Below are 115,343 nucleotides of genomic sequence, written 5' to 3'. Positions count from 1 at the left end.
AGCCTGCTCCACAAGTCGGTGTAACGACTTGAGTACCTCGGCAAGCGTCAGGTCTGCTTGTCTCTTCCAGTGTTCAGGTCCAGACGTTTTCAGGATAGGTTGAAGTGATCGCAGTGGCTTGGGGGAGGGCGTTCGAGTGAGATCCTTTGTGTCCTTTATGCCCGATCCTCTTGCCAACAGTCGGGCAGTGGTATGGTCGATCTCATGGCGTTGAACGGGCTGATCGAAGTCGTCAGGCTCCAGTGCCTCACTGTACTCGAGGTACACACGCCGTTTGTGCTGGATCACCCGGTAATTCAGTCCCTGAACCAGGTCTGACAGTAGCTGCGGGTAGGATATTCTTTTTTCGATGGCGAGGAAGGCGACAGCCAGCGCCAGCCCATCGGATTTTGACAGTCGCCTCTGGCGGAGGGCTTGTCTGGTTTGGCTCGCCCAGCGCTGGAGTTCAGGCATTACTTGCAGTGCCCGGGGACAGGAGCTGCGGAACAGTGAACGCTCCGTCCCCAGACGGGCCAGCCGGTGGCGGACAAATTGCCGTGCCTGTGGCCCCGAACTCTCCAACCATTGAATCAGCACTTCCATACGGATGGCAGCGCGGGGATGGGGTAGCCCGTTCTCGCGTAAGATCATGCCTTTCACCACACCATCAACATACGTTTGGGTGAGCTGCTCATCCCCGTTGGGTGGATTAGCTTTAAGAATCAAATCGAGATCCTTGCGGGCCAATGCGCGAGCCTGATCCCGGGCCTGCAACCGCTCCATGTGACGTTTCGCTTGACCGAAATGCGTCGGCTCACGGTAGTCGTCTGTTTGGCTCCGGGGTTGAACCTGGATCTCGTCGTATGTTGTCTCGGGTAGTTGAATCAAGAAACCTAATCGGTCAAAGCAGTCATTCAATGTCTGGTGATATCGCTCAGCATCCTCCTTCCAGCACCGTGCTGAATGATCGCTGTAGGTGGTTGCCCCTCGTTCACCGTGTCCCATCCAGCCGTCAATGACTTCAGGATTGACACCACATCGTGCTAACTGCTGGGCAAATCGGTGCCGGAACAGGTTTTGGGGAAGAGACCATTGGAATAGCCCGGCGCCCTGCACGGTTCCGTCATTCAGTGGATGCCATGAGCCAGAAGAGTCCAGTAAGAAAAACAATGGTAGCGAACTGGATGTGCCTTGCAGTACGTGGTCGATACGACCAGAAAGCTCCGCGTCTTGATTTGCCAGACCCTTCTGGAGACGACGAAGATGTTCGCAATACGCGCTAACAAGTGCTCTGGCACCATCGGCCAGAGGCACCATTCGGCCGTTGTGAAGACCGTCTTCGGTTTTGTCATTAATGAAGACCGCAGGAGGCTCATCACAAAAATGGTCGAGAGATTCAAAGGGCTCGGAAAGGTGACGGCATCCCGTAGCGGCATAGAGCGCGGTGACCGTGTATTGCACCAGAGTGTTGTGGAATGAGACTGGATCTCCCTTGGCGCTGTCTAATAGTCTTCTGGTGCCTTTTCGAACTCCCTCAACCAGTAACGATTCGAGCGGCGCTAGGAGGCTGCCGAGCAGGTTAACCCGTTCATCGCTAACAGATGAGTGCTTAAGCGGCAGCGCAAACCCATTCTGCACTTGCCGAATATTCCAATTGGCGTAGCCGCAGGCTGCTGGAAGGGCACTGCGGGGGTGGGCTGAGATCAGTCTTGCGAGAGAGTGGTCGCCTTGTTCGTTAAAAACCCGTTGAGGTTGGGCATTGGCGAGTTTGGCGCTGGAGAGCCTGGGAAAGTGCTGGCGCGCATGTTGTCTGAACCAGGTTTGCAGGGTATCCGGGCAAGCCTGCCCCCATAGTTGTCGCAGTGACGAGCTCTCTTGATATGACTGACTCGCTTTCCGAAGTACTTCCTGGATCCGTTCGGGCAGAGCAGTGCATAAAGATTTCTCAAATGACTCAATGAGTGACTCATCTGCCTTGCCGGGAGTCCAGGAACTATGGCGCCTGGGTGTTTGGCGATGTGCTGACTCAAAGTCACTGGAGAGGCTCCACTCCGCCTGAGCGCCATCGGTAATCTGGAATTCCAATACAAACTCCAAAGATCGCCCAAAGTGAAGCGCCAGCCATACCAGGGCTGCGCCGAGTTGTTCCGGAAGTTCATCGTTAGCAAGGGTGCTTGTTAGCCACTGCTCAAGAAGGTGCGTTTCCGGGGGAAGCGGCTTGTCCCATGACCATGGCAGGTAATGCGATAGCTCTGACGTTTGCAGCAGAATGCTTCGGCCGGACAGTTGTTGCTGTTCTGGAGTCTCTTGCGGGTTGACGTCGAACAGGATCAGCTGTTCAAGCCCTTCTTCATCGCCAGAGCTGCTCTCTCTGTCTGAAAGAGCCAGAACTTGGGGTGCTCCAGTTTGCTTATCGAGGATGAGGGATGGGGCTTTACTCTTGAATGGTCCGCTGAAAGACGATGCGGACAAGCGTTCTGTTCGGTGAGTTACGATTGGATTTCGTTGACCTTCGGCTACCCTTTGAAGGGAATTTAGTAACAGACGTTGTTTGCGTTGGGTTGGCTCTGAATGAAGAGGTAGCAATTGTATGGCAGAGTGTCGGATCGCAAGGGTGAACTGCCCGTAGAAATAACGATCCGACGGGCAAGTCTGCAAAGACATCGCAAGGACTGAGTCAATAGCTCCCCATTTATCGTCCTGGCCGGATAAACAGAGTGCGCTGGCGACCTGTCGTATTTCGTTGTCGTGGTAACAGGAATGCTCGACCGACCGTTCAAGGGCCTGCACGACGAGCCAGATTCTCAGGGTTTTGCGGAGGCGGCCCAATGATTCAGAACCGGATAGTGCCAACGGTTGCACGATCATTTCGAGCAGGAAGTGCTGGTGCTTGATATCGGCCCCGGCAGCGCGGAGAGTACTTTTGGTATTGGCTCGAGATACGCCTTGAGGAATGCCTGCGAAGTCTGAAGAGACTTTTATGTCTTGGTTGTAGGCCGTGATCAGCTTGTTCAGCTGATAGATGTATGGGTTATCAGCCCACTGTGTAAGTATGGCCTGGGAATCTGAATCGGACAGTGCGCGCGAAAGGTTACCGATAATCGTGAAGTTCTCGGTAAAGCCAAAGGTGAGAGCAATGGCCTCAAAAATCTCGGATACGTCGTGTTGCTCCGCCCAGGTTTTGAGCGTTTTAAAATGACGTCCAGCGAGCCTTACGGTCGAATTGCTGTCGTTTGATTCCTCAATCCTGTGCCAATTCTGATGGTCGTCTTTCCCCATTAATGTACCTAGTCTCCAAAGCCTCTTGCTCCTGAAACTTTAATTCATACATCAATTTAAGACATTTTAATACAATTTGGCACAAAAAAAGTGGGTGATAATTTTCAGTCTCATAACCGTCGTAGGTTCGAATCCTGCCCCCGCTACCATATCAATAAGGGCCGGTCTTTGACCGGCCCTTATTCGTTTCAGGACACGCTTTTCCCGTATCGGCCACGAAAGCTTGCATTGCCACCATCCCCTGAGGTTATCATTAGCCGTCGCCTTTGCATTAGTTAGGCAACTACTAACACGGTGAAATGATGCCCCGTCGCTCCGAACACACATTCAGTCTGTCTGGCAACCTCGTTGCGTTGCTGGCACTGATATTTGTTGTCTGGACATCGGTTACCGTTGCGCTCCCCACCCTGGATGATCCTGTTGCCACCACTGTCGCGCTGAGCGATTGGCAAGGCAGTTCCGAATCCTCAGAAGGGGCCTCGTCACCCGGCGATGTGTCGTCGCTGTCGCCCACATTCGTTTATCCACCGTCGGCGTTAACGTCCCGCGCCCTTCACCAGTTGGCCTTTGACGGCCCCCCCAGAAGAATTCTCAGTTACCCAGGCCAGTCACAGGCACCTCCCTCCCGGCTATAGACATTCGAACTGATTCAGGCGCTGCTGCCCCTGCGTGGGTGCCCCGCGCCTGGAGAAATGGTCTTTAGCCAGGAGAATTGCCATGGGCAATCAATCAAGCGTTCAAGCGTCCCTGTCTGCCGGAGCCAGATACCGGCTTGTTTCACCGGAAGACGAGGACACCCTCACCAATGACGCCGCCGCGTCGGAGCTGTTGAAGGACTTCACCAGGCAAGCCCCGGTGATCGTCCGGTCATCGCGAGAGATCCAGGAGGTCAAGAAGACACTGGATGTTTCCGGAGAAACCTTTTGTGTGGTTATCAATCGAAATGATGAGGTGGTCGGAATATTGACCCTGAAGGATCTGATCGGTTCCTGGCCCATGAGTCTCGCCAACCAGCGTGGAAGTACCATCGCCGACATTGTTGCGCGGGACATCATGCGGCCGGTATGGCGCTTACCAACGATAGAGCTCGGTAAGCTTCAGGACCTGAAAATTGATGAATTAATCACCATTTTCAAGGGGCTTCATTCGGACTATCTTTTGGTAATGGACACTGTCGCCGTTGGGGCAGAGGAGCAGGTCATTTGCGGGCTGCTGTCCGCTGACGAGCTTAGCCGGCGCCTTGGTATTCGAGTGACCCCTGATCCCGGCCCGGGATCTTTTTCCGATATCGTTCATGCGGTGCGGAAAAACCCCGGGTAGAAGAACGCAACGCTGCAGCCTGCCGTTGCGGGTTGCAGCTTTCTTCCGTTAATGACTATTACTTGAAGGAAGCTTCCATGGCCATTAAAAAAGTGCTCATCGCCAATCGCGGCGAAATTGCCGTTCGCATTGCGCGGGCCTGCAAGGAGTTGGGCATTCGGTCTGTCGCTGTTTATTCAGAGGCGGACCAGTACTCCTTGCATGTCAAGAAAGCGGATGAGTCCTATCAGATCAGTAAGGACCCGCTCAGCGGTTACCTGAATCCCCATCATCTCGTGAACCTGGCGGTCGAAACTGGCTGTGATGCTCTGCATCCGGGTTACGGCTTTCTTTCCGAGAATGCCGAGTTAGCAGCCATCTGCCAGCAGCGGGGGGTAACGTTTGTCGGCCCGTCATCCGAGGCGATCAGTGCCATGGGCGACAAGACCCAGGCCCGCAAGACCGCCATTGCCGCAGGTGTCCCCGTTACACCGGGTTCGGAAGGCAACCTGGATGACGTCGAAGATGCCGTACGCCAGGCGGAGGACGTTGGCTACCCGGTTATGCTCAAAGCCACGTCCGGTGGTGGTGGCCGGGGCATTCGTCGTTGCGATAATGAGAAAGAGTTGCGGCAGAACTACGAGCGAGTGATTTCCGAGGCCACCAAGGCCTTTGGCAGTGCCGAGGTTTTCCTGGAGAAGTGCATCATTGAGCCTCGTCATATTGAAGTGCAGGTATTAGCGGATCATCACGGCAATGTGGTGCACCTGTATGAGCGAGACTGCTCCATCCAGCGCCGTAACCAGAAGCTGATCGAAGTGGCACCATCGCCACAGTTAAGTGAGGAGCAGCGAGAAACTATTGGTAACCTGGCCATCCAGGTTACCCGCCAATGCGGTTACGTGAATGCTGGCACGGTAGAGTTCCTGCTCGACCACGACGACAGCTTCTATTTTATGGAGATGAACACGCGGGTGCAGGTGGAGCACACGATCACCGAGGAAATCACCGGCATCGACATCATCAAATCGCAGATCCGAATCGCGGCGGGCGAGCCGCTGGAGTTTTCCCAGGCCGACATCAGTTATCGCGGTTTCGCTGCTCAATTTCGCATTAACGCGGAAGACCCGAAAAACGGGTTTCTGCCCAGCTTTGGTCGCATCAGTCGCTATTATTCCGCCGGCGGCCCGGGTGTGCGCACAGATGCCGCCATGTACACCGGCTACGAGATTCCCCCTTACTACGATTCCATGTGCGCCAAGCTGATTGTCTGGGCGCGGGAATGGCCGGAACTGGTGGCCCGTTCCCGCAGAGCGCTCAGCGACATGGCTATCTACGGGGTACACACCACGATTCCTTACTACCAGCAGATCCTGAACCACCCGGATTTCCAGGCCGGCACGTTTAATACCGGTTTCGTGGAGCGCAATCCGCAGTTGTTGGAGTACAGCGACAAATCCCGACCGGAATCCATTGCCACGGCCGTTGCTGCCGCCATCGCAGCCCAGGCTGGCCTGTAACACGAATATTGGAGAGCACCATGAGTAAGAGAAAAATTCACATCACCGACGTCATCCTGCGGGATGCCCATCAGTCCCTGATCGCCACGCGTATGCGCACCGAGGACATGCTGCCGGCCTGTGAATGGCTGGATCAGGCCGGCTACTGGTCACTGGAATGCTGGGGCGGCGCCACGTTTGATGCCTGTGTGCGATTCCTTAAGGAAGACCCATGGGAGCGCCTGCGTACCCTGCGTAAGGCTCTACCCAACACCCGTCTGCAAATGCTGTTGCGCGGTCAGAATCTGCTCGGGTACCGCCACTACGGCGACGATGTGGTGGAGGCGTTTGTTGAAAAGGCCGCGGAAAACGGCATCGATGTGTTCCGTATTTTTGATGCGCTGAATGACGTGCGCAATCTGGAGACCAGCATTAAAGCCGTGAAGAAGGCCGGCAAGCATGCCCAGGGTACGCTGTGCTACACGGTCAGCCCGGTGCACGACGTGAAAACCTTCCTGGCTCAGGCCGAGACCATGGCAGACATGGGTGCTGACAGTATCGCTATCAAGGATATGGCGGGCCTGCTGACGCCAGCGGTGACCGCCGAGCTGGTCAGCGGCCTGAAGAAGAACCTCAAACTGCCGGTATTCCTGCACTCCCATGCCACGTCGGGCATGGCGCCCATGTGCCAGTGGGCGGCATTGGAGGCCGGTGTGGATCATATCGATACCGCGCTGTCGGCGTTTGCGGGTGGGACCAGCCATCCGCCGACCGAATCGTTGGTGGCTGCGTTGCATGATGCTGGCTGTGAAACCGGCCTCAACCTCGAGTTGCTGGACAAGGCCACCCGCCATTTCCGCGAAGTTCGCAAGAAATACCATCAGTTCGAGAGTGACTACAATGGGGTGGATACTTCCGTACTCCTGTCCCAGGTGCCCGGTGGCATGATGTCCAACCTGGCGAATCAGCTAAAAGAGCAGGGCGCCCTCGACCGGATTCAGGATGTGTTCGAGGAAATCCCCCGGGTGCGTAAAGACCTGGGATACCCTCCGCTGGTGACGCCCACTTCACAGATCGTCGGCACCCAGGCAGTAATCAATGTGTTGGGCGGCAAGCGTTACGACACCATCACCAATGAGGTGAAGAAATACATGCAGGGCTGGTATGGCAAGGCGCCTGCAGAGGTGGACGCACAGCTGCAACGCCGCGCTGTGGGCAAGGAAGAGTTGATTGAAGAGCGCCCGGCCAACCTGATTCCAAAGGAGTTTTCCGAACTGCGCAAGGAGCTGGGTGATCTCGCCGAGAGCGAGGAAGACGTACTGACCTACGCCATGTTCCCGGACCAGGCCCGCACGTACCTGGAGCAACGCCGCGACGGCACCTTGCAGCCGGAAGCCCTGGAGCCCATCGCCAACGGTAAGACCGGCGGCAGTGTGTCCACTGAATTCCGGATCACGGTGCACGGTGAAAGTTACGATATTCATGTGACCGGTGCCAATCCGGTGAGCGAGACCGAGCGCCGGTTCTACATGACAGTGGACGGCGTGCCCGAGGAAATTCAGTTGGAATCCCAGGGCGAAGCTTCTGAAAATACCCGCAAGGGTGGTCGTGCCAGAGCCACCGGAGAAGGCCAGGTGACCACCACCATGCCGGGCAACATCGTTGATGTGCTGGTGAGCGAGGGTGACGAGGTATCCGCCGGTGACGCGGTGCTGATCATCGAAGCCATGAAAATGGAAACCGAGGTTAAAGCCACCAAGTCTGGTATCGTCAAGGCGGTGAATATCTCGAAAGGCGACCGGGTAGCGCCTGGTGAGAGCCTGATCGAAATCGAATAACCAAACCCCCCGGGACGATCGTCCCGGGCACTCCATCGCAGTTGGGAGCACCCCCTCGAATGAAGTCGATCTTGCTGTCGTTAGCGGCCGTGTTGTCGCTGGCGCCCGGACCGGTGTGGGCAAATGCCGACCGGGCCGTGGATCTTATTTCCCACCCTGTGGGCTACATTGCCATCGCGATTTTCGTAGTCGCGTATCTATTGGTCATTCTGGAAGAACGGATTCACCTGGCCAAATCCAAGCCGATGCTGATCGCGGCAGGGTTGATCTGGATACTCGTGGCCCTGGCATACCGCGCCGCGGGCGCCAATGGCGAAGTCGAAGAGGCCATACGGCACAACTTCCTGGAGTACGCGGAGCTGTTCTTCTTCCTCCTGGTGGCAATGACCTACATCAACGCCATGCTGGAACGAGGCGTCTTCGACCAGTTGCGGATATGGTTGCTTGGCAAGGGCTTTGGTTACCGGCGTCTGTTCTGGATCACCGGTATCCTGGCGTTCTGTCTGTCACCGGTCGCGGACAACCTGACCACGGCACTGATCATGTGTGCCGTGGTGATGGCCGTGGGCCGGGACAGCGCCAAATTTGTGTCCCTGTCCTGTATCAATATTGTGGTGGGCGCCAACGCGGGCGGGGCGTTCAGCCCGTTCGGCGACATCACCACTCTGATGGTCTGGCAGAAAGGCATTCTCCCGTTCCAGGACTTCTTCCAGCTGTTGCTGCCTTCGATCGTCAACTTCCTGGTGCCGGCGGCGTTGATGCATCTGGCTTTGCCGAAGGGCCAGCCGTCATCACCCGAGTCATTCGGTAACGTTATTCGCCCGGGCGGGCTCGTCATCTGCGCTCTGTTCCTGCTGACCATCGCCACCGCCATCAGTTTTCACCAGTTCCTGCACATTCCACCGGTGTTCGGCATGATGACGGGGCTCGGTTACCTGAAGATTTTTGGGTTCTATCTCAAACGCCATGAGGAATATCACTGGAACGAGGGCTTTGAGTCCCCACCGGGAGATAGCTCGGGTGACCGGGCCCAGGGGCGTCGTGCTTTTGATGTTTTTTCCCATATTGCCCGGTCGGAGTGGGACACGCTGTTCTTTTTCTACGGGGTGATTATGGCCGTCGGCGGCCTGGGCTTCATTGGTTATCTCGGCATGATATCGGCCACGCTGTACGGCGATCTGGGGCCCACCGTTGCTAATGTCATGATCGGAGTGATCTCTGCGCTGGTCGACAACATTCCGGTGATGTTTGCGGTGCTGACCATGAACCCGGCCATGCCGGATTATCAGTGGTTGCTGGTTACGCTAACGGCCGGGGTTGGTGGCAGCCTCTTGTCCATAGGCTCTGCTGCGGGCGTCGCACTGATGGGACAGGCCAGGGGACAGTATACGTTTCTCAGTCACCTGAAATGGACACCGGCGATTGCGCTGGGTTACGGGGCCAGTATCTGGGTGCACTTTCTGGTCAATGGCTGAGGTCCGGCGGCTGCTGGAAGCCGGCAAGTCCGCTGGCTTCCAGCAGCTCTGCGAACCGGATCGTCGTCAGGTCCATCCCCGGCGCACCGATGACCTGCACATTGAACGGCAACCCATCCGCTGTTTTTCCAATAGGAACGGAGGTAGCGGGCAGCCCGAGCAAGGTAGCCAGGGCAATCCAGCAGAACTGGTCCATGTACGCCCTGGGCTGACCTGCAACGGTGATCTGCCGCTTGAACACCGGATTGCTGTGATCGTGGCGAATGGCCGTGGTTGGGGTGATCGGCGTCAACAGCACATCGAATTCGTCGAACAGGGTAGTGATTTCCGCCCGCATCTTCTCCCGCATTTCGCTCCAGGCCATCCATTGGTGTACCGGCTGATTCACGCCGCGACCGTATTCCCCGATGAAGGCCGTGACAGGGCCAAACAGGTGTAGCCAGCGTTCAAGCCGGGAGATCCACATCATTTGCCGGCGTTGGGCCGGTTTCATGGACGTGCTGAGAAGGCTGCCCAGTAAGTTGAAATAGGCAGGCAGGATGTGTTCCAGGTTGAGTAGTTGATGCCGGGCTTCGGCAACCAGTGCTCCATTGCTTTCCAGTGTCCGCCCGAGCTGTTGGTAGCCGTTCAGTAATTCGTCGTCGATGGGGCACAGCGGGTCTTTCAGCCAAAGGCCCACGCGTGTCTGTTCCAGAGAATGAATGGTGGCCGGTGCCATGGCCAGTTGCCAGCTGTTGCGTTCCCGTTCTGCGGGGCCGGCAATCACGTTCAGCAGCAGTTCCAGATCCTTTGCCGAGCGCGCCAATGGCCCGCCTTCGGCCAGGTCCGGCCGCGACTCTGTGCCCGGAGGCCCTGGAATGTGACCACGGAAGGAGACCAGGGCACGGGAAGGCTTGTGCCCGAAAACGCCGCAGAAATGCGCCGGTGTGCGGATGGAACCCGCGAGATCACTGCCCACTTCCAACGGTGTCATGCCTGCCGCAAGCGCTGCGGCAGCGCCCCCGGATGAGCCGCCGGGGGTATGTGCCAGGTTGTGGGGGTTGTTGGTGACACCGAAGAGCTTGTTGTAACTTTGGAGGTCGGTGGCGTAAATGGGGACGTTGGTCTTCCCCAGGATGATCGCACCGGCGTCTTCCAGGCGCTGGACCACGTCGGCGTGTTTTGTCGGGATGTAGTCTTTCAGCGCGGGTGCACCGGCGGTACAGGCCATGCCGGCAACCTCCCAAGTGTCTTTCAGGGTGAGTGGCAGCCCATGCAAAGCGCCCAGTGTCTCACCTTGTGCCCGTACCTCATCGGCTTGCCGGGCTTTTTCCAGGGCTTTCTCTTCATCGAGCGTCACCACGGCATTGATGGTGTCATTGCACTGGCGAATTCTGTTCAGGAAGGCCTGAGTGACGTCCACACTGGTTAGCTCCCCGTTTTTAAGGTCGCTAATCAATTCGGCGGCAGAATGGTAGTGCAGTGGTTCCATGAAAACCTCGATGTTGTTGGCAGGTTCAGCTCAGGTCAGTTCGCTACGCCAGTGTTTGACCCTGACCTGGCTTTTGACGGCATCCAGCACTTCGACAATCAGGTTGATCAGGGCTTCGTTGTGTTCGTCGTTCTCGTCTTCGTTATCGGGCGATGGCAGGAATACGTTGACGATGTCTTCGATGAACGCGTGGTTGGATGCGGAAGCAAGGTCTTCCAGAATCTGGTGAATTACGTTGGCGACGATGTCCCCCACGGCTTCTTCCAGGGTTTCCTGGATGGTTGGGCCGACGACAGGCAGGTACTTCAGCCTCGACAACTCCAGGTTCTGTTTGAGGGCGTTGTCGACGCGGGTTTCCAGGTAGCTTCGCAGGGCGCCGCGATTGGGGATGTACCCTTCCCGGGCTGCTTCGGCAACCCGTTGTGATACCCAGTCGGATAGCATTTCCCGCCTTGGGTAGAGGATGTCGTTCTGAATGCGCTCGAACAAGGGTGAGCCCTTGCGAATCTCGTCTTGAGCACCGGTGAGCACTTTGATGACGATGCGGTCGGAGAGCTCTTCCATGAAGGCTTCGTAGTAGAAGTTGAAGAACTGGAAGGCTCGCGTCTGGGTGACGTCGATCACTTTGTACTGGTGCAGCCGGTAGATGATGGAGATAACCCGCAGTATCCGCAGGAAGCGGAAGCTGCCAACGGGGATGCAGCCGATGATGTCGTACCAGTGGATGAACGGGTAGAAGTACCAGCGGTCGTAGACTTTGGCCTTGATGGCGTAGCCCCAGCGCACGACGAACTCGGTCAGGAAGATGCTGACGAAGATGAGGTCGTAGAACAGGAAGTTTTCGTGGATGGGCTGGTAGAGTTCTTTGACAAGCGGTGCGTGTTCAGCGAGCAGGTTCTGGACGCCGGTGAGGTTGTAGATGGAGTCGAAGATGATGAAGGCCAGGTTGATGATAAGCAGGCCTAGCATCAGGAAGTCTATGATGAACCAGATGAGTTGGTGGCTGGTTTTCAGGTTTTCTCGGTTTATCTTCAGCATTCATCAATCCAGGACTTCGAGTTTGGAGTCTGCAGCGGATGTATCGCTTCTCCCCAGACACGCCGTTAACCCATCCATGGGGGCTCGGCATTGCCATCCTTGGCAATGCACGGTCTGGGGAGAAGCGATACATCCGCTGCGATCAGGCTCTGAGATGCCCGCCCTCCTGTTGAGAAAAACGGGTTGCACCTGCCTGATTTTTCGACGCTTTCGTACAGGTTAGCTTATTTCAGCTCTGCCGACGACTTACCGAGCAGTCTCCTGGCGATGATCAGTAGCTGGATCTGTTGGGTGCCTTCAAAGATGTCGAGAATCTTTGAGTCCCTGGCCCATTTTTCCAGTAGTTCAGTTTCGCCATAGCCAAGGCTGCCGCAGAGTTCGACGCAGCGCAGGGTGACCATGTTGCCCACGCGGCCGGCTTTGGCTTTGGCGATGGAGGCTTCCTTGGAGTTGGGCAGGCCGTTGTCGGCCATCCAGGCGGCGCGGAGGGTTAGGAGCCGGGCTGCTTCGAGTTCGGCTTCCATTAGTTGCAGTTCGCGGGTGACGGCGGGTTGGGTCCAGGTCTGATGGTGGTATTCCAGGTCGGTGCCGGTTAATGCGATGAGTTCGCGGGTTTTCTGCAGGGCGGCGCTGGCGACGCCTATGGCCATGCCGGCGACGACGGGGCGGGTGTTGTCGAAGGTTTGCATGGCACCGGCGAAGCCTTTTTCGACGCTGACGTCGGGGTCGCCCAGGAGGTTTTCTTTGGGAATGCGGCAGTTGTCGAAGCGGATGGCGGCGGTGTCGGAAGCGCGGATGCCGAGTTTTTTCTCCAGGCGTTCGACGGTCATGCCGGCGGTACCTTTTTCCACCACGAAGGATTTGATGGCGGCGCGGCCTTTATTGCGATCAAGGGTGGCCCAGACCACGACGGCGTCGGCGCGTTCTCCGGCGGTGACGTAGATTTTTTCGCCGTTTAGGATGTATCCGTCGCCGTCTTCGGTAGCGGTGGTGCGGATGGCGGCGGAGTCGGAGCCGGCGCCGGGTTCGGTGATGGCCATGGCGGCCCAGGTGTTGCCCAGTCGGGCGAGTTGTTCTTCGTTGGCAACGGCGGCAATGGCTGAGTTGCCGAGGCCCTGTCGGGGGATGGACAGGGCCAGGCCGACGTCGCCCCAGCACAGTTCGGTCAGCCCCAGAACGGTTTTCATGTTGGTGCCGTTACGATTACCGCCCCCGCCGTTGCTTTCGGAGCGGGCCAGTTTTCCGGCGCCGGTGCCACCGTCGGCCGCGCCGTCGTTCATGCCGTCCATGATGGAGGCAAACAGGTCGAGTTCTTTGGGGTATTCGTGTTCCGCCCGATCGTATTTGCGGGATATTGGGCGAAACACCTCCCGGGCCACTTGTTGTGCCTGATTGATCAGAGGCGAAAATTTCTTCGGTATCTCGAGATTCATCAGAGGTGTCCTTACGTTTTGATCAGGCGTGAAGGCCGCCGCTCAGGGTGGAGATGGAGCGAAGGTCGCGATACCAGCGCTCGACCGGATGTTCCTTGACGAAGCCGTGCCCGCCCAGCAGTTGAACGCCGTTGGTGCCGATCTCCATGGCTTTTTCGTTGCACAGTAACCGGGCCAGGGATGTTTCACGGTGCGTTGATAAGCCTTGCTCCAGTCGGCTGGCGGCGCGCCAGGTGAGCATGCGCATGCTGTCGGTTTCTATGGCGAGGTTGCTGATCATGAACGCCACGGACTGGCGGTGGCTGATGGGTTCTCCGAACGCCTCCCGTTCGTTGCAGTAGGGGATAACATAGTCGAGAACGGCCTGTGATGTGCCGATGGCAAGCCCGCAGCGGAGCAACGAGCCGCAGTCCAGAAACGCCTCGTAGTTGAAATCGTCGTCGCCCAGCAGGGCGTCAGGAGACAGTTCAACGTTGTCGAGCCGCAACTGGACAGGCGCGGAGGCTCTCAGCCCCATGCCCGGGTCGGGTTTGGTCTGGAGGCCTGTCACGCCGGCTTCCACGATGAACAGCCGTGGTCGGCCATGCAGTTCGGCGGCAATCAATAGCAGGTCTGCACTGGCGCCGAGGACCACGCTGCTTTTCAGGCCGTTGAGGGTGTAGCCGGTTGCGGTTTCGATGGCGGTGGTCTGCAGCCTGTTCGGGTCAAACAGGGGCATGGGCTCGTCAATGGCAATGGTGGCTGTGGGCGGCGCGTCGTCGCAGAACGCTGGCAGGTATCGGCTCTGCTGTTCCCCGGTGCCCCAGCGGGTGATGGCCTGGGCGACACTGAACGGCGACAGGAGTGCGGTTGCGATGCCCATGTCGCCCCAGGCCAGTTGTTCGGCAATCAGCACGCTGGTCACGGGAGACTGATGTTCCGCCACGCCGCCAAAGGCTTCCGGTACTGCGTACAGGCCAAGGCCAAGCTCGGATGTGGCCGCTGTGACGGTTTCCGGTATTTCCCCGGCTTCATCCGCGTCTGAGGCCGCCGGTCTGATCCGATCCTCTGCCAGCCTGCGGAGCATGTCGGTGATCATCTGTTGGTCATCGGTCAGGGAGAGGTCGAACAGATCCCCGGGTATGCGATTCGGCAATTGCTTGCGGGGCAGCCAGTTGTTCACGCGCTTGAACTCCCGGCCAGCGTAGGCAAGGGTGCGAAATCCGGCACGGGTGCCGTGATAGGCAGTTCTTTCCAAAGACTGACGCAGTCCCAGCCGGTCCAGCATGGGGGTGGCTGCAAGCCGATTCATCATCGACAGGGCGAGGCCGACGGGGGTGCGTGTCATACGTTCTCTCCTGGCTGGCGCCGCCCGTTTCCGGTTGTCCGGCGATCCGATGCAGTGGGTGTTACGCGATCATGGGGGCATCGGGCATCCTCGCCATTGGCATAGAGCGCATTACAGACAGGCAAGATGGTCAATTGCCATGGATTAAACGGACCGCTACCCGGTACACTCATACTGTCAACGCGCCTTTTCACCCACTTTCACTGAAGTAATGCTGCTTGATGTGTTCCCACATTAGACCTCTGTTTCTACGCCCTGTCGGGATCGTCTGGCTGATGATGCTGGCAACGCCAGGATTGACCTGGGCGCAGCAGGTGGAGGTCAACGTGGAGGGGGACTATCCGCAGCTTCAGGACAATGCGGAAGCCTTTCTGGGTGAGGTTGAGGGCCGCAGTGCCGGAAGCCTTAGACGATACGCCAGCACCGCCGAAGCACAAGTGGAAGAGGCGCTCCGTGCGCTGGGCTACTACAGCCCGATGATTCAGTGGGAAGTGGTCGAACAGCCCGGCGATGACGAAATACCCGCTCGCCTGGTATTGACCGTGCAGCCCGGCGAACCCATTCGCGTCCGTTCCCGGCAGGTGTCCATCGAAGGCCCGGCCAGTCGGGATTCCGATTTCGTGGGAACCCTGCCGGAAAAGCCATCAGAGGGGGATGTGCTGAATCACGGTCAGTACAGCACGTTGCGGCAGACCATCCAGAACCGAGCCACCCGGCTGGGGTATTTTGATGGTGAGTTCACCACCCGCCGGCTGGAAGTCAACCCGGAACAGCACACTGCGGATATTTCCCTGGTCTTTCGCAGTGGCGTGCGATATCGCCTGGGCGAAGTGAGCTTCAAGGAAGGGCATGGTTTCGAGGAGCAGTTGCTTGAGCAATTCGTACGTTTTGAGCCCGGTGAGATCTATCACGCCGACAAGGTTGCGAGGCTAAGCGGCGACCTCTCCAACAGCGGTTATTTTTCCGGTGTGGACATTGACGCATCGCCTGGTAAAGCCGAGGACGGAGTGATACCTGTGTCGGTGGACCTGACCACTCGTCCTCCGCGCTCGGTTGCAGCCGGTGTCGGTTTCTCCACGGATGTGGGACCGCGTTTCAGCGGTAACTGGCGGGAGCACTGGATCAACCCCATGGGCCATCGCCGTGGCGCGCAGACGGAACTTTCGGCGCCGCGTCAAAACGTGGGCGCCTGGTACGAGTTGCCCCTTGATCCTCCCATGACCGATTCCATTCGCCTTTCCGCCGGCTATCAGCGGGAGGATATTGAGGACGTCGAGTCTGAGCTGCTTACCCTTGGCCAGCAGTGGAAACACCAGCTCGATAACGGCTGGTTGCAGGTTGCCTCGATCCGCTGGGAAGGTGAGCGTTTTCGCATCGGCGATGATGACCCCGAGCAGAGCAGTCTGTTGCTGCCGGGGCTTGGGTATTCGAAACTGCAGGCGGACTCGCCGTTGGATCCATCCCGGGGATATCGTATCCAGTTCGATGTGACCGGCTCTCACCGTGCCGTCATCTCCGATGTGGATATTCTCCATGCCAATGTTCTGGTAAAGGGCCTCTACACCCTGGCGGACAACCACCGTTTTCTGTCCCGGTTCCAGTTTGGTGGCGTGGCCACCAATCGCTTCTCGGATGTGCCGCCGTCATTGCGGTTCTTTGCCGGTGGCGACCAGACGGTGCGGGGGTATGGCTATGAGACACTGTCACCCCGGAACAGCGAGGATGTGGCCATTGGTGGCCGTTACCTGATGGTAGGCAGTGTCGAGTATCAGTACGAGTTTACCGAAAACTGGCGGGTCGCGGCGTTTGTTGACGAAGGCAACGCCATGGATGACCTGTCGGACCCTCTGGCGACGGGTGCCGGCGTGGGCATTCGCTGGATCAGCCCGGTCGGGCCGCTGCGCCTGGACGTCGCCAAGGGCCTGGATCCCGAGTTTGGCGGTGAGTGGCGCGTTCACTTTTCCATGGGGCCGGAGTTATGAGCGACGAAGCGAAAACTCCAACACCAAAACGGTCAAAACGCCTGAGAAACGGGTTGTTGATAGCGCTGGCCGTTATTGTCCTGCTACCGCTGTTACTGCTTGGGGTGTTGGTGCTGGCGCTGCGTTCGGAAACCGGTACAGCCTGGGTGATTGATCAGGTTCCCGGCCTCGAGGTTGAGCAGGGGCAGGGTTCGTTGCTGGGGCAGTGGCAGGCAGCCTCCCTGACATGGCAAGGCTACGGTGTTGGGCTAAAGGTAGAGTCGCCAGTTGTTGACTGGTCGCCCACCTGCCTGTTCAACAAACAGCTCTGTCTGGAGCGACTCCTGGCGGACAGCATTGATCTGACTCTGCAGCCATCCGGCGAGCCCAAAGAAGACAGCGGTGATATCAGTCTACCCAGTGTCGACCTTCCGTTGGGGCTGGTGGTCCGGGACGTGAACCTTGGCCCCTTTACGCTCAACGATGCCAAGGTCTGGGACCGGCTCCAGCTCAAGGCTCAGGGTTCCGGTTCGGACTGGCATCTGCAGAACCTCGCCTTTGTTCGGGACGATATCAGCATTGATGCCTCCGGCAGGCTCCAGACCCGGGGCGACTGGCCGCTGGATCTGGAGGTTGGGCTGATGCTCCCGCCCCCATATGGCGCTGATTGGCAATTGGCACTCAATCTGACAGGGAGTGCTGCTGACCTGAGAGTTCAGGGCCAGAGCAGCGGTTATCTTGCCGCCACGCTGGCTGGCCGGGTGGCGCCGCTGGACAGCGCCCTGCCGGCGGAACTGACCGTTCGTTCCAGCCGGTTCGTCCCGGCGGAGGGATTACCGAAAACCCTGGTGCTGACAGACACCGTGGTTGCCTTGAAAGGCAGCCTTGAGAACGGTTTCCGCTCGGACTCCCGCACCGTGCTGCCCGGATCGACAGGCGATATACCCTTGTCATTGAAGGGGTTGGTGACTACAGAAGGCCTCGATGGATTGGAGCTCGTGTTGACCGGCCCCGGGACTACTGAGGCTGAGACGGGCCGCCTCCTCGTCACCGGCAACGTGAGCTGGGAGCAGGCGCTTCAGGCAGACGCCAAGGTCAGTCTCGACGCTTTTCCCTGGTACAGCCTGATTCCGGATTTTGAACAGCCGCCGGTCACATTGCGCCAATTCAACGGCGACGTTCAATACCAGGGGGGAGCCTATCAGGCGAGCATTGACGCCAGTGTCAGCGGCCCCATGGGCGACGCCGATATGGCGGGGGATCTTGAGGGTGACCTGGAGTCCGTTGCGTTGACGAACCTGCGCGTCAATACCGGCGCGGGTTTCCTCGGCGGCCGTGCGGACGTGGCGTTTGCTGATCAGTTGTCGTGGGATGCAAGCCTGACGCTGGACAGCTTTAACCCCGGTTTCTGGCTCCCCGCCCTGGAAGCGAGCTTGAGCGGCGACGTGGATACCAGCGGACGTCTGCAGGAGGAAGGAACGCCTACGCTGCAGGCAAAATGGGACCTTTCCGGGAGTTGGCAGGCCAATGAGGCGCTGATACGAGGTGCGCTGGACAGTGATGCCGGTAACTGGACATTGTCGAACCTGGAGCTTGAGGTAGGGGACAACCGGGTGACCGGCCAGGGCCGATGGGGGCAACAGATTAACGGCAACCTGGAACTGAACCTGCCTGCGCCGGAAACCTTCCTGCCGGGGCTGGCAGGTTCGGTCAACGGTACGGCATCGGTTTCCGGCACCGTGGACCAACCCCGTGGCAAGGTAACACTCACTGGCAGCGACCTGGCATGGCAGGATCAATTGAGTCTGTCCAGCCTGGACCTGACGGCCACGCTACGCGAAGGGTTCAACATCCAGGCGGATCTTCGGGGAAAGGAAGTTCGGTATGGCGAACAGCTACTGGAAGACTTGTCGCTGGCACTGACGGGAACTCGGGATGATCACCAACTCAGGCTAAACGCCCGCCACAAAGAGGCTGAGTTGTCGCTGTTGCTGGCCGGAGACGCCTCGGAAAGCTGGAATGCCTGGGTGGGTGCGCTTGAGCAGGGGCAAATCAGTGTGCCTGCCCAAGGCCAGCAATGGACCCTGTCAGAGTCCGCGGCCCTCGAGTATACCGAAGCGGGCAAGCTCACGTTGGGACAGCACTGCTGGCAGTGGCAACAGGCGTCTGTCTGTGCCGAGGACCAGACTCTGCTCCCGACTCAAGATATCGCCTATCGCATTGAAAATTTCCCGACCACGGCACTCTCCCCGCTGTTGCCGGACACCCTGCGTTGGGACGCAACGCTGAATGCTGACCTGCAAGTGGTCATGACGGAAGATGGGCCGGATGGTGAAGTATCCATCGATGCCGGTTCCGGTAAGTTTGAAGTGCAGGTGAGGGACGAATGGGAGAGCCTGAGCTACAACACCTTCACCACCCGCCTGAGTTTGAAGCCGAATGTGGCGGAGCTGGACCTGCAGTTGCAGGGGCCCGATATTGGTAATCTCTCTGTCGGCATGTCGGTCGACCCGGATAGTGATGCCCGTGAAGTCGATGGGCAATTCAGCATCGAAGGCCTGGATATCGCCATGGTTGGCATATTTGCCGGGCTGGAGGTTGTTGAGGGAGAGCTCAATGGCGAGGGGACACTGTCTGGGCCGCTAATGAAGCCAGCTGTAAACGGCGAGCTTGCGCTCTCTGGCGGTCACATTGCCGATCCACGGTTACCGATTCCGCTTGAGGATCTGGTGGTCAGCCTGGAGTTGAAAGGATATAGCGCGGATTTGTCCGGACGTTGGCGCAGCAATGAACGCGGAAGCGGCAACATAGAAGGGTCGTTGGCCTGGGAGGCGGAACCGTCGGTGGAAGTGCGGCTGACCGGTGACCGTTTGCCCTTCAATTACGAGCCGTACGCCCAAGTGGAGCTGGTGCCGGATATCACTATCGCCTACGAAGGCGGCGATCTGTCGGTTTCCGGTAACCTGAACGTACCCCGGGGCACGATCGAAATTCGCGAGCTGCCCGCCCAGGCCGTGTCCGTATCCGAGGACGAGGTTATCGTCGGTGCTGAGGAGAAGGAAGGCGGGCTCCGCACTCTCAATATGGACGTCACTGTCGTGGTCGGTGAGGACGAGGTCAGCTTTAGTGGTTTCGGTGTCACCGGTAACCTTGAGGGGACACTGCGTATCGGCAACAACCTGGATACCCGAGGTGCCCTGCAGCTTGTTGAAGGCCGGTATGAGGCCTACGGTCAGGAGCTCGACCTGCGCCGGGCCAGGCTGGTGTTTGTGGGGCCACTGTCAGAACCGTACCTGGACATCGAGGCAGTGCGGCGTGTGGACAACGTGGTGGCCGGCATCCGCCTCAGCGGCCCGGTGAGCTCGCCCCGGACCGAAGTGTTTTCTGAACCGGAAATGCCTCAGACCGATGCGCTCTCGTATGTGATCCTCGGCCGGGCACCGCAAAGTCGTGGTGATGAGGGGCAAATGAGCAGGGCAGCCATATCGCTGGGGCTGACTCAGGCTAACAAGGTAACCCAGGGTATTGGCGAGGAATTCGGAATACGCAATCTGACGCTGGAGGCGGAAGGCTCAGGGGATGAATCGGCAGTAGTGGCCAGTGGTTACCTGACGGATGAACTCAGCATCCGCTACGGTGTCGGCATCTTCCAGCCCATCACCACGGTGGCGCTACGTTACGATATCGGACGTTACTTCTATCTGGAGGCTGCCAGTGGCCTGGCAGCCTCCCTGGATATATTCTATACGCGGGACTTCTGAGCGGGTGATTTACTCCAGTTCAAAAGTCGCGCTAACCCGGGCCTCCAGTTCACGGGAACCGACCGCTGAGACAGCGTCCGAGGCGCCTCGCATTTCCGCCATCATTGGCATCGGGGGTTGATGGCCACCATCGACGTTAATGGTCATCACCTCTCCGCACTGTTTGTCCAGTTCCCGGGCAACAAATTCGCAGCGTGATTTCGCATCTGCAATGGCGCCCGCCAGGGCCTGTTTGCGCAAACCGACTTCATCGGAATGAAAAAACTGATGGGGACCGACGTTGTAGTCCATACCCAGTGATTGCGCCTGTGCAAGAATCGGGTTGAGCAGAGAGAGGTCATCGATGGTGAAGCTGACCGTTTGTGAAGCCACGGCCACTCGTCGGGGCTCCTCGTGACGCTCTGGTGATGGAATCGAACGGCTGTAAAGGTTCAACGAGGCGTCGCTGTAGGATTTGAGCCGGTCGCGGAAGTCCTCGATGCTCTCCCGCCACTTCTCCATCTGCTCGTTGACTTCCTCAGTGGCCGTCTCGGGAAGCTTGTGCTCGGCGCGGGCGGTGAACTGCAGCCGTGCGCTGTCTGGCGTATACTTGACTGAGGCCTGACCGCTCAGGCTGACTTCTGCTGCTGATGCGCCCAGGGGAAACAGAATCAGGGCCGTGGAGGCCAGCAGGTATCGATGGACGTTGTGGAACATAGTTGGATCTCCATGTTATTGCACGAGAATCAGGTCAGGTTGACGCCCCGGGAGCGTGATATCCTGTTCAGGCTGACCGGGAGCGACCCCCATTATGTGACCACCCGCGAGCAACTGAAAGAGTGGGCGGCCCGTTATTTGACGGCTCTGCCCGACGACGCTCGGGAAATTCGTGAAATTAAGGCCGTGTTGCAGCGTTATCTGCCAATTTGAGCGGTATTCTCATCATCTTCTCCGGCGGCTTCGACGGGTTCATCCAGCCGAATCAGCTTCCTGTCTTCCGCAGCCTGCACGAAATGGCTGAAAATCCGCCGGTGGCCGCCATGATAAAGCAGGTACTCCGGGTGCCACTGGATGCCCATTAGCCATTGCCCACGTGTATTTTCTATCGCTTGCACAAACGAGTCGTTGTCCACGGCAACAACGCGGAGATGTGTGCCCAGTTTTTTGATGCTCTGGCTGTGGATGCGGTTCGCGCCAATCACCGGGCTGCGCATCACCTCTCCCAGGCGGCTGTCACTGACGACCCGAACAGTCTGTAGCGGTAACAGTAACGGCCGGTGGCGGGTGTTCACCCGCAGAGGTGTCACGTTCTGGCACAAAGATCCGCCGCGGAAAATATTGATAAACTGGGCGCCGCGGCAGATACCCAGTACCGGGATGTTCAATTCTTCAGCACGGGACAGCAGACGAACATCGGTTTCGTCGCGGCGCACGTCATACCGGGCGGTTACCTGGGGAGTCTGACCGTACCGCGAAGGGTGCACGTGGGTACCACCGGAGAGCACAAGGCCGTCGAGCAAGGAGACGTCCACCTTCGAACCCGGGCGGATAAAATGGGTTCGCGCACCGTGGAGGCGCAGCGCGAAGGTGATCAGCCGGTGGGCGAGGCTGCGGCGTGCCGGGCCGCTGATGCCAATCGTAAGGCCCGGATGTTCAGGCTTATCTACCGGGCTTTCAGACATAGTTCCCGGACCGAAGCCACTGGTCAGACGTGTCTAACCAGCTGTGGGTCAGGTTATGGAGGCTCAGTTTGCGACTGTTGCGAAACTCCGTAACCAGTTTCGATAAGTCATCAGCGTTGGCCACCAGCTGTTCCAGCACAATCCAGTCATTCCAAACCGTGGAAAAATGCCAGTCAGGGTTATCAATGTCGCAGTCGGGTAGCCGGTAATGCAGCGTTGGCCGGCTTTTGATGCGCTCATCCTCCACATATTCTGCGAGCAAATCGCTGTTCAGGTGTGCGAACAGCGGGAGCAGGTCCAGGGCCTTGTTGCGGGTTGGATTGTAATGCAGATAGTCCCGCATTAATTGTTCCATGTCCGGCGCATAGTCCTCTGAAATCAGAAGGTCAATGTAGGTGCTGCTCCAGGGCTCAATGTAGCTGGTCAGCTTACGGCTGAAATCGATCTGGTGGCGTGCCTTCAGCCACTCGTAGAGCGCAGCGAAGGCCCGCAGGTAGCGCACCAGCGTTGTGGCTCTGAGGTCCGGTAGCTCCGGGTTCAATTGCAAACCAAAGGCATAATAGAGCGCCTCCCGGCTGCCGAGTGCGCCTGCTCTTCGAAGCTCATCGCAAAGTGTCTCTATGCGTTCCAGCTTACTGAAAGCCAGCGGAGGGCTGACGATCTCCAGGGGCACGATTTTCTCGGCGGCTGCGTCGATCACGCTCATGGCCTGGCCGCCAAGCTCCCTGACGGACTCGGGAAGACGCTCGTCGGCCAGATCAAGGTCCTTTATCGGGTCCGAATCCAGTTCGATGGTAAAGTCACCGAGTTCCGTTTCAACCTCGGACACATAGCGTGCAACAGACTTTCCGGTACCTCCCAGCAGTTTTGCGGACAGCGAGACGAGATCTTCGTAACCGAGGCCGGACAACTCAATTTCAACGCCAACTCTGCGTTCCTTGCCATCATCCGTCTTGAGGATGTCCGGTAACCTACATCTGTTGCTCATTCAGGCGACTCCCTATTTTGGTTGTGATTACCTTAACACAGTCATACGTCAGGGCGCGGTGGACGGCCACCCAGTGCGGCTCAAGGAAAAATTGCGTTTACAGGGTTTACACTGGATAAAACACTGTATATAGTCAAATCACTGTATATAAAAACAGGGCTAACCGGGGCAACCTAAATGAAGCTGACAGCTAGGCAGACACAGGTACTGGATATTATTCGTCGCTACCTTGACGAGACCGGGTATCCGCCGACCCGTGCAGAAATCGCGGCGGAACTTGGGTTTCGTTCTGCCAATGCCGCAGAAGAACATCTGCGGGCACTGGCCCGAAAAGGCGCCATCGAGATGGTGCCGGGAGCCAGCCGGGGAATACGTCTTCCCGATGTAGAGGCTGACCTTGGTTTGCCAGTGATCGGTCAGGTGGCGGCCGGTAGCCCCATACTGGCCCAGGAGCATATCGAAGACCATTGCACCCTGCAGCCTGAATTTTTCTCGCCCTCGGCGGATTATTTGCTCAGGGTACGCGGCATGAGCATGAAGGACATTGGCATCCTTGACGGCGACCTGTTGGCGGTGCACCGCACCCACGATGTGCACAACGGACAAGTGGTTGTGGCGAGGGTAGGTGAGGAAGTCACGGTCAAACGGTTCCGTAAGGAAGGCTCGAAAGTGTACTTGATCGCCGAGAACGAGGAATTCGAACCCATAGAAGTGGATCTGACAGAACAGGAACTCTTCATTGAGGGGCTCGGCGTCGGGGTCATACGGCGCTCGGACCTTCACTGACACCCCCAGGGTGTCCGGACATATCCGGCTGTGTTTCGTTGAGTGTTGAACACCGCGGGCGCGGCTTAACGGCAGGTGAGGCTTATCATGGAACAACTCAGCTTTAATCAGAATCTGGCTTATGCTCACGGAGGCGGCAGGTTTGTCGGTTCAGAGGTTGCCGGTATGAGCGAGCATGATACCGTCAGGGCGCCTGCTGTCAGGAGTCGCCCAGCCAAACCGGCAGGCAATGTGACCGAAATCATTTTGCCCGAAGGGCAGGTTGAGAACTTCCAGCTATTGCTACCGATGCTTACGCAGTTGAATCAGGAGAAGCGTTGGTTAGCCTGGATTGATCCGCCCCAAAGCCTTGTCAGTAAGTGGCAGACCATGCGTGGCATCGTTGCAGGCGAACTGTTGGTGTTGAGGTCTACTCCTGACTACCCAGCCGGGGAGCTTGCCGAGCGAGCACTGAGCGCAGGCACCTGTCACGCTGTGGTCATGTGGACCCACAAGCTCGGGCGCGAAGCGCTCGCGTCACTGGAGCAGGCTTCGGCTCGGGGTAACAGTCATGGTGTGGTGCTGCGCCAGCGCTGATCGTCAATGAAGTGTGTAGGAGGGCCGGATGTCCTGAGTGTCCGGCTCTTCGTCTTCCCAGTCGATATCATGGGCAACGTTACCGACGGCCTCAATACCGGCTGCAATCATGGCCTTGGCCACGTTCATGTCCCGGTCTTCCATCATCTCCCTGGCTTCCGTCGAAAATGATATCTGGACCAGTGGTGCACTGTCGTCGTCGATGCGGCGAAGCGCATAGTCTCCGTTGCTCAGTTGTACAATCTCGAAAAACGATGGTGACATTAAGTTAGCCTTTCAGTTCATTCCTGTTGGGTCCGGCAACGCCGTGGTTCATTACCATTCGCTGTGCCGATCCTCGAGGATATCGATAAAGTGTTTCATCGCGCCCAGAGTGGTTTCCAGAGCCTGCTTTGAGCGATCCGGGCCGGTGTCAGCTGCAACCGCAATCACGTTTTCATTGCTGACCGTTTTTCGGGTCACCGGGGGATTGCCCTGATGACGCTCAAGCTGCTCGAGATGACTCCACCAACTCCGCCCGTCACTGGCCAGTTGCTCCAGTTCTGTCATTTCCGGGCTGTGGGTTCCGATCAGCTCATCCAGTGCCTCAAGGTCATCAGGCTGGCTATGTTTGTGCTGATACACCCTGGCGATCATTACCAGCGTCAGTTTTCGAGCCCTCAGCCCCAGCTCTATGCTGCCTTGCAGCAGCGCTTCTTGCGTTGGAACGCTGTCGCTGTGCTCCAGCTGCCCCAACAGGTTGCGAGCCAGGAATATTTTCTGGGAAACCAATGAATGCCACTGTGAAGCCATGGTAGTACCTGAGAGTGGTTTCACTGCTGTGCGATGAATTAATCGCCAACTATAACATTTTTCATTGTGAATTTCTCCTCCCACCGTTGGTTTGGTGGTTTTGACAAGAAACTACAAAGATTCACTTGAAACGGTCGTTTGAATTTGGCAAAAAGGCGCCCCGATTGAATAACATTTGATCGCCTGTTGTTGTTTCCGGCGTAGGCATGCCAAACCGCGAATGATACATGGGTTGATCGGTTACCTTGGAGGTAGAAGGGAATGCGGAACCAATGGGTCACGGGTTTTACAGTGGCATTGTTTGGGTTGTCAGGCGTTGCGTTGGCAAAGGTCAGTGAATCCGAAGCTCAGCGGCTGGCTAGCGAACTGACTCCAGTTGGAGCTGAGCGGCAGGGCAATGCCTCTGGCAGCATTCCGGCGTGGACAGGTGGGCTAACCAAGCCGCCCGCTAGTTGGAAACCGGGGCAGGTGGAAACCAACCCGTTTCCCGAGGATGAGCCTCTGTTTGTTATTACCGGCGCGAATGTGGATCTATATCGCGACAAGCTGACCGACGGACACATCCGTATGCTTGAGCAATATGGCCCGGAATTTGTGATGCCGGTGTACCAGACCCGTCGTACCGCGGCCTTCCCGGAAGATGTGTACGAAAAGTCCCGGGAGAATGCCCGCAGCGCGGAACTTCTGGCGAACGGAAACGGTGTGCGTGACACCATCATGACCAGCCCCTTCCCGATTCCAAAGAATGGCCTGGAGGTGATCTGGAACCACATCCTGCGTTATCGCGGAGAGGAACTGTCGTTCCGTAGCGCTTCAGCGACGCCCCAGGTGAACGGTTCCTACAACCAGGTTGTTAACCAGTACGACTATTACTTTGCCTACAGCCGCCGCGGCGCGAACCTCGCCGATATCGATAACAAGATTTTTTATCTGAAAACCGACACCATCGCGCCATCCAGTCTCGCGGGCACCATCACTCTGGTTCATGAAACCCTGGATCAGATTCGCTCACCCCGGCTCGCGTGGCGATACGATGCCGGCTCAAGGCGGCTGCGCCGGTCACCGAACCTGGCCTATGAAACCGATCTGCCGAACTCTTCATCCCTCCGCTCGGTTGATCAGAAAGACATGTACAATGGCGCCCCTAACCAGTACGACTGGGAGCTGAAAGGCAAGCGTGAGATCTTCGTGCCCTACAATGCCTACAAGCTTCACGACGCGGATGTCCAGCCGGACGATGTCATTCGGCCACAGCACATCAACCAGGAGTTGGCCCGATACGAGCTACATCGGGTATGGGTTGTCGAAGCGAAACTGCGGACCGGTATCAGCCATATCTATTCCCGCAGGGTGTTCTACGTCGACGAAGATAGCTGGCAGATTCTTGCCACGGAGGAGTACGACAGCAATGATGAACTCTGGCGGGTGTCCGAAGCTCACAACATCAGCTACTACAGTGAGCCGGTATTCTGGACTACCATGGAGATGACTTACGATCTGAACGCCCAGCGCTATTACATCGATGGTCTGGATAACGGCTTCCCCGCCTATGATTTCGAGCCAGGCTTCCGTGGTAATCAGTTTTCTGCCTCGGCAGCCCGGAGAGCAGCCCGCCGCTGATGACTGGCAGCCCCGGGCCGGTCGAGGCACGGGGCGCTACCGGACCGTTTTCAAGGAGATGCAATTATGTCGGTACCGGAACAGCTAGAGGCAGTGGATACCCTGGTTGAACACCTGAAGACCGCGCTTGCGGAGAAGAACTGGGACGAACTGTCCCGTCTGAATGAGCTGGTCAAACCGACGATCGAGCCGGTTATGGCGGCCCTTGAGGCCGGCGATCTGAGCCCTGAGCCAGTCAGGGAAAGGCTGGCAGCCCTGCAGACATTCTGTGATCGTGCCAATATTTCGGCAAATGAAGCCAAGGCGGAAGCCCAGAAAGCGCTGAAAGGGGTGAACCAGAACCGCAGCGCGGCAAAAGCCTATCAAAACGTCTCGTTAAATCGGCCAAAATAGCGTCATAAAATTGACTCAGGCCCACTTACAGTCTTAAATACCGCACAAATCCCCGCAAGAGATTCGTTTGGATGTCGAAGAATAACAAGGTGCTGGTGCTCAGCGAGGACGATGCGAAAAGACGTGACATTTCTACCATTCTTGAGTTTATCGGCGAAGAGGGCATTGTCGTTGGGGCCGATGCCCATTCACTGCTGAGCAGCGGTGACGCTGAGGATCTGGAGTCAATTTCCGTTGCCGTTGTTAACGGCGAGGACGATGGCGTGACCGCAGTGATTTCAACCGTGTGCGAGGTCGCTCAGGGGGTGCCTTTGCTGTTGGTTGGCGACCCTGATCTGGCGGGCCTCTCCGACGACGAGACAAGCCGGGTAATTGCCCGCATGGAATGGCCGCTTAACTACACCAAATTCGTGGACTCGCTCTACCGTGCACAGATCTACCGGGATCAGTTTGCACGTTCCCGTGAACGGGGGCAGCAACGTGGTCTACAGCTTTTCCGTAGCCTTGTTGGTACGAGTCGAAAAGTGCAATCGGTACGCCAATTAATGGAGCAGGTGGCCGACAAGGATGTGAGTGTGCTGATTACTGGCGAGTCGGGAACGGGCAAGGAAGTGGTGGCGCGAAACCTCCATTACCATTCCTCTCGTCGCGACAAGCCCTTCGTGCCGGTCAACTGCGGTGCCATTCCAGCGGAATTACTGGAAAGCGAATTGTTCGGGCACGAGAAGGGCGCGTTCACCGGCGCGATCACGTCGCGGGTAGGTCGGTTTGAAATGGCCGAGGGGGGCACCCTGTTTCTGGACGAGATCGGCGACATGCCATTGAACATGCAGGTCAAGATTCTGCGGGTTCTGCAGGAACGCACTTATGAGCGTGTTGGCAGTAACCGGACTCAGTCAGCCGACGTCAGGGTCATTGCCGCGACTCATAAACATCTCGAAGACATGATTGAAACGGGCGATTTCCGTGAAGATCTCTATTACCGCCTGAACGTTTTCCCCATTGAAATGCCCGCTTTACGTGACCGGGTGGAAGACATCCCCCTATTGATCAATGAATTGATTTCGCGGATGGAGAAAGAAAAGCGGGGCTCCCTCAGGCTGAACTCGGCGGCGATCATGAGTCTTTGCCGCCACGACTGGCCCGGGAATGTTCGCGAACTGGCGAATCTGGTGGAGCGGTTGGCGATTATGCACCCCTACGGTGTCATTGGGGTTCAGGAGTTGCCCAAGAAGTTCCGTTACGTGGACGATTACGACGAGAACCGGCCAGTGGAAGACTCCGGTATGCCCTCTGGCATTCCCGGGCTGGTGGGGCTGGATGCGCCGGCTCTGCTGCCGGTGAACGGCATCGACCTGAAGGACTACCTGTCCAATCTTGAAAGGCAGTTGATTCAGCAGGCGCTGGATGAGGCCGGAGGAGTAGTGGCCCGGGCAGCCGAAAAGCTTCGGATTCGTCGAACGACGCTGGTTGAGAAGGTCCGGAAGTATGGACTTCGGGATGAGGAGTCCGAGGAGAGCTGATCAATCCCCCAAAGAATCGGTTTCTGATGGCGTCAAAGGTTCGTAACCTTCGGCGCCATCGCTGTTTTTAGGCGACGGAAACCCGTCGTATCCCTTTCCTCTGTTTTTCCTTCCTGTTGAAAAATAAACAAAATTTAAAGTTGGCACAGTGCTGGCTTGGTCTCGTCCAAACGATCCATCCGATTGGTACGGGCCGGGGGTTAGTCCGGTCAGAGGGCGAGTTTATGAGTCAGTTACAGTTTGTGGGTTTGTCGTCAGCAAAGGCGTCTGCCAATGCGGCTGCCGATGTCAATGACAAGGTGACGGCGTTGTTCCCGGAGCAGGACGATGAGGCTGTGGGGACAGCGTTGGAGCTGTTTAATCAGATGTCCCGACAGATCACTGATTCCTACCGCACTCTTGAGTCCCGTGTTAATCAGTTGTCCGGGGAGCTGTCCGCGGAATCCCAGCAGCGCCAGGCGGAGCTGGAGCAGAAAGAGGAGCTGGCAGACCGGCTCTCGACGCTTCTGCATGCGCTACCGGCCGGGGTTGTGGTGCTCGACAGCCAGGGGGTGGTGACGCAGACCAATCCGGCGGCGATCACGTTGTTGGGGGAGCCTCTTGGTGGAGAGCGGTGGGTGGATGTTATCCGTCGCTGTTTTGCGCCCCGCCGCGACGATGGCCACGAAGTGTCACTCAAGGATGGCCGTCGTGTCAGTATTGAAATTCGTACCATGGAAAACCAGCCGGGGCAGTTGATCCTGCTGACCGACCTGACTGAAACCCGTCATTTGCAGTCTCAGCTCGCCCATGCCCAGCGGCTTTCCGCCATGGGCAAGATGGTGGCCTCCCTGGCTCATCAAATTCGCACACCGCTGTCGGCTGCCATTCTGTATGGCGGGCACCTCAGCCAGGAAGACCTGGACGAGGAGATGCGTCAGCGTTGTGCCTCACGGTTGATGTCCCGCTTGACGCACCTGGAGCAGCAGGTGCGTGACATGCTTATTTTCGCCCGGGGCGAGACGCGGTTGGCAGAGGAATTGTCTGCCGACACCCTGGTTCAGGCGCTGGCTTCCGCGCTGGAAGGATTGAAGCTCCCTGCCGGTGTGTCGGTGGAGTTGAGTGACCAGGTCAATAGCGCCGCGCTGATGTGCAATCGTGATGCTCTGGTGGGTGCCTGTACCAACCTAGTGAACAACAGCGTGGAGGCCGGGGCGACGAACGTTGAAGTTGCCGTTGTGTCCGTTGACGAGGAACTGGTGGTGCGCGTGAGTGATAACGGTCCTGGGTTTACCACGGAGCAGGCAAGTCAATTGCTGGAAGCGTTCTATACCACCAAATCCCACGGCACCGGCTTGGGCCTTGCCGTGGTCCAGGCGGTGGTGAAAGCGCACCAGGGTCGTTTCTCGATTGATGCGCCTGCCGCCGGAGGTGCTGTTGCCATCATTTCCCTGCCATTGATGCGTTCGTTGTCGACGGGTGACCGTCGGCAGCAGCCATCAAAGAATGACTGATCGGAGGCTATTATGGCCAAAGCCCAAATTCTGATTGTTGAGGATGACCAGGATCTTCGAGAAGCGCTGGTTACCACCCTTGAGCTGGCAAAGTTTCGCGTGCGTGAAGCCGCCAATGCGGAGCAGGCCCTGGCGAAGCTGGCTGAGTCGCCGGTGGATATGGTTGTCAGTGATGTGAACATGCCTGGAATGTCCGGTCACGATTTGCTGCATGAAATACAAAGACGGTACCCCGGCCTGCCGACCATGCTGATCACCGCCTATGGTCAGATCAGCCATGCGGTGTCCGCGATGCAGTCCGGTGCCATCGACTACCTGGTCAAACCGTTCGAGCCCTCAGTGCTTGTGGATGCGGTGACCAGAGTGGTCGGCGGCGGCCGCCAGAAAAGTGTCGACCAGCCCGTTGCGGAAGATCCGATCAGCAAACGGATGTTCCAACTGGCGGCGAAGGTGGCAGCCAGTGACTCGACGGTGATGATTTCCGGGGAAAGTGGAACCGGTAAAGAGGTGTTGGCGCGCTATATTCACCAGCAGTCTCCCAGGTCTGACCAGGCGTTCGTGGCGATCAACTGCGCGGCAATTCCCGAGAATATGCTGGAGGCCATCCTGTTTGGCCACGAGAAGGGTGCCTTTACCGGTGCGGTTGCATCCTCCCCGGGCAAGTTCGAGCAGGCCAACGGTGGCACCATCCTGCTGGATGAGATTTCGGAAATGGATCCTGGCCTGCAATCCAAGCTGTTGCGGGTGCTGCAGGAGCGCGAGGTTGAGCGGGTCGGTGGTCGCAAGACCATCGCCCTGGATGTACGGGTTATTGCCACCACCAACCGGGATCTGTCCGATTACGTGCGGGAAAACAAATTCCGCGAAGACCTGTACTACCGGCTGACGGTCTTCCCCATGCACTGGCAGCCACTGCGCGAACGTACACTGGATCTCATGCCGCTGGCGAATGCATTGCTGAAAAATCATTGCCGCAAGATGAAATTGACCGGCGTGACCTTCGCGCCCGACGCCAGAGATGCGCTGATGGGTCATCAATGGCCGGGCAACGTTCGCGAGCTGGACAACGCGATACAGCGGGCGCTGGTCTTGCACCAGGGGAATGTCATCCATGCTGGTGACCTTTGCCTGGAACTCGGAATTACCGGGCGTATGGAAAGTGGCCCCGCCGGCACGACATCTCCGGCCTCGCCACACCCAGTCGTTTCCGAATCCGGGGCTGAGTCACCTGATCGGGACGCTCAGGATACCTATGCCGAGGAAAGCCTGTTGGGTCTCGGAGCGCTATCTTCCACGTCACTGGGTGATGAAGTCCGACAGCGTGAATTCCGGATTATCATCCAAACGTTGAAAAAAGAGCGTGGTCGACGCAACCGGGCGGCGGAGCAGTTGGGTATCAGCCCGCGCACGCTCCGATACAAACTGGCCCAGATGCGCGATGCCGGCATCGATCTGGATGCAGAGCTGGCCGCCGCCTGACCACAACCAACAGGCTCCTTCGTTCGGCACCCAAGGGTGCCGTTTTTTGTGCCCACGTCAAAAGACCGTCGCTGTCTTTCGCCTTTCTCTCCGATTGTTAATTAACATTATGAAAATTAACAAATAAATTATGTTGGCCTGCGGTTTGCTTTGACCTGTTCAGATATGTCCAGGTCAATGGCTTGCCCATTTATACGGCGGGCCGGGAGAGTGAAACATGGTTCAGCGTGCTGACATCAACAGTGTCCTTTCAGAAATTCGCAATATGCGCTCGCAGATGATGGAGAATCAGCGGGTTGAACAGGACAACAACATTCGCGGACGGATGGACGGGCCGTCCAAGGTCCAGGAAACCTCCGACACTCCCAAATTCAGCGACATGCTCAGCCAGGCTGTGGGTTCTGTGAACGAACTCCAGCAAACATCCAGTGATATGAAGACGGCGTATGAAATGGGCGATCCGAACATGGATATCTCCCGCGTCATGATCGCGTCTGAAAAAGCATCCATCTCCTTCGAGGCATTGACCCAGGTCCGTAACCGGGTGGTGAAGGCCTACGAAGACATCATGAATATGCCGGTTTGATAGCGGAGCGGACCCATGGCCAGCGTACCTGCTGAAACCTCATCCTCGAACATGCCCGCGGCGCGGGGAGACGATACCGGCGAGAGCCGTAGCGACCTGATTTTCGGCTTCAACCGGTTGAACCTGCTGCGACAGGTGGGCCTGATGGTGGGGCTTGCCGCCAGTGTTGCCCTTGGCGTTGCCGTGGTTCTCTGGGCCCAGGAGCCCAATTACCAGCCTGTGGTGGGGGATATGTCCGGCTACAACCCACAGGATGTCACGACCATTCTTGATGCCAACAACATCGACTACCGTATGGATCCACGCACAGGCGCATTGCTGGTGCCCTCCGATGAGGTCTATAACGCCCGCCTGAAACTTGCAGCAGAGGGCGTGACGGACGAGCAGACCATGGGCTACGAACTGCTGGACCAGGACCGTGGACTTGGAACCTCTCAGTTTATGGAAACCATCAGTTTCCGCCGTGGCCTGGAAGGCGAGCTGGCACGAACGATTGGCAGCATGCGCACGGTTCGTGCCGCTCGGGTTCATCTGGCGATTCCGGAGCGCTCGGTGTTTGTCCGCGACGCGCGCACGCCGACAGCGTCCGTGTTCCTTGAAGTAATTGCCGGTCGTCGCCTGGAGCAGGAGCAGATTGCCTCGATCGTGAACCTGGTTGCCGGCAGCATTCCGGAAATGAGCAAGGACAATGTGACCGTGGTCGACCAGAGTGGAAACCTGCTCACCGGTCGTGAAGACGGCGGTGACAGCCAGCAGATTGAAGACCAGTACGATTACACCTCCCGCGTTGAGGATCGCCTGGCTCGTCGGGTTGCCTCCATGGTCAGGCCGGTGGTGGGCGACGGTCGTTTCCGTGCGGAAGTGACGGCTGATCTCGATTTCTCCTCGGTGGAACAGGCTGAGGAGCTGTTCAATCCCGAACAGCAAGCTGTGCGCAGCGAGCGCCAGATGTCCGAGCGGCGTGCCGGTGGCGGCGCCAGTGGAATCCCCGGCGCCCTGTCCAACCAGCCGCCCGCTCAGCCGACAGTTCCGGAACAGGCAACCGCCGATGACGAGGGCAACGTCCAGGCGCCGCCGGTGAACGTGCGTGAAGAGTCGACCCGAAACTACGAAATGGACCGCACCGTCAGCTATATCCGCCAGGAACTTGGCCGCATAAAACGTTTGTCGGTAGCCTTGGCGGTTGATGATATGAAAGTGGTGGATCCCCAGACCGGCGAAGTCAGCTATGAACCCTGGCCGGAACAGGAACTGCAGCGCCTGACCATGCTGGTACGCGATGCCGTGGGGTATTCGGCCGCCCGGGGTGACAGTGTTACGGTGATGAACACTGCGTTCGCAGCCGAAGAGCAGATCGAGTTTGAAGCACCGGCGTTCTGGGAGCAGCCGTGGTTCTGGGACCTGATGAAGCAGGTGCTCGCAGGCCTGGTCATTCTGGTTCTGGTTCTGGGCCTGTTGCGACCCACCCTGAAAAGTCTGTCCGGCGGTGGCCGCAGCGAACGCAGGGGTGACTCCGACGACGGCTATGACGGCCTTGATGGCATCGAAGGCGGCGACGCTCTGCGCGAAGCCATGCATTCACAGGACGATCTGCTTTTGCCCGGCGCGACAGACAGCTATGATAGGCAATTGAATGCACTGAAAGGCCTGATTGCTGAAGACCCCGCAAGGGTCTCCCAGGTGATGCGCCAGTGGGTGAATGTCGATGACTGATGAGAACAACCGCCAGCCTGATGCGGCGCAAAAGCCCCAGCGCAAGATTCCGCGGGTGGAGCAGGCGGCAATCCTGCTGATGTCACTGGGCGAAAACGACGCTGCCGAAGTGCTCAAGCACATGGGGCCGAAAGAGGTCCAGCGGGTTGGCGTGGCCATGGCCCAGATGAAAGACGTCAGCAAGGACGATGTTACCTATGTCCTGAACCAGTTTGTCGAGGCTGTTGGCGGCCAGACCGGGCTGGGGGTTGGCAATGATGATTACATTCGCACCATGCTCACCCAGGCCCTGGGGGACGACAAGGCCTCCAGCCTGATCGACCGTATCCTTATTGGTGGCAACACCACCGGCCTGGATACCCTGAAGTGGATGGAACCCCGTGCGGTGGGCGATATTATCCGTTATGAGCACCCCCAGATTCAGGCCATCGTTATTTCCTACCTCGATCCGGACCAGGCCGCGGAGATCCTCGGCACTCTGGACGACAAGGTGCGCCTGGATGTAATGATGCGGGTGGCTTCGCTGGAAAGTATCCAGCCGCAGGCACTGCAGGAACTCAACGATATCCTCGAGAAGCAGTTCTCCGGTGGCTCAGCGGCCCAGACCAGCCGCATCGGCGGGGTCAAACGGGCGGCTGACATCATGAACTTCATGGACCGCAGCGTTGAAGGCGGCCTGATGGATTCCATCAAGGACATGGACCCGGACCTGGCGTCCACAATCGAGGACTTGATGTTTGTCTTCGATAACCTCAAGGACATTGACGACCGTGGTATTCAGGCGTTGCTGCGGGAAGTGTCTTCCGAGGTGCTGGTCGTCGCGCTCAAGGGCGCCGATGACGCCGTTCAGGAGAAAATTTTCAAGAACATGTCCAAGCGGGCCGCAGAACTTCTGCAGGATGACCTGGAGGCCAAGGGGCCGGTACGGGTCAGTGAAGTGGAGTCTGCCCAGAAGGACATTATTACCATTGCCCGTCGTATGGCTGAAGCTGGTGAGATCACCCTTGGTGGTGCTGGCGAAGAAATGATGTGATGAAAGATCCCCGTCGCAACCTCGATCGCATTCCTAAGGAAAACCTCACGGCCTACGAGCGTTGGGAGCTTCCGCTGTTGGATGCGCGCGGCAATGAAATCGCGCAGGAAGAAGACCGCGACGTAAAGCCGTTGACCGCCGCTGATATTGAGGAGATCCGCCAGGCGGCCCGTGAAGACGGTCATGCGGAAGGCCGTGACGCAGGGTATCAGGCGGGGCTGAGTGAAGGTCGTGAGCAGGGGCACCGGGAAGGCTTTGAAGCAGGGCTTGCCGAGGGCCGCGAGCAGGGCGCGGAGGAAGGCCTGGCGGACACCCGCAAGGAGGTGGATGCCAAGCTGGACCGACTGGAGCATTTGCTTGGCGAATTACTGGAACCAATCAAACGCCATGAAGACGAGGTGGAAACGGCGTTGGTCAATCTGACGACCGTTCTTGCGCGCTCCGTGGTGTTCCGGGAGCTTTCGTTGGATTCTTCCCACATTACCGACGTGGTCCGCAAGGCGATGACGGCGCTACCATCTACAACGGAAAACGTGCGCATCCATATTCATCCGGATGACTATCAATGGGTCAGTGAGGTTGCCGACAGGTTCGAGGCGGCGACCTCCATTGTCGAAGATGCTTCTGTTCTCCGGGGCGGTTGCAAGCTGGAAACCCGCCACAGCCTGGTGGACTTCACGGTGGAAAAACGCTTCCAGAAGGCCGTTCAGGGCATGCTGGACCGCCAACTGGACACCGAATCCGCCGGTGAGGGGGAAGAGCTTGATGCCATGATGGGCGATCTGACCGACTTCCGGCACGATGTGCTTGACTCCGACGAGGATGAAGGCCATGACAGCACACCTGGCTGAACGCCTGACACGACTGCAGGATTACTTTACCGAAGACCCCCAGCCGGAACTGTCCGGGCGGCTGACGCGCATGGTAGGCCTTACCCTGGAATGTGTGGGTTGCCCCATGGTGGTCGGCGACCGCTGCGTGATTACCGGGCAGGGCGCCGGCACCGTGGAAGCGGAAGTGGTGGGTTTTGAGGATGAGCGTGTCTATCTGATGCCGCTTACGGCCATAGAGGGGTTGCGCCCTGGAGCCAGGGTGGTGCCGTTGTCGGTGGCCAGCCGGGTGCCGGTCGGCCCGGAGTTGCTGGGGCGGGTGGTCAACGGCAACGGCGAGCCACTGGACGGCAAGGGCCCGCTGCAGGCGGAAGCCCGCGTGTCTCTCAGTGGCGATATCATCAACCCGCTGGACCGTGCGCCGGTGCGTCAGTCCATGGATGTGGGTATCCGGGCTATCAATTCACTGATGACTGTCGGCCAGGGGCAGCGCCTGGGCCTCTTTGCCGGCAGCGGCGTTGGCAAGAGTGTTCTCTTGGGTATGATGACCCGCTTCACCAACGCGGATATCACGGTGGTTGGCCTGATCGGCGAACGGGGCCGTGAGGTTAAAGAGTTCATTGAGGATATCCTTGGGGACGAAGGGCTTGCCCGCTCTGTTGTGGTTGCCTCCCCCGCCGATGACTCACCACTGATGCGCCTGCGTGCTGCCATGCTGACCACCCGGATTGCGGAATACTACCGGGATCAGGGCAAGCGGGTATTGCTGTTGATGGATTCATTGACCCGCTATGCACAGGCCCAGCGGGAAATTGCCCTGGCCGTCGGCGAGCCTCCAGCCACCAAGGGCTATCCGCCTTCGGTCTTCGCCAAATTGCCGCAACTGGTGGAGCGTACCGGCAATGGCAGGCCTGGTGGTGGCTCTATTACTGCATTCTATACCGTACTGACGGAAGGCGATGACCAGCAGGATCCTATCGCGGACGCCGCGCGGGCGATCCTGGATGGCCACATTGTGCTGTCCCGGCGATTGGCGGAAGAAGGCCATTACCCCGCCATCGATGTGGAGGCGTCCATCAGCCGGGTAATGCCGCAGGTTACCGAGACCGAACATTTTGCCCGCGCCCAGCGCTTCAAACAGGTCTACTCCCGCTATCAGCAGGCCAGGGACCTGATCAGTGTCGGGGCCTATGTAAAAGGATCAGATCCTGAAACCGATTTTGCCATCACCCATATCGGCAACATGGGACAGTTCCTCCAGCAGGGGTTGAACGAAAGCGCACCGTTGGAGGACAGCATCCAGCAGTTGCTTGCGGTGGTGCCGGAAAGACGCTCTCCCGATCGCCCCAAGACCCCGCCACAGGCCGATGGAGGTGGTAGGTGATGCTCAGGTCCCAGCGCCTTTCGGTCGTGCTCACTCTGGAAGAACGTAAAGAAAAGGCCGCCCTGGAAAAAATGGCGGAAGCACAGCAGCATCATGAAACCCAGCGCCAGCAGATAGAAAACCTTGAGCGGTATCAGCGGGAATACCGGGAACAGATCCGCAGTAGCCAGAAAGGTGTGGTGTCTGTTGCTCGCCTCCAGGGCTGGCAGGCGTTTATAGCCCAGTTGGATCAGGTGATTGTGCAACAGCAGAAACTGCTGACACAGGCGGCAGAACGGCTCCAGGCATGCCGGGAAGAATGGCAGAGGGCCTGGGAGCGGCGCCGGGGAATGGAAAAGTACATTGAAACCTGTCGCCGGCACGAGCAGCGGGAGCAGGATGTCAGGGAACAGAAGCAAATGGACGAAGCCGCGGGGCGGATACTGGCGAGGCGGCGCTGAGCGGGTTGCCAAATGGCAAACGGCGGATGCAAATTCGGTGTTGTAAGCTATCCTTTATGTCAGGGTGCCCTGGGCACACCTGTCATTTCCCGTTACCCGGCACGCATACCATGGAGGCTCCGGAATGCCGATTCATACGCATCGCAGTGACGATGGCCAGACCCTGACCATAAAAATTGAAGGGCGTTTCGATTTCAGCACCCATCAGGCGTTTCGTGATGCGTACGAACATGGCGACGAAAAGGTGAGCTGCTTTGTCGTCGATCTTTCGGACACCACCTACCTCGACAGTTCCGCCCTTGGCATGTTGCTGTTGCTGCGTGATTACGCGGGGGGTGACCGTGCCCGGATTCGCATCGAAAACTGCAACAGCGATGTGCGTCGTATTCTGTCAATCTCCAACTTTGAACAATTGTTCGCGATTCGCTGAATCACCCGGGGAAGACGTCACGGAGGCCCGATGTGGATGATCCACTCCCAGAAAACCGGCCACTCCGGATTCTCATTGCCGATGACAGCCACAGTGATCGTCTGATACTCAAAACCCTGTTGCGCCGCCTTGGTCACGAGGTTGAAGACGCCGAAAACGGACTGGAAGCCGTCAATATTTTCCGCAAGTCCGCGCCAGACATCGTCCTGCTGGATGCATTGATGCCGGTTATGGATGGAATGGAGGCCGCCCGCCAGATCAAGGTGCTGGCGGGAGAGCAGTTGGTTCCCCTGATTTTCCTGACATCACTGTCGGACGCCGGCGCCCTGGCTCGTTGCCTGGAGGCTGGCGGCGACGATTTTCTGACCAAACCCTACAATCGCATCATCATTGAAGCCAAGATTAACGCCTTCAATCGCATGCGGTTGATGCACCGCACCCTGAGCCATCACCGGGATCTGATTCGCGAACGCAACAGCACGCTATTGGAAGAGCAGAAGGTTGCGAAGCGGGTGTTTGACAACGTTGCCCATACCGGTTGTCTGGACGCGCCCAATATCCGCTTTCATGCGTCGCCAATGTCAATTTTCAACGGCGACGTGCTGTTCGCCTGTCCACGCCCGGCTGGCGGCATGCAAATACTGATTGGGGATTTCACTGGTCATGGCCTGCCGGCCGCCATCGGCGCCATGCCCGTGGCGGAAATTTTCTACGGCATGACCAGCAAGGGATTCAGTGGCAGCGATGTACTCCGGGAGATCAACCAGAAACTGGGCCGGATACTGCCCACCGGAATGTTCTGTTGTGCAGCCATGATCCAGGCGGATTTTCACCTGAACCAGCTGCAGATCTGGAATGGAGGGCTCCCTGACGGAGTGTTACTGAGAAAGGATGGAGCGCGTGAAACCATTGTTTCACGGCACCTGCCCTTGGGGGTACTCGGCAGTGCACGGTTTGATGCGGGTATGGATGTGTTCCATACCGAGCCGGGTGATACCTTGCTGATGATGACAGACGGTGTGATGGAGGCTGAGAACCATCAGGGTGAGATGTATGGAGAGCAGCGCCTTGCCCGCTCTCTCGACGAAATGAGCCGACAGGGGTCACCGTTTGAAACCATTATGGCCGGCATTCGTACCTTTACCGGAAATCAGCCTGAACAGGACGACCTGACGTTGATCAGCCTGCGAATGGCGGAAGACGCGGAACTGGTTGGTATTTCCGATCGACTGCCCCAGTCCGCACTGGAGGGGCCGTCGGAGTGGCGCTGTGTGTACGAGGTTCAGGATCGAACCCTGGGGCAGTTCAGCCCCCTGCCTTTGCTGCTGCATATCTGCATGGAGGTGCCGGGGCTGCGCAGGAAGAGTGGCGAGATATATACGCTGTTGTCGGAGTTGTACAGCAACGCACTGGAACACGGTGTGCTTGGCTTGTGCTCGGACTGGAAGGCGACACCCGACGGATTCGGGCACTACTACGCTGAACGTGAGCGGAGGCTGGCCGATGTGGCGGGCCACTTTATACGCTTTACGTTGACCCATACCATGACAGACAGGGGCGGGCAGCTGGTTATTGTCTGCGAAGACAGTGGCAGTGGCTTTGATTTCAGCAGTGTGCGTCCGGAGGCCGAAGATGAGCGCCGCTATTCAGGCAGAGGTTTGCTGTTGTTACAAAAAATTGGGCGTTCCCTGAATTACCGGGAACATGGCACCAAGGCTGAAATTGTATATGATTGGTATTTTTCTGAGGTTACTGGCCGTGAGGGCAGTATCACCCAACAACCAGGGGGTTGGTCATGACGGACAAACCACACCTTGATGAAGAAGCGTTGGCCGAGTTGCAGGAAGTCATGGAGAATGAATTCGACATTCTGATCAATACTTACCTCCATGATTCCTCTGACCGTATTGCGCATCTGCGGTCGGCACTGGAAAAATCGGATGCTGACGCGTTCGCAAAATCGGCTCACAGCTTCAAAGGCAGTTGCATCAATATTGGTGCCCCTCGACTGGGCGCACTTTGTTTCGAGGCGGAGAAGGCGGGCCGCGACAATCAATTGTCACAGGCCGGAGCAATGCTCGACGACATCGAGAATGAATTCCGACAGGTTGAGGGCACACTCAAGCGTTTTATTGCGTGACGTGAACGAATGGCATCGCTTTTGCTTTGATACCGTACAGGTGCGCTGAAAAGCAGGATTAGCGCACTGAAAGGGCGTCTGCAGCGTTCAGATTCCACCGTCATCCAGTAAAAGCGGCAAGAGGTTGCCATGTCCCAAATGGTTCTTCCCCAGGCTTCCCCACAGGGTCCACAGGCCGATAACGGTTCGAAAAGCGTCTCAGGCAATCGGGAAAAAAACGGCGATAGTCCGTTTGATTCCGTGTCTCGTGAGGAGCAGCAACGAATCGATCGAAAACAGGCTGAAAAGCGTGATCAGGCTCGGGCCGAGGATACTGGCCGTGCCGACCAGGCCGGCCGGGACAAAAGCGAAAGCAAACCCGCCGATGACCCTGAGGAACCGCGAACCAATGCCCAGGCTGACAACTCGGAGGTTCAGGGCAAGGAAGGGGCTCCGGAAAAACCGACTGCAGAAAAAGAGGAGGCCGCTCCAGCTGGGGATGCTGAGTCTCCATCGTTAGCGGATCAGGAAGCGCCGAAGGAGGTTGTTCCCCTGACATTCGCTGAGCTTCAGGCTCTGCTGATGCCGGCGGGGGGGAACACCACGGCAGTGTCAGGCGGCAACCCGGGTGCCGGTAATGGCGTACTGCCGGGTGTGCAAGCATTTGCCGGAATGATTGCAGGCCTGCCTGGCAATACCGCAGGCAAACAGGCTCTGTCGACAGCGCAGGGAGCTGGTTCAGGCGCTGCGCCGGGCCTGGCATTGACCGACGCTTTGTTGTCGGGTGTAGCAGCAGACGCATCGCGTTCTCAGGAAACCCCATCGCTGCAAGGCGCGGTGCGCTTCCAGGCCGCTGCAGAATTGGCTAACCAGCAGCTGGCCAATCCGAATACGGCAAAGCTGCCTGCAGAGGTCGCCAACTTGCGAGGGTATACCACCTCTATTGATGTACCGGTCAGTCACGCGGAGTGGGGGGACAAGCTCGTCGGAAAGCTGACCTGGCTGACAGCACGAAATATGTCTGTCGCCAAAATACATCTCACACCGCCTGATATGGGGCCCATGGAAGTCAGGGTTCAGGTTCAGCAGGAGCAGGCACACATTACCGTTCATTCCGCCAACCCGGCCGTGCGGGACCAGCTTGAACTGCACAGCCACCGTCTCAGGGACATGCTGAGTGAGCAGGGGCTGTCACTGGACCAGTTTGACGTCAGTGATTCATCGCAGCGGCAAGCCGGCGAGGACAATGCCGGGGAGGGCAGCAAGGATGAGAGGGCAGTACTTGCCGATGGCGGACTGGACGAACAGGATCTTCCATCTGAATCCCTTGATCTGACCTGGAAAGGCGAAGTTGATATCTTCGCCTGACCTCGGCACCCCTTCACCTGATGATTCTGCATCACTCTCCCTTTGCCCATCCTCCCCAGCAACGCTAAACTGCTGTTCTGATAGGGAGGATGGGGTTATCTGGCCCGTCCTTTGCTTAAACCTCTTTATAACCGTTCCGGTTGACGGATTTCTGGCAGACCTACGTTATGGCTGAAAACAATGCGCCCCCTGAGGCGCCGGCAAAGAAAGGCAAGCTCAAACTGATACTGATGCTGACCGTGGTGATTGTTCTGGCGGTCGGGTTGTCAGTCGTTGGTACCATGTGGTTTCTGGGCGGTGGCATCCCGGGCATGGCTGATGCAGAACAGGAAGACAGCTCGGAGCAGGTTGAAGTGTTTGTGCCCAGCACCTACACGGTGCTGGAGAAGGCTCTGGTCACGACAGTGCAGGCCGAAGGGCGGCAACGCTATGCCCAGGTATATCTGGCTTTCGAGGCTCAGGACCCGGCAGCACTGGCTGCGGCCAACCAGCATATGCCGTTGCTTCGCAGCAAACTGATCGGCGTACTCGGTGGCAGGGACTTTAATGAGTTACAGACGCCGGAAGGCCGGAAGGCGCTGGCCGATGATATGCTGGCGACCGTTAACAGCGCGCTAGAACAGGAAGGGGAGCCGCCCTTGCTGGCCGTGCTGTTCAGGAACTTTGTCGTTCAGTAGAGAATGCGTTAGAAATGCATTAGCGATGTACTAGAGACAATCTAGGGCAAGCTAAAGAATGCAACAGCGCCCGCTAGGGCGGACATCACAGGCAGAGAAACGTATGCAGGACTTACTGTCACAGGACGAAATTGACGCGCTCCTCCATGGTGTGGATGACGGCGACATTGATACCTATGATGAAACCGACGAAGCCGGTATCAAGTCCTACGACCTTGCCAGCCAGGACCGCATTGTCCGTGGCAGGATGCCTACGCTGGAAATGATCAACGAGCGTTTCGCCCGCTATACCCGGATCAGCCTGTTCAATCTGTTGCGCCGCAACGCCGATGTGTCCACCGGTGGTGTTCAGATCATGAAGTTCGGCGAGTACATCCACACCCTGTACGTGCCCACTAGCCTCAACCTCTGCAAGGTTCGCCCGCTTCGGGGGACTTCGCTGTTTGTGTTGGATGCCAAGCTGGTTTTCAAGCTGGTGGACAACTTCTTCGGCGGGGAAGGCCGACACGCCAAAATCGAGGGCCGCGAATTTACCCCGACGGAAACCCGTATCGTACAGATGGTGCTTGACCAGGTGTTTCATGACATGCGGGAAGCCTGGCATGCGGTGTTGAAGGTGGATTTCGAGTACCTCAGTTCCGAAGTCAACCCGGCCATGGCCAACATCGTCAGCCCCAGTGAGGTGGTGGTTGTGAGCACCTTCCACATTGAGCTTGATGGTGGTGGTGGCGAGCTGCACATGGCGCTGCCGTACTCCATGATTGAACCCATAAGGGATGTGCTGGACGCTGGCGTCCAGAGCGACATTGACGACGTGGATGAACGCTGGGTCAGTGCGCTTCAGGAAGATATCAAGGACGTGAATGTTCCCATTAACACCACGGTTTGCCGCCGACGCATTTCTCTTCGCGACATTGCCAAACTGAAGGAAGGTGACATCATCCCCGTGGAAATCCCCGAGTTACTGACCCTGACTGCCAATGGCATTCCGGTCTACAAAGCCACGATGGGAACCCGTGATGGCAAGCTGGCGCTAAGGATTCATGACCGGGCGACGGTGCCCAAAGTGAAAAAACAACTGAAGGTGGGACGCAATGGCTGACGACGATAAGAAAGACGAGCAGGAACTCAGCGAAGACGAGAAGCTTGCCGCCGAGTGGGAATCCGCCATGGAAGAGTCGGGGGATGCCGACGAAGATGGCCGCGAGGACGAGTGGGCTGCGGCCATGGCAGAGGCTGGAGAAACCGACGACGATGACGGCAGCGACGACGCCAAAGATAATGTCCGTGCGGCACCTATGGAAGAGTTTCCGGAGGGATCGAACTTCAGCCAGGGCACTGGTCCCGCACCGGACCTGGATGTCATCCTCGATATTCCCGTGACCATTTCCATGGAAGTGGGTAACACCCAGATTCCGATTCGCAACCTGTTGCAGTTGAATCAGGGCTCGGTCATTGAACTGGACCGGCTGGCGGGTGAGCCGCTGGACGTGCTGGTCAATGGCACCCTGATTGCCCACGGCGAAGTGGTCATGGTGAACGAGAAGTTCGGCATCCGCCTGACGGACGTCATCAGCCCCGGCGAACGCATTAAGCGGTTGCAGAAATAGGATGGTGCGGGTGCATCGTTCTGCTGTCCGTTATGGCGTTCCCGGCGTGTTACTGGCGGCCTTTATGCCTGCCTTGACGCGCGCTCAGGAGCAGGAAGGGCCGGCCCGGGAAGTTGCCAGCGCACCGGATACCGTGGCCACCATGCTGACGCTGGGCGTGGGCCTGCTGGCGGTGATTGCCATTATCTTTGGTTGTGCCTGGATTGTGCGTCGCATGAGCGGGATGACGGGCGGCAACACCCGGGCTATCAAGGTGGTCTCGGTGATGCCCATGGGCACGCGTGAGCGGATTGCCCTGGTCGAAGTCGGTGGCAAACAGATTCTGATTGGTGTTACGCCATCGGCCATTCGCACGTTGCATGTGTTTGATGAACCGGTCGTCAGTGCCGGTGATCATGTGTCCAGTGATTTCGCCCGTAAACTCCAGGGCATGATCGGGAAGTCCTGGGGCTCCGGTTCTTCATCGAAGGAAGGTTCCTGACATGGCGGTACCTGTGTCCGGGCGCATCCTGGCGTTACTGACCCTTTTCATTCTTACGGCCTGGGCGCCCACTGCGCTGGCGGATATACCCGGTATTCCGGCCTTTACGGTAACGCCGGGCGAGGAAGAGGGCGTTCAGGAATACTCCGTATCCCTGCAAATCCTGGCGCTGATGACGGCGCTGACGTTCCTGCCTGCCATGCTGATGATGATGACATCGTTCACCCGCATCATCGTGGTGTTCGCAATCCTGCGTCAGGCTCTTGGGCTGCAGTCCACGCCTTCCAACCAGATCCTTCTCGGCCTGACACTGTTCCTGACCATCTTCATCATGAAGCCGGTACTGGAAGAGGTGAACGAAGTGGCTCTGCAGCCGTACATGCAGGAAGAACTCAGCTCGTTGGAGGCGGTTGAGCAGGCCAGTCAGCCCTTCCGGAAGTTCATGCTGGCACAAACCCGGGAAAGTGACTTGGGCCTGTTCATGCGTATCGCCGACGAAGAATACGACACCGCTGAAGACGTTTCCTTTTGGGTGCTGCTGCCGGCCTTCGTGACCAGCGAACTGAAAACCGCGTTCCAGATCGGATTCATCCTGTTTATTCCGTTTCTGATTATCGACATGGTGGTCGCCAGCGTACTGATGGCGATGGGTATGATGATGTTGTCTCCGATCATCATTTCACTACCGTTCAAAATCATGCTGTTTGTGCTGGTGGACGGCTGGGCCCTGATCATGGGCACGCTGGCCGCCAGTTACGGGATATAGGGGAGAGCCGACCATGACACCCGAAACCGTTATCGACATTCTGCGTGAAGCTCTGTGGATGATCGTGCTGTTGGCAAGCCTGATTATTGGGCCAGGCCTGGTGATTGGTCTTGTGGTCAGTACCTTCCAGGCCGCCACCCAGATCAACGAACAGACCCTCAGCTTCCTGCCCCGGCTGCTGGTGACACTGATCACCATTATCGTTGCTGGTCCGTGGATGCTGACCCAGCTCCTTGATCATGCAAACCGGCTGATCACCAGCATTCCTTACCTGATCGGCTGACCCGGCATGCCCACGGAGATATCAGCCGACCTGATCAACCAGTGGGTAGGTCAACACCTGTGGCCGCTGTTCCGGCTGGCCAGCTTCATGATGGTCATTCCCTTTATCGGCACCCAGCTTGTCCCGGCACGGGTTCGTTTAGGGCTCGCTCTTATTATCACTATCCTGGTAGTGCCCATGATCCCGCCCGTGCCCCAGGTGGATGCATTCAGTGCTGACGGGGTTGTGATCACCTTGCAGCAGATCCTCATCGGTGTGGGTATGGGGTTTGCCCTGACGGCCCTGTTCCAGCTGTTTGTTGTGGCCGGCCAGATGATCGCCATGCAAATGGGGCTTGGTTTTGCCTCCATGGTTGATCCGGCCAACGGCGTGAGTGTGCCGGTGCTGGCGCAGATCTACACCATCACCATTACTTTGCTGTATCTGGCGATGAACGGGCACCTGGTGGCGTTCGAAGTTTTCATAGAGAGCTTCCGTACCATCCCCATTGGCCTGGAAGGTTTGGGGCAGACTGGTGTGTGGCAGCTTGCCCATCGCATCAGCTGGATATTTGTGTCCGCTATATTGCTGGCCCTTCCTGCTGTCACTGCCGTGTTTATCGTGAATATTTCCTTTGGGGTTATGACACGTGCTGCTCCCCAGATGAACATTTTTGCCCTGGGTTTTCCGATTGGCCTGATTTTTGGATTATTTGCCATATGGGTGCTGCACGCCAATTTTCTGCCACATTTCGAGCAGTACACCCGGGAGACGTTTGAGTTCATGCGCAACCTGCAAGGGCAGCCTTAGTAGCGACGGAAAACCATGGCCGAAGAAAACGACAACAGCCAGGAAAAAACCGAAGAGGCCACCCCCCGAAGGCTTGAGAAAGCCAGGGAGGACGGCCAGACTGCGCGTTCCAAGGAACTGGCGACCATGGCTGTTCTGTTGGCTGGTGCCGGCGGCCTGCTGATGTTTGGCGCGTCAATGGGCGCTTCCCTGGAAAGTATCATGCGCGACAGCTTCGTGTTGGAGCGCTCCGCCATCTTCGACACCCGGCATATGAGCGTCCAGCTGATTGCCTCCACCAAGGAGGCCGCCCTGTCCCTGGCGCCCTTGCTGATCCTCTTGCTCGTCGCTGCAGTCGCGGGCTCGATTGGTATTGGTGGTCTGCTGGTCAGCGGAAAAGCCATCGCCCCCAAGCTCAATAGAATGGACCCTCTCAAAGGTCTCAAGCGCATGTTCTCCATGCGTTCGCTGATTGAACTGGTCAAAGCCATCTTGAAAGTCGGCCTGGTGATGGCGGTAGCGATCCTGATATTGAACCTGCGTACGGATGACCTGCTTAGCATCGCTGAAGAGCCTGCGAGATCGGCCATGGAGCATGTTGTGTGGACCATGGCCTGGAGTTTTTTCATCCTTGCCTGTGCCACCATCGTCATTGCCGCGATCGACGTGCCGTTCCAGATCTTTGATCACCAGAAAAAGCTGCGCATGACCAAGCAGGAGGTGAAAGACGAATACAAGGATACGGAAGGCAAGCCGGAAGTGAAGGGCAAGATCCGTCAGTTGCAGCGTGAGATGGCTCAGCGTCGGATGATGCAGGATGTCCCGGGCGCGGATGTGGTGATCACTAACCCGACGCATTATGCGGTGGCGTTGAAGTACGATCAAAAGAAGATGGCGGCGCCGATTGTGGTGGCGAAAGGGTCGGACGAAACGGCTTTCAAGATCATGGAGATTGCCCGCGAGAACAAGGTGGAGATTCTCCGCACGCCGCCTTTGGCGCGGGCGGTTTACCACAACACTGACATCGGGGGTGAAATCCCGGATGGTCTGTACATGGCGATCGCCCAGGTGCTTGCCTATGTGTTCCAGCTTCGTCAATTCCGTAAGGGACGGGGCGAGAAGCCCCAGATGCCGAAGTTTCCGATTCCTTCGGATTTGCGGCGCGATGTGTAGCTTGGTGCTGGCCTGCTGTCCTTTGCCTGCTGCCTAGCCTGATGGTTTGGGGGAGGTGGCTCTGCGGGTGGGCTGCCCAAAACACGCTCCTTCGGCACATCCATGTGACGCTTGGACTCCGCCATCCATGGCTCCGTACAGTTCTGGGCAGCCCACCCGCAGAGCCACTTCTGTCATCACAGATATCGCAATAGGACCAATCTGATTACTTACTTTGCTTGCGATATCGATGTTGCCCGAGAGGGTGTGGGGAAGGGACTCCCAAAAACGTGGAGCGCCATGGATGGCGCGACCGAGCCCTACAGGGACGTATTCACGGGCGTTTTTTGGGAGTCCCTTTCGCACACCCGCTAACGCCAAACCGGAAGGCTGAAAGCAGGTTACACCGAGGCCTCAATAACCCGAACCATAGGATCACGGCGGCTCTCCGGAATTGGGAGTTGGCCGTAGAGGTCAGCAGGGTTGTGGACGGTAACGGAGGGAAAGCCGCAAGCACCGAAGTGCTCAGCCGCTTGTTGGTCGTCCAGGAAATGGAAGCTGACATCACTGCGGGTAACGGTGCTTAGTAGTCCGCCGAGGGATTTCAGGGCACCGCGTAACAGCGGCTGGTTAGGCATCAGGTAGCTATCGGACAGATAGACCGAACCCGGGCGCTGTTGCAGCAGTGCCGCCAGGCGTTTCCAGAATTCGGAAATAACCGGCAAGGAAAAATAACTGGTCAGTCCTTCGGTGACGACAACCACCGGTTCTTTGCTGTCGAACGCTCTCGCGAAAACCGCCTCCAGTGTCTGTTCACCGGATTCCGCCAGGATATCGATGGGCATTACCTGATGGTGATCGCCCAGGCGGCCGGATACCAGGAGTCGTGCGGCTTTTTTGGTGGCCATGTCAGGGAGGTCGGCTTCCACCATATGGAGGTGTGGGTGCTTTTCCCGCAAGCGGATGCCCCTTGGAGACATTCCGCAGGCAATTTCCAGAACCTGGGTGACGCCACGTTCGAGGGCCTGTTCGATCAGGTGATCGATGATCAGGTGGCGCTGCAGCAGGAAGGTGCGGATGTTGCCGCCGATGAGTGTTTTGCTGCCGACCTCGAAGGGCGTCATCAGGTGATACAGCCAGCGCCCCTGATCCGTCGCAAGCACGTCGTCGGAAAGGCCGTACCGGTGCCATACGGCACCGGTATAGAGGGCGGTAAAGCTGATGCCGGAGCTGTCAGCCATTTTCATGGGTCGGCCGTCAGTGGGTGTCTTTCTCATGAATCCTTGCGCCCCATGCTTCGCCTTTGCCTGGCAGGATCAGGTTGAGGGCTATGGCAACCACCGCGCAAAGGGCGATGCCCTCCAGGTTACCAATCGCCATGCCACCAATCCCGAAGACCAGAGTGACGGCAACGATGACCAGGTTGCGTGCCTGCGACAGGTCGACCTGGTGACGAATCAGGGTATTCAGACCGACAACGGCAATAGAGCCGAACAGCAGGCACAGGATGCCGCCCATCACCGGCGCCGGGATGGTTTGCAATGCTGCGCCGAACTTGCCGATGAACGCCAGCACGATGGCAATGCACGCCGCCCAGATCATGACTTTGGGATTAAAGTTCTTGGTCAGCACCACCGCGCCCGTAACCTCTGAATAGGTGGTGTTGGGTGGGCCACCAAGGGCTGAGGCAGCACTAGTGGCAAGGCCATCGCCCAGCAGGGTGCGGTGCAGGCCGGGCTTCTCCAGATAGTTTTTGCGGGTAACGGTACCGATGGCGAGGATGTCGCCAATGTGTTCAATGGCCGGTGCGATGGCCACGGGAATCATGAACAGGATGGCTGCCCAGCTGAACTCCGGCGCCACAAAGTTGGGGATGGCGAACCAGGGCGCGTTGGTGATGGGTGACAGGTCCACGATGCCGGCAAAGGCCGACAGAATGTACCCGACAATAATGCCGAACATGATCGGGATCAGGCGGAAGATGCCGCTGGACCAGACCGCCATAATCACGGTCACGGCCAGGGAGATCATCGCAATCCAGATAGCGGTGTCGTAGGGCACCAGTTGTTGCGCGCCATCACCGGTGCGGCCAGAAGCCATGTGGACAGCCACCGGCGCCAGGCCAAGGCCGATGACCATGATCACCGGACCGATGACCACCGGGGGCAGCAGGCGGGTGATGAAACCGGTACCGCGCAGACGTACCGCGCCACTCAAAATGATATAGAGGATGCCCGCAGCCATCAGGCCACCGAGTGTCTCCTCAAGGCCGAAGCGCCCCTTGGCGGCAATGATCGGGGCGATAAAGGCGAAGGATGAAGCCAGGAAAATGGGAATCTGGCCGCCGGTGACGATGTGGAAAATCAGCGTGCCAATACCGGCGGTGAACAACGCAACGTTGGGGTCGAGGCCGGTAATCAGAGGCATCAGTACCAGTGCGCCAAAAGCCACCAGCAGCATCTGTGAGCCGGCAATGGCCTGTTTCCAGACCGGGTCGGTGCTATGGTCCTGCATGATTAAACGTCCTTCTGCTTGGTGCCGAAGATTTTGTCGCCGGCGTCGCCAAGCCCCGGAAGGATGTAGCCTTTTTCATTCAGCCTGTCATCGATTGATGCGGTGTAGATCGACACATCTGGATGTTTCTCCAGCACCTTTTCCACGCCTTCCGGCGCTGCAACCAGAACCAGGGCGCGGATCTCGTTGCTACCGGCTTTCTTCAGCAGGTCGATGGTAGAGATCATGGAACCGCCGGTGGCCAGCATGGGGTCGATGATCATCGCCATGCGCTCATCCAGTTCGCCTACCAGCTTTTCAAGATAGGTGCTGGCTTCCAGGGTTTCCTCGTTGCGTACCTGGCCCACGACGCTTACCCGGGCACCAGGAATCAGGGTGAGCACGCCGTCCAGCATACCCAGGCCGGCCCGCAGGATTGGCACGATGGTGATTTTCTTGCCCTGGATCTGTTCAATTTCCACCGGGCCCGCCCAGCCTTCAATAGTTTTCTTCTGCAGCGAGAAGTCTTTGGTGGCCTCGTACGTCAACAGGGCACCGACTTCCTGAGCCAGCTCCCGGAAATTCTTGGTGCTGATGTCTGAGCGGCGCATCAGGCCGAGTTTATGGCGGATAAGGGGGTGCTTGACCTCGTGAATTGGCATGGGCTCACCTTTGCGTCTGGGTCGATGATGTGGTTGTGGGCGCAGTAAAGACGCCAGCAAATGGCGCAAGGATACCGTATCTTGCCGAGTCCGTCAGGCGCGGTGACAAGAAAAGCCGTAAGGGGTGGTACGGATCTTGCGAATACCCCGTCAAACGATGCGTCTGCGTCAAAAAAACGACCCGCACACCCCTGCGGTTTACCGCCAATCGGAGAGTTTCCCGGCATGGACCGAGCGCTAGTCCTCAATAATGTCAAATCCCTGACGCGGGGTAATATCGGCATTCCCGTGATGTTGATGGGATTGCTGGGCATGATGATTCTGCCCATGCCGGCGTTCATGCTGGACGTTTTCTTCACCTTCAACATCACCTTGTCGATCGTGATCCTGCTGGTGTGTGTCTACGCCTTGCGGCCGATGGAGTTTGCCTCTTTTCCGACAGTGTTGTTGGTGGCAACACTGTTGAGGCTGGCGCTCAACGTTGCCTCCACGCGGATTGTTCTGCTCAACGGCCATGAGGGCGGTGATGCGGCCGGTAAGGTGATCGAATCGTTCGGCGCGGTCCTCATCGGCGGTAACTACGCGGTTGGCCTGGTGGTCTTCGCCATTCTCATGATCATCAACTTCCTGGTGGTCACCAAAGGTGCCGGCCGGGTGTCTGAAGTCAGCGCGCGTTTCACCCTGGATGCCATGCCGGGTAAGCAGATGGCTATCGATGCCGACCTTAATGCCGGTCTTATCAACCAGGAAGAAGCCAAGCATCGCCGGGCTGAAATCGCCCAGGAGGCCGATTTCTACGGCTCCATGGACGGCGCCAGTAAATTCGTCAAGGGCGACGCCATTGCCGGCCTGTTGATCCTGGCCATCAACCTGATCGGTGGCATTGCCATCGGTATGCTTCAGCACAGTCTCGATTTTGGTACCGCTACACAGAACTATGCACTACTGACCATTGGTGACGGCCTGGTGGCACAGATTCCGTCACTGCTGCTGTCGACGTCTGCAGCGATCATGGTTACCCGGGTAACGTCCAGCCAGGACATGGGCGGGCAGATACTGCAACAAATGTTCAACGCTCCCAAGGCGCTGGGTATCGCTGCCGTTATCCTCATCATCCTTGGCCTGATTCCTGGCATGCCGCACGTGGCATTCCTTGGTCTGGGCGCGATTGCCGGTGGTATTGCCTGGTACATATGGCAGCAGGAGCGCCAGACCGTTGAGGAAGATGGTGTGTTCCCGGTCCGGGGCGGTGGTGCCCGTCCGGCAGGCCCGGGGCGCGACCTGCCGCCCGGTGGTGAGGGCGGTGAACACAGTGCCCAGCTGCCGCCGCCGGGGGAAACCCGGGAACTCGGTTGGGACGATGTGGCCACCGTGGATGTCGTGGGCCTGGAGGTGGGCTATCGCCTGATTCCCCTGGTGGATAAGTCCCAGGGTGGTCAGCTTCTCAGCCGCATCAAGGGCGTTCGCAAAAAGCTCTCACAGGATCTGGGCTTCCTGATGCCTTCGGTCCATATTCGCGACAACCTCGACCTGATGCCCAATGTTTATCGCATCACCCTGATGGGGGTGACCATTGCCGAGGCAGAAATCCATCCGGACCGTGAACTGGCGATAGACCCAGGTCAGGTGTTCGGCAAGATCGAGGGGATAGAGGGCAAAGACCCCGCCTTTGGCCTGGACGCCAGTTGGATCGAACCGGACAAGAAAGACCAGGCACAGACCCTCGGTTATACCGTCGTGGACGCCAGTACCGTAGTGGCAACACACCTCAACCAGATCCTCCAGAAACACGCCCACGAACTGCTTGGCCATGAGGAAGTCCAGAAGTGGCTGGAACAGCTCGAGAAAGTATCTCCAAAGCTGGCGGAAGAACTGGTACCCACCACCATTTCCATCAGCCTGCTGCTGAAGGTGCTGCAGAACCTGCTGAAAGAGGAAGTGCCGATCCGTGACATGCGCTCTATTGCCGAAGCGATCGTGAACGTTCATCCGAAGAGCCAGGACCCGAAGCTGCTGACCACGGTTGCCCGCCAGTCACTGCGCCGGATGATTGTCCAGAGTATCTGTGGCAACGACACAGAGATCCCGGTGATCACTCTGGATCCAGACTTGGAACAGTTATTGCTGAAGTCCATGCAGCAGAGTCAACAATCCGGCGGTCAGGAAGACATCGGGCTGGTGCTGGAGCCAAATATGGTTGAGAAGCTTCAGCGGTCGCTCCAGGACAGCGTTCAGCGCCAGGAGATGCTGGGCAAGCCGGCGATTCTATTGGTTTCAGGGCCCTTGCGCCCGGTACTGGCGAAGTTTGCCAGCTACGGAGTAGAGCGTCTGCATGTACTGTCGTACCAGGAAATTCCGGATAACAAACAGATCACTATTGTCGCATCCGTCGGTCAGTAAAGGCCGCGGCTGGAAAGGCGGAAGGCGCTGGAAAGCGCTGACCGGGGAGGAAGCATCATTATGAAAGTTAAGCGGTTTTTTGCCCAAAGCATGGCAGAGGCACTGCGTCAGGTGCGGGATCAGATGGGTCCCGATGCCGTAATCCTTTCCAATCGTCGTGTGGATGGTGGCGTCGAAATTGTGACAGCGCTCGATTATGACGAAAATATGGCGCGCCAACGCCTCGGTGACGCTGCGCGGGAAGCCACCAATGGCTCACGACTGGCCGAAATGCAGGCGGAACAGCATCGCCGCCTGGAGGACGAACTCGGCCGCTCTCGCGATCGTATTCGGGAAGTGCGGGAAAAGCGCGCGACCTATGGTAATGCGGTTGGGGGTGGGGACTTCGGCCACGCTGGCTTGTCGAAAGAATCGCTGGCCGACGATGACATGGTGGTTGAAGAGCCTACCGCTGCCTATTCCGGAGAACTGGCGCAAATGCGTGCGGAGATCAGTTCCCTTCGTGACCTGGTCAGTGCCCGGAATGGCGGTGAACCCGAACAAACAGCGGTGAACGCAGTACAGCAGAGGCTGTCTGAGAGGTTGCAGGAGTTTGGTCTCGGGCTGGAGCTCGCCAACTCTCTGTCCCGGCGCCACCGCGCAGGCCGGCTTGAGGATGGCTGGAAGCAGTCTCTGAAAATGCTGGCCGCCGGTGTGAAGACCGCGCGTACTGAATGGGCGGATGAGGGCGGTGTCTACGCCCTGGTGGGCCCAACCGGGTCCGGCAAGACGACGACCATCGGCAAGCTGGCCGCGCACTATGTGCTGCGCCACGGCGCCGACTCTCTGGCGCTGGTCACCACCGATCGCTATCGGGTCGCGGCCCATGAGCAACTATTTGTGTTCGGGCGCATACTGAACGTTCCGGTTCGGGTTGTGGACGAAACCCATTCCCTGGACGACATACTGGACGAACTGTCGGACCGGCACCTGGTGTTGATTGATACCGCTGGCCTGACCAGCACCGACAAGGGCTACGAGGAGCAGCTTATGGAGCTGGCTCGCAGTCACCATCGGATTCGAACCCATCTGGTGGTTTCGGCAACCAGTCAGCCGCGCATCATGAAATCCGTTTGGCATTGCTATAAGATGGCAAATCTTACGGGTTGTGTGATGACCAAAATCGATGAAGCACTGACCCTGGGTGAATCGCTGGGATTCGTCATGGAAACGGGATTGCCGGTGGCGTATTACACCGACGGGCAGAAAATCCCGGAAGACCTGCACCACGCTGAGTCCATTCCGCTGGTGCGGTTGGCCGTGGAGAGGCTGAAGAAACTCCAGCAGCAACAGGCAGTCGCTGTTTAAAAACAACACAGCCTGCGGTTAAACGCGGCAAGAGATCAGAGTCAGTATGAGCAAACCACATCCGGTACAGGTGATTGCCGTTTCCGGCGGGAAAGGGGGCGTTGGCAAGAGCAACGTATCAGTGAACCTTGGCATCGCCCTAGCACAAATGGGACGGCGGGTGGTGCTGCTCGATGCCGACCTGGGCCTTGCCAACATTGACGTTCTGCTTGGCATTACCGCCAATCGTAATATCCAGGACGTCATCGCCGGGGAATGTGACCTTCGGGATGTGTTGGTCAACGGCCCCGGTGGCATCAAAATCGTGCCTGCGTCCTCAGGTACCCAACGCATGACCCAGCTTTCCAATCTGGAGCACGCTGGCCTGATCAACGCGTTCAGCGAACTGGGTGACCAGATCGATGTGCTGATCGTTGATACCGCTGCGGGTATTTCCGAATCGGTGGTCAGTTTCCTCCGGGCCTCACAGGAACTATTACTGGTTGTTTGTGATGAACCTACCTCTATCACCGATGCCTACGCCCTTATAAAGCTTATGAACCGGGATTACGGCACCAACCGCTTCCGTATACTGGCCAATCAGGTCAGGAATGAGCAGGAAGGTCGCCATCTGTTTGAAAAACTGACCCGGGTTACCGAGCGCTTTCTTGATGTGGCCCTACAATATGTGGGTATGGTGCCGTATGACGAGGCCGTAAAAAAAGCGGTACAGCGCCAGCGTGCCGTGCTGGATGCCTATCCGCGGGCAAAAGCATCGTTGGCGATCAAGAGCCTCGCGGAGAAAGTGGATAGCTGGCCGCTGCCATCATCGCCCCGGGGACATCTGGAATTCTTTGTGGAGCGGCTCGTCGAAGTCTGATTTTGATCCTGTCACTGAATAGCCGGATACATGACATTGGCGAAAGAACTTGGAACCTACAACCGGACGGGTACACGAGGACCTTCCCAGCTCGTTGAGGAGCAGGCCCCGCTGGTCAAAAAAATAGCGCTTCACCTCATGGCGCGGCTGCCGGCATCTGTCCAACTGGATGACCTTATGCAGGCAGGCATGATTGGCTTGTTGGAAGCTGCACAGCGATACAGTTCCGACAAGGGGGCTACCTTTGAGACATACGCCGGGATCCGGATTCGCGGAGCCATGGTAGATGAAATTCGCAAAGGTGACTGGGTACCCCGATCCGTCCACAGGAACTCCCGCCGCATTGCCAAAGCCATCAAGGCTGTCGAGGACCGCCTGGGTCGGGAAGCTCAAGACTCGGAAGTAGCCGAGGAGCTGGGGCTGGACCTCGACGAATACTATTCCTCCCTGAGCGATGCTAACAGTGGCCGACTTTTTAGCCTGGATGAGCTCAATGAATCCGGCGAGCTGCCGATAGAAGAAACAGAGGACAGTGATAACCCGTTGGATGGCTTGGCGTCTGACAACTTCCGGAAGAGCCTGGCAGCTGCGATTGGTGACCTGCCCGAGCGAGAAAAGCTGGTGCTCAGCCTTTACTATCAGGAAGAATTGAACCTGAAGGAAATTGGTGCTGTGTTGGGTGTCAGTGAAAGCCGGGTCAGCCAGATTCACAGCCAGGCCGCGCTCCGTCTGCGGGGGCGTCTTACTGGTTGGCAGAGCTGAACAGGCCGCCAGTCCCATTGAACGGCGTTACCAGGCATTCTTTACTGTAGCCTTTTGGTAACCGGTGCTTTACAACCGGCTCAAAGGCCACACAATAAGCGGTTAAACTACCGGCCTGCTAGACTGTGAGCCGGAAGCCAAAAACGAATTCCGGGCGTTTTTAACTGGAGGTCCCATTGGACAAGAACATGAAAATCCTGATTGTGGATGACTTCTCCACAATGCGACGGATCATTAAGAACCTGCTTCGCGATCTCGGTTTTACCAACACTGACGAAGCAGACGACGGCAATACAGCACTGCCTATGCTCAGGAGCGGCAAATACGATTTTCTGGTAACCGACTGGAATATGCCAGGGATGTCCGGACTCGATCTGCTCAAGGAAGTCCGTGCCGATGACAGCCTGAAAACCCTGCCTGTGCTCATGGTGACCGCCGAGGCGAAGCGCGACCAGATTGTCGCTGCTGCGCAGGCCGGTGTGAACGGCTACGTGGTCAAGCCCTTCACGGCAGCCGTACTCAAGGAGAAGATTGAGAAGATCTTCGAACGCATCCAGTAATTCAGAGGTCGGACGGCTCCCATGAGCAATAGAAAAAAAGACCCACAGGGGCTCGACCCGGAGGTCACGGAGAAACTCCGCAGCCAGGCGGCCGAGTTGGTTGAACAGGTCAACGCCGGGGACTATGGCCGCGCGATGACGCTGATCAATGAATTGAGCGAGGTGAGGGACCAGAGCCTGTATCGGGAAGTCGGCCGCTTGACCCGCAGCCTCCACGAGGCGATCCGCAATTTCCAGATCGATCCCCGTAACGCCGAACAGTCAGAAGCTCTGTCGAAGATGACCGATGCGTCGGATCGCCTTGAGTACGTGGTTCAGATGACCGGTAAAGCGGCCAATCGGACCATGGATCTGGTTGAGGAGGCTATGCCCAAGGCCAGCGCCCTCCGCGACGAGGCCGCCGAGCTGAGAGACCAGTGGCAGAAACTGCGTCGCCGCGAGATGGCGCCGGCTGAATTTCGTGAGCTCTATGCCCGTATCGACACGTTTTTCGTGACCCTGAATACCGATGCCGGGGCGATGTACGACAACTTGTCGGAAATTCTTCTGGCCCAGGATTTCCAGGACCTCACTGGGCAGGTGATCCAAAAGGTCACCACTCTGGTTAAAGAGGTGGAAGAGCATCTGTTGAGCCTGGTAGTGATGGCGAGTCATGTGGACCAGATGACCGGCACCGTGCATGAACTGGAAGAGCGGGAAAAGATATCGGCGGAACAGGGTGTTGGTCCACAGATCAAGGCCGAAGAACGCGAAGACGTAGTATCGGGACAGGACGATGTTGATGATCTTCTGTCCAGTCTCGGTTTCTGAGTAAGAGAGGGTAACGCATGGCGCTTGATGCCGATGAAGAGATCCTGCAGGACTTCCTTGTTGAGGCAGGCGAGATACTCGAAAAGCTGTCGGAGCAACTGGTCGACCTGGAACAAAACCCGGACGACAGCGATCTGCTCAACGCCATCTTCCGAGGCTTTCACACCGTAAAAGGCGGCGCTGGGTTTCTGCAACTCGATGCCCTGGTGAACTGCTGTCATTCCGCGGAGAACGTCTTCGATATCCTGCGCAACCACAAGCGCAAGGTGGACTCGGAACTGATGGACGTGGTGCTGGAAGCCCTGGATCACGTCAATGCCATGTTTGAACAGGTTCGCCACCACGAGGAACCGACGCCAGCTCCCGAGGAACTGATTGCCGCTCTGGACGCATTGGCGCAGCCGGCAGGGGAGTCGTCGCCAGCAAACGCAGCGGTCGCTCGCGAAGAACAGAACGAGAGCAACGAAGCCAGTTCTGGAGAAGATGGCGGTGATATTACCGACGACGAATTCGAGCGGTTGCTGGATGCCCTGGAAGAGGAAAAGACCAGCAGCGCTCCGGTTTCCAGTGACGACGGCAATGAATCTTCAGGCGGTGACGGAGGGAGCGGAGACGACATCTCCGATGATGAATTCGAGGCCCTGCTGGACCAATTGCATGGCAAGGGCCAGTTCTCAGGCCCGCCTGAAACCGGCAAGGCAGCCCCTGACAGCCAGGATGCCTCGGGCGACAAGGTTACCAGTGATGAGGCCAGTGACAGCAAGGGTGGCGACGACCTGATTTCGGACGACGAGTTCGAAAAGTTGCTGGATGACCTGCACGGCAAGGGTGGTAGCCCTACGGCAGAAACTGCCAAGCCGGCCCCTGGGCCTGCTGCAAAGCAGCCGTCGGCCACGTCTCCCAGTGCCAAGGCTGACAAGCCCGCGCAACCGACTGGTAAGCCCGAAAAAGCGCCTGCGGATAATGGCAAGGCAGGCGTAACGCCTGCGATGCCGGCACGGGATGCGAATGCACCAGTGGCTGAAACTTCGGTGCGGGTGGATACCAAGCGCCTGGACGACATCATGAACATGGTGGGTGAACTGGTGTTGGTGCGTAACCGGTTGCAGCGTCTGGGCGCCCAGAGTGAAGACGAGCATATGCACAAGGCCGTCTCAAACCTGGACGTGGTGACCACCGATCTTCAGTCAGCGGTGATGGCGACGCGGATGCAGCCCATCAAGAAAGTATTTGGCCGCTTCCCGCGGGTGGTTCGCGACCTGGCCCGCAGCCTGAAGAAAGAAATCAACCTTGAGATGCACGGCGAAGAGACCGACCTGGACAAAAACCTGGTCGAGGCGCTGTCCGATCCTCTGGTCCATCTTGTTCGCAACTCGGTTGATCACGGTATAGAGGCACCCGATATTCGTGAAAAGGCGGGCAAGCCTCGTCAGGGTCGTGTGACGCTGTCGGCTGAGCAGGAAGGCGACCACATCCTGTTGTCCATCGAAGACGACGGTGCTGGTATGGATCCGGATGTACTGCGCCGAAAAGCGGTCGAAAAGGGCATCTACGAACAGGATGCCGCTGACCGACTGACCAACACCGAGTGCTACAACCTGATTTTCTCCGCCGGGTTCTCCACCAAGGATCAGATATCGGATGTGTCCGGTCGTGGCGTTGGCATGGACGTGGTGAAAACCAAGATCAGTCAGCTCAACGGGCAGCTGAGCGTCGAGTCGGAGCTGGGCAAAGGGTCTCGCATCGTCATCAAGGTGCCGCTGACCCTGGCCATCATGCCTACCCTGATGATCATGCTTGGCGACCAATCCTTCGCGCTGCCACTGGTGAACGTGGTCGAGATTTTCCATCTGGACCTAAGCAAGAAGAACATTGTGGATGGCCGTGAATGCATCGTGGTTCGAGACAAAGTCTTCCCGTTGTTCCACATCAAGCGATGGCTGGTCAAAGGCGCCGCTGGGCAACCGGAACCAGAAAACGCCCACGTGGTTATCGTGGCGATGGGAACGCGGCGCGTCGGTTTTGTGGTGGATCAGCTGATCGGGCAGGAAGAGGTGGTGATCAAGCCCCTGGGCCGTGCCCTTCAGGGAACGCCGGGTATGGCGGGTGCGACCATCACTGGCGACGGTCGTATTGCACTCATTATTGATGTTCCGAGCCTGCTGCAAAACTACGGCAAATAACGTTGCGGCGGGCCCAGGTTTAGGAGAAATGGATGACGGTTTCTGTCCTGGTCGTTGATGATTCAGGTTTTTTCCGCAAGCGACTGACGGAAATCCTGACCGCTTCCGGTCAGATCAAGGTGGTTGGCGTGGCCACCAATGGGCGCGAAGGTGTCGAGCTGGCTGAAAAGCTGAGGCCTGACGTCATCACCATGGACTACGAGATGCCCGTCATGGACGGTATCAGCGCCGTCCGTGAGATCATGAAGCGACATCCGGCGCCGGTATTGATGTTCTCCTCCCTCACCTACGAGGGTGCCCGGGTGACCCTGGATGCCCTTGAGGCAGGTGCCGTTGATTTCCTGCCCAAGAATTTTGAGGAAATTGCCCGGGATTCCAGTCAGCTTCAAAAAATACTCATTGAGCGTGTGCTGGATGTCGCTGGCAGTCGCCCTGGTGCAAAACCGTCGGCGCCGCCTCCCACCGCTCCGCCTCCTTCGCCCCGTAGCCCTGCACCGGCAAGGCGCAGCGTGCCCGAGCGGCCGGCGATACCGGACAGGTCCTCTCGCCCCAGCGCCCCAGAGCCTGAAGCACCGGCCCGTCGTTCGATTCGCCGCGGGCCGGCGAAACACTACAGTGTGGTTGCCATCGGCACGTCCACCGGCGGCCCGGTGGCCTTGCAACGTGTACTGATGGCGTTACCGGCCGGGTTTCCCGCGCCTGTGGTGCTCGTTCAGCATATGCCGGCCAGTTTTACCCCGGCGTTTGCCGAGCGCCTGAACAAGCTGTGCCAGATTCAGGTACGCCAGGCTGAAGACGGCGAAATGCTGAAGCCGGGCGTTGCGTTGCTTGCCCCCGGGGGCAAGCAGATGATGATTGAAAACCGGGGTGGCCAGGGCAGGGTCAGGATTCTTCCTGGAGATGACCGGCTTAACTACAAGCCCTGTGTGGATGTGACGTTCGGCTCCCTGGCCAGGAGTTTTCCCGGCAAGACCCTGGGCCTGATCCTGACGGGTATGGGCTCGGATGGAAAGGAAGGCTGTCGCCTGATGAAGCAGTCAGGCTCCGATATCTGGTCCCAGGATGAAAAAACCTCGGTGATCTACGGTATGCCCATGGCCGTGGCCAAGGCCGGGTTGTCTGACGAAATCCTTGCGCTCGATGACATTGGTCCCCGCCTGGCGGATGGGGTGAGCTGATGGATATTCTCAGCCTGCTGGGCGTCATTCTTGCCTTTGTGGCGATTCTCGGTGGAAACCTGCTGGAAGGTGGCGCCATCAGCTCGCTGTTCAATGGCCCGGCCGCGCTGATCGTGATTGGTGGTACGCTTGCAGCCACTATTCTCCAGACCTCCTGGCCGCTGTTAAAGCGGGCCTTTTCCCAGGTGCGCTGGGTGTTCTTTCCCCCCTACATCAGCCTGGAAGATGGTATCGGCAAAGTCATCGACTGGAGCGTCAAGGCCCGTAAGCAGGGTTTGCTGGGGCTGGAAGGGTTGGCTGAGAAAGAATCTGAGCGCTTTGCCCGTAAAGGGCTGCAACTGCTGGTGGACGGCGCTGAGACAGAAACCATCCGTAGCATTATGGAGGTGGACCTGGAGTCCCGTGAACAGCGGGATCTGGAGTCCGCCCGGGTGTTTGAGGCCATGGGTGGCTATTCGCCGACCATTGGTATCATTGGCGCGGTGATGGGGCTTATTCAGGTGATGACCAACCTCGAAGACCCTCAGTCACTTGGCAGCGGTATCGCCACTGCGTTCGTGGCCACCATCTACGGTGTTGCTCTGGCGAACCTGCTGTTCTTCCCGGTTGCCAACAAGTTGCGAGGCATTCTGCGGGAGCGCACCCGTTATGAAGACATGATGATCGACGGCATCATCGCCATTGCCGATGGCGAGAACCCTAAATCCATCGAGCTGCGCCTGCGGGGCTTCCTGTAGTGCCGGCACCTGGCTGAGGGGTAAGCTGATGAGACGACGCAGGCAGCAGGATGACGATCTTCACAACAAGGAACGCTGGCTGATTTCCTACGCCGACTTCATTACCTTGTTGTTCGCGTTCTTTGTCGTGATGTATTCCGTGTCGTCGGTGAACGAGGGCAAGTACAAGGTGCTCTCTGAAACTCTGACTGGCGTCTTCAATGCCCCCCAGCGCTCCTTTCAGCCTATCGAAGTGGGTGATCAGCCCCGACGTTCGACGCCGCAGGCGGCCGAGGATGTGATTAACCCGCCAGTGACCGAAGCTCCGCAAAATCCCTCCATGAGTGCAGAAGGGCGCACCGAGGCGCTGCGTGCCATGGCGGACCAGTTGGCTTTGGAGTTTGACGAACTGATCAATCAGGGTGTGGTTACACTGGAAACCAGCGACGAGTGGTTGGAGCTCAGTCTCCGCAACAGCCTGCTTTTCGGCAGTGGTGATGCCGAGCCCCATTACGATGCCTTCGACGTGGTGGAGAAAATCGCTGCTGTACTCCGCAACCGGGATAACGCGATCCGGGTTGAGGGCTTCACGGATAACCGCCCGATAAACACCAGTGCCTTCCCCTCCAACTGGGAGCTGTCCGCTGCGCGATCAGCGGCGGTTGTGCGCATGTTGTCGATGGAGGGTGTTGAGGCCGAACGGCTGGCCGCTGTTGGTTACGGTGAGCACCAACCGGTGGCCCGCAACGATACCGAGGAAGGCCGCCGTCGCAATCGACGCGTGGTCCTGCTGATCTCCCGCGACGCCAGTATCCGTGGCGCGATGCGATAACACCTTTCTGATCATCACGTTGCGGAGTCATGGCGGAAGGTGCCTATAGGCGAGTTGGCACAATATCTGTATTAACGTCTGTACATCTTTAGATCCCGGCAAGCTCTTGCCGGATTGTTTTCAAGTTGAACGGATCGTGGCCGATAACTCGGTATGCGTGCGACGTTTCCGGAACGGGTATTTCTGGAGAATCAGTTTGGTGACGAGGTTGGCGATGAATTTGGTGACGGATATGGAGTGCACAGCGTGCGCATCTGGGCAGTAGCCAATCAAAAAGGCGGTGTGGGCAAAACCACATCGGTTGTCGCCCTGGGTGGCCTCTTGGCCGAGAGCGGCAAGCGCGTTCTGGTGGTCGACCTGGACCCTCACGGATCATTGACCAGCTGGTTCGGGTACGACCCGGATACCATTGCCCACAGTGTGTTCGATCTGTTCCAGCACCAGGGTAAAGTACCGGATGGTTTGCCGGCCCAGTTGATTACCGAAACCAGCTGTCCGGGGCTATCCCTGTTGCCGGCCAGCACAGCGCTGGCAACTCTCGAACGGAGAATGGTCGGTGTTGAAGGCATGGGACTGATTGTATCCCGGGCCCTGACCCAGTTGTGGGACGATTTCGACTACGTCCTGCTGGACAACACCCCATCGCTCGGCGTGCTGATGGTGAACGCGCTTGCCGCCGCACAACACCTGATCATTCCGGTTCAGACCGAGTTTCTTGCCATCAAAGGCCTTGAGCGAATGCTGCACACGCTCACCATGATCATGCGCTCCCAGAAGAACCAGCTTTCCTACACCATTGTTCCGACGCTGTTTGATCGGCGAACGCAGGCATCGGTAAAAAGTCTTAACCAGTTGAGAAAAACCCACAGCGATACGCTATGGCGCTTCGCCATTCCAGTGGACACCAAGTTCCGCGATGCCAGCCAGGCCGGGATTACCCCATCATCCATGGATGCTGAAACCCATGGTGTTCGGGGATATGCCCGCCTGCTGAGTGATCTACAGGAAATAACACGCTCGGTGGCGGAGCGTCGGCATGGCTGACAAAAAAATGACACAGGTGGCGGACCCTGGCTCCGCCATTGCCAGCTATCTGGACGAACTGCTGCATACGGCGACAGATAGCGCTCTGCGTGAGGAACCGGAACCGCCAAAACCGGTGGCTCGTGAACGCACTCGCATCGCGCCGAAGCCTGCGCCCATTGTGGCCCGTCCGGTCGCGGAGGCGAAGTCTGAGTTGCGAAAGCCGGTAACACCGGCCCCGGTGGCGGAAAAAGCGCCGGAGGTGGAGTCGCCCCCGGTTGAGCACAAACAGGCCGCCGATATTCCGTCGCCTCCTGAGGTGGAGCCCCCGGGGCGGCCGGAATGGTCAGACAAACCGTTCGAATGCCTGATCTTCACGGTGGCAGGGCTGCAGCTGGCGGTGCCGTTGATACTGCTCGGCGCCATTCATCGAATAGAAGAGCCGGTGAAGCCGATCCCCGGCAGCCCCCGCTGGTATATGGGCATGCGCCCGGACCGGGAACGTAATCTCAGAGTGGTGGATACGGCGGAATGGATTATGGCGGGCCGGGCACCGGAGGACGCACGGGACAACTATCGCTTCGTGATCCGGCTGGACAGCAGTGAGTGGGGGTTGGCCTGTGACGATGTCGCGCAGTCGTTTACCCTGAAACCGGATGAAGTACGCTGGCGGACGGCCCGCAGCAAGCGGCCTTGGCTGGCGGGCACGGTCATCGACCACATGTGCGCACTGATTGATGTTAAAACCATGGCGGACATGCTGGTCCGGGCTGAGCGGGAACACCACCTCGACCTGAGTTAGCAATTTCCGGTTACCGAATGAAACCGTGCTCTGCTGGCACGGTTTGTGCCCTGAACTATAGTATTGGGCACTGACGATGAATTTTTGACGATCAGGCTGCCCGCCGGGCAGCCGAACAGGAGATACAAGGCTATGGCATCCCCGAGCGGACAGCAAAATCAGGCCCAGGATGATCAGGTACTGCAGTACGTGACCTTCAGGCTGGATGACGAAACCTATGGCATTGACGTCATGCAGATTCAGGAAGTGTTGCGATACACCGAGATTGCGCCGGTTCCAGGTGCCCCGGATTACGTTCTGGGCATCATCAACCTGCGGGGCAATGTGGTCACCGTTATCGACACCCGCCGTCGCTTTGGCCTGGCGGATGCGGAAGTCACTGACGCGACACGCATTGTGGTCATGGAGTCGTCCAACCAGGTGATGGGTATCCTGGTGGATTCGGTTGCCGAGGTGGTGTACCTGAAAGCCAGTGAAATTGAGACCGCGCCCAATGTGGGGAACGAGGAAAGTGCCAAGTTCATCCAGGGGGTGTGTAACAAGAACGGCGAACTGATCATATTGGTCGAGTTCGACAAGATGTTGTCAGACCACGAATGGGCTGAAATCTCCTCACTGTAATGCCGGCTTTGGCCGGACAGCAGGCTGGATGGACGCCCCGTGGTTTCAACTAACCGAGGACGTCCATCATGTTTGCAGAAATCTCTTCCCTGGCCCCGTGGCTTCTGACAGCCGCTGCCCTGTGCCTACTGTTCGCCCAGGGTATGATGCTCCGCCGTGAAAACCGAAAACTTCGGGAGCAAATGAAAGAGCGCTGCGAAACCCTTGGCCGCGAGCTCCACGCAACAGCCAGTGGCAGTATGGGGGTTGGGCAGCGAGTGGTCACCTGCGAGCGCCAGCTTCATGAATTGCGCGGTATGCTTGACGAAATGCGCCAGAACGATCCGTTAAGGATTTCCTACGATGAGGCCTCAAGGTTAGTGGACCTGGGGGCGGATATCGACGACCTGATGAATACCTGTGGCATTTCACGGCCGGAAGCCGAACTGGTATCAGCGCTCCGCAAGCGCCAGGCGGCCTGACCTAAGGGTTTATCTGTCTAATCTTCACGGGGCCGTCCGGCGTCCTCTGGCGTACGGCCCTGAAGATTGAAGGCAAAGGCAAGAATTTCAGCCACCACCCGGTAGAGTGTCTCCGGGATTTCGTCGTTCAGTTCCAGTCGCGCCAGTATGCTGGCCAGCTCCGGATTTTCGTACAGCGGCACATTATGCTCACGGGCAATGCGGATGATTTCCTCCGCCAGTTCGTGGGTACCGCTCGCCGCAATGACTGGAGCCCGTTCGCCATCGTATTTCAGTGCCACTGCCGCCGGTGAATCTGTGTTCTGATGATCTTTTCTCATACCCGCGTGTCCACCAGCCGGTGCTCAAGACGGGTGTTTGCACCCCTTGGTGTCCCTCTCCGGCACTCCAGGTCCACCACATCCAGGCCGATATCCGAAAGGCCCTTTCGTAATTGCGGCAGATCTTCCCGCACCTGACGCAGCGTGGACTGCTTCTCCGCCCACACCTGCGCAGACACCTGATCCTGCCGCAGCGATACATCAAAATGCAAAGGCCCGGCCTCATCCAGATCCATGGCCAGTGAAAGACGCCATTCCGTTGCCCGGGGGGTGCCAGAGGTTTTCTGGCCGCTGTCTGCCGGTTCCTGTTCGATTCGCAACTGGGCGATCCGTGGTTCGTTGTTGGGGTTCAGCCAGGGGAGCTCAAGCAGCATGGTTGATACCGGTGTTGGCGCCTCGGCGGTGGTCCGTGTGGAGAGTATCTGGCTGTGTAACTGATTCACGGTAATACGATTGAGCATGCCAGCCAGCAGCCTGAGCATTTGCCCAACCGTGGGTTCGGCAGACCCCTGTGGTGGCGGAGGTGGAAACGTATTGGGGAACTGAAGCGGTGCCTGCACCAGTTCCGGACTTGCCAGCGGTGTAAAGCGGTTGAAGGCGTCGGGGCCGCTCCCCTGTTGTGCGAGCAAGGCGGTAATCACCCGGCCGATAGCCAGCTTGAGATCGGGTAGGGCGGCCTGGGGCGCCCTCGCCAGCCGCGATTCGGCGAACAGCCCGCTTTCCTCGACCCACTGCCGCAACTGGCCGGCCGCACCGGGTTGAGTTCCGGCACCTGGCGTCAGTGACTGGCTGGACGGCAGCCGTGATATCAGTTGTTCAATAGCCTGCCTCACCGGTTGGGGAAGTGGCTGTGGTGGATTGTTGATGGGGGTTCCAGTGGGCGCAACGCTGTCGGGTCTCGCACCGCCGGTCAGCGTTGTCAGAATTCTGGCAAGGCCGGCATCAACGGACTGTTGCCAGGGCAGGCGCTGCGCCAGCGCCCGGGAGATCGTGGTTTCCGGCGCCTGGGCCAGCTTCCCCATCAGTTGCAGTTCATTGCCCGCACGCATGATCTTGACCCAGTCACCGGTTTCCAGGGATGTGTCTCCAATAGCCGCCTGAACGGTCAGCGACTGGCCCCGAACCTCCAGCAACAACTGAGCGCCGGCAGAGGATTGTCGGTTGATCACGTCTGCCACCCGAGCGAGTGTTGCCTCGCGATTGGCAAGCTTGAGCTGGTCGAGCTGCACACGGGCAGAGGCCGCGTCCAGTACCGCCGAAGGTTGTCCGCTGGCTGGCCGCTGAGCGATCGGCGCCGGTGACTCGGTTTTGGGTGGTGGTGTGGGGTTACCGTTTGGTAATTTCATTGCCACTGATTTGATGTCAGACAAGAGTATTCCTGAGGCGCTTTCGCTATAATACGCCCCGCCGGTAAGTATTGCCTTTCCGAACGTCTGAACCCTCCGGGTCAGTAAAGTGTACACCAGCTCTGGGGCCCCGATGTCTGAGCCGTTACTACAGGCTGTCAATCTGCAATGTGAGCGTGATGACCGGATACTGTTCCGGGATCTCTCTGTCTCCATACTGCCCGGTACTCTGACCCGTGTCGAGGGGCCTAACGGCTCTGGCAAGACTACGTTGCTTAGAATTCTTGCCGGACTGAACGACAGTTACAGTGGTGACCTGCTCTGGCGAGGAAGGCCTCGTCATACCTACCGGGAGGAATTCCTCCGCAATATGCTCTACCTTGGCCATCGCCCGGGTATCAAACCGTTGCTTACCCCCATGGAAAATCTCCGCGCCCTGATGGCCGGGCGTCGGTATGTGACCGATAAGGTGCTCTGGCAGGCATTGGAAGGCACCGGCCTGGGTGGTTTCCAGAACGTACCCAGTCGTAACCTTTCCGCCGGGCAGCAACGTCGGGTGGCACTCGCCAGATTACTGGTTGCAGATGAACCCCTGTGGATTCTGGATGAGATATTTACCGCCATTGATGCCCACGGTGTGGCTGCTCTCGAGCGATTGCTGGTGGACCGGGTCGCAAGTGGTGGCGCGATCGTAGTGACCACACACCACGACCTTAATCTGCCTTCGATGCACCGAATTACCCTGGGGGGCAGTCATGACCATGGCCTCTGAAGCCAGGCTTCCTGTTCGTACACCGGAGGAGTCGGTAAGCGTATTGTCGGCCATGAAAGCCGTATTCTCGCGGGATTTGAAAACCGCCTTTCGCCAGCCCCAGGATCTGCTCAATCCGCTACTGTTTTTCGTCATGGTCGTAACGCTTTTCCCCCTCGGGGTTAGCCCCGAAGTATCATTCCTGCGGGAGGCGGGTAGCGGTATCCTGTGGGTTGCGGCCCTGCTGTCCGTGTTATTGTCACTGGATCATCTTTTCCGTCATGATTTCGACGACGGCACGCTTGAGCAACTGGTACTGCAGCCCCAGCCGCTGTTTTTGCTGGTACTGGCGAAGTCACTGGCCCATTGGGTACTCACTGGCCTGCCACTGGTGATGCTGGCGCCTGTTCTGGGGGTGATGGTGCATCTTGAGGGGAACTCTGTTGCCATTCTGTGTCTAACGCTGCTGATCGGAACACCGGTCCTCAGCTTGATCGGTTCCATTGGTGCGGCATTGACCCTCGGACTGAGATCGGCAGGCGTGCTCTTGTCCCTGCTGATCATTCCGCTGTACATTCCGGTGCTGATTTTTGGCACAGGCACGGTAATGGCTGCGTCTGAGAGCGCGCCGGTGGGTGGACAGCTCGCGTTGATGGGGGCGTTTCTGGTATTGGCGCTGACACTGGCGCCGTTTGCATCGGCGGCGGCCCTGAGGATCAGTCTGTCCAACAGTTAAAGGTAAAAAGGTAACAACCTGATGTGGCAAATCTTTCACAAGCTGGGGTCGCCAAAATGGTTCTTCGGCATTGCCTCAACACTGATGCCCTGGCTGCTTGTGGCGGGGGCGGCCCTGTTTTTGACCGGTATTGTCTGGGGGTTGGGGTTTGCGCCACAGGATTACCTGCAGGGTAATAGTTATCGCATCATTTTCATTCACGTACCGTCTGCGTTTCTGGCCCAGTCGGTGTATATCATGATGGCCGTTGCGGCGTTGGTTACGCTGGTTTGGCGTATGAAACTGGCCGATGTTTTCGTCAAGGCCGTGGCACCGGTTGGTGCAGTGTTGACCTTCCTGGCCCTGTTTACCGGTGCGGTTTGGGGTAAGCCCACCTGGGGAACCTGGTGGATCTGGGATGCCCGGCTTACCTCGATGCTGATCTTGCTGTTTCTTTATTTTGGGGTGATGGCGTTGGGAGCGGCCATCTCCGATGAGAAATCCTCGGCACGTGCCGTTGCCGTGCTGGTACTGGTGGGGGTGGTTAACATACCGATCATTAAGTATTCCGTAGAGTGGTGGAATACCCTGCACCAGCCAGCGACGTTCAAGCTCACGGAAAAGCCCAGTATGCCCGCGGAAATGTGGGTGCCCCTGTTGCTCTCGGTATTGGGGCTTTATCTGATATTTGGCTGGCTCGCCTGTCTGCGTATGCAGACCAACATTTTGGCGCGTGAAGGCCGCACCCGCTGGGTAAAAGAACTGGTTCAGGCACGGGAGAACTGACGCAATGGCCTTCGACTCTTTTGGTGCTTTTCTGGCGATGGGCGGCCACGGCCCGTATGTCTGGGCATGCTATGCGGTGTTTTTCCTGCTGATGGGAGTCATGACGTGGTGGTCGCTGCGTCAGCGGCGGGTCGTAATCGCGCAACAGCGACGCCGTATGGCCCCCGCTCCGTCGGTCGACGAGCGCCCGGCGGCGGCCAGCTTTACCCGAATCGAATCTTCTCAAGACTGACTGGTAGATCAAACATGCACCCGATCCGAAAAAAACGGCTTACCATTGTCCTTTTTCTCCTTGTCGGGGTGTCGGTGGCCGTGGCCCTGACGACCTACGCGCTGCGGCAGAATATCAACCTGTTTTACGACCCAAGCCAAATTGCCGCTGGCGAAGCGCCGGTGGACGTCCGCATCCGTGCCGGCGGCATGGTGGAAGAAGGGACTGTGCAGCGTGATCCGGAAAGCCTGAAAGTGGAGTTCAAGGTAACGGACTTTACCTCATCGGTATTGGTGGAATACACCGGGATCCTGCCGGACCTGTTTGCCGAAGGGCAGGGCGTTGTCGCCATGGGGCGCATGGACGGTAATGGCCGTTTTGTCGCGGACCAGGTGCTGGCAAAGCACGACGAGAATTACATGCCACCGGAAGTGAACGACGCCTTGGAAAAGGCCGCCGGCAAGCGGGCTGCCATGCCTGGAACAGCCGGTGAATCCAGCGCCGGTTACTAGCGTTGCTGGCCCACGTTTAAGAGAGTTGGAGAATCCTGATGTATCCGGAACTCGGACAGATCGCCCTGATACTCGCGCTGTTGCTGGCAGTGCTCCTTTCCGTGGTCCCCCTGGTGGGCTCGGTGACGGGTCGTGACCAGTTGCTGGCCTTCGCCCGGCCGCTGTCAGCAGGCCTGTTCGTCTTCGTTGCCCTGGCCTTTGGTCTTCTGACTCACGCGTTTGTGACCGATGACTTTTCCGTGGCCTATGTCGCCAACAACAGCAATAGCATGCTGCCCTGGTACTACAAATTCAGCGCGGTTTGGGGCGGCCATGAAGGCTCGCTGCTGCTCTGGGTGCTGATGCTCGTTGGCTGGACGCTGGCGGTCGCCATATTCAGCCGGCGCCTGCCGTCGGTGATGGTATCCCAGGTGTTGTCGGTGCTTGGTATGGTCACGGTGGGCTTCCTGTTGTTTACCATCATGACCTCCAATCCTTTCGATCGTACGCTCCCCAATGTGCCGGCCGATGGCGCCGACCTGAACCCGCTGTTGCAGGATTTCGGGCTGATCGTGCATCCACCCATGTTGTACATGGGGTATGTGGGCTTCTCCGTGGCTTTTGCCTTTGCCATTGCCGCGCTGATCAATGGCAAACTGGATGCGGCCTGGGCTCGTTGGTCCCGCCCCTGGACCACAGTGGCCTGGGCTTTTCTTTCCCTGGGCATTGCCCTGGGTAGCTGGTGGGCCTATTACGAACTGGGTTGGGGCGGCTGGTGGTTCTGGGACCCGGTCGAGAATGCCTCGCTGCTGCCCTGGTTGTCGGGAACGGCGCTGATGCACAGTCTGGCCGTCACCGAGAAGCGCGGCGTATTCAAGAGTTGGACCGTGCTGCTGGCCATCGTAACCTTCGCCCTGAGCCTGCTGGGAACCTTCCTGGTGCGTTCCGGGGTGCTGACCTCTGTCCACGCCTTCGCCTCAGACCCCGACCGGGGGACATTCCTGCTGGCGCTACTGGCGATTACGATTGTTTCGAGCCTGACCCTTTACGCGTTCAGGGCGCCGGTGGTGCATGTGCGCTCCCGTTACGGCAGCCTGTCCCGTGAAATCTTCCTGCTGATGAACAATGTGTTGTTGGTTGCCGCAACCCTGTTGGTGTTGGTGGGGACTCTTTATCCATTGGTTCTGGACTACCTGGACATGGGGCGGCTATCCATCGGTGAACCCTTCTTCAATCTAACCTTCAGCCCCCTTGGAATTGCCGCCGGCTTGCTGTTGGGGGCAGGTATATTCTCCCGCTGGAAGAAAACCGACGGCGGCTGGCTGGGCCGCAAACTGCTGTGGCCGTTGGCTGTCAGTATGATCGGGACCAGTGCTGTGCTGGTTGGGTACGGCAAGTTTGAGCCCTGGGCGTTTGGGGGCCTGTTCTCAGCGATGTGGATTACGGTGGCCACCTTTTGGGATCTCTGGGAAAAGTCCGGGTCACGGAAGGGGCGCCTCCACGGCCTCAGGCGTCAATCCCGCAGTTACTACGGCATGGTGTTCGGGCATCTGGGGCTGGCCATCACCATGGCGGGTGCGACGGTCGCGTCCAACTACGGTATCGAGCGGGACGTACGCATGTCGCCCGGGGACACCGCGATGGTCGGTGATTATCGGGTTGCGTTTGCCGAAATTGGCAACCGAAGAGGGCAGAACTTCACCGCGGAATACGGCCGTTTTGAGGTTTACGATTCGGATGGCGGTCTGATATCCACGCTATACCCGGAGAAGCGCCGATATATGGTTCAACGTAACACCATGACCGAGGCTGGTATTGACGGCGGTCTGTTCCGGGATATTTTTGTCGCCATCGGTGAGCGGGTGTCTGACGATGCCTGGGCGATCCGGCTTCAATACAAACCGCTGGTCCGCTGGTTGTGGTTGGGGGCGCTGTTTATGGCCGCTGGTGGCTTCCTGGCCATTTCGGACCGCCGCTATCGCATTCGCGACAAGGTTGCGGAAAACGGTAAGGCCAAGGCACCGAACGCAGGCGGTGAGCGCGGAGCAGACCCGGTAGGAGCGGCGTCATGAAGCGGCTGCTGCTGTTCACGCCGTTGATCCTCGCTGTGGTACTCGGAGTGGTCCTGTTCGCCGGTATTGGCAAAGACCCCAACAAACTCGAGTCGGCGTTGATCGGCAAACCGGTGCCCGAGTTTTTGTTGACGGATCTCCACAACGAAAGTCGCGAGCTGACTCGTGAGGTTTTTGAAGGGCATGTGTCCCTGCTGAATGTCTGGGGTACCTGGTGCCCGGCCTGCCGGGATGAGCATGGTGATCTGGTCTGGCTGGCGGAAGAGAAAGGCGTGCGCATCGTTGGCCTTAACTATAAGGACAACCGGGATGATGCCCTGGTCTGGCTTGATCGGTTGGGCGACCCGTATCAGGTGTCGATCTACGATCCCCGTGGCAGCCTCGGGTTTGACCTGGGGGTTTATGGCGCGCCGGAAACCTATGTCATTGATGCCGAAGGTATTGTGCGTTACCGCCATGTTGGCGTGGTTAACGAAAAAGTATGGAAGCAGGACATCAAGCCCATCGTCGATCGGTTCAGGGAGAAGATCTGATGTGGCGCCCGGTGTTTGCATGGCTGTTACTGATGACAATTGCGCCGATGTCGGTAGCGGATGCCCGTGACGTTTACGGATTTGATACGCAGGCGCAGGAGCAGAGGTTCCAGACCCTGATTTCGGAGTTGCGTTGCCCGAAGTGCCAGAACCAGAACATCGCCGATTCCAATGCGCCGATTTCCAAGGACATGCGCGACGAGGTGTACCGGATGATGTCTGATGGCGCCAGCAACGAGGAAATTGTCGGAGCACTGGTCGACCGCTTTGGTGAATTCGTGCGATACAAGCCGGAGGTGGATAGCCGCACCATCCTGCTGTGGGCAACACCAGCCATTGTGGTCCTGGGTGGCCTGATGGTGGTGGCCGGGATTGTCATCCGTTCCCGCAGGGCCGGCCAGGACGAGCCAGCCCTAACCGACGAAGAGCGTGCACGGGCATCCAGAATGCTCGATGGCGATGACTCCAACCGCACCTGACTTCAAACAACACTCTTTCTCAACCGGATTAATGACCGTTCTATGACACAGACCTTCTGGCTGACGGCCGCTGTATTAATCGTACTTGCCCTGGCGTTTGTGGTGGCGCCGTTGTTCCTGCACCGTTCCGGCCGGCGCGCGGAAATGGATCTGCGCAACCAGAACCTGCTGGCATATCGCAGCCGAATGGCGGAACTGGATCGCGAGTTTGAAGCCGGCGCGCTGGACGAGGAAAGCTATCAACAGCTCCGGGAAGAGCTGGCCGGCAGCATGCTTGATGATGTCCCGGATGCTGAGCGTGGTGTTATTGCTTCACCGGATCGGGCCAGAGGCGGGAAAAGCGCCATCGTCATTGCGATTGCCAGCCTCGCGGTTATTCCCGCCGCTGCGGTATACCTGTACGGACAGTGGGGCGCCATGGACGACGTCGAGCAGTTCCGCGCCATGCAGGAAATGATGGCTGCCGACAGCGATCGCCTGGGCCAGATGCAGGAACTGACGGCCCAGCTTCGCGAGCGGTTGGAGGACAATCCGGAGAACACCGAGGGCTGGGCCATGCTGGGGCGTAGCTATATGCGCATCGAGCAGTATGAGGATGCGGCGTGGGCCTTCGAACGGCTGGCAGAGAGTATCGAGGATGATGAGAGCGGTAAAGCTGTCGCCTGGGGATTGTCAGCCCAGGCTGCATTTTTCCTGAGTGAGGGTGACCTCAACCCAGAGGTGTCGAACGCCATTGAAAAAGCCAGATCGCTGAATCCCGACGAGGTCAATTCCCTCGGCCTGCTCGGCATCCATGCCTTCAGCCAGCAGAACTTTGAGGAGGCGATCCGGTATTGGGAGCGCATTGTGTCGGTGGCGCCCAATCATCCCCAGATTACGTCCATCCGCCAGGGCATTGAACAGGCCTATCAGCGCCTGGGTCGGGAGATGCCGCAGGAGCAGCCGTCAGAGGTATCCGGGGCCGGCGTAACCGTCCAGGTGGAAATAGACGAAGCATTCCGGGGCGAGATTCCTGACGACACCACCCTGTTTGTTCTGGCGCGTCGCGCGAATGTTCAGGGCGGGCCACCTCTGGCTGTGGCACGGCTGAGTGCGGGCCAGTTACCGATGGAGATCCGATTGGACGACCGCTTCAATATGTCCGCGAATGCAAAGCTGTCGGAGGCGGGTGAAGTGCGCCTGCAAGCGCGCCTGTCGCGCTCTGGCAACGCCAGGCCCCAGGCGGGTGACTGGCAGGGCGAGGTGGATCAGCCGGTGCCAGTGGGTGAAGGCGAAAACGAGCCTGTCACCCTGGTAATTGACACCCAACTGGTGCAGTAATCTGTCACCGGCTGGTGCTCAGGCCCTGCGGGTAGAGCGGCGGCAGATGATCCCCGGGAGCTGACTCACTGGCGGTTCCGCGCACGCGGATCAGCGCTGCCACAAGCCGTTCTCCCTGCCAGGGCTCCGACGTAGCCGATTCACCGGGTGTCCCGAATAATCGCTGCTGAAGCTGTTCGATCTCGGCGGCCAGTTCCGTGTCGTCCAGAAACCGGTTCACATCCGTTACGCTTTGGAAGGTGCGTTCCGGATGCCTTTGAGTCATCCAACGTACAAGCAGGTCGGTCGTTTTGGGCGATCCCGCCTGCGCTGCCTCGCACAGATCCCGGAATAGCACCTTTTCCCGGTTGTCTCCCTGACTTGCCACGACCTTGCCAGCACTGGTGCGGCGCCTGCTGTACCACCAGGCCGCCAGTGTGATCAGCCAACCCACCACAACGGCCAGGGTGGCCAACGGCCAGAAGCCAGCGCCGGATTCTCCGTCAGGCTCACCTGATACCGGGTCATCGTTGGTCCTGGTGTCCGTTTCCGACGCGTCTTCCGGATTACTGGGCACCGAGTCGATCTGGCCGGGTATCCCCTCAACGACCAGCGTATGTGCTGGAATAACCGCTACTTTTTCGCTGTCGCTTTCAGTATCCCACCAGGGGATCCGGATCTCGGGCAAGGTTAATTTTCCAGGCTGCACTGGCACCAGTGCCGTGGTCTGGGTCAGTGTCGAAGTCAGCCCTTCTGTGCCGGGTGTGGTCGTGCGCTCGGGCTTTTCCGGGTAAGCCCGTATGCTATCGGGCGTCTGTTCCGGGAGCGGCGGCAGCGATTCGGCAGGCAGGCCCTCCGTCCTCATGGTGAGGCTTCTGGTAAGGTTCTGGCCCGCTGTCAGGTTCTGGTTTCGTGGCAGTCCGGACTGGGTCAGCTCCAGCGTGCGGGCGGGCAACCAGGTGTCTCCGCTGAATTCCGCTGGCACACCCTTGACGGTGATATCAAACAGGTTGGCGCTGTCGCGGAGAAACTTCAATTGGCCCTGTTCATTCCGGGCCTGGCCCTCAAAGCGGATGGGCTGCAGACTGAGTTGTCCTTCTCTTTGGGGAAACAAGGCGTAACGGCGCTCAACCACGCGATAGCGAACACCGTCCCGGTAGCGGGTGTACTCGTTCTGCTTGCCCAGCGATTCGACAATGGCATTCGGGTGCTCCGGTTCGGAGAGCTCGCCGCGAATGAGGTTGCCGGTGAAAAACAGCTTGATGGTGAGCACCAACTGTTCCTGAACGTACACTTCGTCCTTGTCTGCGGCCAGCTCGATAAAGCTGTCTCTTTGGGCCTCGGTCTCCTGATCGGGTGGGGTGCCGCTGATAACCTCAATGGTGACGGGGGTTGAACGGGAATCTCGGAAGCTCAGGGGCGGAATGGTCAATTCACCGGTCTTTTTGGGCGCGAGCTGGTACGTCCATGTGATCTCGCCCACCATTTCATTGTTGACGGTGCGAATGGAGTATTGCTGGTTGCGGGCGAGAATTTCGAAGTCGTCTTCTACCTTTTCGATGTCCGGTTTTGGCAGACTCGACAAGTCGAAATCGAACAGGTTTCCCAGATTGATATCGATTTTGGTGCTGCCCTTGACGCTCAGGGTAAGCACTTCGCCCTCGTAAAGACGGGTTCTGTCGGGTTCGACGGTCAGATCGTTGGCTGCCATGGCCGGTCCTGCCATGGTGACAAGCAGCAGTATCAGAATAAACGGACCGGTCAGCCGGCTTACCATGGTGTATCGCCCTCGTCAGATGGTGTTTCTCGTTCCTGGTATTGTTGCAGGAATTTGCGCCTCAACAGTCCGCCCGGATTATCGGGCACGCGCCGGAGCCATTGTTCCTGTCCCTGGGTCAGCGGGGAAGTATCAAGCTCCGCCGGTGCCCTGGATGTTTGTCCGTCGCTCTCTGAAGCGTCGGCATCACGTTGGCGTTGTTGAGCGCTCTCCGCCTGCTTTTCCTGTTGGTCGCTTTGGCCGTTCCGTTGGCTATCCTCTGGCTCGTTCTTTTGCTGTCCATTGTGTTGATTATCCGGCTGGTTCTGCCCGGCCTGATCTGACGGGTCGCCGTCCTGGTTCTGAGTATCCGACCCATTCTGTGAGTTCTGCTGGTTACCCTGCTGCTGTTGATTGCCGTCCTGATCTGACGATTCACTGCCGTCCCCGCTGGATTGGTTCTGTTGCTGCTCCAGCAGCTGTTTCACCAGGTCGCGGTTGAACAAGGCGTCTTCATGTCCAGGTTGCTTCGCCAGCACATTCTCGTAGGCCTCGAGGGCTTCTTCCAGCTTGCCGGCACGGGCCAGGGCGTTGCCGCGGTTGTAGCTTGCCCTGGGTGTGTCTTCGCTGGCGAACGCGCCCGCTGCGGACTCATAGTCACCTGAGCGATAGAGTGCACTACCACGCCACTGCGGATTGTCGAGAATCCTGGCTGCCTGTTCCGGGGCTTCTTCGATCAGCGCGGGCGCACGCTGATCCTCCCGGGACCAAAGGGCGTCCCAGTCCATGGCCATTGCGGGACGTGGGGTGAGGGGCAAAAGTGTTAGCAGTATCGCCACCATGGCACCGCGACGCCAGCCGAGCAATGCCAGTGGCGCGGCCAGCCACAATAGCCAGTAGCCATCATCCTGCCAGCGGTTGACCGTCAGGTCGCGCTCGCTGTCTTGCCAGTTGTCCGAGTCAATGGGGCGCAGCTCCAGGCTGCGGATGTCCTCGTCCGTAATGGTCAGGCTATGGCTGTCTCCACCATTGCTTTTCGCCAGTTCCGCCATGCCTGCGGGGTCCGCACGGGTAATCACGATGTCGCCGCCATCACGAATGAATCCCTGGCGTGCCAGCGGTATTGGACCACCCTCTGACGTACCAACGGTCAGGGTGCTGAGCGCGAACCGACTGCCCGTCAGGGTATCGCTGATGCGAGGAAGGTAACGCTCGTCCACATTGTCTGCAATCAGTAACAGTCGCCCTGTTCCCGGGGCGCCCTGTTCCAGCAGGTCAAGGCCACGTTGTATGCCGAGATCGGTTCGGTTTCCTGCAGCGGGCATGATCACCGGTTCGAGTACCTCCAGCATGCCCTCGATGGTATTGCTGTCATCCGTCAGCGGTGTGACCGCATGAGCGTCCGCGGCATAGACCACCAGGGCGGTCAGGCTTCCCTCCCGTGCTTTCAGAATATCGCGAATCTTGCGCTTGGCCACAGTCAGGCGGTCGGGCGTTACATCGGTGGCAAGCATTGACAGCGACAGGTCCAGCACGATAACAAGGCTGTCATTCTGTTGTTGCAGTGGCGTGGGCGCCTTGCGCCACGACGGGCCGGCGAGGGCAACGGCAAGCGCCACGAGGGCGGCAACGACCGGCAATACGGGCGAGCGTTTTTGACCGCCCGCTGCGCCAGACTGACTGATCAGTGGGCGCAGCAGTTGCGGCGGTATCACGCGGCTCCAGCCACTGTCGCTCTGGCGGACGCGTTTGAATACCAGCGGCAGGACAAGGGCGACAAGAAGTAACAGCAGCCACAGTGGGCGCAGGAAGTGAAAATCAGCCATGGTTCCCTCCCCGTGCGTTGTTTCTGGTCTCAAGCCGGTTGCTGGCCACTCTGGCGCCCTGGAGTAGCAGCCAGATCAGGACGGCAATCCCGGCGGGCCAGACGTACAGTTCAGTCACCGGTCGATAGTGTTTGCCTTCCAGTTCGATGGGTTCGAGCTGGTTGATGCTTTCGTAGATCAGTTCCAGCTCGGGCAGACTGCGGGCCCGGAAGTACTCACCGCCGGTCTGCTGGGCAATTCGCGTCAGCAAACCTTCATCGAGGTCGCGGGATGGGTTGACCCGGCGCGAGCCGAGCAGCCCGCGCTGAACCATGGTTTCGGCACCAATCCCGATGGTGTAGATGCGTACGCCAGCGGCTTTTGCAATCTCCGCCGCCTTGTCCGGCGCGATCTCACCAGCGGTGTTGGCGCCATCGGTCAGCAAGATCACCACGCGTTGTTCCTGGGGGCGATCACGAAGGCGTTTGACCGCCAGACCAAGGGCGTCGCCGATGGCCGTGGCCCGCCCGGCCATGCCGATACCGGCTTCATGCAGCAGCGTGCGAACGGTGGCGAGGTCAAAGGTCAGCGGCGCCTGGATATAGGGTTCCGTACCGAACAACAGCAGCCCCAGGCGGTCACCTTCACGGCGCTGGATAAAGTCATCCAGCACGCGCTTCACCGCCTGTAGTCGGTTTATGCTGCGGCCCTGGATGACCATGTCCTGTTCGTCCATTGACGGGGAAATATCCACTGCCAGAAGCAGGTCACGACCGCTGACCGGCAACTGTACCTGTTCGCCGACGTGTTGGGGGCGCGCCAGGGCCACGACCAGCAGCAGCCAGATCAGCAACAGTGCCAGTTGCTGCCAAAGGGGGGCGTGGCTGCCGCTACGGCTGACACCCGGCAGGTCCGATAACCAATGCCCGACCGGAAAAACAGGTGCCTCCACAGTCTGAGCACTGCGTTTGCGTAAACGGATTATCAGGGGCACCAGAGCCAGTAGCAGGGCCCATGGAAACGCAAGGCTCAGCATTTTTGGCCTCCCAGCCAGACACGGGCGAACGCGATAGCATCACTGGTATGGCACTCGGGGGTTGGTTGCCAACTGCTGTTCACCATGGCTTCCACCACCGGGCGTGAGGCAATGCGATCCTTCGGGCTGGTTTCCAGAAGAAAGCGAACCCAGGGTTCGCCGGACAGGGATTCCGGGAGGCGTTCAGGGTAGCGGATACGCGCGGCTTGTTTCAGTAGAGCGTTCAGCGCGCCGAACCATTGGCTGTTGGGTGTTGCGGCCTGCTCCAGTCGGTTCAATTCTGTAATGGCGGTTTTCAGCCAGCGGTTTTTGCGCCGTTTTCGTCGGATCAGCACAAACGCCAGAATGCCCAGGGCAATTGCGATAGCCATCAGCAACCACCAGCCGGGCGCCGGTGGCCAGAAGCCTCCGGATTGTGGCAGGTGAATGTCTCTGAGCTGGCTCAGTGGGTCCTGTTGCATCATGGGGTCTTTGCGGTTCCTGTCATCCGATGTGCCCCCGGGGGCCAAGCAGTGCCTGCAACGCCAACGCTGGCTGATCGCCGGTCATGACGCTGGCGGGCTGGACACCTGCCGTTCGAAAGCACTCCTCAAGGGCCTCTGTATGCTGGCGAACCTTGTTCGCATAGGCCCTCTGGAAGCGGGGGTTGCTGCTATCGAACCACACCGGTCCGTCTTCGCCGGCAATGGCGAAACGACCGCTTTCAGGTAACTTCAGCTCCAATGGGTCAACAACTCTCAGTGCGCTGACCGTGTTGTGACGTGCCAGTGAACCGAGTAGCCGCGACGTTTCTGAGGTAATGGTCAGGAAGTCACTGATGACGAAAATGCGGCTACCGGTGTGGGCCACACGGCGAGCTTCCCGCAGGGCGGTATCCAGGGTGGCGTTTTCCACGCCGGCGGCCGCAACGGCACTTGAGTCGCGCGTGCTTCTTTGCTGCCTTGCCACGGTGTCGAGGAACTGCAGTACCGATTTCTTGCGCCGCGCCGGGCGCTGTACGGTGAGTTCGTTGCCGTTGAAAACGATTCCTCCCACCTGGTCGCCAGACCAGAGGGCAAGCCAGGCCAGGATACCGGCAATCTGGGCGCCGCGGACCTGTTTGTAGGCACCGGTGCTGGCGAAAAACAGTGAAGGCCCGAGGTCGCAAAGCAGGAGCACGGGGCGCTCGCGCTCTTCCTCGTAGAGCTTTGTGTGCGGCGACTGCCGTCGGGCGGTCACCCGCCAGTCGATGCTGCGGATATCGTCCCCGGGCTGATACTGGCGCACTTCAGCAAAGGCCATGCCCCGCCCGCGCCGGGGAGAGCGTTGCAGGCCGGCCTGCCGGGATCTTACCGGGCGCGCAGCAGGCAACTTCAATGCGCGGGCATCTGCCTGCAGGCGAATGAGACCGGAAAGGGGAATATGAGTCGCTGGCTCTTCGGGCGTCATGGTCACGGTGTCAGGCTGTTACCGGAACGCGGTCTATCAGGCGCTGGATAATAGCATCTGCAGTCAGGCCTTCGGCTTCGGCTTCGAAGGTCAGCAAAATACGATGGCGAAGAACGTCGAAGGCAATGTTCCGCACATCGTCCGGGCTGACGTAGTCCCGTCCTTCCAGCCACGCCATGGCTCTGGCGCAGCGGTCCAGCGCGATGGTGCCTCGTGGGCTGGCTCCGAAGGCGGTCCAGCGGGCCAGTTCCGGGTCGAGTGACGCCGGGTCACGGGTGGCCAGCACCAAAGCCAGCAGGTATTGCTCGACGGGCTCTGACATATAGATGTCGGAAACCGCATGCCGGGCTTCGAAAACCTGGTCGGCCGTCAGGCGGACTTCAGCGGCCACCTGCCCACGGCGGTAGTCGTTGCGCGCCAGGTGAAGAATCTCTTTTTCGGCCACGGCGGACGGATAGTCAATCACTACATGCATCAGGAACCGGTCGAGCTGGGCTTCAGGCAGGGGGTAGGTGCCTTCCTGTTCGATGGGGTTCTGGGTGGCCATTACCATGAACAGGCGATCCAGCGGGAAGGTGCGCATGCCGACACTGACCTGGCGTTCGCCCATGGCTTCGAGCAACGCTGACTGTACCTTGGCCGGCGCCCGGTTAATTTCATCAGCCAGCACCAGGTTATGGAAGATCGGGCCATGCTGGAACTCGAATTGCCCGGTTTCGGCTCGGTAGATCTCACTGCCGGTGACGTCGGATGGCAGCAGGTCCGGGGTGAACTGGATACGGTGAAAGTCGCCTTCGAGGTGGTCGGCGAGGGCCTTGATGGCGGTGGTTTTTGCCAGGCCGGGAGCGCCCTCAACCAGCAGGTGGCCATCGGCCAGCAGGGCAATCAGCAAACGGTCCACCAGTTTTTCCTGGCCAATAATCCTTTTTGCTAACTGAGACCTGAGCTCTCCAAACGTATGCTGTAATGCCATGGGGGGTGTTCACTCCTACTGCAGAGACGGTTCGCGTAAGTAGATGCCGCAGTTTTCGCATCTGTGGGGCAAAAATCAAGGCTTTGACTATGCTTATGTGACGGTACACCGATTACGTTTATTTCACACTCACAGAGGTCGACTATGAATGCGCTGACGATCGCCAGCAAGGAACAGTTTTTCCAACAGCTGGACGAAGCTTTCGCTGAAAAAATAGCGAAAACCGAAGCGAAAAAGATCAGTGAATTCGCGAAGCAGCATTATGCTCACATTCCTCTTGAAGAACTTATAAGTCGACGATTTTCCGATACCTATGGGGCTATCCTCGCGGCCTGGCAATTTCTTCAGAAACGGTCCGCCGAGGAAACCCCTGTGTCCGTGTTCAATCCGGACCTCGAAAGTGATGGCTGGCAGTCAACGCATACTGTCATTTTTATTCTTCATCCGAACATGCCGTTTCTAATCGATTCCCTGCGAATTGCCATCAACCAGCGGGAAATCGGTACCCACTCGATTCAGCACTCCATACTTCAGGTGGAGCGGGACACTCAGGGCAAACTGAAAAAACTGCATCCTCCGAAAAAGAAGTCCGCCAATGCCAGCTACGAGGCGTTCATTGTGCTGGAGATTGACCGGCATAGCAGCCCGGAAGACCTGAGATCGCTTGAAGAGGTGCTGCAAACCATTCTTCATGAAGTCCGAATAGCGGTCAGTGACTTCCCGATTGTGACTGAAAAAGTCAATGAAATCAGCCGGGAGCTGGATAATACCACGGCCGGTATCGACGAGGAGGAAAAGGAAGAGGCGAAGGCCTTCCTGGCGTGGCTGGTCAAGGACCACTTCACCTTCCTTGGCTACGACGAATACGATTTCGCCAAGGACAAGAGCGGGTTGGTGGTCCGCCGTGTGGAGAATTCCGAACTGGGCATCCTGCGGGTGAACAACGAGCGCCCGGATCGCGTTCGGCTCAATGAATTGCCACAGCGCACCCGGCATGAAATGACCCGCACCGATGATATCTTCATTTTCGCGAAGTCGGCCCAGCGTTCACGGGTTCACCGTCCGGCCTATCCGGACTACATCGCCGTCAAGAAGTTCAACAGCAAGGGCGAGGTGGTCGGCGAGCGCCGTTTCCTGGGGTTGTATACCTCACGGGTCTACAACGAGCGCCCGGATGAAATTCCCCTGCTGCGCCGCAAGTTCCAGACGGTCATGCGGCGGTCGGGGTTCCTGCGTGATGACTACGCGGGCAAGGAACTGGATCAGATCCTCACGGTGTATCCCCGGGACGAACTGTTCCAGATAGAGCCGGGCGAGCTGCTGTCCGTCGCCAAGAGCATTCTCTATATTCAGGAACGTCGTCGTATCGAGCTGTTCATGCGGGAAGACGTGTATGGCCAGTTCGTGACCTGCCTGGCGTTCTTCCCCCGGGATATCTACAACACCGAGTTGCGCCTGAAGGTCGAACAGGAGTTGCTGGAGACCCTGGGTGCCGAAGACATCGAATTTGTGACCCACTTTTCCGAATCGGTTCTGGCGCGGGTGCAGTTCACGATACGGGTGCCCCAGGTGGAAAACCGGCAGCTTCCGATTTCCGAGATTCGTGACAAGGTGATCGGGCTGGCACAGTCCTGGCGTGATGGCCTGCTGGAAGCGCTGACCGAGGCCTATGGCGAAGAGCAGGGTAACGAGATGTTCCGCGTGTACTCTGGCGGTTTCCCTGCCAGTTACAAAGACATGTTCTCGCCCCGGCGTGCTGCCATTGATCTTGAGCATATCTCCGGTGCAGCTGAGGAAAAGCATCTCACCATGAGCTTCTATCGGGCTCTGGAAGAGGATGAGAGTACGCTTCACTTTAAGCTTTTCTACCCGGATGAGCCGCTGCCGCTGTCCGATGTGATGCCCATATTCGACAATCTGGGTTTCCGGGTGATCGGCGAGCACCCCTTTGAAGTCAGTGACCGGAAAGGCAAGACCGTATGGATACACGACTTCACCCTGCAGGCGCACAGTGGGAAAGTGGTGGATATCCATCGTATCCGGCCTATTTTCGAGGATCTGTTCCGTCGCGTGTGGTACGGCGATGCCGAGAATGACGCCTTCAACAGGCTGCTGCTGTCCTCCTATATGAGCTGGCGGGAGATCGCCTTGCTGCGGACCTTCGCCCGTTACATGCGTCAGATCCGCTTTTCCAACAGCCAGACCTTTATCTCCAACACCCTGGTCAACCATGTGGACCTGACGCGGTTGTTGCTGGAATTCTTTGAGGTGCGCTTCAATCCGGAGCGTTACCAGAGCGAGGGCAAAAGTGCGGCTGCGCAACAGAAGCTTGAGATCGAGTTCAACGCCGGGCTGGATGAGGTAGAGAACCTGAGTGAAGACCGGGTCCTGCGCCTGTTCCTGGAGCTGATGCAGGCTACCCTGCGTACCAACTATTACCAGCCCGACGGCGAAGGTAAGACAAAGCCCTATATCAGTGTGAAATTCGACCCCTCCCGCATTCCGGATATGCCGCTGCCCATGCCCATGTTCGAGATTTTCGTCTACTCACCGCGGGTTGAGGGCGTGCATCTGCGTGGTGGCAAGGTGGCCCGAGGGGGCTTGCGCTGGTCCGACCGTTTCGAGGACTATCGCACCGAGATTCTCGGGCTGGTGAAAGCCCAGCAGGTCAAGAACGCGGTGATCGTGCCAGTCGGTGCCAAGGGCGGTTTCGTGGCCAAACGCCTTCCGGACATGTCGGATCGCGAGGCCTTCCAGGCCGAGGGCATCGAGGCCTATAAAACGTTCATCCGTGGCCTGCTGGACATTACCGACAACCTGGTGGACGCCGGTATCCAGCCGCCAGCGTCGGTGATTCGTCACGATGAGGATGACCATTACCTGGTTGTGGCTGCGGACAAGGGGACTGCAACCTTCTCGGACATCGCCAATGGTCTGGCGGCAGAGTATGGCTTCTGGATGGGGGATGCTTTTGCCTCCGGTGGCAGCAACGGTTATGACCACAAGAAAATGGGCATAACCGCCCGTGGTGCCTGGGTGTCCGTGGAACGCCATTTCCGCGAGCTGGGCATCAACCCGGCCCTGGATGAGTTCACCGCCATCGGTATCGGTGATATGGCGGGAGACGTGTTCGGCAACGGCCTGCTTTCATCGGAAAAGACAAAGTTGGTCGCCGCCTTCAACCATGTGCATATTTTTATCGATCCGGCGCCGGACGCGGCGAAAAGCTACAAAGAGCGTAAGCGTTTGTTCGAGCTACCACGCTCGTCCTGGACTGATTACGACACCAGCCTGATTTCCAAAGGTGGTGGCATCTTTAATCGCAGCGCCAAATCCATTCCAGTCAGCCCGGAAATGAAGAAACTACTGGGGATTAAATCCGACCGGGTGCCGCCCAACATGTTGATTACCCACATTCTGAAGGCCCAGGCTGACCTGCTTTGGGTGGGTGGCATTGGAACCTACGTCAAGGGTCAGGGCGAGTCCCACGGGGACGTTGGGGACAAGGCCAACGATGCGGTTCGTATCAACGGTTCTGAGCTGCGCTGCAAGATTGTGGGCGAAGGTGGGAACCTGGGCCTGACGCAGTTCGGGCGTATCGAGTTCGCGCTACGCGGCGGCCGGCTCAATACCGACTTCATCGACAACTCCGGCGGTGTGGATTGCTCCGACCACGAAGTGAACATGAAGATCCTCCTGAACCAGGCGGTTGCGATGGGGGATCTAACGGATAAACAGCGCAACATCATGCTGGAGGAAATGACGGATGATGTGGCCGCCCTGGTGCTCAAGAACAATTATCGGCAGACCCAGGCCATCAGTATTGCCAGTGTGGGGGCCATTACCCGGCTCGAAGAATACCGCCGGCTGATGAACACCATGGAAAGCGAGGGCAAGCTGAATCGCAGTCTGGAATTCCTGCCTGACGACGAAACCCTGTCCGAGCGTAAGCTGGACAAGAAAGGGTTAACCCGTCCGGAACTGTCCGTGCTGATTTCCTACGTCAAGGGGGATCTGAAGCAGACCCTGATCGACAGCAGTTTGCCGGATGAGCCCCTGTTGGCTGGGGAAATGTACAAGGTGTTTCCTCAGGACCTGACCCGCAAGTTCTCCAAAGAGCTGGGTGAGCACCAATTGCGCCGTGAGATCATTGCGACGCAGATTGCCAACGACATGGTCAACCACATGGGGATCACCTTCGTGGAGCGGTTGAAGCAGTCAACCGGGGCCGACGCGGCGTCGATTGCGTTGGCCTGGATCATCGCTCGTGATGTCTTCCGGCTGGACACTTGGTGGGACAAGGTGGAATACCTGGATTACTTTATCCCGGCCAAGGTTCAGATGGATCTGATGGGTGACCTGATGCGACTGATTCGCCGAGCTGTTCGCTGGCTGCTGCGCAACCGCCGGGCAGAACTTGGTATTCAGAGCCATATGGAGCGTTTCGCCGACAGCGTCTGGAAGATCACGGCCGACCTGCCGGATTATCTCGGCGAACAGGCTTGTGCTGATTGGAAAAAACGCCATAACGAACTGGTCGAGTCTGGCTTGCCGGAAGATCTGGCCTCTGTGGCGGCAGGTACCAGCTACCTCTATTCGTCTCTCGGCATCATCGAGGCCCGCGAGGCAACGGGCATGCCTCTGAAAACCGTCGCCAACCTCTATTACGATCTCGGCGACAAGCTGGATCTGAACTGGTTTGCCAACGCCATTGCAGCCCTGGTGCCCGCGTCTCACTGGCAGGCCCTTGCGAGGGAGAGTTTCCGTGAGGACCTGGATTGGCAACAGAGGGCGTTGACCACGGGTGTACTCAGGCTGGCTGCAAAGCCTGGGGATGTCAGCGGTGCTGTTGATAACTGGATGGCGCGGCACAGCACCATGATAAGCCGCTGGAAGTCCATGCTGACGGAACTCAAAGGGGTACGTGAACCGGAATATGCGATGTTTTCCGTGGCGTTGCGAGAGCTACTGGATCTGGCTCAGAGCACCATGCACGAACATCACGACTCCGACCTGACTCAGACCAGTTGATGATTGATTTATGTCGCGGATTGCCGTTCAATTCTGGGCAATGTTGATCATTAGGAGGAGGTTTGATGGGGCAGCTTGATCATTTGCTGGACAATAACAAGGCCTGGGCCGATGGCATCAAGAGCCAGGACCCTCAGTTTTTTGACCGCCTGTCCAACCAGCAGGCACCAGAGTACCTCTGGATTGGCTGCGCGGACAGTCGGGTACCGGCCAATCAGATTGTTGACCTGATGCCTGGTGAGCTGTTTGTGCACCGAAACGTGGCCAATGTGGTGGTACACACAGACTTCAATTGCCTGTCGGTACTTCAGTTCGCCGTTGACGTGCTTAAGGTCAAGCATGTCCTCGTCGTTGGTCATTATGGCTGCGGGGGAGTTAAGGCGGCCCTGAACAATGAGGGCTTTGGCGTGATTTCGAACTGGCTGCGGCATGTTCAGGACGTTCGAGACAAACACCAGGGCATTCTTGATGGCCTGGCGACCGATCAGGACCGCGTGGACCGCCTGTGCGAGTTGAACGTGGTGGAGCAGGTTGGCCATGTCTGTCAAAACAACATTGTGCAGGAGGCCTGGCGTCGTGGGCAGGCGTTGACCGTGCACGGATTCGTCTACGACGTGGCCGACGGCATCCTTCGGGATATGGGGCTGTCCATTAGCTCCGAGGCCGATCACGAGGCCGTCAAACAAAACAGCATTGATGAACTGGTGTTGAGGCCGGTCCGTGCAGGTCGCCATAAAAATTGACGCAAAAAATGTCAAATTGTGTCAATTATTCGTGACAGGCGTCACTTTCTGACCCGGCACGTCATCACAGTTAACCTCCTGAAGGATTGTTACACTGAATTCGTAACATATCAGGAGGTTAACCATGCGAGAGATCGTTCAAAAAGCGCTCAGTGCCATGAGTCAGCGCAAAACGACGCAGTCCACCCAGGCTCGTCGCCGCACCAGTGAAACGACGCCGCAGCCGGAATCAGTGGAAGATTGGGGTATGTCGCCAGAAGACGCTTTGCGAGCCAACACGGTTGCCCGCTACAAGTAGGAGGCCGGAGTTGTAATCTGCCGGTTTCTGACCGCCCGGGCCAAGACTCAGGGCTCAATTCCGGTTAGAGTATCCCGCCTGATACGAACGCCGGGATACGCTGATCAATGTCTGCACTGCCTAATTCCCACGAAGTCCTGCTCAAGAACCAGAATCTGTTGCGTGGTCGCCTGGCCATTATTGGCATGGTCGATCCCGCGTTGCTTCCCCGGTTGCCGGATCGGGGACTGACGATTTCCGAACACTTTGGCAATTACCAACAGCTGCTGGCCGTCAGTGGCTGGACGGCGGCTTTTGGCTATGATGCGCCGGAGTTGTCATCGGGCATGGCCGATACCCTGGTGGTGTTCCTCCCCAAGGCCCGAGTTGAGTTGTCGGTAAGGCTTGAGTTGGCACTTTGGCTGGCGGCCGAAGGTGCTCGACTGGTCTTGGTGGGCGAAAAGAAAGAAGGTATTGCAGGCGCTGTGAAGCAGCTGAAGGAGCTTGCACCGCAAGCATCGAAGGCAGACAGTGCCCGCCACTGCCAGGTCTGGCAAGCCGATAGCCTGCCCAGGCGCCCAGTGTTTGACCTTCAACGTTGGCTTCAGTGGCATCCGGTTGAGTGCGAGGGAGTTGGCTTCAGGATGGCCGGCTTGCCGGGTATATTCAGTGACGGTGAGCTGGATGATGGTACCGCCATGCTGTTGCAAACCCTTGCTGACTCACCGCTGGGAAAAGGACCCGTGCTGGATTTTGCCTGCGGCGCAGGTGTTATCGGCACCTGGTTGCAGTTGCACCAACGAACCGCGGAGCAGGGCGTTTTTCCGGTCGACGGCGTAGACGTGCAGTTCCAGGCCGTTGCCTGTGCTCGTGCGACCTACCGGGAGGCGGGCGTGGATGGCTTGATTCACGCCTCCGACGGGTTGTCCGGCGTCGACGGCCGCTACGCTGCAGTTGTCACTAATCCGCCATTCCATACCGGTATCCGTACCGATACATCCATGACTGAGCGGTTCCTGCAGGGTGTGGCAAAGCACCTGGAGCCCGGCGGTGAGTTGCGCCTGGTGGCGAACACGTTTCTTCCCTATGAAGCACTGATCCGTCGTCACGTCGGGCCGGTCAAGACGATCGCCGGCGACCGACGCTTCACGGTGTGGAGCGCCCGCCGTCACTGAATTGTCGTCTGGCTGTCATACGGTCGTCATTGCCATCGGACAAGGTATGAATAATCCTTGAGCAGGCCGGTGGGGGAAGCCGATGCATCAGTACCGGAGCGTTTTCATTTCCGATGTTCACCTGGGATCCGCCGATTGTCAGGCGGACTACCTTCTGGATTTTCTCGACAACGTCAGCTGCGAGACCCTGTACCTGGTCGGGGATATCGTTGATCTGATCGCTATGCAACGGCGGGTGCACTTCCCGGAAAGCCATCAGGCGGTTGTGAGGCGGTTTATGGCTATTGCCGCTGCCGGCACGCGGGTGGTTTATGTGCCTGGCAATCACGATGAATTTCTGCGGCACTTCTGCGGCCAGACGTTGGCAGGTATCGAGTTGAAGCAAAAAGCCATTCACACGACGGCGGACGGTCGCCGGTTCGTGGTCTGCCATGGCGACCAGTTTGATCAGGTGGTGCGCTGCAGCCCCTTGATGCTGCTGGTAGGCGATAGGGCTCATGGCCTTCTGCTGCGCCTGAACCGCTGGTTCAATGCCTGGCGGCGCTTACGCCGCAAGCCATACTGGTCCCTGGCGGCCTGGGTCAAAAGCCGTATCGGCAAGGCGCGGTCATTCATTCGACGCTTCGAACTGGCTGCTCTGACGGCGGCAGAACGCGGACACTATGACGGTTTTATATGTGGTCACATCCACTCCGCTGGCTTTCTGCGCAGTCAGGAAGGACTCTACTGCAACGACGGTGACTGGGTGGAACACTGTACGGCGCTGGTGGAGAGGCACGATGGTAAGCTGGATATCCTGCACTGGTCCGAACAGCCGGGCATCCTTGCTTCGGAGCCTGCACAGCCCGCCCCTGAGTTCAGCGGCGGCCAGCGCCCCGTCATCGACGTTCTGTCGCCTGCGTTTATCGAAAGCATCAATGCGACGCCAAAATAGCGGTTTTTTTCGGGCATAAAAAAGCCCCTGGGGTGAGGGGCAAGAAGGTTTGCTACCACAACAAACGGAGCAACCTGAAATCGTTCTTTCAGAGTAGGGTTAATTTCTAGAGTAATCAGCCTAGAATGTCCGCAGTTTTCTGAATGACGATGCGGATGCCTAAAATGACAAGTGAGGTTCTAACATTCAGTGGCGGGCGCTTGCCCCTGAAACGCCCCGGTGGAGGCCACACCCTTCGGGCCTGGGACGCCGCTGATGAGCAGTTGCTGGAGCAGGTTCTGGAGCGTTGCACGCCGCAGAGCCACCCACGGGTGTTGATCATTGACGACCAGTTTGGGGCTTTGACCCTGGGTCTGGCGCCTTTCTTCCCTGTTTCCTTTGCCGATAGCTGTCTCCTCTCTGAATCCCTGGTTATTAATGCTCCGGCCGATCTGTCTATTCCGGCACCAAAGAGCTGGCTGGAGCTGCCGGAAGGGCCCTTCGATCTTGTTGTTATGAGGATTCCCCGGCAACTGGACTACCTGGCGTGCCTGTTGCGGTGGGTGAACAGCGTTCTGTCACCCGAAGGCAAGCTGATTGCCGGTGGCATGATCAAGCACCTGCCGTCACACAGCGCTGATGTGTTTGGGGAACTGGTCAACACCCGGGAAGTCTGTCCCGCGCGCAAAAAAGCGAGGGTGGTGGTTGCCGCCCGGGGTGAGGATACGTTGCGGGAGTGGCCGAATTTCTGGCGGGGATACAGGTTGTCGTCCCGGTACGAGCTATCGGGTATGCCAGCGGTGTTCGCCAGAGCAAAGCTGGATATCGGTTCGCGGTTGCTGCTGCCGGTCATTGAGCGGAAGATTGCGGATCTCGCCCCTGGAGCACGGGTACTGGATCTGGCTTGCGGAAACGGTGTGCTTGGGCTGACGGCCCTGGCCCGCAATCCGGCGCTTGAGATTGCGTTCGCGGACGTTTCCAGTCAGGCGGTTGCCAGCGCACGTCAAAATATCCTGACGGCTTTCCCGGACGCTGTCGCGAGCTTTTATCACAGTGATGGTATTCCGGAGGCGGCTGACCGTTATGATCTGGTGCTGTTAAACCCGCCATTTCATGAAGGCGGTGTGGTCGGTGACCATATTGCCCTTCGTCTCTTCAGTCAGGTGGCTCGGCACCTGTCCCCTGGCGGATGTATGTTGCTGGTGGGGAATCGGCACCTGGGTTATCACCGCAGTCTCCGTCACTACTTTGGCCAGGTGCGACAACTCGATGCAGACCCAAAGTTTGTGGTGTTCGAAGCCTCTGTTCAGGAGGGTGGCCGGTCGTAACCCATGCGTGCCAGCGTATCAACGATGGTCTGGGTCTGACTGTCGATCTCGATGTTAACCCGGTCGCCGACCGTCATATCGGCAAAGGTGGTTGCCCGCAGGGTCTCGGGGATCAGGTGAACGTTGAAGCGATTATCATTGACGTCGCCAATGGTCAGGCTGGCGCCGTTGATGGCGATGTAGCCTTTGGGAAAGATATAGCGAGCCCATGCCTGCGGCACCTCGAATTCGATGGTGCAATTGTTCTCGGGGCGGTCGATCGCGACGATATCGGCCGTGGTGTGCACGTGGCCGGAGAGGAGGTGCCCGCCGATTTCGTCGCCTATCCGGGCCGCACGTTCGAAATTGATGCGATCCCCTGGCTTCAGCTTTCCCAGGGTGGTCAGGCGCAGCGTTTCCTGCATGGCATCGAAATAAAGATTCTGGCCTTCCTGTCGCGTTACCGTCAGGCAGGTGCCGTCGATGGACACTGACGCACCAATGGTCACGTTGTGAGCCTGATTTTCCGGAAAGCGGATGCTGAAGGTGCTCAGACCGGGCACGGCAGAAATCTCGTCAACGATGGCAATACCCTGAACAATGCCTGTAAACATGTCTCAACCTCGACGACTGGTGTCTGTAGCCGTATAGGGCCACACTTGATGGTCGCAAGGATAGCGATCCTGTGGGTCGGTGCCAAGCCATCGTGACCATCTCAGGTATGCTCAGGCACGCTCAGGCATGTCTCTGTGACTCAAGGATCCGGGCCGTTGGCCGATAAACGGTAAGGGCAGGGTGTCGACGACAGCTATTGGCCCGGTGATCCATGACGGACAATCAACCATGGCAGAGAACGAAAACGTACGTCAGAGAACCAGCGATACCGCGCGTGGAGGAGAGCCCTTGCTGCGTAGGGGGCGGCCCGCGGACCCTCATCCGGAAACGGGTGATGCGGGGCGGGTGGCCGGTGCTGCTACTGCTACTGGTGCTGAAGTTCCTGCCAACCGCCCCGAGCGGGGTGCAACGGCCTCTGCTGGCCGGCTTGAGACTGACGACATTCCAGCGAGCGATGAGTCTGTTAAGGAATCGTCGACGGGTGAGAGCCCTCAGAACATCGAAAAAACCCTGGCGGAGTCGCGTCAACGTAAGCTTCGTTTGATGCTGCGCCAGTGCGACCGTGTGTTGCTGCTGGATTTCGACTTGTTGGCTCTGCCTGACTGGCCGGATAATTACACGCTTGCTGCGGCCCGGCGAAATCGTGACATCTGGCTGTTTGGTGCGTTGTTGGCGGCGGTGGTTTTTCTCAGCGGTATGACCGGCTTTGTGCCAGCGTGGATTGCCGGCGGTGGTTTTGGTGCCTTTGTCATCATCCTGCTACTGGGAGTGCCAGGTGTTCGCCGCCTTTATACGTCGCGGCCCTCGTATCTGGATCTGGTCATCCGCCGTCAGAGGATGATTCGCGACGCACGCAAGCACATCGAACACCTGGAAGGGAAAGAGGGGCTGGTGTGGCAGTGTGCTCGTATGGCCGAGTTTAACTCGGCTCTGAAAGCGACCCGGTTCAGTGAACTGCTGGCATTATCCGAACGGCGGGTATTGGCTCGGAACCTGACCCGGCGGGAACATATCCGTCTTTATCTGATCTATCTTCTGGAGGCTGAGAAAGCTTACGGACGGGCACAGCAGGCTTTTTTCGAGGGGCACCAGCAGGCCATTGACCGGGGCTGGTCATCGGTAGCTGCAGAGCCGGGGGACAGAGCTTGACATAGCTGCCGGTCAAACGTATGTTTCAAACAGACGTTTGCTTAGAGGCACTGATAATAAAATGGCTCAGTCTGATACGGTTGACCGAATTCTTGATGCAGCGGAAGAGCTCTTCGCCGAGCGGGGGTTCTCCGAAACTTCCCTTCGCATGATTACCAGTAAGGCTAAGGTAAATCTCGCTGCTGTCAATTACCACTTTGGTTCTAAAAACGCCCTGATCCATGCGGTGTTTGCCCGCTTCCTGACGCCATTCTCCGCCACGCTGGAGGATGCGTTCGATGATCTGGAGGCGAAATGCGACGGCGAACCGCCAACGTTGAACCAGACTCTATGGGCGCTAACTGAAAGCGCAGTACGCATGCCGCAGCGCAATGAAAAAGGTATTTCCATATTCATGCGTTTGCTCGGCCTGGCCTATACGCAGTCCCAAGGCCATCTTCGGAAATTTCTTGAGCAGGAATATAGCCAGCCGTTCAGCCGCTTTATGCGCCTGCTCAAGGAAGCGACGCCGCAATTGTCCGCGGTCGACCGCTACTGGCGCATTCAGTTCATGCTTGGTGCGACAGCGTTTACCATGTCCAGCAGTGATGCCCTGCGGGATATTCTGCAGAACAAGCTGGGTGTGGAAACCACGGTCCAGGAAATTGCAGCACGACTTGTGCCCTTCCTGGCGGCAGGTATGCAGGCTGATGACGCCATGCTGGTGCCACCTGCCCATAAAACCTCGGTTGCCTGAGTCGCTCGCTCTCGGTTAGGCTTCCGGTTGGTTTGTTCACCGGGAGCCTGACGCCGCATGCCACGTAATCCTGTTTCCATACCTGTTCCCGGAATCGAGATCAGTCTCAATGCGCAAACGCTGACACTGTTTCCTGGCGACACATCAAAGCCTCTCTCCTATCCCGTTTCGACGGCACTTAATGGCCCCGGTGAGCGCCAGAGCAGTGGGTGCACGCCCACGGGCCGGCATTACGTGCGCGCGATGGTGGGTGATGGCCTTCCCCTGAATACCGTATTCATCGCCCGCCGGCCCACCGGGGAGGTTTATTCCGAACAATTGGCGCGTCAGTTTCCCGAACGTGACTGGATACTGTCCAGAATTATCTGGTTATGTGGGCTTGAGTCGGGGAGAAATCGGGGCTCCGGGGTCGATAGTTTTCGTCGGTTCATATACATTCACGGCACACCGGATACCGAACCCATGGGCGTTCCGCGCTCCCATGGTTGCATACGCATGAGGAATGCCGACGTTGCTGACCTATACGACCGTGTCTCGCCGGGCCTGCCCGTCACGATACGATAGCGCCGGCGGTTGTCACTAAACCGGTTGTCATCAAACCGAGGGAAACGATGATCGAAGAAGCACCTTCCATACTCAATACCTGGATTCAGGACTGGAATCTGCTGTCAGAGAGCTGGCGAGTGGGGCTCGTGGTTTTCGCTCTGGTGGCTGGCACCGCGGTGGTTGCCTACATTGCGAGTTTCATCGTGGGCGCCGTCGAACGACGTTTCCAGAAAACCGACAACCTCTGGGACGACGCACTGCTTCACGCTGCGCGGAAGCCAGTGGTCGCGTTCGTCTGGCTGCAGGGTGTGTATTGGGCGGCAGAGGTTGCTCACCACTACTCGGAAGCCGAAATCTTTTCAGTCAATCAAACCATTTTGCAGATTGGCTTTGTTTTCCTGCTGGTCTGGACGCTGCTTCGGCTGATCAAACAGGGGGAACAGATTCTCGCTTCTCCGCTGAAGATGAAAAAGCCGATGGATTACACCACGGTCAATGCGGTGAGCAAGCTGTCCCGGACCGTTGTTATCATCACCGCGGTATTGATTGCCATGCAATCCCTTGGTTACAGCATATCCGGGGTGCTGGCCTTTGGTGGTGTTGGTGGTATCGCTGTGGGCTTTGCCGCCAAGGATCTGCTGGCCAACTTTTTTGGCGGGTTCATTATCCATCTGGACAGGCCATTCAAGGTCGGCGACTGGGTTCGCTCTCCCGATCGTAATATCGAGGGCGTGGTGGAGCACATCGGCTGGCGGCTGACTACGATTCGCACCTTTGACAAGCGCCCGCTCTACGTGCCGAATGCTGCCTTTACGACCATTGCCGTAGAAAACCCCTCGCGCATGCACAACCGCCGTATCTCTGAAACCATTGGTATACGCTACGTGGATGTCAGTGGCATGGCTGAGGTTGTGGCGGACATCCGGTCCATGCTGGAGAACCACGAGGACATCGACCAGGACCAGACCCTGATCGTGAATTTCCTGGCCTTTAACGACTCGTCGCTGGATATCATGGTTTATACCTTTACCAAGACCATCGAATGGGTGAGGTTTCATGAGGTCAAGCAGGACGTACTGCTGAGGATTAGCGAGATCATTGAAAGCCATGGTGCCGAAGTTGCCTTTCCGACCCGCACGCTTCACCTGCCTGACGGGGTGCGTGTCGCGTCGAACGGCAAGCCGGCAAAAGGTCGTAGCGATTCGGATTCGTCAGATGAGGCCGTTGACGAAGATGTTGAACAGGGACGTGCGCCTGTTTCCGGAAGCGAACACTCTTCGGAAACACGTGGCGATAGTAACCAGGCGGACGGGGACTGATCATGGGTGTGAATAACCAAGTTGCCCCCGTGGGAATCATCGGGGGAACCGGGCTCACGACGTTGTCTGGGCTGGAAATCACGGGTGAGCGGGTTGTCGACACGCCCTGGGGTGAGCCGTCGTCGGTTTTGGTGGACGGCCTGCTCGGGGATCAGCCGGTGGTGTTCCTGTCTCGCCACGGAAACCCTCACCGTATTCCTCCGCATCAGGTGAACTATCGCGCCAATCTCCATGCGCTCCAGCAGGCGGGAGTACGTACGGTGGTCGGTGTTAATGCTGTTGGCGGGATCCATGCCGATATGGGGCCTGCCCATATCGTGATTCCCGATCAGATCATTGACTACACCTGGGGCAGGGCGAGTACGTTCTTTGAGGGCGAGTTGGAGGAAACCACGCACATTGACTTCACCTTCCCATATTCAGAGTTGGCCCGGGCGCTGTTGATTGATGCAGCTCGTACAGTGGGTTGTTCGTTCTCGGATTTCGGTGTTTACGGTGCAACACAGGGGCCCAGACTGGAGACCGCAGCGGAAGTACGTCGCCTTGAGCGGGACGGCTGTGACCTTGTCGGTATGACGGGAATGCCGGAAGCGGCTCTGGCGGCTGAACTGAAGATGAATTACGTGTGCCTGGCGCTGGTGGTTAACCGCGCGGCAGGGAAGTCGGATCACATCATAACGATGACTGAGATCGAGGTCGCTATCGACCAGGGCATGTCCGGCGTCAAGCGGATCCTCGAAATCGCCATTGGCGGGCTTGGAGCCCTTACTCCTCAACCTTCTTGAAAAACACCAGCACGCCAATGGTGGGGGAGTCGAGGAAATGGACTTCCTCGCTGCGCATGCGGCGTGTTTCCCGTATCCAGGTGATTAACTCCGCCTTTGGCTGACTGGCGCTGGAAACCTGCGTCTGATCTGCTCTTGCAATGTCGCCACCCGTTGCCATTGAGGCCAGCGAGTCCCGGGCTTCATCGTTTTCGAGGGCAGGCTGGTCATTGCCCGTAGCTTCCTGCCCAGCACCGTCGTCCATTGGCTGATTGTTACCGCTTGCCGTCGCTGCTTCGTCTGAACTCTGGCTGAGCGTGGTCTGTTGCAATGACAGGGGCTGCCAGTGGTTGAGGTGGACATCCACGTGGAGATAGCGTTGTCGATCGATGGTGATATGGCCTTCCACTTCCCGGAGCCCGGCATCGGCCAGCCAATCGCCAATAGCGACCTTCAGGGGTTCTCCGTCAAAGTCAGGGGGGAAAGACTGGTACCACCCTGTGGCCAGGAGTATCCGGAAGCGGCCACTGTTTTCCAGTCGGTTGGCGGCTGTCCGCAGGTGAAGCTGGCTTCGCGGGACCAACTGTCGGGTGGTTTCCGCGGTTCCGTTGCGATCCACGGCTCGAAGTATTTCGGTGATGTCCAGGTTGGTCGGCTCTGGAATTCGGTTGGCCATTTTCTCGTTGACATCGGCCGGATCGACGATCCTTTCGAGGATTACGAACTCAGCCCGGTAGTAGTCTTCACGGGGAGGCTGGGCCTGTGACGCAGCGTTGTCGCGTCCCTGTTCTTCGGATGTTGCGCCTGCGGCGGGCCCGGATGATTCCTGGGCTGACACCCAGGGTGACAGGGCCAGCAGGGCCGCCAGAAATAGGGCGCGTGTTCCGTACAACGGTTTACCGGGCGTTCGCAAGGGCATTGCTCCAATGTTCCTGTGATCATCAGGGGGCGCTGAACCGGTTGTTTCAGGAGGCCAGCTGCCCCAGCATGTCGGAAATGCCGTCGAGTTTACCACTGGTTGAGGCATCCTTCAGCCGGAAACGGAAACTGTTGGCGCCTTCCAGCCGATACTGGTCTGGCGAGGATTGCACTTTTTTAACCAGAACCAGCGGATCCACTGGCGTAGAACTGCCGAATTCCAGCCTGGCCCATTCTTTTCCGGCGTCCACCTTCACGATTCCCAGGGCTTCCGCGTGGATTCGGAGCTCGGACTGTCGAATCAGGTTTTTTGCCGGTTCCGGTAATAGTCCGAAGCGGTCGATCATTTCAACCTGAAGTTCTTTTAATCCATCTTTGTCGTTCACGCTGGCGATTCGCTTGTAAAGCATGAGCCGGTTGTGGACATCGGGCAGGTAATCCTCGGGGATCAGCGCTGGTATGCGAAGGTTCATTTCCGTGCCGTGGCTCAGCGGCAACTCGGCATTAGGCGTTCTGCCGTCGCGTATTGCTTCCACGGCTTCGTCCAGTAGCTGCATGTAAAGCGTAAAACCAATGCTTTCGATCTGGCCGCTTTGCTCTTCTCCCAGCAACTCCCCGGCGCCGCGAATTTCGAGGTCGTGGGTGGCCAGCATGAAGCCGGCACCCAGGTCCTGCGCTTCCGAGATGGCTTCAAGGCGCTTTTTCGCGTCGGCGGTGATGGACCGGGGTGGTGGTGTCAGCAGATAGGCGTAGGCCTGATGGTGAGAGCGCCCGACACGGCCGCGGAGCTGGTGCAGCTGTGCCAGCCCGAACTTGTCCGCGCGCTCGATGATAATGGTGTTGGCGCTGGGAATGTCGATGCCGGTTTCGATAATGGTGGTGCACACCAGCACGTTGAAGCGCTTGTGATAGAAGTCCGACATGATCTGTTCCAGCTCGCGCTCGCGCATCTGGCCATGGGCAACGCCCACGCGTGCTTCCGGGATCAGTTGGCGCAGATCCTCGGCGGTTTTCTCGATGGTGGCCACATCGTTGTGCAGGAAGTACACCTGGCCGCCCCGCAGCACCTCCCGCAGGATGGCTTCCTTGACCATGGCCTCGTCCCGCTGTCGCACAAAGGTTTTTACCGACAGGCGTCGCGCGGGGGGCGTGGCGATGATCGACAGATCCCGCAGGTGCCCCATGGCCATGTTGAGGGTGCGGGGGATCGGTGTGGCGGTCAGGTTCAGCATGTCCACCTCGGCACGCAGGGCCTTCAGACGTTCTTTCTGCTGGACGCCGAACCGGTGTTCTTCATCGATGATCACCAGGCCCAGGTTCTTGAACTTGATGTCACCCTGGAGCAGCTTGTGTGTGCCGATAACAATATCGGCTTTGCCGGCTTCGATGGCGGCCATCGCTTTGGTGGTTTGCCCGCCGCTCCGGAAACGGCTGAGTAGCTCGACATGGACGGCGGTATCCGAGAAGCGGTCGCGGAAGGATTCGTAATGCTGCTGCGCCAGCAGGGTGGTAGGCACCAGCACAGCGACCTGCTTGCCGGAGTATGTCGCCATGAAGGCAGCGCGCATGGCCACTTCGGTCTTGCCGAAGCCAACATCGCCACAGACCAGGCGGTCCATGGGTTTTTCACTGACCATGTCCTCGAACACAGCCTCAATGGCCGCCTGCTGGTCCGGGGTTTCCTCAAAGGGGAAACCGGCGGCGAAGGCACGGTAGGCTTCTTTGGGGTCTTCAAAGGCAAAGCCCTTGCGGGCCTCCCGGCGCGCGTAGACATCCAGTAGTTCCGCTGCAGTATCGCGGATTTTCTCCAGAGCCTTTTGTTTGGCGTTGCTCCAGCGATCCGTGCCCAGCTTGTGCAAAGGCGCGTGATCAGTATCCGAACCGGTATAGCGGGAAATCAGATGCAGGCTGGAAACTGGTACATAGAGTTTCGAGCCGCCGGCGTATTCCAGCATCAGGAATTCGCTGGCTTCGCCTTCAACGGTAATGGTTTCCAGGCCCTGATAGCGGCCAACGCCATGGTCTATATGAACCACCGGCGCGCCAATGCGTAGCTCGGACAGGTCCCGGTAGCCGGCATCGTCGGCCTCGGTTGGTTTCTCCCGGCGCCGCCGCTGCAGCACCCGTTCACCGAAGAGGGCTGTTTCCGTGATCAGAGCGAGGTGATGGTCAGGCAATAGCAACCCATATTCCATGGGTGCGACGGTAATGCCGAGGGTGGCGGGCGGGTCGCTGACAAAGGCCTGCCAGTTTTCCAGAGTCGACAGTTTGAGGCCATGGTCAGCCAGGTTCTCAATCAGCGCCTCACGTCGGCCAGAGGACTCCGCACAGATCAGGACCCGACCGTGGAACTCACTGATAAAGCGCTTGAGGCGCCCAGCCGGGTCTGCGGCACGGCCATCCATCGCAACATCGGGCATGACGTCGGTCTGGCAATTGCGGCCGCCGCTGGACTCAGTGGCTTCCGTGGTCATTGTTACCCGGGGAAATCCCTTGAGCAGGCCGAACAGCTCGTCCTTCTGGAGGAAAAGTTCTGCTGGCGGCAGGATAGGACGCATCCGGTCGTGGCGACGGTCCTCGTAGCGTGCACGGGTGTCGGCGTCGAAGGCGCTGGCGGCCTCGTTAAGTCCGGATGCTGTGAATACCAGGGTTTCGCCGGGCAGGTAGTCAAAGAGCGTTGCCGTCTGGTCGAAGAACAGGGGTAGATAGTACTCGATCCCCGGCGGTGTAATGCCGTGGGTGACGTCCTGGTAGATCGGGGCGTCTTTATCGGCATGGGGAAACTGCTCAAACCACCGGTTACGGAACCCTGAGCGGGCTTCTTTGTGCCAGGGAAATTCGTTGGCGGGCAACAGCTCAATGCGTTCAATTCGGTCGATCGAGCGCTGGGTTTCCGGATCAAAGGTTCGCAGTGTTTCAATTTCGTCATCGAACAGGTCGATGCGGTAGGGGCGGGTGGCGCCCATGGGAAAAATGTCCAGGATAGCTCCGCGCACTGCGTATTCGCCGTGTTCATAGACATTATCGGCGTGCCGGTAGCCGGCTGATTCCAGCTGCATTCGCCAGTTGTCGATATCCAGTGACTGCCCAACCTCAAGAAGCAGAGTGTTGCCCTGCAGGTAACTGACCGGCGGCAGCCGGTGCATCAGGGTGCGGGCGGGCACCACCAGGACGCCGTGGTTTGTGGTTGGCAACCGGTGTAGAGCCCGGATTCGACGGGAGGTAATGTCCTGGTGTGGTGAAAACAGATCGTAGGGCAGGGTTTCCCAGTCGGGCAGCGACAGTAGCTCGAGTCCATCCGGTGTGATGGCCGGTTGGTCTTCATCGGTGGGCAGGCCCAGATAGAATCGCATGGACTGCTCGAGGCGGATGGACTCCTCGGTGCTGCAGGTTATTACCAGTGTCAGGCCCTGATGGGCCCTGGCGCTCTCGCAGATGGCCAGGGCGTCGCTGCTGCCATGCAGTTGCCCCCAGATGCGGTGATCCGCAGCCTTGACAGGTGCGACCGGCGCAACCAGTGCGGTGTGTCTGTCGGAGTGGGCGGCGGCTTGCGTCATGGGCTGGTTCTTTCTCCTGGATGCATTGGGAGCCGGGGAGTGGCGAGGCGCGTATTCTACCGGCCAGAAGTGTCGCTGTCATGACAGCGGTCCAACAGTTACGAAAGGATTAACGGGGTGTATTTGCTGTCTGAGAAATAACGTTGGATAATACTGCCCCAATTTTCCAGGTTCCAACTGCAGAGGTTCAAGCGTGAGTCACGAACAGATCAACCAGCACCTGTCTAACTGGACGGAAAGAGAATCCACTGCGGAAGCCATGATTCCGCTGATCGGTCGCCTCTACCGTAAAAACAATGTGGTCACGTCCGTGTACGGCCGGTCCATTATCAACCAGTCGGTCATCGACATCATCCGCGCACACCGCTTCGTGCGTCAGGTTGAAGACAGCGAACTGTCCGTTCACAACACCCTGCCTATTCTGCAGGCGATGGACAAGATGGATCTCGGGCGTGGCCATGTCGATATTGGCAAGCTTGCGGTGAAGTTCAAGGAAGAAGGTGGGTCTCTTGACGACTTCCTCAAACGTGAGATTGGCCCGATTATCGGCGAGTACCAGACCCAGTCTCAGGAAGATGCCGAAAACGACACCAAGGATGTGGTGCTGTACGGTTTCGGGCGGATCGGGCGGCTGCTGGCGCGGATCATGATCGAAAAGGCCGGTGGCGGCAACAACCTGCGCCTGCGCGCCATCGTGGTCCGTCAGGGTGGGGCAAGCAATGACCTCGAAAAGCGTGCCAGCCTGCTGCGCCGTGATTCGGTTCACGGTCCTTTCAACGGTACGATTACCGTGGATGAAGAGAACTCTGCGCTGATCGCCAATGGCAACTTTATCAAGGTGATCTACTCGCCGGGCCCTGATCAGGTGGATTACACCCAGTACGGTATCAACAATGCGATCGTCATTGATAACACGGGTATCTGGCGTGACGAGGCTGGTCTTGGGCTGCACCTGAAATCCAAGGGCGTCAGCCGGGTTTTGCTGACTGCGCCGGGCAAGGGCGACATCAAGAATATTGTTCACGGCATTAACAACGACTGGATCACCCGTGAAGACAGGATCCTGTCAGCGGCGTCCTGTACCACCAACGCCATTACGCCGGTGCTCAAGGCCATTTATGATGAGTATGGTGTTGAGGACGGTCATGTCGAGACGGTTCACTCCTACACTAACGACCAGAACCTGATCGATAACTACCACAAGGGTAGCCGTCGTGGTCGCAGTGCCCCACTAAACATGGTTATTACCGAAACCGGTGCTGCGAAGGCCGTCGCCAAGGCGCTTCCGGAGTTGAAGGGCAAGCTTTCCGGTAACGCCATTCGCGTTCCCACTCCGAACGTGTCCATGGCAATCCTCAATCTCAACCTGGAAAAAGACGTAACGGTGGAGGGTGTTAACGAATACCTTCGCGATATGGCGCTGCACTCCGAGCTGCAGAAGCAGATTGACTTCGTCAACTCGCCGGAAGTGGTTTCCACCGATTTTGTCGGTTCCCGCCATGCCGGCATTGTGGATGCGCAGGCCACCATCGCCAATGGCAAGCGCCTGATCCTCTACGTTTGGTATGACAATGAGGCTGGTTACAGCGCCCAGGTGATTCGCGTGGTTAATCAGATGGCGGGTGTTACCTATCCGATCTTCCCGAAGCGGGTTAGAGGCTGACGAGCCCAAAAGTGCTCTGAGGCAATTAAGAAACCCCGGTCGTTTTCGCGACCGGGGTTTCTTTTTGGGCCCATGTAAACCACTCTCTGATTACGTTAAGGCACAAACTCCGTAGGGTTTCTGGTGGAAATAGTATTCCTTAATCTCTATAATTGGCGCGATTTTGGGTACGTCTGACACCCGCTTCCCATCGCTTTTCCTTAACCGGATGCCTGGCTGTGATTAACGCCGGTGGATCCGTTGCCCTGGCGCCATCATTCGGTTCAGGCCGGATTGGCACAACTGGGCGGCACGCGTCGGGCGTTACAAATCCATCGAATAGTTTCTGATGATTGGATGAGGCTAATGATCAAGATCAAAAAAGGCCTGGATCTTCCCATCAGCGGCGCTCCTGAACAGACCATTACAGACGGCAAACCCGTTCGCCATGTGGCGTTGATCGGTTTTGACTACGTAGGCATGAAGCCAACGATGGCTGTGAAAGAAGGTGACCGTGTAAAGCGCGGCACGCTGCTGTTTACGGACAAGAAGACCGAAGGCGTTCGTTATACTTCACCGGCAGCCGGTGTGGTCAAGGAAATCAACCGCGGCGAGCGCCGTGTGTTTCAGTCGGTTGTCGTTGAAATCGACGGCGACGAAGCTGAGACCTTTGCGCGTTACGATGCGTCTGATGTTGCCGGTCTGGAGCGTCAGCAAGTCGTCGATAACCTGGTCGAGTCCGGGTTGTGGACAACCTTCAAGACCCGTCCCTACAGTAAGGTGCCTGCCATTGATACGGCGCCGCATTCCATCTTCGTGTCCGTCATGGACACTAACCCGCTGGCAGCAGATCCCACAGTGATCATCCGTGAAAACGGTGCGGCCTTCGAACAGGGGCTGAAGATTCTCTCCAAGCTGACCACCGGTAAGGTGTTTGTGACCGGCAAGCCGGGCTCTGATGTGCCGGTTCCGTCTGACGACAGCGTGGAAGTTCAGCAGTTTGAGGGTGTTCATCCGGCGGGTAACGTAGGTACTCATATTCATTACCTCGATCCCATTGCCGGGGACAAAGTGGTATGGAGTATCGGCTACCAGGACGTCATTGATATCGCAAAACTGTTCGAGACCGGCGAGCTGTCGGTGAACCGTATTGTTGCGGTCGGTGGTCCGAAGGCCCTCAAGCCGCGCCTGATTCGTACCCGTGTCGGCGCCAACCTTGATGAACTTCTTGATGGTGAAATCGCCACGGACTGCGAGGTTCGCAAAATTTCCGGCTCTGTGTTCGGTGGTCGTCGTGGTGACGGGCCCTGTAACTACCTTGGTCGTTTCGCCAACCAGATCTCGGTTCTGGAAGAGGGCAACAAACGAGAGTTTATGGGCTGGCTGTCGCCGGGAGCCAACAAGTTCTCGGTTATGAACATCTACCTGTCCAAACTGGTCGGCGGAAAGCGGTTTGATATGACGACCACGACCAACGGCAGTGAGCGGGCGATGGTGCCAGTAGGGATGTACGAAAAGGTCATGCCTCTGGACATTCTGCCTACCCAGTTGTTGCGGTCTTTGATCGTGGGCGACACTGAAATGGCACAAAAACTGGGTGCGTTGGAGCTGGATGAAGAAGATCTGGCGCTGTGTACCTTCGTGTGCCCGGGTAAATACGAGTACGGTCCGATTCTCCGTGAGAACCTGACCAGAATCGAGATCGAGGGCTAAAACGATGGCAATCCGACAGTTTCTCGATGGTATCGAGCATCATTTCGAAAAAGGTGGCAAGTACGAGCGCTGGTATGCGCTTTACGAAGCGGTGGATACGATTTTCTATTCACCGGCTAGCGTGACATCCACAACCTCTCATGTGCGTGATGGTATCGACCTTAAGCGCATCATGATTACGGTATGGCTGTGTACCTTCCCCGCTATGTTCTTCGGTATGTGGAACATTGGCTTCCAGGCCAACAGCTTCCTGGCTGAGAATCCAGACGCGCTGATGGGTGACGGTGGTCTGCGTACTGCCTTTATCAGTGCCCTGGCCGGCAATAATGCCGCCAGCATCTGGGACAACTTTGTCTACGGCATGGCGTACTTCGTACCCATTTACTTCGTCACCTTCGTGGTGGGCGGTTTCTGGGAAGTGCTATTTGCCACGGTACGTCGTCACGAAGTGAACGAAGGCTTCTTCGTGACATCCGTGCTGTTCGCGTTGATATGCCCGCCAACCATTCCGCTGTGGCAGGTTGCCCTTGGTATCACCTTCGGTGTGGTCATTGGCAAGGAAGTGTTTGGCGGCACCGGCAAGAACTTCCTGAACCCGGCCCTCACCGGTCGTGCGTTCCTGTATTTTGCCTATCCGGCCCAGATTTCCGGTGACACGGTATGGACGGCCGTCGACGGTTTCAGTGGCGCGACCGCGCTGAGCTGGGCTGCCAGTGGTGGCCTGGAAGCACTGGAAACCCAGATTGGCTGGATGTCAGCCTTTATGGGTTCGATTCAGGGCTCTATGGGTGAGACCTCAACGCTGGCGGTGTTGATCGGCGGCATTATCCTGCTGGTGATGAAAATCGCGTCCTATCGCATCGTCGGTGGCGTGTTGATCGGTATGATTGCCATGTCGCTGCTGCTGAACGTGATTGGCTCGGATACCAACCCAATGTTTGACGTGCCGGCACACTGGCATCTGGTGATGGGTGGCTTTGCCTTTGGCATGATGTTCATGGCGACCGATCCGGTGTCGGCGGCGATGACCAACACGGGTCGCTGGTGCTTCGGTATCCTGGTCGGCGTGATGACCGTACTGATTCGCGTGATCAACCCGGCATTCCCGGAAGGCATCATGCTGGCAATTCTGTTTGCCAACCTCTTTGCACCGCTGATGGACCATTATGTGGTTCAGGCCAACATCAAACGGAGGCTTGCCCGTGGCTAAAGCTAAAGAAACTGTCTCCAGAACACTGATGGTTGCTCTGGTGCTGAGCGTTGCGTTTTCTGTCGTGGTATCGACAGCGGCGGTAATGCTTCGACCGGCGCAGATCCAGAACCAGAACCTGGACATTCGTTCCAACATCCTGGCGGCCGCCGGAATGCTGAAAGAGGGCGCAACGGCTGAAGAGATTGAGGAGACCTTCTCTCGCTTCGACGTTCGGTTGGTTGACCTCGAGTCTGGTGATTACGTTGATCCCGGGGCCGTTGGCGTGAAGGAGCCGATGAAGTACGACATGTACAAGGCGGCTTCTGATCCGTCCATGTCGGTCAATATTCCTGCATCGGAAGACAAGGCCGGCATCAAGCGCCGTCCGAACGTTGCCAAGATCTACACCCTGAGTGAAAACGGTGAACTGGTCAGGGTAGTCCTTCCGATCCATGGCTACGGTCTGTGGTCCACCCTTTACGGGTTCGTATCGCTTGAGGGCGATGCCAACACCATTGAGGGCCTGGGCTTCTATGACCACGCTGAAACTCCGGGGCTTGGTGGCGAGGTGGATAACCCCCGCTGGAAAAGCCAATGGGTCGGCAAGGAAGTGTACGGCGATGAGTTGGAAGAGCCGCAGATTCGCCTGGTCAAGGGTGGCGTGGGCGCCGGTGCATCCGACAAGGAGCACAAGGTGGATGCCCTGTCCGGTGCGACCCTGACGAGCCGAGGTGTTGAGCAGTTGGTCAACTACTGGATGGGTGACCGGGGCTTCGCTCCGTACCTGAAAAAACTTCGTGAAGGGGAGGTCTGATCATGGCAGACGCTTCAGCCAAACAGGTTCTCTTCGAGCCGATATTCAGTAACAACCCTATTGCCTTGCAGATTCTCGGTATCTGCTCGGCACTGGCGGTGACCACCAGCATGAACGTAACTCTGGTTATGTGCATGGCGGTTATCGCGGTAACGGCCTTCTCTAACCTGGCCGTGTCGCTGGTTCGCACGCAGATTCCCGGTAGTATCCGGATTATCGTGCAAATGACCATTATCGCCTCCCTGGTTATCGTTGTTGATCAGGTCCTCAAGGCGTATGCCTACGAAATCAGTAAGCAGCTGTCGGTATTCGTTGGTTTGATCATCACCAACTGTATCGTCATGGGCCGTGCTGAGGGTTTCGCCATGAAGAACGGCCCCTGGCTGAGCTTCCTGGATGGCGTTGGTAACGGCATGGGCTATTCCGTTCTGCTTATTTTCGTGGCGTTCTTCCGGGAGCTGCTGGGCGCGGGATCGCTGTTCGGCGTGTCTCTGATGCCGGTCGTCAACGAGGGTGGTTGGTACATTCCCAACGGTCTGTTGCTGCTGCCGCCGAGTGCGTTCTTTATCATCGGCCTGGCGATCTGGGGTCTGCGTACCTGGAAGCCTGAGCAGGTAGAAGAAGCGGACTTCAAAATGTCCCGCCACACCGTTAAGGAGGCCTTCTGATGGAGCATTATATCAGCCTGATCCTGAAGGCCATTTTTGTTGAAAACATGGCGTTGGCCTTCTTCCTGGGGATGTGTACCTTCCTGGCGATCTCCAAGAAGATTGAGGCGGCCGCTGGCCTCGGTATTGCCGTTGTCGTGGTACTGACGATCACGGTGCCGGTGAACAACCTGCTCTACAACACTATCCTCAGGGAAGGTGCGTTGGACTGGGCGGGTCTACCGAATGTTGACCTGAGCTTTTTGGGCCTTATTACGTACATTGGTGTCATTGCGGCACTTATCCAGATCATGGAGATGGTTCTGGACAAGTATATGCCGGCTTTGTATGCCGCTCTTGGGGTGTTTTTGCCGCTGATTACCGTGAACTGCGCCATCCTGGGTGCATCACTGTTCATGGTCGAGCGGGACTACACCTTCAGTGAAAGCGTGGTTTACGGATTTGGTGCCGGTGTCGGCTGGGCGTTGGCCATACTCGCATTGGCCGGTATCCGCGAAAAGCTCAAATACAGCGATGTTCCCGAAGGGCTACGAGGCCTGGGTATCACCTTCATTACGGTTGGTTTGATGTCCCTCGGTTTTATGTCGTTCTCAGGTATTTCACTGTAATCAACCCGGTGATTCGGTTTAACGAAAAGGCGAGACCATGAATACAGAAATTATTCTCGGCGTGGTCATGTTCACCGTTATCGTGCTGGCCCTTGTCGCGGTCATTCTCGCGGCACGGTCCAGACTCGTAAGCACCGGTGATGTGACCATTGAAGTCAACGACGACCCAGAGCATACGCTGACAACGGAAGCCGGCGGCAAGTTGCTCGGAACCCTGGCCGGAAGTGGCATCTTCCTGTCCTCCGCCTGTGGCGGCGGCGGTACTTGCGCCCAGTGTAAGTGCAAGGTCCTGGAGGGTGGCGGTGCCATGTTGCCCACCGAAAAGACCCACTTCACCAATCGCGAGGAAAAGGAAGGCTGGCGCCTGTCCTGTCAGGTTCCGGTGAAGCAGGACATGAAAGTGGAAGTGCCAGAGGAGTTCTTTGGCGTCAAGAAGTGGGAATGTGAGGTTATCTCCAACCATAACGTGGCCACGTTCATCAAGGAACTGGTACTGAAGCTTCCCGAAGGTGAAGAAGTCGACTTCCGTGCCGGTGGTTACGTGCAGCTTGAGTGCCCCCCCTACGAAATCCCGTTCAAGGATTTCAAGATTGAGGAGGAGTTCCATGAAGATTGGGACAAGCACGATATCTGGCGTTACAAGGCCATCAACAAGGAGGAGACCATTCGCGCCTACTCCATGGCCAACTACCCGGAAGAGAAGGGTGTTCTCAAGTTCAACATCCGTATTGCCACGCCGCCTCCGGGCACGGATCATCCGCCTGGCATCATGTCATCCTACGTCTTCAACCTGAAGGCCGGTGACAAGGTGACGGTTATGGGGCCATTCGGTGAGTTCTTCGCCAAGAAGACCGAAGCTGAAATGGTGTTCATCGGCGGCGGTGCCGGTATGGCGCCCATGCGGTCCCATATCTTTGATCAGCTCAAGCGCCTGGAGTCCAAGCGTAAGATCAGTTTCTGGTACGGCGCACGAAGCGTCCGGGAGATGTTCTACGTCGAGGATTTCGACCAGCTGTCGGAAGAAAACGACAACTTCGAGTGGCATGTGGCGCTATCAGACCCGCAGCCAACCGATAACTGGGAAGGCGAGACCGGCTTCATCCATAACGTGCTCTATGAAAAATACCTGAAGGAGCACCCGGCTCCGGAGGACTGCGAGTACTATATGTGTGGGCCCCCAATCATGAACGCCTCGTGCATCAAGATGCTCAAGGATCTGGGTGTTGAGGACGAAAACATCATGCTGGATGACTTCGGGGGTTAATTAGCTCACATGACATTCAGCATGTTCCGACCCGTCAGGGTGGTTGCGGCCGGCGCCTTACTGGTGCTGGCCCTGGCCGCGCTGGCGGGTTGTTCGTTTGAGGAAGAGGAAAAAGTCTGGGAAATCGCCGGGCCGGTGTTTGGTACGCGTTATCATATCAACGTCGTATTGACGGACAATCCGGAGCGGCTGGAGAATCTGGCGCAAGGCATTGAAAAGGTTCTGGAAGGCGTGGACGCGTCGATGTCCACATGGCGTGAAGATTCCGAGCTTTCGCGCTTTAACCGTCTGGATGATCAGTCTGAGTGGGTGGAGATCTCAACGCCGCTCTACGAAGTGCTTGCAACAGCTGATCAGGTTTCCGAACTGACCGGTGGCGCTTTCGATGTCACCATTGGCCCGGTGGTCAATCTGTGGGGTTTTGGGCCGGATGCCCGTCCGGAGACGATCCCCAGCGACGATGAGCTCGCGGCCAGGATGGCAGCCACCGGTTACGGTAAACTGGACCTTCAGGCGGATCCTCCGGCACTGAGAGCGAGTCCCAATCAATACATCGATCTGTCAGCCATTGCCAAGGGCTACGGCGTGGACGCGGTGGCCCGTTACCTGAAAGATGAAGGTATCGCCGCGTATCTTGTCGAAATAGGTGGCGAAGTTCAGGCTCATGGGCATAAGCCGGATGGTGAAGCATGGCGCCTGGCCATTGAGCAGCCGGTGTCGGAAATGCGTGAAATCAACCGTGTGGTTGCCCTTGACCGACATGCAATGGCAACCTCGGGTGACTATCGTAACTACTACGAATCGGATGGCCGCCGGTTTTCGCATACAATAGACCCGAAAGACGGTCGACCGATTAGCCATACATTGGCATCGGTAACGGTCATTTCGGATGACTGCATGACGGCAGATGCCCTCGCCACGGCCTTTAATGTGATGGGGCATGATCGGGCAAAGGCGCTTGCCACGCGTGAGAACATAGCTGCGTATTTTATTGTGCGGGGTGACAACGGGTTTGAAACGGATTACACGCCTGCGTTTTCCTCGTTCCTGACACATTGACGGAGAGACCTTATGGGTACTTTTCTGCTGGTCCTGATGATTGTCGTGCTGCTGGTTGCAGCGATGTCCGTCGGGGTAATTTTCGGCCGCAAGCCGATCAGTGGCACTTGCGGTGGCATTGGTGCCATGGGTATCAGCAAGTCCTGTGATATCTGTGGCGGCAACACCCAGAAGTGTGAAGAAGAAAACGAACGTCTTGCCAACGACGGCAAGTCCGCGGAGGCACTGACGTATGACGCCTCCCGCTCAGACGACCGCTGATCCGGCGTCCACCAACCTATAAAAATTCCGGGAGCTTCTGAAAAGCGCCTGCGCCCTGCCAGTGCGTGCCTGCAGGGTCTTTTCAGAGGCTCCCTCACGACGTAGATAAGGAGTCACTGCAGAATGGCAGAACATCATTACGACGTCGTCGTTATCGGCGCAGGCCCTTCGGGAGAAGGTGCAGCGATGAATGCGACGAAACACGGCAAGCGTGTCGCAATCATCGAAGATAAACCCACGGTTGGCGGTAACTGCACCCACTGGGGCACTATTCCTTCCAAAGCGTTGCGTCACTCGGTCAAGCAGATCATCACCTTTAATACCAACCAGATGTTCCGTGATATCGGCGAGCCACGCTGGTTTTCTTTTCCCCGTGTTTTGCAGAATGCACAGAAGGTGATCGGCAAGCAGGTCAAGTTGAGAACCCAGTTCTATGCACGGAACCGCGTGGATCTGATTAACGGCCGTGCCAGTTTTATCGATAGCAACCGGCTCGAGATACGGGGTAATAAATCCCATGAAGTCCTGCATTTCAAGCAGGCCATTATTGCAACGGGCTCTCGTCCGTACCTTCCGCCGGATGTAGACTTCCGTCACCATCGCATCTACAACTCAGATACCATTCTGAATCTGTCCCACACGCCCCGCACGCTGATTATTTATGGAGCGGGCGTCATTGGTTCGGAATACGCCTCGATTTTCGCCGGCCTGGGTGTGAAGGTGGACCTGATCAACCCGGGAAGCCGCTTGCTCACGTTCCTGGACGATGAGATTTCGGATGCTCTGAGTTATCACCTGCGCAATAACGGTGTGCTGGTTCGACACAACGAGGAGTATGAATCGGTCGATGGTGATGATCACGGGGTCGTGCTGTCGCTGAAGTCCGGCAAGAAAATCCGTGCGGATGCGTTTCTCTGGTGCAATGGCCGTAGCGGCAACACCGAAAAGCTGGGCCTGGACAACATCGGTCTGACGCCCAACGGCCGTGGACAGTTGGCGGTTGACGACCATTATCGGACTGAAGTGGAGAATGTCTACGCAGCCGGTGATGTGATTGGCTGGCCAAGCCTCGCCAGCGCCGCCTACGATCAGGGGCGCTCTGCATCCTCCGACATCGTGAAGGACGACTATTTCCGGCTGGTATCGGATGTGCCGACGGGTATCTATACCCTGCCGGAGATCAGCTCGGTGGGTAAAACCGAGCGGGAACTAACCGAAGCCAAGGTTCCCTACGAAGTGGGGCAGGCGTTCTTCAAGGACCTGGCGCGGGCCCAGATCACCGGGGACCCGGTGGGCATGCTCAAGATCCTGTTTCACCGCGAATCCCGTCAACTGCTGGGGATTCACTGTTTTGGCGACCAGGCCGCAGAAATCGTTCACATCGGCCAGGCCATCATGAATCAGGAAGGCGAGGCCAACTCCCTGAACTATTTCATCAATACGACCTTTAACTACCCGACCATGGCTGAGGCTTATCGGGTAGCGGCGCTCAACGGTCTCAATCGGATTTTCTAGCTGCTGATTGCGGGCCGAGTGCTGTCCGTGCTTTCCGCGCTCTCCTGGGGCGTTGGAAGGTGGAGAGCTGCTTTCGCGCGGTTGTCGAAGAACATCCGCGTGCTTGTCGGATAGTCGGTGATGATGCTATCGACGCCCTTGGCTTCAAGCTGAACCATGTCGTGAATGCGGTTTACCGTCCAGGTGGATACGTGCATGCCGCGCCTGTGGGCATCGTCAACGATGGCACTGGTGCAGATACGCCAGCCGATACAGAGAAAATCGCAGTGCAAACGGGCTGCGGTATTGACCGGTCTCGGAAACTTCCGGTCCGTTACGAGTCCGATCCGCACCTTGCGGTCCCGGCGGCGGGCTTCCTGCAGGAACCAGCTGTCGGAGGAGGTAATGACCACCCGCTTGTAAAGATCGCGACGTTGAATGATTTCTGTCAGGCGATTGCACAGAATATTCAGTCGGTGACGGTTGTCTTTCTTTACCTCCAGTTGCAGGTGCTCGAACTCCGGGAATTCGTTGAGCAACGCCTCCAGAGTGGGAATGCCTGCTTTCCGCGGCCAGGCTGTGGTGTTGCGCCGGGCGTCCATGTCTGCCAGTTCGGATGCCGTGTAGTTGGCAACGTTGCCTTCCTGTCCGGTTGTGCGATCAACGGTCAGGTCGTGAATGACCATTGGCATACCATCTTTTGATAGAACCAGGTCAAGCTCAAAGTGCCGAACCCCGTGGCGGTAGGCGTGGGTAAAACCGGCCAGGGTATTTTCGGGGGCTTCCCCCTTAGCGCCCCTGTGTCCATACACGATCATTCTGCAGAAGATTCCTTCAGACGGTTATAGATTTGCTGGCGTTGCTTCCAGGTGTCGTGGCACAGCTGAATGTCTTCCAGATACGCCGGTAGTTCCCGCATCAGCAGGGCCTGAGGGCCATCCACCAAGGCTTTCTCCGGCTTCGGGTGGAAGTCCACCAGTACCATGTTGGCGCCCGCTATCACGCCCTGTGCGGTTGCGTGCATGACATCCAGGACGCCGTCGGGTGCGCGTTCGCGGCTGCCGACTGAGTGGGATGGGTCAACGCATACCGGCATGCGGGTAAGACGCTTTACCGCCGGGACATGGGCGAAGTCCACCATGTTGCGGTGGGGTTGCCCAGCTTCGGTCTTCATACCACGCAGGCAGAAAATCACATTGGCGTTGCCTTCGCTGGCCAGGTATTCGGCCGCGTTCAAAGATTCATTCAGGGTGATGCCGAAGCCGCGTTTAAGCAGCACCGGGTAAGTGCTCTGGCGGCCAATGGCTTTGAGCAACTCAAAGTTTTGCGTGTTGCGCGTGCCTACCTGCAGCATGACACCGGTAGGGCGCCCCAGTTGCTCCAGGCAATGGTCGATCTCTTCAATGTGGCTCTCGTGGGTGATCTCCATGGCAATCACCTTGATGCCATGTTTGCCGGCTTTCTCAAACACCCAGGGCAGGCAACCCTTGCCGTGGCCCTGAAAGGAATACGGGTTGGTCCGGGGCTTGTAGGCGCCCATGCGGGTGCAAACCTGGCCATTGTCCTCAAGGGCCTGCATCATCTGCTCCACGTGCTCTGGCACGTCGACGGCGCACAGGCCGGCGAAAATGTTCAGGTTGGACTGGTCGAAGGTCACGCCGTTATAGGTAAAGCCACTCTGGCGCTTGTCGTCCTTGTGCCGCCCCAGAATCCGGTAGTCGTCGGAGATGCGTATCGCGCGCTCCACGGCAGGCAGGGCCTCGATCTCGTCCTTGTCCAGGGATTTGGTGTCGCCCAACAGGTACACCTCTGTCAGACGCTGCTTGGCACCCTGGACTTCATGCACCCTGACCGATACCCCTGGCAGGTTCTCCAGAAAATGCATGGTTTGGCGATAGGCTTCACTGTCCAGCGCGGTATCCGGGTGGAGAATGGCTAACATACTTGCTCCTTGAGGTTCAGTCAGCGCCTTCAGCACGATGGCGGGCCTGCATGAACTCCCTGTGGTTAAGATGCAGCAGATCCGACATGCGGCGAATAAGGTGTTCCTCGTACTTGTCAATTCGGCCGTCAGCAAATGCAACCCGCCAGATGCTTTCAAGAAGTGCCTGTTTTTCTTCCTGACTCAACTGCTCGTTGATAAGGCCGGTAAACTCATAAAGGGAAGTGGCGTCGTCTGCCTGGTTGAGCGCATCCTGAAGGATCTCTTCGGCTTCGTCACGGGTGACCTGGTGCGCTTCAACCGCAAAGTTGACAATCGTCTTCAGTTCTTCGTCATCCTGATCGTTGTCGACCCTGGACAGCTGCACCATCAGCGCCGTGGCGGCCACCGCAAGCTGGTGGCTGTCAGGTTGTGTCGGTTCATCTTCGGGCGAGCCAAACAGGCTTTTCAGGCGCTCAATCATGGTGTCAGGAATCTCCTCCCGGTGGTGGCTGGCGTCAGGCGGCCTGGGACAGCCGGCGGACGCGGTTTTCAAGCTCTATCTGGTCATTGGTAAAACGACGTATGCCATCGGCCAGTTTTTCCGTGGCCATGGCATCTTCATTGGACTCCCAGCGGAACAGGCGCTCATCAATGTCGCCTGGCCTGTCTGAGCTCTTTGCGCCCTCTGCCGACAACTGGCGTGTCAGCGCGCCGGAGTCGTTCTCCAGCTCCTGAAGCAGGGCCGGACTGATGGTCAGGCGGTCACAACCAGCCAGCATTTCGATTTCGCCGGTGTTGCGGAAACTGGCCCCCATCACCACCGTCTTGTAGCCATTGGCCTTGTAGTAGTTGTAGATGCGGGTTACCGACTGGACCCCGGGGTCTTCTGCCGCCGGGAAGGCATCACGCCCCGTGGCAGCCAGATGCCAGTCCAGGATACGGCCCACGAACGGCGAGATCAGGAAGGCGCCGGCATCGGCGCAGGCAGCGGCCTGGATATAAGAGAACAGCAGGGTGAGGTTGCAGTGTATACCCTCTTTCTCCAGCTGTTCAGCGGCGCGAATGCCTTCCCAGGTGGACGCAATCTTGATCAGCACCCGGCTGGTATCCATGCCGAGGTGGTCATACAGCTCGACCAGGCGACGTGCGCGGGTGAGGGTGGCATCGGTATCGAAGGACAACCGGGCATCCACTTCGGTTGAAACCACGCCAGGTATGCGCCCGAGAATCTGCTTGCCTGCGAGTACGGCCAGTATGTCAGTCGCGTAGGTCAGCTGCTCCGCATCGGAACCGCCGTGTTTGCGGGCGGCTGCCACGGCTTCGTCCAGCATCGGGCGGTAGGCCTCGGATGCCGCGGCCTTGAGAAGAAGCGACGGATTGGTGGTGGCGTCTTCCGGCTTCCACTGGGCAATGGCCTCCAGGTCCCCGGTGTCTGCAACCACCGTGGTCATGGCTTTCAGTTGTTCGAGCTTGCTGGTCATTCGTCCTGTCATCCTGATCGATTTGTTATTGATCGCCCGTTTGGCGGGCACTTTGGGTCATACGCCTACAATAACGGGCCGCTCTGACAGGAACAAGGCAGTATTAAGGTAACAAGGTGCTCAGGCTGGCACTACCGTGGCCTCGGCAGGCTCGGGAACTTTCGCCATGGCCCGTTCGATGACTTCAATGCCGGACCCGGGCTTGTGGGCGTTCTCACTGATGTAGCGCCGGAACTGGCGACCCCCGGGCTGCCCGTGGAACAGGCCCATCAGGTGACGAGAGATGTGACTGAGGTAAACGCCACGGTCCAGTTCACTCTGAATGAATGGTAATACAGCTCGTAATGCTTCGTGCCGTGAAGAAATCGGCATGGGCTGCCCGAAAAACTCGGTATCCACGCCAGCCAGCAGCCAGGGGTTATGGTAGGCCTCGCGCCCCAGCATGACGCCGTCGGTATGTTCGAGGTGCTCCCGGCATTCGGCAAAGGTCTTGATACCACCGTTAATGATGATCTCAAGATGCGGGTAGCGGGCTTTAAGGCGATAAACCCAGTCGTATTTCAGCGGGGGTATGTCCCGGTTCTCTTTTGGGCTTAGACCTTCGAGAACGGCAATCCGGGCATGCACGATAAAGGTACGACAACCGGCCTGGGATACCTTCTCGATAAACTCACAAAGGTCATCCCAGGATTCACGGCCATCAATCCCGATACGGTGTTTGACGGTTACCGGCAGGCTGGTGGCGGCGATCATTGCCTGCACGCCCTCAGCCACTTTATCGGGGTGTGCCATCAGGCAGGCACCGATCATGTTGTTCTGTACCCGGTCGCTGGGGCAGCCCACGTTCAGGTTTACTTCATCAAACCCGTACTGTTCAGCCAGTTTGGCGCAATGGGCCAGTTCCTGCGGATTGCTGCCACCCAGTTGCAGCGCCAGCGGGTATTCCGTCGGGTCGTGCCGCAGAAATCGAGCGGTATCACCGTGGATCAGTGCGCCGGTCGTGACCATTTCGGTGTAGAGCAGGGTGTGCCGGCTGAGTTGGCGCGCCAGATAGCGATAATGGCTGGTGGTCCAGTCCATCATCGGGGCCACAGAGAACGTTCTATCCAATACTTTCATGTACTTACCTGCATTTCTGGTGCTCTGACGTTC

The 115,343-nt window shown here is 58.0% G+C and carries 106 protein-coding genes (1 of these 106 running past the window's edge); 77 read left to right on the top strand and 29 right to left on the bottom strand.

Translation table 11 applies throughout. The features are described 5' to 3' along the window. Positions 1–3,258 carry the 5' portion of a hypothetical protein gene (locus tag JJO78_RS11285; RefSeq protein WP_219496095.1) on the bottom strand. 2,229 nt of this gene lie to the left of the window's left edge, so 3,258 of the gene's 5,487 nt are visible here — the first part of the coding sequence; the start codon lies at positions 3,256–3,258; the stop codon falls past the left edge of the window. A gap of 302 nt (positions 3,259–3,560) precedes the next feature. Between JJO78_RS11285 and JJO78_RS11280 the strand changes: the two genes are divergently transcribed. The 5 genes from JJO78_RS11280 (at position 3,561) to nhaD (ending at position 9,369) form a co-directional block, all read left to right on the top strand. Then, positions 3,561–3,893 (top strand): hypothetical protein, encoded by a 333-nt coding sequence (locus JJO78_RS11280; RefSeq protein WP_151982572.1) that lies wholly within the window; start codon positions 3,561–3,563, stop codon positions 3,891–3,893. Positions 3,894–3,975: 82 nt separating this feature from the next. Further along, positions 3,976–4,578: a CBS domain-containing protein gene (locus tag JJO78_RS11275; protein WP_151982570.1), complete on the top strand. Its 603-nt coding sequence runs from the start codon at positions 3,976–3,978 to the stop codon at positions 4,576–4,578. Between the two features lie 77 nt (positions 4,579–4,655). Next, positions 4,656–6,077: an acetyl-CoA carboxylase biotin carboxylase subunit gene (locus JJO78_RS11270; protein WP_036204758.1), complete on the top strand. Its 1,422-nt coding sequence runs from the start codon at positions 4,656–4,658 to the stop codon at positions 6,075–6,077. A 20-nt stretch (positions 6,078–6,097) separates the two neighbouring features. Continuing rightward, complete coding sequence (gene oadA / locus JJO78_RS11265; protein ID WP_036204760.1) at positions 6,098–7,894, top strand: sodium-extruding oxaloacetate decarboxylase subunit alpha; 1,797 nt, start codon at positions 6,098–6,100, stop codon at positions 7,892–7,894. Positions 7,895–7,953: 59 nt separating this feature from the next. Continuing rightward, the gene (nhaD, locus tag JJO78_RS11260) at positions 7,954–9,369 is read left to right on the top strand and encodes a sodium:proton antiporter NhaD (RefSeq protein WP_036204762.1); all 1,416 of its coding nucleotides are present in this window, start codon (positions 7,954–7,956) and stop codon (positions 9,367–9,369) included. On the opposite strand, the gene JJO78_RS11255 is transcribed toward nhaD, so the two are convergent. From JJO78_RS11255 to JJO78_RS11240, 4 genes are all read right to left on the bottom strand, one after another. Further along, positions 9,359–10,840, bottom strand: coding sequence for an amidase (locus tag JJO78_RS11255; protein ID WP_151982568.1), 1,482 nt, complete (start codon positions 10,838–10,840; stop codon positions 9,359–9,361). The genes nhaD and JJO78_RS11255 overlap by 11 nt on opposite strands. A 30-nt stretch (positions 10,841–10,870) precedes the next feature. Then, positions 10,871–11,878, bottom strand: coding sequence for a hypothetical protein (locus JJO78_RS11250; protein WP_151982566.1), 1,008 nt, complete (start codon positions 11,876–11,878; stop codon positions 10,871–10,873). 224 nt (positions 11,879–12,102) lie between these two features. Continuing rightward, the gene (locus tag JJO78_RS11245; RefSeq protein ID WP_081899226.1) at positions 12,103–13,311 is read right to left on the bottom strand and encodes an acyl-CoA dehydrogenase family protein; all 1,209 of its coding nucleotides are present in this window, start codon (positions 13,309–13,311) and stop codon (positions 12,103–12,105) included. A 22-nt stretch (positions 13,312–13,333) separates the two neighbouring features. Beyond that, complete coding sequence (locus JJO78_RS11240; protein ID WP_151982564.1) at positions 13,334–14,638, bottom strand: acyl-CoA dehydrogenase family protein; 1,305 nt, start codon at positions 14,636–14,638, stop codon at positions 13,334–13,336. 275 nt (positions 14,639–14,913) lie between these two features. Between JJO78_RS11240 and JJO78_RS11235 the strand changes: the two genes are divergently transcribed. Together JJO78_RS11235 and JJO78_RS11230 are read left to right on the top strand one after the other, a co-directional pair. Further along, positions 14,914–16,620: an autotransporter assembly complex protein TamA gene (locus JJO78_RS11235; protein WP_193216596.1), complete on the top strand. Its 1,707-nt coding sequence runs from the start codon at positions 14,914–14,916 to the stop codon at positions 16,618–16,620. Then, entirely contained in the window at positions 16,617–20,360 is a 3,744-nt protein-coding gene (locus JJO78_RS11230; protein WP_226909937.1) for a translocation/assembly module TamB domain-containing protein, read from the top strand. The genes JJO78_RS11235 and JJO78_RS11230 overlap by 4 nt, the downstream gene beginning before the upstream one ends. 9 nt (positions 20,361–20,369) lie before the next feature. Here the strand turns inward: JJO78_RS11230 and JJO78_RS11225 are convergent, their stop codons facing one another. Then, a complete protein-coding gene (locus tag JJO78_RS11225; protein ID WP_036204779.1) occupies positions 20,370–21,056 on the bottom strand; it encodes an SIMPL domain-containing protein in 687 nt (228 codons plus the stop codon). Between JJO78_RS11225 and JJO78_RS11220 the strand changes: the two genes are divergently transcribed. Next, on the top strand, positions 21,039–21,269 hold the full coding sequence (locus JJO78_RS11220) for a hypothetical protein (RefSeq protein ID WP_151982562.1): 231 nt from the start codon (positions 21,039–21,041) through the stop codon (positions 21,267–21,269). The genes JJO78_RS11225 and JJO78_RS11220 overlap by 18 nt on opposite strands. On the opposite strand, the gene JJO78_RS11215 is transcribed toward JJO78_RS11220, so the two are convergent. Together JJO78_RS11215 and JJO78_RS11210 are read right to left on the bottom strand one after the other, a co-directional pair. Continuing rightward, a complete protein-coding gene (locus JJO78_RS11215) occupies positions 21,254–22,021 on the bottom strand; it encodes a gamma-glutamyl-gamma-aminobutyrate hydrolase family protein (protein ID WP_151982559.1) in 768 nt (255 codons plus the stop codon). The two genes, JJO78_RS11220 and JJO78_RS11215, sit on opposite strands and share 16 nt — an antisense overlap. Then, the gene (locus JJO78_RS11210; RefSeq protein WP_036204785.1) at positions 22,014–23,009 is read right to left on the bottom strand and encodes an amidoligase family protein; all 996 of its coding nucleotides are present in this window, start codon (positions 23,007–23,009) and stop codon (positions 22,014–22,016) included. Before JJO78_RS11210 ends, JJO78_RS11215 begins: the two co-directional genes overlap by 8 nt. 177 nt (positions 23,010–23,186) lie before the next feature. Between JJO78_RS11210 and lexA the strand changes: the two genes are divergently transcribed. Next, complete coding sequence (gene lexA / locus JJO78_RS11205; protein ID WP_036204787.1) at positions 23,187–23,795, top strand: transcriptional repressor LexA; 609 nt, start codon at positions 23,187–23,189, stop codon at positions 23,793–23,795. Positions 23,796–23,960: 165 nt separating this feature from the next. Continuing rightward, the gene (locus JJO78_RS11200) at positions 23,961–24,371 is read left to right on the top strand and encodes a cell division inhibitor SulA (RefSeq protein WP_407716497.1); all 411 of its coding nucleotides are present in this window, start codon (positions 23,961–23,963) and stop codon (positions 24,369–24,371) included. Between the two features lie 3 nt (positions 24,372–24,374). Here JJO78_RS11200 and JJO78_RS11195 read toward each other — a convergent pair whose 3' ends face one another. Together JJO78_RS11195 and JJO78_RS11190 are read right to left on the bottom strand one after the other, a co-directional pair. Continuing rightward, positions 24,375–24,635, bottom strand: a complete 261-nt coding sequence (locus JJO78_RS11195; protein WP_007155189.1) for a hypothetical protein — start codon at positions 24,633–24,635, stop codon at positions 24,375–24,377. A gap of 51 nt (positions 24,636–24,686) precedes the next feature. Further along, a complete protein-coding gene (locus JJO78_RS11190; RefSeq protein WP_036204793.1) occupies positions 24,687–25,163 on the bottom strand; it encodes a DUF6586 family protein in 477 nt (158 codons plus the stop codon). Between the two features lie 261 nt (positions 25,164–25,424). Here JJO78_RS11190 and JJO78_RS11185 point away from each other — a divergent pair, with 261 nt between their 5' ends. The 23 genes from JJO78_RS11185 to flhB all read left to right on the top strand — a co-directional run bounded on the left by JJO78_RS11185 (position 25,425) and on the right by flhB (position 47,332). Continuing rightward, positions 25,425–26,783: a DUF1329 domain-containing protein gene (locus tag JJO78_RS11185; RefSeq protein ID WP_036204795.1), complete on the top strand. Its 1,359-nt coding sequence runs from the start codon at positions 25,425–25,427 to the stop codon at positions 26,781–26,783. 66 nt (positions 26,784–26,849) lie between these two features. Continuing rightward, entirely contained in the window at positions 26,850–27,176 is a 327-nt protein-coding gene (locus JJO78_RS11180; RefSeq protein ID WP_041335978.1) for a hypothetical protein, read from the top strand. 71 nt (positions 27,177–27,247) lie between these two features. Further along, complete coding sequence (locus JJO78_RS11175) at positions 27,248–28,699, top strand: sigma-54 dependent transcriptional regulator (protein WP_036204813.1); 1,452 nt, start codon at positions 27,248–27,250, stop codon at positions 28,697–28,699. A gap of 224 nt (positions 28,700–28,923) precedes the next feature. Continuing rightward, positions 28,924–30,192 carry a sensor histidine kinase gene (locus JJO78_RS11170; RefSeq protein WP_036204816.1) on the top strand — a complete coding sequence of 423 codons (1,269 nt, stop codon included), beginning with the start codon at positions 28,924–28,926 and terminating at the stop codon, positions 30,190–30,192. Between the two features lie 12 nt (positions 30,193–30,204). Continuing rightward, positions 30,205–31,671, top strand: coding sequence for a sigma-54-dependent transcriptional regulator (locus tag JJO78_RS11165; protein ID WP_151982555.1), 1,467 nt, complete (start codon positions 30,205–30,207; stop codon positions 31,669–31,671). Between the two features lie 217 nt (positions 31,672–31,888). After that, the gene (gene fliE, locus JJO78_RS11160; RefSeq protein ID WP_036204822.1) at positions 31,889–32,257 is read left to right on the top strand and encodes a flagellar hook-basal body complex protein FliE; all 369 of its coding nucleotides are present in this window, start codon (positions 31,889–31,891) and stop codon (positions 32,255–32,257) included. A gap of 15 nt (positions 32,258–32,272) precedes the next feature. Further along, positions 32,273–33,970, top strand: coding sequence for a flagellar basal-body MS-ring/collar protein FliF (gene fliF, locus JJO78_RS11155; RefSeq protein WP_036204825.1), 1,698 nt, complete (start codon positions 32,273–32,275; stop codon positions 33,968–33,970). Next, positions 33,963–35,003, top strand: coding sequence for a flagellar motor switch protein FliG (gene fliG / locus JJO78_RS11150; RefSeq protein WP_041333672.1), 1,041 nt, complete (start codon positions 33,963–33,965; stop codon positions 35,001–35,003). The genes fliF and fliG overlap by 8 nt, the downstream gene beginning before the upstream one ends. After that, complete coding sequence (locus tag JJO78_RS11145) at positions 35,003–35,854, top strand: flagellar assembly protein FliH (protein ID WP_036204831.1); 852 nt, start codon at positions 35,003–35,005, stop codon at positions 35,852–35,854. Before fliG ends, JJO78_RS11145 begins: the two co-directional genes overlap by 1 nt. After that, positions 35,826–37,217, top strand: coding sequence for a flagellar protein export ATPase FliI (gene fliI, locus JJO78_RS11140; RefSeq protein ID WP_227662348.1), 1,392 nt, complete (start codon positions 35,826–35,828; stop codon positions 37,215–37,217). The genes JJO78_RS11145 and fliI overlap by 29 nt, the downstream gene beginning before the upstream one ends. Then, positions 37,217–37,657, top strand: a complete 441-nt coding sequence (gene fliJ / locus JJO78_RS11135; protein WP_151982551.1) for a flagellar export protein FliJ — start codon at positions 37,217–37,219, stop codon at positions 37,655–37,657. The genes fliI and fliJ overlap by 1 nt, the downstream gene beginning before the upstream one ends. A 124-nt stretch (positions 37,658–37,781) precedes the next feature. Beyond that, positions 37,782–38,087, top strand: a complete 306-nt coding sequence (locus JJO78_RS11130; RefSeq protein WP_036204837.1) for an STAS domain-containing protein — start codon at positions 37,782–37,784, stop codon at positions 38,085–38,087. Between the two features lie 32 nt (positions 38,088–38,119). After that, positions 38,120–39,886 carry an ATP-binding SpoIIE family protein phosphatase gene (locus tag JJO78_RS11125; RefSeq protein WP_036204839.1) on the top strand — a complete coding sequence of 589 codons (1,767 nt, stop codon included), beginning with the start codon at positions 38,120–38,122 and terminating at the stop codon, positions 39,884–39,886. After that, entirely contained in the window at positions 39,883–40,227 is a 345-nt protein-coding gene (locus JJO78_RS11120; RefSeq protein ID WP_151982549.1) for an Hpt domain-containing protein, read from the top strand. The genes JJO78_RS11125 and JJO78_RS11120 overlap by 4 nt, the downstream gene beginning before the upstream one ends. A 129-nt stretch (positions 40,228–40,356) precedes the next feature. Then, a complete protein-coding gene (locus tag JJO78_RS11115) occupies positions 40,357–41,574 on the top strand; it encodes a flagellar hook-length control protein FliK (RefSeq protein ID WP_273623696.1) in 1,218 nt (405 codons plus the stop codon). A 167-nt stretch (positions 41,575–41,741) separates the two neighbouring features. After that, complete coding sequence (locus tag JJO78_RS11110) at positions 41,742–42,251, top strand: flagellar basal body-associated FliL family protein (RefSeq protein WP_036204845.1); 510 nt, start codon at positions 41,742–41,744, stop codon at positions 42,249–42,251. A 103-nt stretch (positions 42,252–42,354) separates the two neighbouring features. Further along, a complete protein-coding gene (gene fliM, locus JJO78_RS11105) occupies positions 42,355–43,353 on the top strand; it encodes a flagellar motor switch protein FliM (RefSeq protein ID WP_007155171.1) in 999 nt (332 codons plus the stop codon). Continuing rightward, positions 43,346–43,861: a flagellar motor switch protein FliN gene (gene fliN, locus JJO78_RS11100; protein WP_036204846.1), complete on the top strand. Its 516-nt coding sequence runs from the start codon at positions 43,346–43,348 to the stop codon at positions 43,859–43,861. Before fliM ends, fliN begins: the two co-directional genes overlap by 8 nt. 64 nt (positions 43,862–43,925) lie before the next feature. Next, complete coding sequence (gene fliO / locus JJO78_RS11095) at positions 43,926–44,342, top strand: flagellar biosynthetic protein FliO (protein WP_151983130.1); 417 nt, start codon at positions 43,926–43,928, stop codon at positions 44,340–44,342. Position 44,343: 1 nt separating this feature from the next. Beyond that, positions 44,344–45,108 carry a flagellar type III secretion system pore protein FliP gene (gene fliP, locus JJO78_RS11090; protein ID WP_051946660.1) on the top strand — a complete coding sequence of 255 codons (765 nt, stop codon included), beginning with the start codon at positions 44,344–44,346 and terminating at the stop codon, positions 45,106–45,108. A gap of 13 nt (positions 45,109–45,121) precedes the next feature. After that, positions 45,122–45,391, top strand: a complete 270-nt coding sequence (gene fliQ, locus JJO78_RS11085; RefSeq protein ID WP_007155167.1) for a flagellar biosynthesis protein FliQ — start codon at positions 45,122–45,124, stop codon at positions 45,389–45,391. Between the two features lie 6 nt (positions 45,392–45,397). Then, the gene (gene fliR, locus JJO78_RS11080) at positions 45,398–46,180 is read left to right on the top strand and encodes a flagellar biosynthetic protein FliR (protein WP_036204848.1); all 783 of its coding nucleotides are present in this window, start codon (positions 45,398–45,400) and stop codon (positions 46,178–46,180) included. Between the two features lie 15 nt (positions 46,181–46,195). Continuing rightward, entirely contained in the window at positions 46,196–47,332 is a 1,137-nt protein-coding gene (gene flhB, locus JJO78_RS11075) for a flagellar biosynthesis protein FlhB (RefSeq protein WP_036204851.1), read from the top strand. 380 nt (positions 47,333–47,712) lie between these two features. On the opposite strand, the gene JJO78_RS11070 is transcribed toward flhB, so the two are convergent. Genes JJO78_RS11070 through upp form a run of 3 tightly spaced genes read right to left on the bottom strand, consistent with a single transcriptional unit; the run spans position 47,713 to position 50,466 of the window. Then, positions 47,713–48,588 carry a class I SAM-dependent methyltransferase gene (locus JJO78_RS11070; protein WP_226909936.1) on the bottom strand — a complete coding sequence of 292 codons (876 nt, stop codon included), beginning with the start codon at positions 48,586–48,588 and terminating at the stop codon, positions 47,713–47,715. After that, positions 48,569–49,825, bottom strand: coding sequence for a uracil-xanthine permease family protein (locus JJO78_RS11065; protein WP_007153962.1), 1,257 nt, complete (start codon positions 49,823–49,825; stop codon positions 48,569–48,571). Before JJO78_RS11065 ends, JJO78_RS11070 begins: the two co-directional genes overlap by 20 nt. A 2-nt stretch (positions 49,826–49,827) precedes the next feature. Further along, positions 49,828–50,466, bottom strand: a complete 639-nt coding sequence (upp, locus tag JJO78_RS11060; protein WP_036204856.1) for a uracil phosphoribosyltransferase — start codon at positions 50,464–50,466, stop codon at positions 49,828–49,830. 225 nt (positions 50,467–50,691) lie between these two features. On the opposite strand from upp, the gene flhA reads away from it, so the two are divergent. The 14 genes from flhA (at position 50,692) to JJO78_RS10990 (ending at position 65,020) form a co-directional block, all read left to right on the top strand. Continuing rightward, on the top strand, positions 50,692–52,866 hold the full coding sequence (flhA, locus tag JJO78_RS11055) for a flagellar biosynthesis protein FlhA (protein WP_036204858.1): 2,175 nt from the start codon (positions 50,692–50,694) through the stop codon (positions 52,864–52,866). Between the two features lie 60 nt (positions 52,867–52,926). After that, a complete protein-coding gene (gene flhF / locus JJO78_RS11050) occupies positions 52,927–54,213 on the top strand; it encodes a flagellar biosynthesis protein FlhF (protein WP_151982545.1) in 1,287 nt (428 codons plus the stop codon). 46 nt (positions 54,214–54,259) lie between these two features. After that, entirely contained in the window at positions 54,260–55,072 is an 813-nt protein-coding gene (locus JJO78_RS11045) for a MinD/ParA family protein (RefSeq protein WP_036204860.1), read from the top strand. A gap of 30 nt (positions 55,073–55,102) precedes the next feature. Continuing rightward, positions 55,103–55,834: an RNA polymerase sigma factor FliA gene (locus tag JJO78_RS11040; protein ID WP_036204862.1), complete on the top strand. Its 732-nt coding sequence runs from the start codon at positions 55,103–55,105 to the stop codon at positions 55,832–55,834. Between the two features lie 176 nt (positions 55,835–56,010). Further along, the gene (cheY, locus tag JJO78_RS11035) at positions 56,011–56,394 is read left to right on the top strand and encodes a chemotaxis response regulator CheY (protein WP_036204864.1); all 384 of its coding nucleotides are present in this window, start codon (positions 56,011–56,013) and stop codon (positions 56,392–56,394) included. 21 nt (positions 56,395–56,415) lie between these two features. Next, complete coding sequence (locus JJO78_RS11030) at positions 56,416–57,204, top strand: protein phosphatase CheZ (protein WP_036204866.1); 789 nt, start codon at positions 56,416–56,418, stop codon at positions 57,202–57,204. A 17-nt stretch (positions 57,205–57,221) separates the two neighbouring features. After that, positions 57,222–59,387: a chemotaxis protein CheA gene (locus tag JJO78_RS11025; protein ID WP_036204868.1), complete on the top strand. Its 2,166-nt coding sequence runs from the start codon at positions 57,222–57,224 to the stop codon at positions 59,385–59,387. A 32-nt stretch (positions 59,388–59,419) separates the two neighbouring features. Continuing rightward, positions 59,420–60,565: a protein-glutamate methylesterase/protein-glutamine glutaminase gene (locus JJO78_RS11020; RefSeq protein ID WP_151982543.1), complete on the top strand. Its 1,146-nt coding sequence runs from the start codon at positions 59,420–59,422 to the stop codon at positions 60,563–60,565. After that, positions 60,565–61,302, top strand: coding sequence for a flagellar motor protein (locus JJO78_RS11015; protein ID WP_007153952.1), 738 nt, complete (start codon positions 60,565–60,567; stop codon positions 61,300–61,302). Before JJO78_RS11020 ends, JJO78_RS11015 begins: the two co-directional genes overlap by 1 nt. 28 nt (positions 61,303–61,330) lie before the next feature. Continuing rightward, complete coding sequence (gene motD / locus JJO78_RS11010) at positions 61,331–62,113, top strand: flagellar motor protein MotD (RefSeq protein WP_091641069.1); 783 nt, start codon at positions 61,331–61,333, stop codon at positions 62,111–62,113. A 246-nt stretch (positions 62,114–62,359) separates the two neighbouring features. After that, positions 62,360–63,157, top strand: a complete 798-nt coding sequence (locus JJO78_RS11005; RefSeq protein WP_041336586.1) for a ParA family protein — start codon at positions 62,360–62,362, stop codon at positions 63,155–63,157. After that, the gene (locus JJO78_RS11000) at positions 63,150–63,938 is read left to right on the top strand and encodes a chemotaxis protein CheW (RefSeq protein ID WP_151982541.1); all 789 of its coding nucleotides are present in this window, start codon (positions 63,150–63,152) and stop codon (positions 63,936–63,938) included. The genes JJO78_RS11005 and JJO78_RS11000 overlap by 8 nt, the downstream gene beginning before the upstream one ends. Positions 63,939–64,070: 132 nt before the next feature. Then, positions 64,071–64,559 carry a chemotaxis protein CheW gene (locus JJO78_RS10995; protein WP_007153948.1) on the top strand — a complete coding sequence of 163 codons (489 nt, stop codon included), beginning with the start codon at positions 64,071–64,073 and terminating at the stop codon, positions 64,557–64,559. A gap of 68 nt (positions 64,560–64,627) precedes the next feature. Continuing rightward, positions 64,628–65,020, top strand: coding sequence for a DUF2802 domain-containing protein (locus JJO78_RS10990; protein ID WP_007153947.1), 393 nt, complete (start codon positions 64,628–64,630; stop codon positions 65,018–65,020). A gap of 17 nt (positions 65,021–65,037) precedes the next feature. Here the strand turns inward: JJO78_RS10990 and JJO78_RS10985 are convergent, their stop codons facing one another. Together JJO78_RS10985 and fliK are read right to left on the bottom strand one after the other, a co-directional pair. Then, complete coding sequence (locus JJO78_RS10985) at positions 65,038–65,340, bottom strand: EscU/YscU/HrcU family type III secretion system export apparatus switch protein (protein ID WP_075194746.1); 303 nt, start codon at positions 65,338–65,340, stop codon at positions 65,038–65,040. After that, the gene (gene fliK, locus JJO78_RS10980; RefSeq protein WP_226909935.1) at positions 65,337–66,710 is read right to left on the bottom strand and encodes a flagellar hook-length control protein FliK; all 1,374 of its coding nucleotides are present in this window, start codon (positions 66,708–66,710) and stop codon (positions 65,337–65,339) included. Before fliK ends, JJO78_RS10985 begins: the two co-directional genes overlap by 4 nt. Positions 66,711–66,819: 109 nt before the next feature. On the opposite strand from fliK, the gene ccmA reads away from it, so the two are divergent. The 9 genes from ccmA to ccmI are packed head-to-tail and all read left to right on the top strand — an operon-like array spanning position 66,820 to position 74,044. Then, positions 66,820–67,458, top strand: coding sequence for a cytochrome c biogenesis heme-transporting ATPase CcmA (gene ccmA, locus JJO78_RS10975; RefSeq protein WP_036204889.1), 639 nt, complete (start codon positions 66,820–66,822; stop codon positions 67,456–67,458). Beyond that, positions 67,442–68,173, top strand: coding sequence for a heme exporter protein CcmB (ccmB, locus tag JJO78_RS10970; RefSeq protein ID WP_371915652.1), 732 nt, complete (start codon positions 67,442–67,444; stop codon positions 68,171–68,173). Before ccmA ends, ccmB begins: the two co-directional genes overlap by 17 nt. An 18-nt stretch (positions 68,174–68,191) precedes the next feature. Next, positions 68,192–68,938, top strand: coding sequence for a heme ABC transporter permease (locus JJO78_RS10965; protein ID WP_227544358.1), 747 nt, complete (start codon positions 68,192–68,194; stop codon positions 68,936–68,938). A gap of 4 nt (positions 68,939–68,942) precedes the next feature. Then, a complete protein-coding gene (gene ccmD, locus JJO78_RS10960; protein WP_036204894.1) occupies positions 68,943–69,170 on the top strand; it encodes a heme exporter protein CcmD in 228 nt (75 codons plus the stop codon). A gap of 14 nt (positions 69,171–69,184) precedes the next feature. Continuing rightward, positions 69,185–69,661 carry a cytochrome c maturation protein CcmE gene (gene ccmE, locus JJO78_RS10955; RefSeq protein ID WP_036204897.1) on the top strand — a complete coding sequence of 159 codons (477 nt, stop codon included), beginning with the start codon at positions 69,185–69,187 and terminating at the stop codon, positions 69,659–69,661. Positions 69,662–69,699: 38 nt separating this feature from the next. Continuing rightward, positions 69,700–71,712: a heme lyase CcmF/NrfE family subunit gene (locus JJO78_RS10950; RefSeq protein WP_151982539.1), complete on the top strand. Its 2,013-nt coding sequence runs from the start codon at positions 69,700–69,702 to the stop codon at positions 71,710–71,712. Then, positions 71,709–72,245 (top strand): DsbE family thiol:disulfide interchange protein, encoded by a 537-nt coding sequence (locus JJO78_RS10945; protein WP_036204905.1) that lies wholly within the window; start codon positions 71,709–71,711, stop codon positions 72,243–72,245. The genes JJO78_RS10950 and JJO78_RS10945 overlap by 4 nt, the downstream gene beginning before the upstream one ends. After that, a complete protein-coding gene (locus JJO78_RS10940) occupies positions 72,245–72,724 on the top strand; it encodes a cytochrome c-type biogenesis protein (protein WP_151983127.1) in 480 nt (159 codons plus the stop codon). Before JJO78_RS10945 ends, JJO78_RS10940 begins: the two co-directional genes overlap by 1 nt. A gap of 42 nt (positions 72,725–72,766) precedes the next feature. Beyond that, on the top strand, positions 72,767–74,044 hold the full coding sequence (gene ccmI / locus JJO78_RS10935) for a c-type cytochrome biogenesis protein CcmI (protein ID WP_151982537.1): 1,278 nt from the start codon (positions 72,767–72,769) through the stop codon (positions 74,042–74,044). Between the two features lie 4 nt (positions 74,045–74,048). On the opposite strand, the gene JJO78_RS10930 is transcribed toward ccmI, so the two are convergent. The 6 genes from JJO78_RS10930 to JJO78_RS10905 are packed head-to-tail and all read right to left on the bottom strand — an operon-like array spanning position 74,049 to position 81,021. Further along, on the bottom strand, positions 74,049–75,800 hold the full coding sequence (locus JJO78_RS10930; protein ID WP_273623678.1) for a BatD family protein: 1,752 nt from the start codon (positions 75,798–75,800) through the stop codon (positions 74,049–74,051). Beyond that, on the bottom strand, positions 75,794–77,605 hold the full coding sequence (locus JJO78_RS10925) for a VWA domain-containing protein (RefSeq protein ID WP_151982533.1): 1,812 nt from the start codon (positions 77,603–77,605) through the stop codon (positions 75,794–75,796). The genes JJO78_RS10930 and JJO78_RS10925 overlap by 7 nt, the downstream gene beginning before the upstream one ends. Continuing rightward, positions 77,598–78,620, bottom strand: a complete 1,023-nt coding sequence (locus tag JJO78_RS10920) for a vWA domain-containing protein (protein ID WP_151982531.1) — start codon at positions 78,618–78,620, stop codon at positions 77,598–77,600. Before JJO78_RS10920 ends, JJO78_RS10925 begins: the two co-directional genes overlap by 8 nt. Further along, positions 78,614–79,084 carry a DUF4381 domain-containing protein gene (locus JJO78_RS10915; protein ID WP_041333711.1) on the bottom strand — a complete coding sequence of 157 codons (471 nt, stop codon included), beginning with the start codon at positions 79,082–79,084 and terminating at the stop codon, positions 78,614–78,616. The genes JJO78_RS10920 and JJO78_RS10915 overlap by 7 nt, the downstream gene beginning before the upstream one ends. Before the next feature lie 19 nt (positions 79,085–79,103). Then, positions 79,104–80,048 (bottom strand): DUF58 domain-containing protein, encoded by a 945-nt coding sequence (locus JJO78_RS10910; RefSeq protein WP_151983126.1) that lies wholly within the window; start codon positions 80,046–80,048, stop codon positions 79,104–79,106. Between the two features lie 10 nt (positions 80,049–80,058). After that, entirely contained in the window at positions 80,059–81,021 is a 963-nt protein-coding gene (locus JJO78_RS10905; RefSeq protein WP_036204929.1) for an AAA family ATPase, read from the bottom strand. A gap of 144 nt (positions 81,022–81,165) precedes the next feature. On the opposite strand from JJO78_RS10905, the gene JJO78_RS10900 reads away from it, so the two are divergent. From JJO78_RS10900 to JJO78_RS10875, 6 genes are all read left to right on the top strand, one after another. Further along, complete coding sequence (locus tag JJO78_RS10900; RefSeq protein ID WP_036204931.1) at positions 81,166–86,052, top strand: NAD-glutamate dehydrogenase; 4,887 nt, start codon at positions 81,166–81,168, stop codon at positions 86,050–86,052. Between the two features lie 65 nt (positions 86,053–86,117). Further along, a complete protein-coding gene (gene can / locus JJO78_RS10895) occupies positions 86,118–86,795 on the top strand; it encodes a carbonate dehydratase (protein WP_036204933.1) in 678 nt (225 codons plus the stop codon). Between the two features lie 124 nt (positions 86,796–86,919). After that, a complete protein-coding gene (locus JJO78_RS10890; protein ID WP_164732115.1) occupies positions 86,920–87,093 on the top strand; it encodes a hypothetical protein in 174 nt (57 codons plus the stop codon). A gap of 107 nt (positions 87,094–87,200) precedes the next feature. Further along, positions 87,201–88,247, top strand: coding sequence for a class I SAM-dependent methyltransferase (locus JJO78_RS10885; RefSeq protein WP_127401620.1), 1,047 nt, complete (start codon positions 87,201–87,203; stop codon positions 88,245–88,247). Between the two features lie 82 nt (positions 88,248–88,329). Next, positions 88,330–89,181: a UDP-2,3-diacylglucosamine diphosphatase gene (locus JJO78_RS10880; protein ID WP_041333720.1), complete on the top strand. Its 852-nt coding sequence runs from the start codon at positions 88,330–88,332 to the stop codon at positions 89,179–89,181. Positions 89,182–89,345: 164 nt separating this feature from the next. After that, positions 89,346–90,488, top strand: a complete 1,143-nt coding sequence (locus JJO78_RS10875; RefSeq protein ID WP_085680054.1) for a class I SAM-dependent methyltransferase — start codon at positions 89,346–89,348, stop codon at positions 90,486–90,488. Here JJO78_RS10875 and JJO78_RS10870 read toward each other — a convergent pair. Further along, positions 90,467–91,081: a riboflavin synthase gene (locus JJO78_RS10870; protein WP_041333724.1), complete on the bottom strand. Its 615-nt coding sequence runs from the start codon at positions 91,079–91,081 to the stop codon at positions 90,467–90,469. The two genes, JJO78_RS10875 and JJO78_RS10870, sit on opposite strands and share 22 nt — an antisense overlap. Before the next feature lie 229 nt (positions 91,082–91,310). On the opposite strand from JJO78_RS10870, the gene JJO78_RS10865 reads away from it, so the two are divergent. From JJO78_RS10865 to JJO78_RS10845, 5 genes are all read left to right on the top strand, one after another. Further along, positions 91,311–92,231: a hypothetical protein gene (locus tag JJO78_RS10865; protein WP_085680056.1), complete on the top strand. Its 921-nt coding sequence runs from the start codon at positions 91,311–91,313 to the stop codon at positions 92,229–92,231. A 61-nt stretch (positions 92,232–92,292) separates the two neighbouring features. Further along, positions 92,293–92,967, top strand: coding sequence for a TetR/AcrR family transcriptional regulator (locus JJO78_RS10860; protein WP_007153921.1), 675 nt, complete (start codon positions 92,293–92,295; stop codon positions 92,965–92,967). A gap of 57 nt (positions 92,968–93,024) precedes the next feature. Continuing rightward, the gene (locus JJO78_RS10855) at positions 93,025–93,531 is read left to right on the top strand and encodes a L,D-transpeptidase (protein ID WP_082040526.1); all 507 of its coding nucleotides are present in this window, start codon (positions 93,025–93,027) and stop codon (positions 93,529–93,531) included. Between the two features lie 47 nt (positions 93,532–93,578). Then, the gene (locus JJO78_RS10850; protein ID WP_036204949.1) at positions 93,579–94,832 is read left to right on the top strand and encodes a mechanosensitive ion channel family protein; all 1,254 of its coding nucleotides are present in this window, start codon (positions 93,579–93,581) and stop codon (positions 94,830–94,832) included. Positions 94,833–94,834: 2 nt separating this feature from the next. Continuing rightward, positions 94,835–95,617, top strand: coding sequence for an S-methyl-5'-thioinosine phosphorylase (locus JJO78_RS10845; RefSeq protein ID WP_036204951.1), 783 nt, complete (start codon positions 94,835–94,837; stop codon positions 95,615–95,617). On the opposite strand, the gene JJO78_RS10840 is transcribed toward JJO78_RS10845, so the two are convergent. Together JJO78_RS10840 and mfd are read right to left on the bottom strand one after the other, a co-directional pair. Next, positions 95,598–96,515: a CsiV family protein gene (locus JJO78_RS10840; protein WP_075194761.1), complete on the bottom strand. Its 918-nt coding sequence runs from the start codon at positions 96,513–96,515 to the stop codon at positions 95,598–95,600. The two genes, JJO78_RS10845 and JJO78_RS10840, sit on opposite strands and share 20 nt — an antisense overlap. A 46-nt stretch (positions 96,516–96,561) precedes the next feature. Further along, a complete protein-coding gene (gene mfd / locus JJO78_RS10835; protein WP_085680058.1) occupies positions 96,562–100,071 on the bottom strand; it encodes a transcription-repair coupling factor in 3,510 nt (1,169 codons plus the stop codon). A gap of 259 nt (positions 100,072–100,330) precedes the next feature. Here mfd and JJO78_RS10830 point away from each other — a divergent pair, with 259 nt between their 5' ends. The 10 genes from JJO78_RS10830 (at position 100,331) to sthA (ending at position 110,807) form a co-directional block, all read left to right on the top strand. After that, positions 100,331–101,734, top strand: a complete 1,404-nt coding sequence (locus tag JJO78_RS10830; RefSeq protein WP_369810894.1) for a glyceraldehyde-3-phosphate dehydrogenase — start codon at positions 100,331–100,333, stop codon at positions 101,732–101,734. Between the two features lie 345 nt (positions 101,735–102,079). Further along, on the top strand, positions 102,080–103,426 hold the full coding sequence (locus tag JJO78_RS10825; protein WP_036204959.1) for a Na(+)-translocating NADH-quinone reductase subunit A: 1,347 nt from the start codon (positions 102,080–102,082) through the stop codon (positions 103,424–103,426). A 4-nt stretch (positions 103,427–103,430) separates the two neighbouring features. Beyond that, positions 103,431–104,636 (top strand): NADH:ubiquinone reductase (Na(+)-transporting) subunit B, encoded by a 1,206-nt coding sequence (locus tag JJO78_RS10820; protein WP_036204961.1) that lies wholly within the window; start codon positions 103,431–103,433, stop codon positions 104,634–104,636. Next, a complete protein-coding gene (locus JJO78_RS10815) occupies positions 104,629–105,432 on the top strand; it encodes a Na(+)-translocating NADH-quinone reductase subunit C (protein WP_036204962.1) in 804 nt (267 codons plus the stop codon). The genes JJO78_RS10820 and JJO78_RS10815 overlap by 8 nt, the downstream gene beginning before the upstream one ends. Positions 105,433–105,434: 2 nt before the next feature. After that, positions 105,435–106,100 (top strand): NADH:ubiquinone reductase (Na(+)-transporting) subunit D, encoded by a 666-nt coding sequence (locus JJO78_RS10810; RefSeq protein ID WP_007153910.1) that lies wholly within the window; start codon positions 105,435–105,437, stop codon positions 106,098–106,100. Beyond that, positions 106,100–106,708 (top strand): NADH:ubiquinone reductase (Na(+)-transporting) subunit E, encoded by a 609-nt coding sequence (gene nqrE / locus JJO78_RS10805; RefSeq protein WP_007153909.1) that lies wholly within the window; start codon positions 106,100–106,102, stop codon positions 106,706–106,708. Before JJO78_RS10810 ends, nqrE begins: the two co-directional genes overlap by 1 nt. A 37-nt stretch (positions 106,709–106,745) precedes the next feature. Next, positions 106,746–107,972, top strand: coding sequence for an NADH:ubiquinone reductase (Na(+)-transporting) subunit F (nqrF, locus tag JJO78_RS10800; RefSeq protein WP_036204964.1), 1,227 nt, complete (start codon positions 106,746–106,748; stop codon positions 107,970–107,972). Between the two features lie 9 nt (positions 107,973–107,981). Then, the gene (locus JJO78_RS10795; RefSeq protein WP_036204966.1) at positions 107,982–109,031 is read left to right on the top strand and encodes an FAD:protein FMN transferase; all 1,050 of its coding nucleotides are present in this window, start codon (positions 107,982–107,984) and stop codon (positions 109,029–109,031) included. Positions 109,032–109,043: 12 nt separating this feature from the next. Next, the gene (gene nqrM, locus JJO78_RS10790; protein ID WP_036204968.1) at positions 109,044–109,292 is read left to right on the top strand and encodes a (Na+)-NQR maturation NqrM; all 249 of its coding nucleotides are present in this window, start codon (positions 109,044–109,046) and stop codon (positions 109,290–109,292) included. A gap of 123 nt (positions 109,293–109,415) precedes the next feature. Continuing rightward, on the top strand, positions 109,416–110,807 hold the full coding sequence (sthA, locus tag JJO78_RS10785) for a Si-specific NAD(P)(+) transhydrogenase (protein WP_036204970.1): 1,392 nt from the start codon (positions 109,416–109,418) through the stop codon (positions 110,805–110,807). Here the strand turns inward: sthA and JJO78_RS10780 are convergent. The 5 genes from JJO78_RS10780 to dusA all read right to left on the bottom strand — a co-directional run bounded on the left by JJO78_RS10780 (position 110,804) and on the right by dusA (position 115,310). Next, complete coding sequence (locus tag JJO78_RS10780) at positions 110,804–111,604, bottom strand: glycerophosphodiester phosphodiesterase (RefSeq protein ID WP_127401618.1); 801 nt, start codon at positions 111,602–111,604, stop codon at positions 110,804–110,806. The genes sthA and JJO78_RS10780 overlap by 4 nt on opposite strands. Beyond that, entirely contained in the window at positions 111,601–112,728 is a 1,128-nt protein-coding gene (locus JJO78_RS10775) for a 3-deoxy-7-phosphoheptulonate synthase (protein ID WP_127401616.1), read from the bottom strand. The genes JJO78_RS10780 and JJO78_RS10775 overlap by 4 nt, the downstream gene beginning before the upstream one ends. A 16-nt stretch (positions 112,729–112,744) precedes the next feature. Further along, a complete protein-coding gene (locus JJO78_RS10770; RefSeq protein ID WP_041333737.1) occupies positions 112,745–113,191 on the bottom strand; it encodes a tellurite resistance TerB family protein in 447 nt (148 codons plus the stop codon). A gap of 34 nt (positions 113,192–113,225) precedes the next feature. Beyond that, complete coding sequence (gene tal / locus JJO78_RS10765) at positions 113,226–114,191, bottom strand: transaldolase (RefSeq protein ID WP_075194765.1); 966 nt, start codon at positions 114,189–114,191, stop codon at positions 113,226–113,228. Positions 114,192–114,311: 120 nt separating this feature from the next. Continuing rightward, the gene (dusA, locus tag JJO78_RS10760) at positions 114,312–115,310 is read right to left on the bottom strand and encodes a tRNA dihydrouridine(20/20a) synthase DusA (RefSeq protein ID WP_273623901.1); all 999 of its coding nucleotides are present in this window, start codon (positions 115,308–115,310) and stop codon (positions 114,312–114,314) included. Between the last annotated feature and the right edge of the window lie 33 nt (positions 115,311–115,343).

This window comes from Marinobacter sp. DS40M6 (genome assembly GCF_028581595.1).
Classification (GTDB): Bacteria; Pseudomonadota; Gammaproteobacteria; order Pseudomonadales; family Oleiphilaceae; genus Marinobacter; species Marinobacter salarius.
The sequence above is the reverse complement of the archived record's forward strand: the minus strand, read 5'-3'. Positions and strand labels throughout refer to the sequence as shown.

Bases quoted from the DNA above. Each gene is read 5' to 3' on its own strand.
- ccmB (WP_371915652.1), top strand. From the start codon at position 67,442: ATGACCATGGCCTCTGAAGCCAGGCTTCCTGTTCGTACACCGGAGGAG.
- JJO78_RS11210 (WP_036204785.1), bottom strand. From the start codon at position 23,009: ATGAGCAACAGATGTAGGTTACCGGACATCCTCAAGACGGATGATGGC.
- JJO78_RS11020 (WP_151982543.1), top strand. From the start codon at position 59,420: ATGACGGTTTCTGTCCTGGTCGTTGATGATTCAGGTTTTTTCCGCAAG.
- JJO78_RS10995 (WP_007153948.1), top strand. From the start codon at position 64,071: ATGGCATCCCCGAGCGGACAGCAAAATCAGGCCCAGGATGATCAGGTA.
- fliM (WP_007155171.1), top strand. From the start codon at position 42,355: ATGCAGGACTTACTGTCACAGGACGAAATTGACGCGCTCCTCCATGGT.
- JJO78_RS11170 (WP_036204816.1), top strand. From the start codon at position 28,924: ATGAGTCAGTTACAGTTTGTGGGTTTGTCGTCAGCAAAGGCGTCTGCC.
- JJO78_RS10900 (WP_036204931.1), top strand. From the start codon at position 81,166: ATGAATGCGCTGACGATCGCCAGCAAGGAACAGTTTTTCCAACAGCTG.
- JJO78_RS10855 (WP_082040526.1), top strand. From the start codon at position 93,025: ATGCCACGTAATCCTGTTTCCATACCTGTTCCCGGAATCGAGATCAGT.
- JJO78_RS11065 (WP_007153962.1), bottom strand. From the start codon at position 49,825: ATGCAGGACCATAGCACCGACCCGGTCTGGAAACAGGCCATTGCCGGC.
- flhA (WP_036204858.1), top strand. From the start codon at position 50,692: ATGGACCGAGCGCTAGTCCTCAATAATGTCAAATCCCTGACGCGGGGT.
- oadA (WP_036204760.1), top strand. From the start codon at position 6,098: ATGAGTAAGAGAAAAATTCACATCACCGACGTCATCCTGCGGGATGCC.
- JJO78_RS10820 (WP_036204961.1), top strand. From the start codon at position 103,431: ATGGCAATCCGACAGTTTCTCGATGGTATCGAGCATCATTTCGAAAAA.
- JJO78_RS11270 (WP_036204758.1), top strand. From the start codon at position 4,656: ATGGCCATTAAAAAAGTGCTCATCGCCAATCGCGGCGAAATTGCCGTT.
- JJO78_RS11280 (WP_151982572.1), top strand. From the start codon at position 3,561: ATGCCCCGTCGCTCCGAACACACATTCAGTCTGTCTGGCAACCTCGTT.
- fliQ (WP_007155167.1), top strand. From the start codon at position 45,122: ATGACACCCGAAACCGTTATCGACATTCTGCGTGAAGCTCTGTGGATG.
- JJO78_RS11230 (WP_226909937.1), top strand. From the start codon at position 16,617: ATGAGCGACGAAGCGAAAACTCCAACACCAAAACGGTCAAAACGCCTG.
- JJO78_RS10925 (WP_151982533.1), bottom strand. From the start codon at position 77,605: ATGGCTGATTTTCACTTCCTGCGCCCACTGTGGCTGCTGTTACTTCTT.
- JJO78_RS11240 (WP_151982564.1), bottom strand. From the start codon at position 14,638: ATGACACGCACCCCCGTCGGCCTCGCCCTGTCGATGATGAATCGGCTT.
- JJO78_RS11255 (WP_151982568.1), bottom strand. From the start codon at position 10,840: ATGGAACCACTGCACTACCATTCTGCCGCCGAATTGATTAGCGACCTT.
- JJO78_RS11145 (WP_036204831.1), top strand. From the start codon at position 35,003: ATGAAAGATCCCCGTCGCAACCTCGATCGCATTCCTAAGGAAAACCTC.
- fliE (WP_036204822.1), top strand. From the start codon at position 31,889: ATGGTTCAGCGTGCTGACATCAACAGTGTCCTTTCAGAAATTCGCAAT.
- JJO78_RS11165 (WP_151982555.1), top strand. From the start codon at position 30,205: ATGGCCAAAGCCCAAATTCTGATTGTTGAGGATGACCAGGATCTTCGA.
- JJO78_RS10845 (WP_036204951.1), top strand. From the start codon at position 94,835: ATGGGTGTGAATAACCAAGTTGCCCCCGTGGGAATCATCGGGGGAACC.
- fliN (WP_036204846.1), top strand. From the start codon at position 43,346: ATGGCTGACGACGATAAGAAAGACGAGCAGGAACTCAGCGAAGACGAG.
- JJO78_RS11025 (WP_036204868.1), top strand. From the start codon at position 57,222: ATGGCGCTTGATGCCGATGAAGAGATCCTGCAGGACTTCCTTGTTGAG.
- JJO78_RS10920 (WP_151982531.1), bottom strand. From the start codon at position 78,620: ATGCTGAGCCTTGCGTTTCCATGGGCCCTGCTACTGGCTCTGGTGCCC.
- JJO78_RS10770 (WP_041333737.1), bottom strand. From the start codon at position 113,191: ATGATTGAGCGCCTGAAAAGCCTGTTTGGCTCGCCCGAAGATGAACCG.
- JJO78_RS11040 (WP_036204862.1), top strand. From the start codon at position 55,103: ATGACATTGGCGAAAGAACTTGGAACCTACAACCGGACGGGTACACGA.
- JJO78_RS11120 (WP_151982549.1), top strand. From the start codon at position 39,883: ATGACGGACAAACCACACCTTGATGAAGAAGCGTTGGCCGAGTTGCAG.
- JJO78_RS10795 (WP_036204966.1), top strand. From the start codon at position 107,982: ATGACATTCAGCATGTTCCGACCCGTCAGGGTGGTTGCGGCCGGCGCC.
- JJO78_RS11110 (WP_036204845.1), top strand. From the start codon at position 41,742: ATGGCTGAAAACAATGCGCCCCCTGAGGCGCCGGCAAAGAAAGGCAAG.
- JJO78_RS10810 (WP_007153910.1), top strand. From the start codon at position 105,435: ATGGCAGACGCTTCAGCCAAACAGGTTCTCTTCGAGCCGATATTCAGT.
- nqrE (WP_007153909.1), top strand. From the start codon at position 106,100: ATGGAGCATTATATCAGCCTGATCCTGAAGGCCATTTTTGTTGAAAAC.
- flhF (WP_151982545.1), top strand. From the start codon at position 52,927: ATGAAAGTTAAGCGGTTTTTTGCCCAAAGCATGGCAGAGGCACTGCGT.
- JJO78_RS10825 (WP_036204959.1), top strand. From the start codon at position 102,080: ATGATCAAGATCAAAAAAGGCCTGGATCTTCCCATCAGCGGCGCTCCT.
- ccmI (WP_151982537.1), top strand. From the start codon at position 72,767: ATGACACAGACCTTCTGGCTGACGGCCGCTGTATTAATCGTACTTGCC.
- JJO78_RS10985 (WP_075194746.1), bottom strand. From the start codon at position 65,340: ATGAGAAAAGATCATCAGAACACAGATTCACCGGCGGCAGTGGCACTG.
- ccmA (WP_036204889.1), top strand. From the start codon at position 66,820: ATGTCTGAGCCGTTACTACAGGCTGTCAATCTGCAATGTGAGCGTGAT.
- dusA (WP_273623901.1), bottom strand. From the start codon at position 115,310: ATGAAAGTATTGGATAGAACGTTCTCTGTGGCCCCGATGATGGACTGG.
- tal (WP_075194765.1), bottom strand. From the start codon at position 114,191: ATGACCAGCAAGCTCGAACAACTGAAAGCCATGACCACGGTGGTTGCA.
- JJO78_RS10870 (WP_041333724.1), bottom strand. From the start codon at position 91,081: ATGTTTACAGGCATTGTTCAGGGTATTGCCATCGTTGACGAGATTTCT.
- JJO78_RS11015 (WP_007153952.1), top strand. From the start codon at position 60,565: ATGGATATTCTCAGCCTGCTGGGCGTCATTCTTGCCTTTGTGGCGATT.
- flhB (WP_036204851.1), top strand. From the start codon at position 46,196: ATGGCCGAAGAAAACGACAACAGCCAGGAAAAAACCGAAGAGGCCACC.
- JJO78_RS11070 (WP_226909936.1), bottom strand. From the start codon at position 48,588: ATGAGAAAGACACCCACTGACGGCCGACCCATGAAAATGGCTGACAGC.
- JJO78_RS11195 (WP_007155189.1), bottom strand. From the start codon at position 24,635: ATGTCACCATCGTTTTTCGAGATTGTACAACTGAGCAACGGAGACTAT.
- fliP (WP_051946660.1), top strand. From the start codon at position 44,344: ATGGCGGTACCTGTGTCCGGGCGCATCCTGGCGTTACTGACCCTTTTC.
- ccmE (WP_036204897.1), top strand. From the start codon at position 69,185: ATGCACCCGATCCGAAAAAAACGGCTTACCATTGTCCTTTTTCTCCTT.
- mfd (WP_085680058.1), bottom strand. From the start codon at position 100,071: ATGACGCAAGCCGCCGCCCACTCCGACAGACACACCGCACTGGTTGCG.
- JJO78_RS10830 (WP_369810894.1), top strand. From the start codon at position 100,331: ATGATTCCGCTGATCGGTCGCCTCTACCGTAAAAACAATGTGGTCACG.
- JJO78_RS11130 (WP_036204837.1), top strand. From the start codon at position 37,782: ATGCCGATTCATACGCATCGCAGTGACGATGGCCAGACCCTGACCATA.
- JJO78_RS11220 (WP_151982562.1), top strand. From the start codon at position 21,039: ATGGACGTTGTGGAACATAGTTGGATCTCCATGTTATTGCACGAGAAT.
- JJO78_RS10930 (WP_273623678.1), bottom strand. From the start codon at position 75,800: ATGGTAAGCCGGCTGACCGGTCCGTTTATTCTGATACTGCTGCTTGTC.
- JJO78_RS10780 (WP_127401618.1), bottom strand. From the start codon at position 111,604: ATGATCGTGTATGGACACAGGGGCGCTAAGGGGGAAGCCCCCGAAAAT.
- JJO78_RS10840 (WP_075194761.1), bottom strand. From the start codon at position 96,515: ATGCCCTTGCGAACGCCCGGTAAACCGTTGTACGGAACACGCGCCCTA.
- JJO78_RS10775 (WP_127401616.1), bottom strand. From the start codon at position 112,728: ATGTTAGCCATTCTCCACCCGGATACCGCGCTGGACAGTGAAGCCTAT.
- JJO78_RS11245 (WP_081899226.1), bottom strand. From the start codon at position 13,311: ATGAATCTCGAGATACCGAAGAAATTTTCGCCTCTGATCAATCAGGCA.
- upp (WP_036204856.1), bottom strand. From the start codon at position 50,466: ATGCCAATTCACGAGGTCAAGCACCCCCTTATCCGCCATAAACTCGGC.
- fliJ (WP_151982551.1), top strand. From the start codon at position 37,217: ATGCTCAGGTCCCAGCGCCTTTCGGTCGTGCTCACTCTGGAAGAACGT.
- nqrF (WP_036204964.1), top strand. From the start codon at position 106,746: ATGAATACAGAAATTATTCTCGGCGTGGTCATGTTCACCGTTATCGTG.
- JJO78_RS11275 (WP_151982570.1), top strand. From the start codon at position 3,976: ATGGGCAATCAATCAAGCGTTCAAGCGTCCCTGTCTGCCGGAGCCAGA.
- JJO78_RS11000 (WP_151982541.1), top strand. From the start codon at position 63,150: ATGGCTGACAAAAAAATGACACAGGTGGCGGACCCTGGCTCCGCCATT.
- JJO78_RS11250 (WP_151982566.1), bottom strand. From the start codon at position 11,878: ATGCTGAAGATAAACCGAGAAAACCTGAAAACCAGCCACCAACTCATC.
- JJO78_RS11200 (WP_407716497.1), top strand. From the start codon at position 23,961: ATGAGCGAGCATGATACCGTCAGGGCGCCTGCTGTCAGGAGTCGCCCA.
- ccmD (WP_036204894.1), top strand. From the start codon at position 68,943: ATGGCCTTCGACTCTTTTGGTGCTTTTCTGGCGATGGGCGGCCACGGC.
- JJO78_RS10850 (WP_036204949.1), top strand. From the start codon at position 93,579: ATGATCGAAGAAGCACCTTCCATACTCAATACCTGGATTCAGGACTGG.
- motD (WP_091641069.1), top strand. From the start codon at position 61,331: ATGAGACGACGCAGGCAGCAGGATGACGATCTTCACAACAAGGAACGC.
- JJO78_RS10945 (WP_036204905.1), top strand. From the start codon at position 71,709: ATGAAGCGGCTGCTGCTGTTCACGCCGTTGATCCTCGCTGTGGTACTC.
- JJO78_RS11185 (WP_036204795.1), top strand. From the start codon at position 25,425: ATGCGGAACCAATGGGTCACGGGTTTTACAGTGGCATTGTTTGGGTTG.
- sthA (WP_036204970.1), top strand. From the start codon at position 109,416: ATGGCAGAACATCATTACGACGTCGTCGTTATCGGCGCAGGCCCTTCG.
- JJO78_RS11175 (WP_036204813.1), top strand. From the start codon at position 27,248: ATGTCGAAGAATAACAAGGTGCTGGTGCTCAGCGAGGACGATGCGAAA.
- JJO78_RS10910 (WP_151983126.1), bottom strand. From the start codon at position 80,048: ATGACGCCCGAAGAGCCAGCGACTCATATTCCCCTTTCCGGTCTCATT.
- fliO (WP_151983130.1), top strand. From the start codon at position 43,926: ATGCCTGCCTTGACGCGCGCTCAGGAGCAGGAAGGGCCGGCCCGGGAA.
- JJO78_RS11115 (WP_273623696.1), top strand. From the start codon at position 40,357: ATGTCCCAAATGGTTCTTCCCCAGGCTTCCCCACAGGGTCCACAGGCC.
- lexA (WP_036204787.1), top strand. From the start codon at position 23,187: ATGAAGCTGACAGCTAGGCAGACACAGGTACTGGATATTATTCGTCGC.
- JJO78_RS11215 (WP_151982559.1), bottom strand. From the start codon at position 22,021: ATGTCTGAAAGCCCGGTAGATAAGCCTGAACATCCGGGCCTTACGATT.
- fliI (WP_227662348.1), top strand. From the start codon at position 35,826: ATGAAGGCCATGACAGCACACCTGGCTGAACGCCTGACACGACTGCAG.
- JJO78_RS11235 (WP_193216596.1), top strand. From the start codon at position 14,914: ATGATGCTGGCAACGCCAGGATTGACCTGGGCGCAGCAGGTGGAGGTC.
- JJO78_RS10915 (WP_041333711.1), bottom strand. From the start codon at position 79,084: ATGATGCAACAGGACCCACTGAGCCAGCTCAGAGACATTCACCTGCCA.
- JJO78_RS10905 (WP_036204929.1), bottom strand. From the start codon at position 81,021: ATGGCATTACAGCATACGTTTGGAGAGCTCAGGTCTCAGTTAGCAAAA.
- JJO78_RS10860 (WP_007153921.1), top strand. From the start codon at position 92,293: ATGGCTCAGTCTGATACGGTTGACCGAATTCTTGATGCAGCGGAAGAG.
- JJO78_RS11225 (WP_036204779.1), bottom strand. From the start codon at position 21,056: ATGTTCCACAACGTCCATCGATACCTGCTGGCCTCCACGGCCCTGATT.
- JJO78_RS10880 (WP_041333720.1), top strand. From the start codon at position 88,330: ATGCATCAGTACCGGAGCGTTTTCATTTCCGATGTTCACCTGGGATCC.
- fliR (WP_036204848.1), top strand. From the start codon at position 45,398: ATGCCCACGGAGATATCAGCCGACCTGATCAACCAGTGGGTAGGTCAA.
- JJO78_RS10875 (WP_085680054.1), top strand. From the start codon at position 89,346: ATGACAAGTGAGGTTCTAACATTCAGTGGCGGGCGCTTGCCCCTGAAA.
- JJO78_RS10890 (WP_164732115.1), top strand. From the start codon at position 86,920: ATGCGAGAGATCGTTCAAAAAGCGCTCAGTGCCATGAGTCAGCGCAAA.
- JJO78_RS11190 (WP_036204793.1), bottom strand. From the start codon at position 25,163: ATGGCTTCACAGTGGCATTCATTGGTTTCCCAGAAAATATTCCTGGCT.
- JJO78_RS10885 (WP_127401620.1), top strand. From the start codon at position 87,201: ATGTCTGCACTGCCTAATTCCCACGAAGTCCTGCTCAAGAACCAGAAT.
- nqrM (WP_036204968.1), top strand. From the start codon at position 109,044: ATGGGTACTTTTCTGCTGGTCCTGATGATTGTCGTGCTGCTGGTTGCA.
- fliF (WP_036204825.1), top strand. From the start codon at position 32,273: ATGGCCAGCGTACCTGCTGAAACCTCATCCTCGAACATGCCCGCGGCG.
- can (WP_036204933.1), top strand. From the start codon at position 86,118: ATGGGGCAGCTTGATCATTTGCTGGACAATAACAAGGCCTGGGCCGAT.
- fliG (WP_041333672.1), top strand. From the start codon at position 33,963: ATGACTGATGAGAACAACCGCCAGCCTGATGCGGCGCAAAAGCCCCAG.
- JJO78_RS11045 (WP_036204860.1), top strand. From the start codon at position 54,260: ATGAGCAAACCACATCCGGTACAGGTGATTGCCGTTTCCGGCGGGAAA.
- JJO78_RS10865 (WP_085680056.1), top strand. From the start codon at position 91,311: ATGGCAGAGAACGAAAACGTACGTCAGAGAACCAGCGATACCGCGCGT.
- nhaD (WP_036204762.1), top strand. From the start codon at position 7,954: ATGAAGTCGATCTTGCTGTCGTTAGCGGCCGTGTTGTCGCTGGCGCCC.
- JJO78_RS10950 (WP_151982539.1), top strand. From the start codon at position 69,700: ATGTATCCGGAACTCGGACAGATCGCCCTGATACTCGCGCTGTTGCTG.
- JJO78_RS11030 (WP_036204866.1), top strand. From the start codon at position 56,416: ATGAGCAATAGAAAAAAAGACCCACAGGGGCTCGACCCGGAGGTCACG.
- JJO78_RS10940 (WP_151983127.1), top strand. From the start codon at position 72,245: ATGTGGCGCCCGGTGTTTGCATGGCTGTTACTGATGACAATTGCGCCG.
- JJO78_RS10990 (WP_007153947.1), top strand. From the start codon at position 64,628: ATGTTTGCAGAAATCTCTTCCCTGGCCCCGTGGCTTCTGACAGCCGCT.
- JJO78_RS11180 (WP_041335978.1), top strand. From the start codon at position 26,850: ATGTCGGTACCGGAACAGCTAGAGGCAGTGGATACCCTGGTTGAACAC.